98 protein-coding genes and 1 tRNA gene (2 of these 99 running past the window's edge) are annotated in these 113,055 nt (G+C 69.8%); 57 read left to right on the top strand and 42 right to left on the bottom strand.

The window, feature by feature from the left end; translation table 11 throughout:
• On the bottom strand, positions 1-55 hold the 5' portion of the coding sequence (locus AC3IF1_RS22665; RefSeq protein WP_489220445.1) for an acetolactate synthase large subunit. 1,490 nt of this gene lie to the left of the window's left edge; 55 of the gene's 1,545 nt are visible here — the first part of the coding sequence; its start codon is at positions 53-55; its stop codon lies beyond the left edge, outside the window.
• Between the two features lie 207 nt (positions 56-262).
• Here AC3IF1_RS22665 and AC3IF1_RS22660 point away from each other — a divergent pair, with 207 nt between their 5' ends.
• Positions 263-1,864 carry an ABC transporter substrate-binding protein gene (locus AC3IF1_RS22660; RefSeq protein WP_489219446.1) on the top strand — a complete coding sequence of 534 codons (1,602 nt, stop codon included), beginning with the start codon at positions 263-265 and terminating at the stop codon, positions 1,862-1,864.
• A 5-nt stretch (positions 1,865-1,869) separates the two neighbouring features.
• Positions 1,870-3,261 (top strand): amidase, encoded by a 1,392-nt coding sequence (locus AC3IF1_RS22655; protein ID WP_489219445.1) that lies wholly within the window; start codon positions 1,870-1,872, stop codon positions 3,259-3,261.
• Positions 3,262-3,365: 104 nt separating this feature from the next.
• Here AC3IF1_RS22655 and AC3IF1_RS22650 read toward each other — a convergent pair whose 3' ends face one another.
• Positions 3,366-4,070, bottom strand: coding sequence for a sigma-70 family RNA polymerase sigma factor (locus AC3IF1_RS22650; RefSeq protein WP_489219444.1), 705 nt, complete (start codon positions 4,068-4,070; stop codon positions 3,366-3,368).
• 316 nt (positions 4,071-4,386) lie between these two features.
• Between AC3IF1_RS22650 and nthA the strand changes: the two genes are divergently transcribed.
• Genes nthA through AC3IF1_RS22635 form a run of 3 tightly spaced genes read left to right on the top strand, consistent with a single transcriptional unit; the run spans position 4,387 to position 6,010 of the window.
• Positions 4,387-5,034: a nitrile hydratase subunit alpha gene (nthA, locus tag AC3IF1_RS22645; protein WP_489219443.1), complete on the top strand. Its 648-nt coding sequence runs from the start codon at positions 4,387-4,389 to the stop codon at positions 5,032-5,034.
• Complete coding sequence (gene nthB / locus AC3IF1_RS22640; RefSeq protein WP_489219442.1) at positions 5,031-5,690, top strand: nitrile hydratase subunit beta; 660 nt, start codon at positions 5,031-5,033, stop codon at positions 5,688-5,690. The genes nthA and nthB overlap by 4 nt, the downstream gene beginning before the upstream one ends.
• Positions 5,687-6,010: a nitrile hydratase accessory protein gene (locus AC3IF1_RS22635; RefSeq protein WP_243967979.1), complete on the top strand. Its 324-nt coding sequence runs from the start codon at positions 5,687-5,689 to the stop codon at positions 6,008-6,010. The genes nthB and AC3IF1_RS22635 overlap by 4 nt, the downstream gene beginning before the upstream one ends.
• Here the strand turns inward: AC3IF1_RS22635 and AC3IF1_RS22630 are convergent.
• A complete protein-coding gene (locus AC3IF1_RS22630; protein WP_489219441.1) occupies positions 5,998-6,873 on the bottom strand; it encodes an MBL fold metallo-hydrolase in 876 nt (291 codons plus the stop codon). The genes AC3IF1_RS22635 and AC3IF1_RS22630 overlap by 13 nt on opposite strands.
• Before the next feature lie 57 nt (positions 6,874-6,930).
• The gene (locus AC3IF1_RS22625) at positions 6,931-7,941 is read right to left on the bottom strand and encodes an SDR family oxidoreductase (protein WP_489219440.1); all 1,011 of its coding nucleotides are present in this window, start codon (positions 7,939-7,941) and stop codon (positions 6,931-6,933) included.
• Positions 7,942-8,122: 181 nt separating this feature from the next.
• Here AC3IF1_RS22625 and AC3IF1_RS22620 point away from each other — a divergent pair, with 181 nt between their 5' ends.
• The 5 genes from AC3IF1_RS22620 (at position 8,123) to AC3IF1_RS22600 (ending at position 15,768) form a co-directional block, all read left to right on the top strand.
• Positions 8,123-8,374, top strand: coding sequence for a hypothetical protein (locus AC3IF1_RS22620; protein ID WP_489219439.1), 252 nt, complete (start codon positions 8,123-8,125; stop codon positions 8,372-8,374).
• A gap of 149 nt (positions 8,375-8,523) precedes the next feature.
• Complete coding sequence (locus tag AC3IF1_RS22615; protein ID WP_489219438.1) at positions 8,524-11,937, top strand: acyl-[ACP]--phospholipid O-acyltransferase; 3,414 nt, start codon at positions 8,524-8,526, stop codon at positions 11,935-11,937.
• 152 nt (positions 11,938-12,089) lie between these two features.
• Entirely contained in the window at positions 12,090-12,305 is a 216-nt protein-coding gene (locus tag AC3IF1_RS22610; protein ID WP_489219437.1) for a hypothetical protein, read from the top strand.
• Positions 12,306-12,395: 90 nt separating this feature from the next.
• A complete protein-coding gene (pbpC, locus tag AC3IF1_RS22605; protein ID WP_489219436.1) occupies positions 12,396-14,582 on the top strand; it encodes a penicillin-binding protein 1C in 2,187 nt (728 codons plus the stop codon).
• A gap of 142 nt (positions 14,583-14,724) precedes the next feature.
• The gene (locus AC3IF1_RS22600; RefSeq protein WP_489220444.1) at positions 14,725-15,768 is read left to right on the top strand and encodes a cytochrome-c peroxidase; all 1,044 of its coding nucleotides are present in this window, start codon (positions 14,725-14,727) and stop codon (positions 15,766-15,768) included.
• Positions 15,769-16,226: 458 nt separating this feature from the next.
• Here the strand turns inward: AC3IF1_RS22600 and AC3IF1_RS22595 are convergent, their stop codons facing one another.
• Entirely contained in the window at positions 16,227-17,060 is an 834-nt protein-coding gene (locus AC3IF1_RS22595) for a nucleotide-binding protein (protein WP_489219435.1), read from the bottom strand.
• Positions 17,061-18,116: 1,056 nt separating this feature from the next.
• Here AC3IF1_RS22595 and AC3IF1_RS22590 point away from each other — a divergent pair.
• A complete protein-coding gene (locus AC3IF1_RS22590; RefSeq protein WP_243967968.1) occupies positions 18,117-19,169 on the top strand; it encodes a hypothetical protein in 1,053 nt (350 codons plus the stop codon).
• Between the two features lie 25 nt (positions 19,170-19,194).
• Here AC3IF1_RS22590 and AC3IF1_RS22585 read toward each other — a convergent pair whose 3' ends face one another.
• Complete coding sequence (locus AC3IF1_RS22585; protein ID WP_489219433.1) at positions 19,195-19,908, bottom strand: MarC family protein; 714 nt, start codon at positions 19,906-19,908, stop codon at positions 19,195-19,197.
• A gap of 107 nt (positions 19,909-20,015) precedes the next feature.
• Positions 20,016-20,750: a class I SAM-dependent methyltransferase gene (locus AC3IF1_RS22580; RefSeq protein ID WP_243967964.1), complete on the bottom strand. Its 735-nt coding sequence runs from the start codon at positions 20,748-20,750 to the stop codon at positions 20,016-20,018.
• 140 nt (positions 20,751-20,890) lie between these two features.
• On the opposite strand from AC3IF1_RS22580, the gene gloB reads away from it, so the two are divergent.
• The 11 genes from gloB (at position 20,891) to lpdA (AC3IF1_RS22525) (ending at position 33,577) form a co-directional block, all read left to right on the top strand.
• Positions 20,891-21,667: a hydroxyacylglutathione hydrolase gene (gene gloB / locus AC3IF1_RS22575; RefSeq protein WP_489219432.1), complete on the top strand. Its 777-nt coding sequence runs from the start codon at positions 20,891-20,893 to the stop codon at positions 21,665-21,667.
• 351 nt (positions 21,668-22,018) lie between these two features.
• Positions 22,019-22,594: a TetR family transcriptional regulator gene (locus AC3IF1_RS22570; RefSeq protein ID WP_243967961.1), complete on the top strand. Its 576-nt coding sequence runs from the start codon at positions 22,019-22,021 to the stop codon at positions 22,592-22,594.
• 405 nt (positions 22,595-22,999) lie between these two features.
• Positions 23,000-23,962 (top strand): malate dehydrogenase, encoded by a 963-nt coding sequence (gene mdh / locus AC3IF1_RS22565; RefSeq protein WP_489219431.1) that lies wholly within the window; start codon positions 23,000-23,002, stop codon positions 23,960-23,962.
• Positions 23,963-24,076: 114 nt separating this feature from the next.
• Positions 24,077-25,273 (top strand): ADP-forming succinate--CoA ligase subunit beta, encoded by a 1,197-nt coding sequence (gene sucC, locus AC3IF1_RS22560; protein WP_489219430.1) that lies wholly within the window; start codon positions 24,077-24,079, stop codon positions 25,271-25,273.
• Positions 25,274-25,275: 2 nt separating this feature from the next.
• Positions 25,276-26,160 (top strand): succinate--CoA ligase subunit alpha, encoded by an 885-nt coding sequence (sucD, locus tag AC3IF1_RS22555; RefSeq protein WP_243967958.1) that lies wholly within the window; start codon positions 25,276-25,278, stop codon positions 26,158-26,160.
• Positions 26,161-26,330: 170 nt separating this feature from the next.
• Entirely contained in the window at positions 26,331-29,321 is a 2,991-nt protein-coding gene (locus AC3IF1_RS22550; RefSeq protein WP_489219429.1) for a 2-oxoglutarate dehydrogenase E1 component, read from the top strand.
• Positions 29,322-29,413: 92 nt separating this feature from the next.
• A complete protein-coding gene (gene odhB / locus AC3IF1_RS22545; protein ID WP_489219428.1) occupies positions 29,414-30,748 on the top strand; it encodes a 2-oxoglutarate dehydrogenase complex dihydrolipoyllysine-residue succinyltransferase in 1,335 nt (444 codons plus the stop codon).
• A 44-nt stretch (positions 30,749-30,792) separates the two neighbouring features.
• Complete coding sequence (locus AC3IF1_RS22540) at positions 30,793-31,047, top strand: DUF4160 domain-containing protein (protein ID WP_489219427.1); 255 nt, start codon at positions 30,793-30,795, stop codon at positions 31,045-31,047.
• Positions 31,044-31,358 (top strand): DUF2442 domain-containing protein, encoded by a 315-nt coding sequence (locus AC3IF1_RS22535; protein WP_489219426.1) that lies wholly within the window; start codon positions 31,044-31,046, stop codon positions 31,356-31,358. The genes AC3IF1_RS22540 and AC3IF1_RS22535 overlap by 4 nt, the downstream gene beginning before the upstream one ends.
• Before the next feature lie 8 nt (positions 31,359-31,366).
• Complete coding sequence (locus AC3IF1_RS22530; protein ID WP_489219425.1) at positions 31,367-32,116, top strand: SDR family oxidoreductase; 750 nt, start codon at positions 31,367-31,369, stop codon at positions 32,114-32,116.
• 60 nt (positions 32,117-32,176) lie between these two features.
• Complete coding sequence (gene lpdA, locus AC3IF1_RS22525; RefSeq protein ID WP_489219424.1) at positions 32,177-33,577, top strand: dihydrolipoyl dehydrogenase; 1,401 nt, start codon at positions 32,177-32,179, stop codon at positions 33,575-33,577.
• Between the two features lie 196 nt (positions 33,578-33,773).
• Here lpdA (AC3IF1_RS22525) and AC3IF1_RS22520 read toward each other — a convergent pair whose 3' ends face one another.
• Both AC3IF1_RS22520 and AC3IF1_RS22515 read right to left on the bottom strand, forming a co-directional pair.
• Positions 33,774-34,649: a response regulator gene (locus tag AC3IF1_RS22520; RefSeq protein WP_489219423.1), complete on the bottom strand. Its 876-nt coding sequence runs from the start codon at positions 34,647-34,649 to the stop codon at positions 33,774-33,776.
• 121 nt (positions 34,650-34,770) lie between these two features.
• On the bottom strand, positions 34,771-35,754 hold the full coding sequence (locus tag AC3IF1_RS22515) for a tyrosine recombinase XerC (RefSeq protein ID WP_489219421.1): 984 nt from the start codon (positions 35,752-35,754) through the stop codon (positions 34,771-34,773).
• 104 nt (positions 35,755-35,858) lie between these two features.
• Here AC3IF1_RS22515 and AC3IF1_RS22510 point away from each other — a divergent pair, with 104 nt between their 5' ends.
• Positions 35,859-36,179, top strand: a complete 321-nt coding sequence (locus AC3IF1_RS22510) for a YnfA family protein (protein WP_489220443.1) — start codon at positions 35,859-35,861, stop codon at positions 36,177-36,179.
• Between the two features lie 10 nt (positions 36,180-36,189).
• Here AC3IF1_RS22510 and AC3IF1_RS22505 read toward each other — a convergent pair whose 3' ends face one another.
• Positions 36,190-36,762 carry a peroxidase-related enzyme gene (locus AC3IF1_RS22505; protein WP_489219420.1) on the bottom strand — a complete coding sequence of 191 codons (573 nt, stop codon included), beginning with the start codon at positions 36,760-36,762 and terminating at the stop codon, positions 36,190-36,192.
• 87 nt (positions 36,763-36,849) lie between these two features.
• On the opposite strand from AC3IF1_RS22505, the gene ruvC reads away from it, so the two are divergent.
• Positions 36,850-37,473, top strand: coding sequence for a crossover junction endodeoxyribonuclease RuvC (ruvC, locus tag AC3IF1_RS22500; protein WP_489219419.1), 624 nt, complete (start codon positions 36,850-36,852; stop codon positions 37,471-37,473).
• A 16-nt stretch (positions 37,474-37,489) separates the two neighbouring features.
• On the opposite strand, the gene AC3IF1_RS22495 is transcribed toward ruvC, so the two are convergent.
• Positions 37,490-37,573, bottom strand: a tRNA-Tyr gene (locus AC3IF1_RS22495).
• A gap of 197 nt (positions 37,574-37,770) precedes the next feature.
• Here AC3IF1_RS22495 and AC3IF1_RS22490 point away from each other — a divergent pair.
• From AC3IF1_RS22490 to AC3IF1_RS22480, 3 genes are all read left to right on the top strand, one after another.
• Positions 37,771-39,621 (top strand): DEAD/DEAH box helicase, encoded by a 1,851-nt coding sequence (locus AC3IF1_RS22490; protein WP_489219417.1) that lies wholly within the window; start codon positions 37,771-37,773, stop codon positions 39,619-39,621.
• 90 nt (positions 39,622-39,711) lie between these two features.
• Complete coding sequence (locus AC3IF1_RS22485) at positions 39,712-40,035, top strand: hypothetical protein (RefSeq protein ID WP_489219416.1); 324 nt, start codon at positions 39,712-39,714, stop codon at positions 40,033-40,035.
• A 597-nt stretch (positions 40,036-40,632) separates the two neighbouring features.
• Complete coding sequence (locus AC3IF1_RS22480; protein WP_489219415.1) at positions 40,633-41,046, top strand: DUF3597 domain-containing protein; 414 nt, start codon at positions 40,633-40,635, stop codon at positions 41,044-41,046.
• Between the two features lie 235 nt (positions 41,047-41,281).
• Here AC3IF1_RS22480 and AC3IF1_RS22475 read toward each other — a convergent pair whose 3' ends face one another.
• A complete protein-coding gene (locus AC3IF1_RS22475; protein ID WP_489220442.1) occupies positions 41,282-42,367 on the bottom strand; it encodes a polyamine ABC transporter substrate-binding protein in 1,086 nt (361 codons plus the stop codon).
• A 20-nt stretch (positions 42,368-42,387) separates the two neighbouring features.
• On the bottom strand, positions 42,388-42,744 hold the full coding sequence (locus AC3IF1_RS22470; protein WP_489219414.1) for a RidA family protein: 357 nt from the start codon (positions 42,742-42,744) through the stop codon (positions 42,388-42,390).
• Positions 42,745-42,925: 181 nt separating this feature from the next.
• Here AC3IF1_RS22470 and AC3IF1_RS22465 point away from each other — a divergent pair, with 181 nt between their 5' ends.
• Positions 42,926-43,189 carry a GlsB/YeaQ/YmgE family stress response membrane protein gene (locus AC3IF1_RS22465; protein WP_243967937.1) on the top strand — a complete coding sequence of 88 codons (264 nt, stop codon included), beginning with the start codon at positions 42,926-42,928 and terminating at the stop codon, positions 43,187-43,189.
• Between the two features lie 76 nt (positions 43,190-43,265).
• Here AC3IF1_RS22465 and AC3IF1_RS22460 read toward each other — a convergent pair whose 3' ends face one another.
• From AC3IF1_RS22460 to rpsO, 3 genes are all read right to left on the bottom strand, one after another.
• Entirely contained in the window at positions 43,266-43,487 is a 222-nt protein-coding gene (locus tag AC3IF1_RS22460; RefSeq protein WP_243967936.1) for a YgaP-like transmembrane domain, read from the bottom strand.
• A 336-nt stretch (positions 43,488-43,823) separates the two neighbouring features.
• Positions 43,824-46,043, bottom strand: coding sequence for a polyribonucleotide nucleotidyltransferase (gene pnp, locus AC3IF1_RS22455; RefSeq protein ID WP_489219413.1), 2,220 nt, complete (start codon positions 46,041-46,043; stop codon positions 43,824-43,826).
• Between the two features lie 210 nt (positions 46,044-46,253).
• Complete coding sequence (gene rpsO / locus AC3IF1_RS22450; RefSeq protein ID WP_243916762.1) at positions 46,254-46,523, bottom strand: 30S ribosomal protein S15; 270 nt, start codon at positions 46,521-46,523, stop codon at positions 46,254-46,256.
• A gap of 262 nt (positions 46,524-46,785) precedes the next feature.
• On the opposite strand from rpsO, the gene AC3IF1_RS22445 reads away from it, so the two are divergent.
• From AC3IF1_RS22445 to AC3IF1_RS22435, 3 genes are all read left to right on the top strand, one after another.
• Positions 46,786-48,786, top strand: coding sequence for a hypothetical protein (locus AC3IF1_RS22445; RefSeq protein WP_489219412.1), 2,001 nt, complete (start codon positions 46,786-46,788; stop codon positions 48,784-48,786).
• Positions 48,779-49,432, top strand: coding sequence for a hypothetical protein (locus AC3IF1_RS22440; protein WP_489219411.1), 654 nt, complete (start codon positions 48,779-48,781; stop codon positions 49,430-49,432). The genes AC3IF1_RS22445 and AC3IF1_RS22440 overlap by 8 nt, the downstream gene beginning before the upstream one ends.
• Before the next feature lie 103 nt (positions 49,433-49,535).
• Positions 49,536-50,930 (top strand): amino acid permease, encoded by a 1,395-nt coding sequence (locus AC3IF1_RS22435; RefSeq protein WP_489219410.1) that lies wholly within the window; start codon positions 49,536-49,538, stop codon positions 50,928-50,930.
• Here the strand turns inward: AC3IF1_RS22435 and AC3IF1_RS22430 are convergent.
• The 4 genes from AC3IF1_RS22430 to AC3IF1_RS22415 form a co-directional block, all read right to left on the bottom strand.
• On the bottom strand, positions 50,923-51,333 hold the full coding sequence (locus tag AC3IF1_RS22430; protein WP_489219409.1) for a flagellar basal body rod protein FlgC: 411 nt from the start codon (positions 51,331-51,333) through the stop codon (positions 50,923-50,925). The two genes, AC3IF1_RS22435 and AC3IF1_RS22430, sit on opposite strands and share 8 nt — an antisense overlap.
• A gap of 116 nt (positions 51,334-51,449) precedes the next feature.
• Positions 51,450-52,310 carry a formyltransferase family protein gene (locus AC3IF1_RS22425; protein ID WP_243967929.1) on the bottom strand — a complete coding sequence of 287 codons (861 nt, stop codon included), beginning with the start codon at positions 52,308-52,310 and terminating at the stop codon, positions 51,450-51,452.
• Positions 52,310-53,077 carry an SDR family NAD(P)-dependent oxidoreductase gene (locus AC3IF1_RS22420; protein ID WP_243967928.1) on the bottom strand — a complete coding sequence of 256 codons (768 nt, stop codon included), beginning with the start codon at positions 53,075-53,077 and terminating at the stop codon, positions 52,310-52,312. Before AC3IF1_RS22420 ends, AC3IF1_RS22425 begins: the two co-directional genes overlap by 1 nt.
• A 107-nt stretch (positions 53,078-53,184) precedes the next feature.
• Positions 53,185-54,492 carry a capsule polysaccharide biogenesis protein gene (locus AC3IF1_RS22415; protein ID WP_243967927.1) on the bottom strand — a complete coding sequence of 436 codons (1,308 nt, stop codon included), beginning with the start codon at positions 54,490-54,492 and terminating at the stop codon, positions 53,185-53,187.
• A gap of 335 nt (positions 54,493-54,827) precedes the next feature.
• On the opposite strand from AC3IF1_RS22415, the gene AC3IF1_RS22410 reads away from it, so the two are divergent.
• The 4 genes from AC3IF1_RS22410 to AC3IF1_RS22395 all read left to right on the top strand — a co-directional run bounded on the left by AC3IF1_RS22410 (position 54,828) and on the right by AC3IF1_RS22395 (position 59,393).
• On the top strand, positions 54,828-56,330 hold the full coding sequence (locus tag AC3IF1_RS22410; RefSeq protein WP_489219408.1) for a capsular polysaccharide export protein, LipB/KpsS family: 1,503 nt from the start codon (positions 54,828-54,830) through the stop codon (positions 56,328-56,330).
• A gap of 195 nt (positions 56,331-56,525) precedes the next feature.
• Entirely contained in the window at positions 56,526-58,016 is a 1,491-nt protein-coding gene (locus AC3IF1_RS22405) for an LTA synthase family protein (RefSeq protein WP_489219407.1), read from the top strand.
• A gap of 1 nt (position 58,017) precedes the next feature.
• Positions 58,018-58,209 carry a hypothetical protein gene (locus tag AC3IF1_RS22400; RefSeq protein ID WP_489219406.1) on the top strand — a complete coding sequence of 64 codons (192 nt, stop codon included), beginning with the start codon at positions 58,018-58,020 and terminating at the stop codon, positions 58,207-58,209.
• Complete coding sequence (locus AC3IF1_RS22395; RefSeq protein ID WP_489219404.1) at positions 58,209-59,393, top strand: polysaccharide biosynthesis/export family protein; 1,185 nt, start codon at positions 58,209-58,211, stop codon at positions 59,391-59,393. The genes AC3IF1_RS22400 and AC3IF1_RS22395 overlap by 1 nt, the downstream gene beginning before the upstream one ends.
• A 148-nt stretch (positions 59,394-59,541) precedes the next feature.
• Here AC3IF1_RS22395 and AC3IF1_RS22390 read toward each other — a convergent pair whose 3' ends face one another.
• From AC3IF1_RS22390 to AC3IF1_RS22380, 3 genes are all read right to left on the bottom strand, one after another.
• Positions 59,542-60,909: an aminotransferase class I/II-fold pyridoxal phosphate-dependent enzyme gene (locus AC3IF1_RS22390; RefSeq protein ID WP_243973845.1), complete on the bottom strand. Its 1,368-nt coding sequence runs from the start codon at positions 60,907-60,909 to the stop codon at positions 59,542-59,544.
• Complete coding sequence (locus tag AC3IF1_RS22385) at positions 60,906-68,348, bottom strand: SDR family NAD(P)-dependent oxidoreductase (RefSeq protein ID WP_489219403.1); 7,443 nt, start codon at positions 68,346-68,348, stop codon at positions 60,906-60,908. Before AC3IF1_RS22385 ends, AC3IF1_RS22390 begins: the two co-directional genes overlap by 4 nt.
• A 370-nt stretch (positions 68,349-68,718) precedes the next feature.
• A complete protein-coding gene (locus AC3IF1_RS22380; RefSeq protein ID WP_489219402.1) occupies positions 68,719-70,062 on the bottom strand; it encodes a UDP-glucose dehydrogenase family protein in 1,344 nt (447 codons plus the stop codon).
• Between the two features lie 314 nt (positions 70,063-70,376).
• Here AC3IF1_RS22380 and argB point away from each other — a divergent pair, with 314 nt between their 5' ends.
• The 3 genes from argB (at position 70,377) to rplS (ending at position 72,740) form a co-directional block, all read left to right on the top strand.
• Positions 70,377-71,270: an acetylglutamate kinase gene (gene argB / locus AC3IF1_RS22375; RefSeq protein ID WP_243973848.1), complete on the top strand. Its 894-nt coding sequence runs from the start codon at positions 70,377-70,379 to the stop codon at positions 71,268-71,270.
• Positions 71,271-71,435: 165 nt separating this feature from the next.
• Entirely contained in the window at positions 71,436-72,176 is a 741-nt protein-coding gene (locus AC3IF1_RS22370; RefSeq protein WP_489219401.1) for a pyrimidine 5'-nucleotidase, read from the top strand.
• Positions 72,177-72,323: 147 nt separating this feature from the next.
• Positions 72,324-72,740, top strand: coding sequence for a 50S ribosomal protein L19 (gene rplS, locus AC3IF1_RS22365; protein ID WP_489219400.1), 417 nt, complete (start codon positions 72,324-72,326; stop codon positions 72,738-72,740).
• 90 nt (positions 72,741-72,830) lie between these two features.
• Here rplS and AC3IF1_RS22360 read toward each other — a convergent pair whose 3' ends face one another.
• Genes AC3IF1_RS22360 through AC3IF1_RS22350 form a run of 3 tightly spaced genes read right to left on the bottom strand, consistent with a single transcriptional unit; the run spans position 72,831 to position 74,872 of the window.
• On the bottom strand, positions 72,831-73,613 hold the full coding sequence (locus tag AC3IF1_RS22360; RefSeq protein WP_489219399.1) for a hypothetical protein: 783 nt from the start codon (positions 73,611-73,613) through the stop codon (positions 72,831-72,833).
• Positions 73,614-73,625: 12 nt separating this feature from the next.
• Complete coding sequence (locus AC3IF1_RS22355; RefSeq protein ID WP_243973852.1) at positions 73,626-73,826, bottom strand: hypothetical protein; 201 nt, start codon at positions 73,824-73,826, stop codon at positions 73,626-73,628.
• The gene (locus tag AC3IF1_RS22350) at positions 73,823-74,872 is read right to left on the bottom strand and encodes a hydantoinase/oxoprolinase family protein (RefSeq protein ID WP_489219398.1); all 1,050 of its coding nucleotides are present in this window, start codon (positions 74,870-74,872) and stop codon (positions 73,823-73,825) included. Before AC3IF1_RS22350 ends, AC3IF1_RS22355 begins: the two co-directional genes overlap by 4 nt.
• 9 nt (positions 74,873-74,881) lie before the next feature.
• Here AC3IF1_RS22350 and AC3IF1_RS22345 point away from each other — a divergent pair, with 9 nt between their 5' ends.
• Both AC3IF1_RS22345 and leuD read left to right on the top strand, forming a co-directional pair.
• Positions 74,882-75,613 (top strand): HisA/HisF-related TIM barrel protein, encoded by a 732-nt coding sequence (locus AC3IF1_RS22345; protein WP_243973854.1) that lies wholly within the window; start codon positions 74,882-74,884, stop codon positions 75,611-75,613.
• Between the two features lie 69 nt (positions 75,614-75,682).
• Entirely contained in the window at positions 75,683-76,285 is a 603-nt protein-coding gene (leuD, locus tag AC3IF1_RS22340; protein WP_243973855.1) for a 3-isopropylmalate dehydratase small subunit, read from the top strand.
• A gap of 47 nt (positions 76,286-76,332) precedes the next feature.
• On the opposite strand, the gene AC3IF1_RS22335 is transcribed toward leuD, so the two are convergent.
• Complete coding sequence (locus AC3IF1_RS22335; protein ID WP_489220441.1) at positions 76,333-78,015, bottom strand: methyl-accepting chemotaxis protein; 1,683 nt, start codon at positions 78,013-78,015, stop codon at positions 76,333-76,335.
• Positions 78,016-78,494: 479 nt separating this feature from the next.
• On the opposite strand from AC3IF1_RS22335, the gene AC3IF1_RS22330 reads away from it, so the two are divergent.
• The gene (locus tag AC3IF1_RS22330; protein ID WP_489219397.1) at positions 78,495-79,697 is read left to right on the top strand and encodes a lytic murein transglycosylase; all 1,203 of its coding nucleotides are present in this window, start codon (positions 78,495-78,497) and stop codon (positions 79,695-79,697) included.
• Between the two features lie 298 nt (positions 79,698-79,995).
• Here AC3IF1_RS22330 and hpnH read toward each other — a convergent pair whose 3' ends face one another.
• Positions 79,996-81,159, bottom strand: coding sequence for an adenosyl-hopene transferase HpnH (hpnH, locus tag AC3IF1_RS22325; RefSeq protein WP_243973858.1), 1,164 nt, complete (start codon positions 81,157-81,159; stop codon positions 79,996-79,998).
• Between the two features lie 613 nt (positions 81,160-81,772).
• Between hpnH and AC3IF1_RS22320 the strand changes: the two genes are divergently transcribed.
• Positions 81,773-84,439 carry an MMPL family transporter gene (locus AC3IF1_RS22320; protein ID WP_489220440.1) on the top strand — a complete coding sequence of 889 codons (2,667 nt, stop codon included), beginning with the start codon at positions 81,773-81,775 and terminating at the stop codon, positions 84,437-84,439.
• Between the two features lie 8 nt (positions 84,440-84,447).
• Here the strand turns inward: AC3IF1_RS22320 and AC3IF1_RS22315 are convergent, their stop codons facing one another.
• From AC3IF1_RS22315 to AC3IF1_RS22290, 6 genes are all read right to left on the bottom strand, one after another.
• A complete protein-coding gene (locus tag AC3IF1_RS22315) occupies positions 84,448-84,576 on the bottom strand; it encodes a hypothetical protein (RefSeq protein WP_489219396.1) in 129 nt (42 codons plus the stop codon).
• Positions 84,577-84,797: 221 nt separating this feature from the next.
• Positions 84,798-85,640, bottom strand: a complete 843-nt coding sequence (gene hpnK / locus AC3IF1_RS22310; RefSeq protein WP_489219395.1) for a hopanoid biosynthesis-associated protein HpnK — start codon at positions 85,638-85,640, stop codon at positions 84,798-84,800.
• A 57-nt stretch (positions 85,641-85,697) separates the two neighbouring features.
• Positions 85,698-87,131, bottom strand: coding sequence for a hopanoid biosynthesis associated radical SAM protein HpnJ (gene hpnJ, locus AC3IF1_RS22305; RefSeq protein ID WP_489219394.1), 1,434 nt, complete (start codon positions 87,129-87,131; stop codon positions 85,698-85,700).
• Between the two features lie 56 nt (positions 87,132-87,187).
• Complete coding sequence (gene hpnI / locus AC3IF1_RS22300; RefSeq protein ID WP_489219393.1) at positions 87,188-88,396, bottom strand: bacteriohopanetetrol glucosamine biosynthesis glycosyltransferase HpnI; 1,209 nt, start codon at positions 88,394-88,396, stop codon at positions 87,188-87,190.
• A 117-nt stretch (positions 88,397-88,513) separates the two neighbouring features.
• Positions 88,514-89,149, bottom strand: coding sequence for an MlaC/ttg2D family ABC transporter substrate-binding protein (locus AC3IF1_RS22295; RefSeq protein WP_489219391.1), 636 nt, complete (start codon positions 89,147-89,149; stop codon positions 88,514-88,516).
• Complete coding sequence (locus AC3IF1_RS22290; protein WP_489219390.1) at positions 89,140-90,252, bottom strand: flippase-like domain-containing protein; 1,113 nt, start codon at positions 90,250-90,252, stop codon at positions 89,140-89,142. The genes AC3IF1_RS22295 and AC3IF1_RS22290 overlap by 10 nt, the downstream gene beginning before the upstream one ends.
• 209 nt (positions 90,253-90,461) lie before the next feature.
• On the opposite strand from AC3IF1_RS22290, the gene AC3IF1_RS22285 reads away from it, so the two are divergent.
• Complete coding sequence (locus AC3IF1_RS22285) at positions 90,462-91,637, top strand: amidinotransferase (protein WP_243973864.1); 1,176 nt, start codon at positions 90,462-90,464, stop codon at positions 91,635-91,637.
• A gap of 446 nt (positions 91,638-92,083) precedes the next feature.
• On the opposite strand, the gene AC3IF1_RS22280 is transcribed toward AC3IF1_RS22285, so the two are convergent.
• Positions 92,084-93,091, bottom strand: coding sequence for an alpha/beta fold hydrolase (locus tag AC3IF1_RS22280; RefSeq protein ID WP_489219389.1), 1,008 nt, complete (start codon positions 93,089-93,091; stop codon positions 92,084-92,086).
• Between the two features lie 165 nt (positions 93,092-93,256).
• Complete coding sequence (locus AC3IF1_RS22275; RefSeq protein ID WP_489219388.1) at positions 93,257-94,054, bottom strand: FkbM family methyltransferase; 798 nt, start codon at positions 94,052-94,054, stop codon at positions 93,257-93,259.
• Between the two features lie 669 nt (positions 94,055-94,723).
• Between AC3IF1_RS22275 and AC3IF1_RS22270 the strand changes: the two genes are divergently transcribed.
• Complete coding sequence (locus tag AC3IF1_RS22270) at positions 94,724-95,194, top strand: hypothetical protein (protein WP_243968058.1); 471 nt, start codon at positions 94,724-94,726, stop codon at positions 95,192-95,194.
• 68 nt (positions 95,195-95,262) lie between these two features.
• On the top strand, positions 95,263-96,117 hold the full coding sequence (gene kdsA / locus AC3IF1_RS22265) for a 3-deoxy-8-phosphooctulonate synthase (protein WP_489219387.1): 855 nt from the start codon (positions 95,263-95,265) through the stop codon (positions 96,115-96,117).
• 111 nt (positions 96,118-96,228) lie between these two features.
• Here the strand turns inward: kdsA and AC3IF1_RS22260 are convergent, their stop codons facing one another.
• Entirely contained in the window at positions 96,229-96,897 is a 669-nt protein-coding gene (locus tag AC3IF1_RS22260; RefSeq protein ID WP_489219386.1) for a class I SAM-dependent methyltransferase, read from the bottom strand.
• Positions 96,898-97,227: 330 nt separating this feature from the next.
• Between AC3IF1_RS22260 and AC3IF1_RS22255 the strand changes: the two genes are divergently transcribed.
• Entirely contained in the window at positions 97,228-97,575 is a 348-nt protein-coding gene (locus tag AC3IF1_RS22255; RefSeq protein ID WP_489219385.1) for a hypothetical protein, read from the top strand.
• Positions 97,576-97,687: 112 nt separating this feature from the next.
• On the opposite strand, the gene queF is transcribed toward AC3IF1_RS22255, so the two are convergent.
• The gene (queF, locus tag AC3IF1_RS22250) at positions 97,688-98,140 is read right to left on the bottom strand and encodes a preQ(1) synthase (RefSeq protein ID WP_489219384.1); all 453 of its coding nucleotides are present in this window, start codon (positions 98,138-98,140) and stop codon (positions 97,688-97,690) included.
• Between the two features lie 236 nt (positions 98,141-98,376).
• Between queF and eno the strand changes: the two genes are divergently transcribed.
• Positions 98,377-99,666, top strand: a complete 1,290-nt coding sequence (gene eno, locus AC3IF1_RS22245; protein ID WP_243968064.1) for a phosphopyruvate hydratase — start codon at positions 98,377-98,379, stop codon at positions 99,664-99,666.
• A 19-nt stretch (positions 99,667-99,685) separates the two neighbouring features.
• On the opposite strand, the gene AC3IF1_RS22240 is transcribed toward eno, so the two are convergent.
• Positions 99,686-100,864, bottom strand: coding sequence for an adenylate/guanylate cyclase domain-containing protein (locus AC3IF1_RS22240; RefSeq protein WP_489219383.1), 1,179 nt, complete (start codon positions 100,862-100,864; stop codon positions 99,686-99,688).
• A gap of 109 nt (positions 100,865-100,973) precedes the next feature.
• Between AC3IF1_RS22240 and AC3IF1_RS22235 the strand changes: the two genes are divergently transcribed.
• The 8 genes from AC3IF1_RS22235 to lpdA (AC3IF1_RS22200) all read left to right on the top strand — a co-directional run bounded on the left by AC3IF1_RS22235 (position 100,974) and on the right by lpdA (AC3IF1_RS22200) (position 108,573).
• Complete coding sequence (locus tag AC3IF1_RS22235) at positions 100,974-101,285, top strand: FtsB family cell division protein (protein ID WP_243968066.1); 312 nt, start codon at positions 100,974-100,976, stop codon at positions 101,283-101,285.
• A gap of 138 nt (positions 101,286-101,423) precedes the next feature.
• A complete protein-coding gene (gene pdhA, locus AC3IF1_RS22230) occupies positions 101,424-102,497 on the top strand; it encodes a pyruvate dehydrogenase (acetyl-transferring) E1 component subunit alpha (protein ID WP_243968067.1) in 1,074 nt (357 codons plus the stop codon).
• A 54-nt stretch (positions 102,498-102,551) separates the two neighbouring features.
• On the top strand, positions 102,552-103,994 hold the full coding sequence (locus tag AC3IF1_RS22225) for a pyruvate dehydrogenase complex E1 component subunit beta (protein WP_489219382.1): 1,443 nt from the start codon (positions 102,552-102,554) through the stop codon (positions 103,992-103,994).
• 58 nt (positions 103,995-104,052) lie between these two features.
• A complete protein-coding gene (locus AC3IF1_RS22220) occupies positions 104,053-104,340 on the top strand; it encodes a DUF5076 domain-containing protein (RefSeq protein ID WP_489219381.1) in 288 nt (95 codons plus the stop codon).
• A gap of 15 nt (positions 104,341-104,355) precedes the next feature.
• Positions 104,356-104,949: a Uma2 family endonuclease gene (locus tag AC3IF1_RS22215; RefSeq protein WP_489219380.1), complete on the top strand. Its 594-nt coding sequence runs from the start codon at positions 104,356-104,358 to the stop codon at positions 104,947-104,949.
• Positions 104,950-104,953: 4 nt separating this feature from the next.
• Positions 104,954-106,360, top strand: a complete 1,407-nt coding sequence (locus AC3IF1_RS22210) for a pyruvate dehydrogenase complex dihydrolipoamide acetyltransferase (protein WP_489219379.1) — start codon at positions 104,954-104,956, stop codon at positions 106,358-106,360.
• Positions 106,361-106,662: 302 nt separating this feature from the next.
• The gene (locus tag AC3IF1_RS22205) at positions 106,663-107,133 is read left to right on the top strand and encodes an endonuclease domain-containing protein (RefSeq protein WP_489219378.1); all 471 of its coding nucleotides are present in this window, start codon (positions 106,663-106,665) and stop codon (positions 107,131-107,133) included.
• Complete coding sequence (gene lpdA, locus AC3IF1_RS22200; RefSeq protein ID WP_489219377.1) at positions 107,134-108,573, top strand: dihydrolipoyl dehydrogenase; 1,440 nt, start codon at positions 107,134-107,136, stop codon at positions 108,571-108,573. It abuts the gene before it with no gap.
• A 409-nt stretch (positions 108,574-108,982) separates the two neighbouring features.
• Here the strand turns inward: lpdA (AC3IF1_RS22200) and AC3IF1_RS22195 are convergent, their stop codons facing one another.
• The gene (locus AC3IF1_RS22195) at positions 108,983-110,626 is read right to left on the bottom strand and encodes an RNA-directed DNA polymerase (protein ID WP_489219376.1); all 1,644 of its coding nucleotides are present in this window, start codon (positions 110,624-110,626) and stop codon (positions 108,983-108,985) included.
• Positions 110,627-111,028: 402 nt separating this feature from the next.
• A complete protein-coding gene (locus tag AC3IF1_RS22190; protein ID WP_489219375.1) occupies positions 111,029-111,253 on the bottom strand; it encodes a hypothetical protein in 225 nt (74 codons plus the stop codon).
• Positions 111,254-111,483: 230 nt separating this feature from the next.
• On the opposite strand from AC3IF1_RS22190, the gene AC3IF1_RS22185 reads away from it, so the two are divergent.
• Both AC3IF1_RS22185 and AC3IF1_RS22180 read left to right on the top strand, forming a co-directional pair.
• Entirely contained in the window at positions 111,484-112,473 is a 990-nt protein-coding gene (locus AC3IF1_RS22185) for a threo-3-hydroxy-L-aspartate ammonia-lyase (protein WP_489219374.1), read from the top strand.
• A gap of 123 nt (positions 112,474-112,596) precedes the next feature.
• Entirely contained in the window at positions 112,597-112,974 is a 378-nt protein-coding gene (locus AC3IF1_RS22180; RefSeq protein ID WP_243968079.1) for a HesB/IscA family protein, read from the top strand.
• Between the two features lie 21 nt (positions 112,975-112,995).
• Here AC3IF1_RS22180 and AC3IF1_RS22175 read toward each other — a convergent pair whose 3' ends face one another.
• Positions 112,996-113,055: the final stretch of a GGDEF domain-containing protein gene (locus AC3IF1_RS22175; protein ID WP_489219373.1), read on the bottom strand. 999 nt of this gene lie beyond the right edge of the window; only the last 60 of its 1,059 coding nucleotides appear in the window; its start codon lies beyond the right edge, outside the window — the gene reads right to left on this strand; its stop codon occupies positions 112,996-112,998.

Below are 113,055 nucleotides of genomic sequence, written 5' to 3'. Positions count from 1 at the left end.
AGACCTCGACCCCGCCGGCCACGAGGGTCCGGACCAGGCTCTCGGCCCCGTTCATCGCGCTTGGAATCCCATCGGTCACGGGCGGCTCCCTCTCGGTCCGGCCGGCGCGGCCGGCGACACGCATTTTTTATTATCGTGGCGCAGCCGACGCGCCGCGCAAGGGGCGAGGCCTGACACCTCCTCTTCGCCCGACGCGGGGACTATGCCGGGGGCTGGCGCGGGATTTGCGGTTGGCGCGCCGCGACTTCGACGATGGGATCCGATGACATTTCGCCACCTGATTGCAGCCGCCCTGGTCGGTCCCGTGGCCCTGGCCGGCCCGGCCAGCGCCGAGAGCGTGCTGCGCATCGCCATGACCGCCACGGACATCCCGACGACGACGGGCATGCCCAATAACGGCTTCGAGGGCATGCGCTTCCTCGGCTACCCGATCTTCGAGGGGCTGGTGCAGTGGGACCTGACCAGCACGACCAAGCTCGCGGGCATCGTTCCGGCGCTCGCCGAACGCTGGGAGCAGGACCCGACCGACAGGACGATCTGGACCTTCCACTTGCGCCAGGGTGTCAAGTTCCATGACGGCACGCCGTTCAACGCCGACGCGGTGATCTGGAACCTCGACCGCTACTTCAAGAACGACAGCCCGCAATTCGAGGCACAGGGTGCCGGCATCTCCCGGGCCCGGGCGCCGCTGGTCGGCAGCTACAAGAAGATCGACGACGCGACCGTCCAGATCACCACGACGCAGGTCGCGTCCTACTTCCCCTACATGGTGGTCTACCTGCTGTTCACCGCGCCGGCCTCCTTCGAGAAGGCGGGCCGCGACTGGAGCAAGGTGGCCGCACTTCCGGCGGCCGGAACCGGGCCGTTCAAGATCACCCGCGTCGCCCCGCGGGAGGCGGTCGACCTCGCCAAGTACGACGGCTACTGGGATCCGAACCGGATGGCCAAGGTCGACCGGGTCCGGCTGCTGCCGATCCCCGAGGCCAACGCCCGGGTCGCCGCCCTGCGTTCGGGTCAGGTCGACTGGATCGAGGTTCCGGCCCCCGATGCCATCCCGTCCCTCAAGCAGGCGGGCTTCACCATCACGACGGGCTCGTACCCGCATGTGTGGCCCTACATCTACAACATCGGCGCCAAGGACAGCCCGCTCAAGGACGTGCGCGTCCGGCAGGCCCTGAACTACTGCGTCGACCGGGCCGGCATCGTCGAGCTCCTGAACGGCACGGCGGAGCCGGCCGCGGGATGGCTCAACGACAAGGATCCGAATTTCGGCTCGCCGACGAATCGCTACACGTTCGACGCCGCCAAGGGGAAGGCTCTGCTGGCCGAAGCCGGCTACACCGACAAGAAGCCCCTGAGCCTCAAGGTGATGATCTCGTCCTCCGGCTCGGGCCAGATGCTGCCGATGCCGATGAATGAGTATCTGCAGGAGAACCTGAAGCAGGCCTGCAACGTGGAACTCAGCTTCAACGTGGTCGAGTGGCAGGTGCTGCTCAATTCGAGCCGGGCACTGCCGGATGCGCAGAGCCTCCAGGGCTCGATGGCGCTCAACGTGTCCTCGCCCTCCTCCGATGCCAGCGTGATGGCGCGCTACTTCGCGGGTGACCGCTTCCCGCCGAACGGCTTCAACTTCCCCACCTGGAAGGACGATGCGTTCGACGCAGCCCTCAAGGCGCTCGCCGAGACCACCGACGCGAAGGTGATCGACGCGCAGACCACGATCGCCCACGAGCGGCTGGTGGACAATCCGCCTTGGCTGTTCGTCGTCCACGACCTCAACCCCCGCGGGATGTCCAAGAAGATCCACGGCTTCGTCTCGCCGCAATCCTGGTTCGTCGATCTCACCCGCGTCAGCGTCCAGTGAGTCCGATGTCCGATCTCGATCCCGTCCACGCCTCCGCGTCCGAACTCGCCGGGGCGATCCGGTCCCGAGCCCTGTCGCCGGTCGATGCGGTCGACGCTTTGCTCGGCCGGATCACGCAGCTGGAGCCGAAGCTCCAGGCCTTCACGGAGATCTTCTCCGCGGATGCCCGCCTCGCCGCCGAGGGGGCGGACCGGGCGATCCGGTCGGGCCACGCGGTGGGGCCGCTCCACGGCGTGCCGGTGGTGCTGAAGGACCTGATCGACCTGGAGGGCCGGATCACCATGGGCGGGTCGGCCGCCCACCGCGCGCGCCGGGCCGAACGCACCGCCACCGTCGCCCGGCGGCTGATCGCGCAGGGGATGATCGTGCTGGGCAAGACCCACACGGTGGAGTTCGCCTATGGCGGCTGGGGCACCAACCCGCATCTCGGCACGCCCTGGAACCCCTGGGACCTTGAGGCGCCGCGCACGCCGGGCGGATCGAGCAGCGGCACCGGCGTGGCGGTGGCCGCCCGGATGGCGCCCTGGGGCCTCGGCACCGATACCGGCGGCTCCGTGCGCCTGCCGTCCGCCTTCTGCGGCCTCACCGGACTGAAGGTGACGGTCGGGCGCGTCTCGACCTGGGGGATCGTGCCGCTTTCGACGACGCTCGACTCGCCCGGTCCGCTCGCCCGCACGGTGGAGGATGCCGCGCTCCTCTACGAGGCGATCTCCGGCCCCGATCCCCTGGACCCGACGACCCGCGGCATCCCGCCGGACTCCCCCTGGCCGACGCTCAACCGCGGGGTGCGCGGCCTGCGCCTCGGCCGCATGCCCGCGATCGAACGGGAGGGCGTGGCCCCCGACATGCTCGCCGCCTACGACGCGGCCCTCGATCTACTGGCCGGGCAGGGGGCCGAAATCGTGGACGTCACCCTGCCGTTCCGCTTCAGCGACTGCGTGGCGATGAGCGGGATCACCAATGCCGAGGCCTACTTGGTCAACGGCGCCCTGGCGGAGGATCCATCCGCGCCCCTCGGCGACGCCGTGCGGGCCCGGATCCTGGCCGGCGCAACTGTTTCGGCCCAGGACTACCTCGCCACGCTCCACCGCCGCGCCGCGATGAAGCAGCTCTACGCCGCCGCCCTGGACGGGATCGACGCCCTGCTGACGCCCACGACGGAATCCGCCGCCGTCCCGCTGGCCGTTGTCGAAGAGGCGCACCTGCCTTCGCGCTTCACCCGGTTCGGCAACCTGCTGGATCTCTGCGCCCTGGCCCTGCCGAACGGCTTCACCGCCGACGGGCTGCCGCTCTCGCTCCAGATCGTCTGCCGCGGCTACGAGGAGGCGATGGCGCTCCGGATCGGGCAGGCCTTCCAGCGCGCGACGGAGTGGCATGTGCGCCGGCCGCCGGTGTGAGACGGGCGGGACCTCCGGCCCCGCGTGTCAGCGGCTGAGCAGACCCCGAACCCCGCAAAGAACAGCCCGAAGAATGTGAGATTCGCGAAGAGCCGGGGCGCCGTTCAGGCCGCCGGCGCCTGTCCGGCCACGACACCGCCGAGGGTGCCGAGCAGCGACGACCGGGCCCGGCTGACCCGGCTCTTCACCGTGCCGACCTGGCAGCCGAGCTTGCTCGCCGCCTCCTCGTAGGTGTGGCCCTCGGCGCCGACCAGCAGCAGCGCCTGCCGCTGCGCAGCCGGCAGGCCTTCGAGACGCGCCCAGACCACCTTGAGGGTGCTGGCATCCTCCTGATCGGCGAGGCTGGTCATCTGGCCCGCATGCGTCCCGTCGACATCCTCGATCTCGCGCCGGGTCTTGCGCAGGTCCGAGTAGAACTGGTTGCGCAGGATCGTGAACAGCCACGCGGTGAAGTTCGTCCCGGGGCGGAACCGCTGCTGGTTGGCCCAGGCCTTGACGAAGGTCTCCTGGACGAGATCGTCGGCCCGGTTGACATCCCCCGCCAGGGACAGGGCGAAGGTGCGCAACGCCGGCAGCGCCTTGATGATGTCACTGCGGAAATCGAAGGCCACGGTCTGGCCGTGCGCCGCCACCGCCGCTTCGAAGCGCGCGACGAGGTCGTCGAGCTGTGTCGGCAGCGGCTCCTGCTCGACCAGCTTGAAATAGTCCCGGATCGGCAGGGCGAGGTGCTGGCCGATGGCCGTGGCGTAGCCCGTCGCTCCCCGGGGGCTCTCGGTCTCGGCCGGCGGCGTCGCAGCGTCGTCGATCATGAACGTGTCCTGATCCCTGGTACTGGTATACTGGATTCGCTCTAACCTAGGTACCGGTGGAATTATGAACCGTTACCAAACGCTACGGTCAGTATCGGTGGATACGACCAGCACGCCGGCGGGCACGGACATTGGTATTCACCGCCGTTCCGACGGATCGCATCAGGAAAATAATCAGGTGGATCAAAGGATTGTCGCGGCGCCCCGCCGGCGTTTGCACTTCGATCCCTGCCCCGATGGCGGGCCCCGAAACCGCGTTCCGGGGGTGGCAGAGGGGCGTCCGAGGGTGCACACTGCACCCTGCGAGGAGGGCGGGATGAGCCATCGACACGCGGATCACGATCACGTGCACCACGGCAGCGACCTCACGCCGATCGAGGCGCGGGTCCGGGCGCTCGAATCCCTGCTGACCGAGAAGGGCTACATCGATCCGGCGGCCCTCGACGCGCTGGTCGAACTCTACGAGACCAAGGTCGGTCCGCATCTGGGCGCCCGGGTGGTGGCCAGGGCCTGGAGCGATTCCGCGTTCCGGGCGCGGCTGCTGGATGACGCAACGCCGGCAATCGCCGAACTCGGCATCGGCGGAAGGGGCGGCGAGCACATGGTGGTGGTCGAGAACACCCCCGGGACCCACAACCTCGTCGTGTGCACCCTCTGCTCCTGCTACCCCTGGCCGGTGCTCGGCCTGCCGCCGGTCTGGTACAAGGCGCCGCCCTATCGGGCCCGGGCAGTGATCGACCCCCGGGGTGTGCTGGCCGAGTTCGGGGTGACGCTGCCGGAGACCACCCGGATCACCGTCTGGGATTCCACCGCCGAGACCCGCTACATGGTCCTGCCGATGCGGCCCGCGGGGACCGAGGGGTTCTCCGAGGCGGCGCTCGCCGCCCTGGTTACCCGCGATTCCATGATCGGCACAGGGCTGCCCGAGGGGATCCCAGCCGCACCAGCGGGCAGACCGGCATGAACGGCGCCCAGGATCTCGGCGGCGCGCAGGGCTTCGGGCCGGTGGTGCCGGAGCCGGACGAGCCGGTGTTCCACGCCGACTGGGAGCGGCGCGTCTTCGCCATGGCGCTGGCCATGGGCTTCACCGGCGCCTGGACCCTCGACGGCAGCCGGGCCGCCCGGGAATCGCTGCCGCCGGCGGAGTACCTGTCGTCGAGCTACTACGCGATCTGGCTGAAGGCCCTGGAGAGGCAGGTCGCCGCCGCCGGCCTGGCCACGCCGGCCGAGATGGCCTCCGGAACGGCCGCGGCGCCCGCCGGGGCCGTCGCCCGGGTCCTGGGCCGCGACGGCCTGGAGGCGCGCTTCCGGGCCGGCTTCCCCAGCAGCCGCGTTGCGGACGCCCCCGCGCGGTTCGCGGTCGGCGCGACCGTGATCGCGTGCAACATGCACCCGACCGGCCATACCCGCCTGCCGCGCTACGTCCGCGGCCGGCGGGGCCGGATCGTCCGGGTCGACGGCGTCTTCGTCTATCCCGACACCAGCGCCCACGGGCTGGGGGAGAACCCGACCTGGCTCTACACGGTCGCCTTTGCCGCGCAGGACCTGTGGGGCGAGAGCGGCGACCCGGGCGGCCTCGTCACCGTGGCGGCCTTCGAACCCTATCTGGAGCCCGCGTGAGCGATCCGGCGCCGAGTACCTTCGCGGCCCCCTGGGAGGCCCAGGTCTTCGCCCTGGTGGTTTCCCTGCGGGAGGCCGGGCTGTTCACCTGGTCGGAATGGGCGGACCGCCTGGGCCGGGCGATCCGTCCCGCGGACGCCCCCGAGCAGGCGGCCGATTACGGCGCCTGGCTGGCGACCCTGGAGGCGATCCTGGCCGAGCGCGGCGTGGCGGGGCCCGAGGGCGTCGCGGCGCGGACCGCGGCGTTCCAGCGTGCCGCCGCGGCGACACCCCACGGCCAGCCGATCCGCCTCGAGAACGACCCCCTCTACCGGCCCTGAGACCGGAGCCCGTCGAGGGGCACCGGCGCGGCGTGGGACCGGCCGCTCATGAGCTGGTCGAGCAGCGCCAGAACCTCCGACCGGCCGCAATTGCGCGCGGGCTCGAAGGGCGTCCAGGTCTGGACGAAGTCCAGCCGCTCGAACACGTCGCGGTAGCGACGCAGCTCGCTCAGGGTCAGCGGCACGCCGCGCACGAAGGCCTTGTGGGCCGAGATCGTGACCGCCCGGCGGAAATCCGCCGGGTCGAGTTCGAACTTCAGCGCGTCGCCGCAGAAGCAGATTTTTCGCGACCTGTCGTACAGGATCGCATGGCCGTCGAAATGGCCGGCGGTACGGTGCAGCTCCAGGCCCGGCAGGGGCTCCAGGAAATCGTCGTAGGGCCAGCTCACCTGCAGGGCCGCGCTCCAGGTGAAGTCGGCCGCCGGCAGGCACAGTTCCGGATCGAACCGGTCCTGGAGCTGCGTCAGCGCCCCGTAGGCATGCGGGTGCGAGGCCGAGAGCACCGCCATACCGCCGAGCCGGGCGATCTGGTCGAGGGCGGCCTCGCTGAAGACCGGGCAGGCCTCGAAGCCCATATTCCCGTGCTCGGTCTGGATCAGGTAGCCGGAGGGGCCGATGCCGGAGACCGGCTCGTTCCAGAAGCGCCACACGCCGGGCTCCAGCTCCTGCCAGTGACAGGGGAACGCGTCCTGTGCCTCCCGGGCGGTCCGGAACCGCCAGCCGTCCTGCGGCACCACGTGACGGGCGTCGAGGCACATCGGGCAGGCCGCCGGCGTCTCGAAATGGCGCTGCCAGAACCCGCAATTGTCGCAGGTATAGGCGGGGAGCTTCAGGGCCCCCGCGAAGGGCAGATAGCCGGGCATCGACGCGAACCTTTCTCGGGGCGGCTCATCTAACAGTCAGCGCGCGCGAATGCAGCCTCACGACCGGTCCGGCAGACGGCGTGCCGAGCGGGCGGCGTGGACGGTGCCGGCGAGCCCGATCAGCGCGAGCCCGGCGAGGCCCCCGACCACGAGGTCGCGGGTGCGGCTCGTGCAGAACTCGGTCCGGCTCCCCTTGGTCCGCCCGGAGAACCGGCCGTCGATCCCGACAGCGCCCGGGACGGCCTCGTAGAGGTTGCCCTCCATGTCGGAAATGGTCTCGTCGGAGAGCTGCGCCGACCACATAGAGGCCGCCTTGCGGTCGGCAAGCGCCGGCGCCAGGGCCTGGGCGGCGGCCATCATCATCGAAGAGCGCCCGACCCAGACCTCCCGGCGCGGGTGCTCAACCGCGTACAGGATCGCCTCGGCGCAGAGCCGCGGATCGAAGACCGGGTCCGGGGCGTATTGCCGGTGCCCGGTGTGGTTGCGCGCCCAATTGAATTGGGGCGTGTTCACGGCCGGCAGGTAGACCACGCTGAGGCTGACATCGACCTTGTCGTGGATCAGCTCGCAGCGCAGGGCGTCGGTGAAGCCCGACACCGCGAACTTCGCCGCGCAATAGGGGGCCTGCAGCGGCGCCGCCCGGATCGCGAGGCCGGACGAGACCTGGATGATCGCGCCGCGGTTGCGCCGCTTCATGAAGCGTAGGGCGGCGAGCGTTCCGTAGACCTGGCTGAGATAAGTGGTCTCGGTCACCCGGCGGTACTCGTCCGGGGTGATCTCGTCGGCCGGGCTGACCACGGTCGACATGGCGTTGTTCACCCAGGCGCGGATCGGGCCGAGTTCGGTCTCCACCCGCCGGGCGGCGGCGTCGACCGCGTCCGGATCGGCGACGTCGGCGCCGATCGCCAGAACCGGTCGGCCGTAAGCGGCGAGGGCCCGTTCCGCCGCGGCGAGACGGCCCGGATCGCGGGCGATCACCGCCACCGACCATCCCCGGGCGGCGAAGCGATGCGCCGTCGCGAGCCCGATCCCGGCCGTGCCGCCAGTAACGACCGCAACCCGTGCCATACTGACCTCATCACCACCGAACGATCGAACCGGCAACACGGGGCAGCGCGCTCGGTTGCGCCGCGGTACCGGGCCGCAACGTCACGGGGGCATCGATTTCCGATCCGGGGACGCAACGTCCGAGTCCGGCCGCTGTTGACTGCGTGTATTGCGTCATGCCGAACCACCGAGGGTCGAAGCCATGCGCACCGGACGACGCTTCTCCCTTCCGATCGATCCCTGGCCGCAGGCCTCCCTGGCCGAGCGGACCGCCGTCGGAATGGTCCTGACCTTCCTGCTGCTCCCGCCGGCCTGCGTGGCGGGCGCCGCGCTCGTCGTCGGCACGGCGCTCGCGGCGCATATCCACTGGTCCTACGACCTCGGCGCCTCCCTGCGCGCCTTCGTCGGCCGGCACACCGGGGCGGTCATCGGGCGACACGGCCGCAAGACCTGACGGCCGGTCCCACCGCGTATCGCATCGGGCCGGGTGCCGGCCCACACGGCGCGAGGGCGCGCAGACCGGGTTCGCTGTGCGTTCCCCTCGGTCCGATTTGACCTGACCGTCCCTGGTGGGCCAGTCAGGTTCGGAACCGAGAGACCGCCATGTTCCGTACCCTGATGACTGCGCGGCGCTTCGCGCCGCTGTTCTGGTGCCAGTTCTTCTCGGCGTTCAACGACAATTTTCTGAAGAACGCGCTCGCCTTCCTGATCCTGTTCGGGATCGGCGGCGAGGCGGACGCCCATGCGGGCGTCCTGGTGACGCTGGCGAGCGCCGTGTTCATCGGGCCGTTCTTCATCCTGTCGGGCCTCGGCGGCCAATGGGCCGACCGCTACGACAAGGCGCTGATGGCGCGGCGGCTGAAGTTCGCCGAGATCTTCGCGGCCGGCACCGCCGTGCTCGGCTTCCTGCTGCATTCCGTGCCGATCCTGTTCGTGGCGCTCGGCCTGTTCGGGACGATCGCGGCCCTGTTCGGCCCGATCAAGTACGGGATCCTGCCCGATCACCTGCGCCGCGAGGAGCTGCCGGCCGGCAACGCCCTGGTGGAGGCCGCGACCTTCCTGGCGATCCTGCTCGGGACGATCGCCGCCGGGGCGGCCTCGGCTCTGGGCGGATCCGGCCTGCTGTTCGGCGCCCTGGTGATGGGCTTCGCCGTCCTGTGCTGGCTCTCGGCCCGGATGATCCCAGCGACAGGGGAGGGGGCGCCGGACCTGCATGTCGACCGCAACATCGCCCGCTCGACCGCCTCGCTGCTGAGGGACCTCTGGGCCGACACGCGCCTGTGGCGCGGCTCGCTCACGGTGAGCTGGTTCTGGCTCGTGGGCGTGGTGGTGCTGTCGCTGCTGCCCGTGCTGGTGCGCGGCGCCTTCAACGGCACCGAGACGGTGATCACGCTGCTGCTCGCCCTGTTCTCGATCGGCATCGCCCTGGGCTCGGGGCTCGCCTCGTGGCTCGCCAGCGGCCGGATCGTGCTGCTGCCGACCCCGGTCGGCGCGGTGCTGATGGGCCTGTTCGGCCTCGACCTCGCCTGGACGATCGGGCACCTGCCCCCGCCCCCCGCGGATGCCATCGGACCGATCGACTTCCTGCGGACCGGCGAAGGCCTGCGCACCGGCCTCGGCTTCCTCGGCCTCGCGGTGTCGGGCGGCCTCTACATCGTCCCGTCCTTCGCGGCCGTGCAGGCCTGGGCGGAGAAAGCGATGCGCGCGCGCATCATCGGCGCGGTCAACGTCGTAACGGCGGCCTTCATGGTGGCCGGGACCCTGGCGCTGGCGGCCTTGCAGGCTGCGGGCCTCTCGATCGCCAGCCTGCTCGCGGTGGTGGGCGTGCTGAACCTCGTCGTCGGCGCGATCGTGTTCGCGACGCTGCCGACGAGCCCGTTCCGCGACGCCCTGTCGATCCTGTTCCGGGCCTTCTACCGGCTGGAGGTCCGCGGGCTCGACAACGTCGCGGCGGCCGGTCCGAACTGCATCCTGGCGCTGAACCACGTCTCGTTCCTCGACGCGCCGCTGGCCCTGTCGCTCCTCGATCAGGAGCCGGTCTTCGCGGTCGACAGCGGGATCGCGCAGCGCTGGTGGGTGCGGCCGTTCCTGCACGTCACCAAGGCGATGCCCCTCGACCCGACCCGGCCGCTGGCCACACGGACGCTGATCAACGCCGTCAAGAGCGGCGAGACCCTGATCATCTTCCCCGAGGGCCGGCTCACCGTCACCGGCAGCCTGATGAAGGTCTATGACGGCGCCGGGCTGATCGCCGACAAGGCGGGGGCGATGGTGGTACCCGTGAAGATCGACGGGCTGGAGCGCACCGCCTTCTCGCGCCTGTCGCGCCGGCAGGTCAGCCGCCGCTGGTGGCCCAAGGTGACCGTCACGGTGATGCCCCCGGTGCGCCTGACGGTGGACCCGGCGCTCAAGGGCAAGGCCCGGCGCCAGGCGGCCGGCGCGGCACTCTACGGGATCATGTCGGAGCTGCTGTTTCGCACCGCCGACATCGACCGCGGCCTGATGGCGGCGCTGATCGAGGCGGGCGAGCGCCACGGCTGGCGCCGCAACGCCGTGGAGGATCCGGTCACCGGCCGCCTGACCTACGGCCGGCTGGTCCTCGGCGCGAACGTGCTCGGCCGCAAGCTCATGCCGCTCGCGCCCGAGGGCGGCCGGATCGGCGTGATGCTGCCCAACGCCAACGGCGCGGCGGTGACGCTGTTCGCGCTGGCCTCCGCGGGCCGGGTTCCGGCGATGATCAACTTTTCGGCCGGGCCGGCCAACGTGCTCTCCGCCTGCCGGGCGGCGCAGGTCGACAGGATCCTGACCTCCCGGGCCTTCATCGAGAAGGGAAGGCTCGGCAGCCTCGTCGAGGCGATCAAGGGCCAGGTCGCGCTGGTCTACCTGGAGGACGTGCGGGCGACCATCACCACGCCGGACAAGATCCGCGCCCTGCTGGCCGGCCGGAAACCCCTGGTGCCGCGCGCGGGCGAGGATCCGGCCGCGGTGCTGTTCACCTCGGGCAGCGAGGGCACGCCGAAGGGCGTGGTGCTCGCCAACCGCTGCATGCTGGCCAACGTCGCGCAGGTGGCGGCCCGGATCGATTTCGGCCCGATGGACAAGGTGTTCAACGTCCTGCCGGTGTTCCACGCCTTCGGCCTCACGGCCGGGCTGGTCCTGCCCCTGGTCTCGGGGGTGCCGGTCTATCTCTACCCATCGCCGCTGCATTACCGGATCGTGCCGGAACTGATCTACGGCTCGAACAGCACCGTCCTGTTCGGGACCGACACGTTCCTGACCGGCTACGCCCGGGCCGCCCACGCCTACGACCTGCGCTCGCTCCGCTACGTCGTGGCCGGCGCCGAGGCGGTGAAGGAGACGACCCGGAGGACCTGGGCGGAGAAATTCGGCCTGCGCATCCTGGAGGGCTACGGCGTCACCGAATGCGGGCCGGTGGTGGCGCTCAACACGCCGATGTTCAACCGCTTCGGCACGGTCGGCCGGATCCTGCCCGGCATCGAGACCCGCCTGGAGCCGGTGCCCGGGATCGACGAGGGCGGCCGCCTCTCCCTGCGCGGGCCCAACATCATGCTCGGCTACCTGCGGGCGGACAAACCCGGCGTGCTGGAGCCCCCGCCGGGGGGCTGGCACGACACCGGCGACATCGTGGCGATCGACGCGGCGGGCTTCGTCACGATCAAGGGCCGGGCCAAGCGATTCGCCAAGGTCGCCGGCGAGATGATCTCGCTCGCCGCCATCGAGGCGCTCGCCGCCGAGCGCTGGCCGGACCGGGCGAGCGCCGTCGCGGCGGTGCCGGACCCGCGCAAGGGCGAGCGCCTGATCCTGTTCACCGAGGAGAAGGGCGCCACCCGGGCCGACTTCCAGAGCTTCGCCAAGGGCCGCGGCGCCTCGGACGTGGCGATCCCGGCCGAGGTGGTGGTGCTGGACGCGATCCCGCTGCTCGGCAGCGGCAAGGTCGACCACGTGGCCGTCGCCAAACTCGCCCTGGAGCGCGCGAAGGAAACCGCCGCCGCCTGAGAGCGGCCTCGCCCGGCCCGCATCATCCAAACAGGGGATGCGGGGCCCCCGGCGTTCCGCTCGTATCACGTATGCAGTTCCGACTCGCTCCACCGGCGCAATCGCGTCGTCGGAGCGGATATCGTCTGCGGTCGCATCGAGAGGGGCAGATCATGGCGAAGGACAGGCGCATTCCGGCTTGGCTGGCCAGGCGGACCTATTTCAAGCGCATCGAGCGCTGGTCGAAGCCCGGAAAGCCCCGCCCGGCCCTCCCGACGCGCGAGACCGAGGTGCTCGCGCTTCCATCCAACGTGGTGCCCTTCCCGGTTCGGCTGGATCGGCCGGATCGTCCCGACCTCCCGGATCGGCGCAGCGTCAGCATGGCGTAGGCCTCCACCGTCTCCGGACTGGGCTTGTCCGCGGCGCGGGAATTGGGAATCCTGCGCGCGGGACCGGCGGGTCCGGAACCTGGAGGACACGTGCCGCAGGACAGGCCCGATCCCGGCGTAGGCGCGCCGCGGCCCCGGCGCTCGGGGGCGCGCCTCGGCCTCGCCGGGGCGGTCGGACTCGGCCTCCTCGCGACCGGCATCGGCGTGGTCTGGACCTATGCCATCGGGCTGCCGCCCCTGGACCTCACGGCCGCGGCGGCGCGCTCGACCGTGGTGCTGGACCGATCCGGCACGCTCCTGCGCCCCTTCGCGACCGCGGATGGGCGCTGGCGGCTGCCGGTCACCGCGGACGCGGTCGATCCGCGCTTCCGGGACATGTTGCTCGCCTACGAGGACCGGCGCTTCGCCAACCATCACGGCATCGATCCGGTGGCCGTTCTGCGCGCCGCGTATCAGTGGCTGACGCGCGGGCGCATCGTGTCCGGCGGCTCGACCCTGTCGATGCAGGTGGCGCGCCTGGTCGAGCCGCGGCGCGCCCGCTCCCTCGACGCGAAGTTCCGCCAGATGATCCGGGCGGTCCCGCTGGAGCGGCAGCTCGGGAAGCCCCGCCTGTTCGAGCTGTACCTCGCGCTGGCCCCCTATGGCGGATCGATCGAAGGCGTGCGGGCCGCGAGCCTCGCCTATTTCGGGCGGGAACCGGTGCGCCTGACCGCGGCGCAGGCCGCCCTCCTGGTCGCCCTGCCGCAATCCCCCGAGACCCGCCGGCCGGACCGGTTCCCCGGGCGTGCCCGCGCCGCCCGCGACCGCGTCCTGGACATCGCCAGCGCCCGGGGCGTGCTCACCGCGTCGGAGGCCGAGGCCGCCAAGGCCGAGCCGGTGCCGACGGTGCGAAAACCCTTCCCGATGCTCGCCGCGCACGCCGCCGAGGAGGCCGCGGCGGCCGATCCCGCCGCCCCGGTGATCCGCCTCGCCATCGATGGGCGCCTGCAGGAGCGGCTGGAAGCGCTCGCCGCCGAGCGTGCGTCTGCGGCCGGCCCGGACCTCTCGGCCGCGATCCTCGTCCTTGACAATCGCTCCGGGCACGTCCTCGCCCAGGTCGGCAGCGCCGGCTACTGGGACGCGTCGCGGCGCGGCGCCATCGACATGACCCTGGCAGTCCGCTCCCCCGGCTCCGCCCTCAAGCCGTTCGTCTACGCCATGGCCTTCGCGGACGGGCTGGCACATCCCGAGACGCTGCTGGAGGATCGCCCCCGGCGGTTCTCCGCGAGCTATGCCCCGGAGAATTTCGACCTGACCTTCCAGGGCACGGTCACGGCCCGGCGGGCCCTGCAGCTGTCGCTCAACGTGCCGGCCGTCGAGCTGATGGAAGCGGTCGGTCCCGCGCGGTTCATCACGCGGCTGCGCGCGGCCGGCGCCGGGATCCAGCTCCCGCGCGAGGCGGCGCCGGGCCTTCCGGTGGCGCTGGGCGGGCTCGGCATCACGCTCACGGACCTCGCGCGCCTCTATGCGGGGCTCGCCCGGGGCGGCACGCTGCCGGACCTCCAACGCCGGCTCGCGCCGGACGTGACGGCTCCGAGCCCGTGTCCCAACGCAACCGCCTGTGCCGGGCCGACCGCCCGGGCGGCGGAGGGCCCCGGGCACCGGATCGCCGAGCCCGTGGCCGCCTGGTACGTCGCCGATATCCTGCGCGGGACGCCACCGCCGGAGAACGCCCTTCCGAACCGCATCGCCTACAAGACCGGCACATCCTACGGCTACCGCGACGCCTGGGCCGCCGGGTTCGACCGCCGCGTGACCGTGGTGGTCTGGGTGGGGCGGCCGGACGGCGCCGCCGTTCCGGGCCTCGTCGGCCGGACCGTGGCGGCGCCGATCCTGTTCGACGCCTTCGCGCGCCTCGGGATCGAGCCCGAGCCGGTTCCGCGCCCGCAGGACGCGGTGGCGGCCGGGCCCGGCGGCCTGCCACCGCCGCTCCGGCGCCTCGGCCCGGAGTCGGCCGACGCCCAGGGTCCGGCCCTGCGCATCGCCTATCCCCCCGACGGTGCCCGGATCGACGTCGGCCTGGGGACGGATTCGCAGGGCGACGCTGCGGGGCGGCCGGGGCTCGCCCTGAAGGCGCTCGGCGGCGTGCCGCCGCTGACCTGGCTGGTCGACGGTCAGCCGGTCCTGCAGACACTGCGGCGCCGCGCCGAGTGGTTTCCAGGAGGGGCCGGCTTTGCGCGGATCTCGGTCCTGGATTCGACCGGCGCGAGCGACAGCGTTGCGATCCGCGTCGAATAGCCGGACCTCATCGATATCGTCACGGAAGCTTGGCCGTTCCGAAGTTTTTCATGCAAAAACAAATGCCCGGGCCGATTTATTCATGCGGAGATTCATACGTCATCAACGAAGGGCGGTTTAATCTTGCCCCGAGAGGTCGATGATGGCGTGGAAGGTCGGCGCCGCGGTCGCGGTGGTTCTCGGGTTCGTCGGCGTCGGGGCCGGCAGCGGCAGCGGTCCCGATCCGCGTCGCTCCGGCTGGCGCGACGGCTATCGGCCGCCCACCGAAATCCCGTTCCCGGCCGAGAATCCGTATACGGCCGCCCGGGCCGAGCTCGGCCGACGCCTGTTCTTCGACCCGATCCTGTCCGGCGACAGGACCCGGTCCTGCGCGACCTGCCACGTCCCGGACCTCGCCTGGGCTGATGGGCGTGCCCGGGCGGCGACGCGTCAGCAGGGCGATATGGACCTGCGCACGCCGACGCTCATCAATGTCGCCTGGCAGGATGGGCCCCTCGGCTGGGACGGCAAGTTCCCCACGCTCGAATCGGTCTCCGCGATGCCGATCACGGCGCCGGGCAACATGAACCTGCCGATGGCCGAGGCCCTGACGCGGCTCTCCGGCGATCCGGACTACGTGGCGGCCTTCGCCGGCGCCTTCGCGGATCCGGCGATCACCCGCGAACGGCTGGAGGCCGTGCTCGCCACCTTCGAGCGCCTGATCGTGACCGCCCCGACACCCTTCGACCGGTGGATCGCCGGCCAGGAGGACGCGATCGGCGATCCGGCCAAGCGCGGGTTCGACCTGTTCAACGGCCGGGCCGGCTGCGCCAGCTGTCATTCCGGCTGGTCGTTCACCGACAACTCGTTCCACGACATCGGGGTCGGATCGGGGGCGGATATCGGGCGCGGACGCTTCAAGCCGACATCGGTCGCCCTGCAATACGCGTTCAAGACGCCGACCCTGCGGGAGATCGGGCAGCGCGGCCCCTACATGCACGACGGCTCGGTACCGAGCCTCGAAGCCGTGATCGATCTCTACGACCGGGGCGGGATCGAACGCCCGAGCCGCGCCCGAGCGATCAAACCGCTCCATCTCACCGGCACGGAGCGGGCCGATCTCCTGGCGTTCCTGGCGACGCTGTCGGCCCGTACGGAGCGGGACCTCATGACCGCGTCCTTCGCGGCCCACCCTCCGGCGCCCTGACATCGCGGCGAATCGGGTCTCAGCAGCCGATCTCGGATCCGCGCTGGCCGCGGCCCGGGCTCCGCTGCTCGCAGAACTCCAGCGCGGCGGCGAGGCGCGTCTCGTGGCGGCGGCGCCGTTGGACAGGGTCACGACCGTCCCCAGGGTCCAGGCGCCGGCGAATAGGCCGAGGCCCACCACACCCAGCAGCACGTAGGCCATCAGCCTGTTGCGGCGCAGATCGCCCTTGAGCTGCTGGATCAGGTCCCGGTTGTCTTCGGCGAGCGTGTTCCGCGCGACCACCAACTCGTTGTACATGTTGGTGATGGCGTTGGTCGACATGTACACCAAGAGCAGGTGGACGACGAAGTCGTCGTCCGTCGTGGTGTTCAGGGCGGCTGCGATCCGCACGGCGAGCTGACGCTCCCAGGGCTGGAGATCGCGGCCGTGGACCGACCGGTAGAACCGCTCGAGGTTGGTCACGGCCGGAGCGCATCCCGCCAGGCCGTATGGAAGTTGCGCCGAAGGCGGCGGCCCTCCACGCGCAGGCGCATGGGCGCCGTGTTCGCCAGGAACTGCCAGGTCATGTGCTGCACCCGCAGCGCCTCGATCAGGCGCTCTCCGATCCGCTCGATCTCGATGACGCGGAAGTTCGGCTGCTTGCGCAGAGCCTTCACGAGGTCCGACGATTCGAGATAGTCGAAGTTGGTCGCCTGCGCGGTGTTCTTCGCCAGGATCGCCCGGTCGCACTCGATCAGCATCGGACGGAGTTCCTTGAGAACCTCCAGGGCGGTCGGATCGACGGCGCCGGCCGCCACGACGACGCTGAGGCGGATATTCGCTTCCCGGCAGCTCTCGACGATGATCTCGGCGCAGCGCCGGGTCGTCTCGGTGTCGCCGGCCGGGAAATCGACCACCACGAAGCGCTCCGCGGTCTCGATCACGTGCTCGATCATGTCCTGGCACAGGGTCGGGTCGACGCGGCCGGTGCTGTCCTCCGCGCGCAGGCGCTGCTTGACGCAGGAGATGCCGGTCCGCCGCGGCACGAAATTGTCGCTGCCGGGGCTGGTCTCCTGCATCAGCGCGGTGTGGAAGTGCCGGTTGGCCGGGTCGGTGTCGATCGCCAGGACCGGGCCGACCTCGGCGCAGAGATCGGCGACCTGAAGCGCGATGGTGGTCTTGCCGACCCCGCCCTTGCCGCCCAGGCAGAGGACCAGGACTTTCGCCGCCGAGCCCAGAAGGTCGCGCTGGATCTCCTGGATCTCGTCCGGGCTGTACCAGGCCGGAACCTTGATCTGCGTATCGTCGCTCATGGGATAGCTCCTTGCTGATGGGGCAGGGCGGCCTCCGCGCGCCGGGGCGCCGGGGACCGGTCCTGCGGGGATGTCAGGATTTACGCGATGCGCCCGGGCCCGCGGGCCGCCTGCGCGGGGTCGAGCGGGTCATGCGGGCCTCCCGGGCCGCGCCCGAGGCGGCCATCGCCGCTCTCGATGATTCGCCCCGCGGGCCGGCGGGGGAGGGACGAGCCGCCCTATGCCGGTCACCGGGAGGTCGCTGACGGGAGCCGGCTGGGGGATCCGGCCGGGCAATGGCGCTGCATTGGGATGTCGCGCGGCCTTCACGGGCCGCGCGATGCGCCGGGCGTCGAAATGGCGTCCCTCCGCGCGGCGTGCACACGATCGCTCCGCCCCTGTCGACAGCGGCCCGGCCGGAGGTTTTAACCCGCGCAAGTTTATCTGGCCCAAGTTCATCTCGCCAACGTTTAAGTCCGGCCAAGATCCCGTATGAGGCCGCATACCCTGCGAGCTCCGTGATCCCGTCTCCGAAGGCTGTTTCCCGCTACAGCCTAAACATTAACGAATCAATCTCAGCACTTATTTGCTGCTTATTACTCAAACTTGGTCGACATAAGCGTCTGAAAACAAAATTCACTCGCCAAAAATTCGAACTGACGCACAGAAAATATCTGAATATCGTACGAATAGCCATGTTGAAGTTGCGGTGACGCGCGGCCGAGCGCCCGGATCAGGGCGGACTTAATCGGATCCGTGGTCGCGGGGCGTCTCTGAGGCGGACGATGGCCGGGCCTCGGACGCCACCGGCACGATGAAGCGGTCACGTGGGGAGCCGACGAGCGGGACAGCCCGGACCGGCGCCGGGACTTCGGGGGGTCTGGTGCGAGCCCCCGAGCGCGCCATCGCCGCCGCTCCGACGCGCGGGGCAGCGATGGCGGAATGCGAAGCTACCTAAGCAGAATCCACAGCGTTAACCGTCCACTCACATTCGTTAACAAACCATTGGCTAAAATCCGACGGAGATATTTAAGTAGTCCGGTAACCACGGTGTCGTTGCGCAGCGACGAGGGCTCAATGCCAGCATCCAGAAAAACGTCGCGATCGGTCGCCTGCGCCCTCGGCCTCTCGGGGCCCCTGACCCTCGCCGCGACGGGTGCAGCCGAGGCCCATGTCAAATGGTTCTGCGCCTACGACGTGGCCGGGCAGCCGCAGGGCCTCGAGCAGGTGCTCTGTTTGAATTTCGAGTGGCTGACCGGGCTCGCCCTTCTCTGCCTCATGTTCGGATGCTTGGCCGAGGGCACGCCCCTCGGGGGCGCCCTGCTCAACGCCCTCGACCGCGTGACCACGCGGATCCGCATCGACACCGAGCTCCTGGTCCGCGCCACGCTGGGTTTCTTCCTGGTCTCGCTGTTCGACCTCGGCGGCATCATCCTGACCCCGGAGCTGAAGACCGACGTGGCCTGGATCCCTTGGCTTCAGCTCGCGCTGGCGGCCTGCCTGATCTGGCGCCGGACGATGCCGATCACCGGGCTGGGCCTCGTCTTCCTGTTCAGCTACGCCACCGCGCAATATGGGCTCTTCCACCTCGCGGATTATCCGATCTTCCTGGGCATCGCCGCCTACCTGATCGCGCAGGGACTCGGCCTAAAACCCTTCGGGATCCGCCCCCTGGACATCGTGCGCTGGTCCGCCGCGATCACCCTGATGTGGGCGTCCATCGAGAAGTGGGCCTATCCGGAATGGTCGGCGCCGCTGCTCGCCGCCAAGCCGCAGATGACCATGGGCGCGACCCCCGAACTGTTCATGCAGGCCGCCGGCGTCATCGAGTTCACCCTGGCCTTCGCCCTGGCCTGGACGCCCCTGGTCCGGCGCAGCGCGGCCATCATCCTGGCGGCGATCTTCGTCTCGGCGATCGTCGAGTTCGGCAAGGTGGACGCGATCGGCCATTCCGGGATCATCGTGGTGCTCCTGGCGATCGCCGCCGACGATGTCCGGGTCCCGGTGCGCGTGCGGCAGGTACTCCTGGCGCCGGCCTGGTACGGCGCGGCGCTCGCGGCCTTCCTGTTCCTCTACTACGTGGGCCACGCCGCCCTGTTCGGCGGGCTCGGCACGATGCCGGTGATCTGACAGGCGCCCCTCGTGACGCCCGGCCTCATCGCGCCGCCAGCAGCGGTCCGAGCACGTCGGCGAGGCCGTTGAGCAGGATCTGCGTGCCGACGCACAGCAGCAGGAAGGCGAACAGGCGCCCGGTCACCCGGGCGCGGGCCGGGCCGAGCAGCGCCACCACCCGGTCGGCTGAGGCGTAGAGGAGGGCCACCGCCCCGGCGACCACGAGGGCCGCCAGCGTCACGCCGAGATAGAAGCCGAGGCGCTCGGCATAGGGCCCGGGCCGGTTCGCCCCCAGGGTGATCGCGACCGCGATCGTGCCCGGCCCGGTGGTGAACGGCAGGGTCAACGGGAAGAAGGCGATCTCCGAGAGAACGCCCGGCCCCTGCTCCGCCGGGGACCCCGGGGCGGCCGCGCCGCGCCCCCCCGAGCCCGACGCCTCGGCCTGCTTGCGCGCCTCCCGCGCCTCCGGCCGATTGAGCTGGGTCCAGGCCGACGACATCACCACCAGGCCGCCGGCGACGCGCAGGGCCCCCAGGGTCACGCCGAAGAAGTTGAGGATCGGCGTGCCGGCCCAGAGGGCGCCGAGCATCACCAGCGCGGCGTAGACGCCGATCCGGCGCGACAGCAGCACCCGCTCGGCGTGGCTGTAGATGCTGGTCACCTGCGCGAAGATGAAGGCGCCGCCGATCGGGTTCACGATCGCGATCAGCCCCGAGAGGGCGAGCAGGAACTGCTGGAGGGTGAAATCGATGCTCATCCGGACCCGTCCGCGTTGCGCGCCCTCCTAAAGCATCGGCCCGAAGGCTGGCCACCGGCTTTCCACCCACGACGACAGCCACGACACGCATCGCCGCGGCGCCGGGATCAACCCGGGGCGGGCGCCGGGACCAGGACCCGGGCCGGGGCGAGGCGGCGGGCGCGCCGGACCTGACGCACCGTGATCGGCCGGTAGAGCTGCTTCGTCGCGTCGACCACATGCAATCCGGCGAAGGGCAGGGACAGGCTGGTACCGATCCACTCCCAGGCCGGGCCGGTGCGCAGCATCGGCCGCGAGCGCACCGGCGGCATGTACAGCGTCTCGGCCCAGCTCACCGGCGAGAACAGGGTATCGCGCATCAGCCGCCCGAGCTGCGAGCGGCTGTAGGGCTGGCCATGGCCGAAGGGTGTCGCCTCGCGCCGCGCCCAGACGCCGCGCCGGTTCGGCACCACCAGGATCATCCGCCCGCCCGGGGTGAGGGTGCGCCACACCTCCTGAAGCAGCTCCGTGGGGCTCTCGACCGCCTCCAGGGCATGGATCAGGAGGATCCGGTCGACGGCGGATTCGGGCAGCGGCATCATGGTCGGATCGGCCAGCGCCGTGCAGGATCGGCCGCTCGCAGGCCAGTTCACGACACCCTGGCTCGTCGGCATGAAGGCGAGGGTGCGCTCGGCGATGCAGTGGACCGGGCTCAGATACGGCGTGGCGTAGCCGATCCCGAGCACCCGCAGGCCCGAGACCGAGCCGAGGAACTCGTGGAGCGTGCGGCCGACCACGCGATGCGTCGTGCGGCCCAGGGGGCTGGCGTAGAAGGCCCGCAAGCCGTTGACGTCGAGACGCATGGAGAAGCAGGTTACCGAACCGGGAACGGGTGCCGTACTCAATGGTGACCCGGACCGCGCGCGGCAAGCGTGAACGGAACCCGGCCGCTCGGCCGCCTGTTCACGGCGACACCGTTTGCGCCCCGAGGAGATCCCGTCCGATGGCCGCCGAGACCGAGATCCGCACCTTCCTGTGCCGCAGCGACAATATCGGCGTCCTGATTCGCGACCCCGCCACCGGGGCCTGCGCGGCGATCGACGTGCCCGAGGCCGGTCCGGTTCTGAAGGCCCTCGATGAGACCGGATGGCGGCTCACCGACATCCTCGTGACCCACCGGCACGGGGACCACGTCGAGGGCATCCCGGCGGTGAAGCGGGCCACCGGCGCCCGGGTCGTGGCCCCCGCCAAGGCCGGCGATGCGGTCCCGCTGGTGGACGTCGCCGTCCGGGAGGGCGACACGGTGCGGGTCGGCAGTCTCGAAGCCCGGGTCTGGGAGACGCCGGGCCACTGCGCCGATCATGTCACCTACTGGTTCGCCGAGGCCGGCATCGTCTGCGCCGGCGACACGCTGTTCACCCTCGGCTGCGGCCGGGTCATGGAGAGCCCGCCCGAGACCCTCTACCGGTCGCTGCGCCGCTTCGACGACCTGCCCGGCAACGCGCAGGTCTACAGCGGTCACGACTACGTACTCGCCAACGCCCGCTTCGCGCTGGCGGCCGACCCGAACAATTCGGATCTGAAGGCCCGATACGCCGAGGCCGAGCGGGCGAAAACGGAGGGCCGCTTCCTCGTCCCGTCGACCATGGAAGCGGAGCGGGCGACCAATCCCTTCCTGCGCAGCGCAGTCCCGGCCCTCGCCAAGGCCGTCGATATGCCACCCGAAAGCGACGCTGAAACCGTGTTTGTCGCTTTAAGAGCGTGGAAGAACCGCTTCTGAGGCAGGTGATAACGAGAAAAATTTGTTGCCTTCTCAAGGCAAACTGACACATAGGTGTGTTTAAGCGGTCTTAATCCGCTGAGGTAACCGGGCTCCCGGGGGGAAGCCGTAACGTCAACGCGAAGCGCCGGGACGCTTCAGCCGGTATGATGGGGGTCCGTCTCGCCCTACCACCTGTCCACTTCCCGCCTTCCGCTTCCATTCCTCAAGCCAGAATCGGACGGATGTAAGGAGGAGGCGCTCAGCGCCAAGGCCAAACTCTCCGTCGCCGATGTCGCCGAGTCCGGCCCCCTTCGGGAGGGTGCCGACGCGACTCCGGGAACCCGCCCCCGCGCGCCGGTCGCGGCCGACGTGCGGCTCCTGGGCATCGCCACCGAGCACCTCTCACGGCTTGGCCCCAAACGCGTGACCGTCGTGGCCGTGGCCGCCGAGGCGGGCATGACCCACGCCAACGTCTACCGCTACTTCCCGTCGAAGGACGCGCTCCTCGACGCGGTGGCGGGCCGATGGCTCCGCGAAGTCGAGGCGCGGCTCGCCGGCATCGCCGACGCGCCCGACCCCGCCGACGACAAGATCGAGCGCCTGCTCACGGCTTTGGCCACGGTCCAGCGGGACGCGCTGGTCGACGAGCCGAACCTCTTCGCCGTCCATCTCGACGCCACCGTGTCGGCCCGGCCCATCGCTCGACGGCACCGCGTGCGCCTGCGCAGCCTGGTGGAGCGCGTGGTCGAGGAGGGGATCACCTCGGGGATCTTCTCGGCCCGCGACCGGGAGCGGGCGATCGCCTACATCTTCGACGCCAGCTACCGCTTCACCCACCCCCTGGCGATCCAGCACGATGCCGAAGTGCCCCGCGACCTGATCGAGGCGCGGTTCGGCGCGGTGATCCATGCGATCCAGCGGGTGCTGCGCTCCGGCATTCTCTGACGCCAACGGCGGAGTTCCGACACGGCTGAAGGGCCCGGACGACGCGTCCGGGCCCTTCGCGTCTGCGCCGGGCCCTCGTTGGAACCGCGCCGGGGCAACCGCTGAAATGACAGCCCTTTGGATCTGTCATTCACGCTTCGCGCACCCTCACGGCCAGTGTGCACTGCACCTAAAACCTTCGCGACGTTGAGGTTTCGTCGCGCCGGCCGGGGACATCCCCGGGCGGCTCGCCCGCCTGATAGGCCTCCCGCACGCCCCGCATCGGGTTGAAGCGCCGGTGCTTTTCGGCCACACAGCCGCGCAGATTTCAGAGCGGCGAATCCGGCCCCGTTCCCTGGCGGACGGGCGGTCCGGGCCTCGCGCGGAAGATCACCGAACTCGACACGCAGCGGAGACGAATCCGACATGGCTCGCAACAAGATCGCGCTCATCGGGGCCGGCCAGATCGGCGGCACCCTGGCTCTTCTCGCAGGCCTGAAGGATCTCGGCGACGTCGTGCTGTTCGACATCGTCGACGGCGTGCCGCAGGGCAAGGCGCTCGACATCGCCGAGGCGGCCCCGGTCGAGGGCTTCGATGCCAGCTACGCGGGCGCCAGCGACTATGCGGCCATCAAGGGCGCCGACGTGGTGATCGTCACCGCGGGCGTGCCGCGCAAGCCCGGCATGAGCCGCGACGACCTGATCGGCATCAACCTCAAGGTGATGCAAGCCGTGGGCGAGGGCATCAAAAGCTACGCCCCGGACGCCTTCGTGATCTGCATCACCAACCCCCTCGACGCGATGGTCTGGGCGCTGCAGAAGTTCTCGGGCCTGCCCACCAACAAGATCGTCGGCATGGCCGGCGTGCTCGACTCGGCCCGCTTCCGCCATTTCCTCGCGGAAGAGTTCAAGGTCTCGGTGGAGGACGTCACCGCCTTCGTGCTCGGCGGCCACGGCGACGACATGGTCCCGCTTACCCGCTACTCCACGGTCGCGGGCGTGCCGCTGACCGATCTCGTCAAGCTCGGCTGGACCACCCAGGAGAAGCTCGACGCCATGGTCGACCGGACCCGCAAGGGCGGCGGCGAGATCGTCAACCTGCTCAAGACCGGCTCGGCCTTCTACGCGCCGGCCGCCTCCGCCATCGCCATGGCCGAGAGCTACCTGCGCGACAAGAAGCGGGTCCTGCCCTGCGCGGCCTATCTCGACGGCCAGTACGGCGTGAAGGGCATGTTCATCGGCGTGCCGATCGTGATCGGCGCCGGTGGCGTCGAGCGCGTCCTGGAGGTGACCTTCGACCCGGCCGAGAAAGCGATGTTCGACAAGTCCGTCGCCTCGGTGACCGGCCTGATCGAGGCCTGCAAGGGCGTCGACGGGTCGCTGGCGTAGTTCTGAGCGAATAGCGAACAGGGAGTAGCGAATAGGGCCCCGGCGGTCTGCTCGCTCCACTCGAACTATTCGCTACTCGCTATTCCCTATTCGCTCCTCCCCCACGAGGTCCCGATGAACATCCACGAATACCAGGCCAAGGCCGTGCTGAAGGAGTTCGGCCTGCCCGTCTCCCGCGGCGTGCCGATCTTCAATCCGTCGGAGGCCGAGGCCGCCGCCAAGGAACTCGGCGGCCCGGTCTGGGTGGTGAAGAGCCAGATCCACGCGGGCGGGCGCGGCAAGGGCACGTTCAAGGGCGCCCCCGAGGGCGCCAAGGGCGGGGTGCGCGTCACCAAGTCGATCGACGAGGTCAAGCAATATGCCGGCGAGATGCTCGGCCAGACCCTGGTGACGATCCAGACCGGCCCGGCCGGCAAGCAGGTCAACCGCCTCTACATCGAGGAAGGCGCGCAGATCGCCGAGGAATTCTACCTCTCGATGCTGGTCGACCGCGTCACCGGCGGCGTCGCCTTCGTGGTCTCCACCGAGGGCGGGATGGATATCGAGGCGGTCGCCCACGACACGCCGGAGAAGATCCACACGATCGCCATCGATCCGGCCACCGGCGTCATGCCCCATCACGGCCGCGCGGTCGCCAAGGCGCTGGGCCTCACCGGCGCCCAGGCCAAGGAAGCGGCCTCGCTGACGGAAAAACTCTACGTGGCGTTCGTGTCCAAGGACATGAGCATGCTGGAGATCAATCCGCTGGTGCTCACCGCCGACGGCCACCTGAAGTGCCTCGACGCCAAGATCTCGTTCGACTCGAACGCGCTCTACAAGCACGCCGACATCGTCGCGCTGCGGGATGAGACCGAGGAGGACGCCAAGGAGATCGAGGCGTCGAAATACGACCTCGCCTACATCGCACTGGACGGCACGATCGGCTGCATGGTCAACGGCGCCGGGCTGGCCATGGCGACGCTCGACATCATCAAGCTCTATGGCGAGAGCCCGGCGAACTTCCTGGATGTCGGCGGCGGCGCCTCGGAGGAGAAGGTCACGGCGGCGTTCAAGATCATCACCGCCGATCCGCAGGTGAAGGGGATCCTCGTCAACATCTTCGGCGGGATCATGAAGTGCGACGTGATCGCCAACGGTGTGATCGCGGCCGTGAAGGCGGTGGGCCTTCAGGTGCCGCTGGTGGTGCGCCTCGAAGGCACCAACGTCGAGGAGGGCAAGGCGATCATCCGGAACTCCGGCCTGAACGTGATCCCGGCGGACGACCTCGACGACGCCGCGCAGAAGATCGTCGCCGCCGTGAAGGGAGCCTGACCATGTCGGTGATGATCGACGCCAACACCAAGGTCATCTGCCAGGGCTTCACCGGCAAGAACGGGACCTTCCATTCCGAGCAGGCCCTCAGTTACGGGACCAAGATGGTCGGCGGCACCAGCCCCGGCAAAGGCGGCTCGACCCATCTCGGCCTGCCGGTGTTCGACACGGTGGCCGAGGCCCGCGAGGCCACGGGCGCCGACGCCTCGGTGGTCTACGTGCCGCCGCCGGGCGCCGCCGACGCGATCTGCGAGGCGATCAGCGCCGAGATCCCACTGATCGTCTGCATCACGGAGGGCATTCCGGTGCTCGACATGGTGCGGGTCAAGCGGGCGCTGACCGGCTCGAAGTCGCGCCTCGTCGGGCCGAACTGCCCCGGCATCGTCACGGCGGGCGAATCGAAGATCGGCATCATGCCGGCCAACATCTTCCGGCCGGGCTCGGTCGGCATCGTCTCGCGCTCGGGCACGCTGACCTACGAGGCGGTGTTCCAGACCACGAATGCCGGCCTCGGCCAGACCACGGCGGTCGGCATCGGCGGCGATCCGGTGAAGGGCACCGAGTTCATCGACGTGCTGGAGCTGTTCCTGGCCGATCCGAAGACAGAGTCGATCGTGATGATCGGCGAGATCGGCGGCTCGGCCGAGGAGGAGGCGGCGCAGTTCCTGCGTGACGAGGCCAAGCGCGGGCGCAGCAAGCCGATGGTCGGCTTCATCGCCGGCCGCACGGCGCCTCCGGGCCGGCGCATGGGCCATGCCGGCGCGATCATCTCGGGTGGCAAGGGCGGCGCCGAGGACAAGATCGCCGCCATGGAGGCGGCGGGCATCCGCGTCTCGCCGTCGCCCGCCCGGCTGGGCTCGACCCTGGTCGAGGTTCTGAAGGGCTGAGGCCGCGCGCCTGCGTTGCGGCCCTCGCAGGGCCGCGCCTCCCATATGGGAGATACCGAGTGCGACACAGCGGGGCGGTTTCCCGCCCCGTTTCGGTTTGAGGCGATCCGCGCCGCTGACGGAGAGCCGGGAGGGCAGGGACGCTGCCCGCGCGACAGGATGGACGGACCATGGCACGCCAGGACGTGAACGAAGCGCTCCTCGAAACCTCGTTCCTCTACGGCGCCAACGCCGCCTATATCGAGGAGTTGCAGGCGGCCTACGCCCGCAACCCCGCCTCGGTGGATCCGGAGTGGCAGACGTTCTTCAAGGGCTTGGGCGAGGACGAGACCCTCGTCGAGAAGAACGCCGCCGGGGCCTCCTGGGAGAAGCCGAACTGGCCGGTGCCGCTCAACGGCGAGCTGGTCTCGGCGCTCGATGGCAACTGGGGCGCCCTGGAGAAGGCGGTCGGCGACCGGATCGTGGCCCGCGACGCCAAGGAGCCGAAGCCCGGCAAGCCGCAGGACAGCGTCGCCGCGACCACCGGCGTCTCCGTCGAGCAGGCGGCCAAGGATTCGGTCCGGGCGATCATGCTGATCCGCTCCTACCGCATGCGCGGCCACCTGCACGCCAAGCTCGATCCCCTCGGGCTGGCGCCGCGCGGCGACCACGAGGAACTGCATCCGCAGCATTACGGATTCAGCGAAGAGACCGATTGGGATCGCCCGATCTTCCTCGACAACGTGCTCGGCCTCCAGTTCGGGACGATCCGGGAGATCGTCGACATCCTGGAGCGGACCTACTGCCAGACGCTCGGCGTCGAGTTCATGCACATCTCCGATCCCGCCGAGAAGGCGTGGATCCAGGAGCGCATCGAGGGCAAGGACAAGGAGATTTCCTTCACGCCGGAAGGCCGTCGCGCGATCCTGAACAAGCTGATCGAGGCCGAGGGCTTCGAAAAGTTCCTGGACCTCAAGTACACCGGCACCAAGCGCTTCGGGCTCGACGGCGGCGAGTCGATGATCCCCGCCATGGAGCAGATCATCAAGCGCGGCGGCGCCCTCGGGGTGCGCGAGATCGTGCTCGGCATGGCCCATCGCGGCCGCCTCAACGTGCTGACCAACGTGATGGCCAAGCCGTTCCGCGCGGCCTTCCACGAGTTCAAGGGCGGCTCGGCGTCCCCGGCCGAGGTCGAGGGCTCGGGCGACGTGAAGTACCATCTGGGCGCCTCCTCGGACCGCGCCTTCGACGGCAACAACGTCCACCTCTCGCTGACCGCCAACCCGTCGCACCTGGAGATCGTCGATCCCGTGGTGCTCGGGAAGGTGCGCGCCAAGCAGGACCAGTGGGCCAAGCCCCATATCGAGCGCCGCACGGTGCTGCCGCTCCTGATCCACGGCGACGCCGCCTTCGCCGGCCAGGGCGTGGTGGCCGAGTGCCTGGGCCTGTCGGGGCTGAAGGGCCACCGCACCGGCGGCTCGATCCACTTCATCATCAACAACCAGATCGGCTTCACCACCGATCCGCGGTTCTCGCGCTCGTCGCCCTATCCGTCCGACGTCGCCAAGATGGTCGAGGCGCCGATCTTCCACTGCAACGGCGACGATCCGGAGGCCGTCACATTCGCCGCGAAGGTCGCGGTCGAGTACCGGCAGAAATTCGGCAAGCCGGTCGTGATCGACATGCTGTGCTACCGCCGCTTCGGCCACAACGAGGGCGACGAGCCGGCCTTTACCCAACCGAAGATGTACCAGCGGATCCGCAAGCATCCGTCGGTGCTGGAAAATTACGGCCGCCGGCTGGTCGAGAACGACTCCGTCACCCAGGAGGCGCTCGACGCCCGCAAGTCCGAGTTCCGGCAGCTCCTCGACACCGAGCTGGACGTCGCCAACAACTACAAGGCGAATAAGGCCGATTGGCTCGACGGCCGCTGGTCCGGCGTCAAGGCCGTGCACGAGGACGTGGACGATCCCCGCCGGGGCCGCACCGCCGTGCCGGCCGAGACCCTGCAGGAGATCGGCCGCAGGATCACGCAGGTCCCCCCCGGCTTTCATCTGCACCGCACGATCCAGCGGTTCATGGACAACCGCGCCAAGTCGGTGGAGACCGGAACCGGCCTCGATTGGGCGACCGCGGAGGCCCTGGCCTTCGGGGCGACGCTGCTCGACGGCAACCGGGTCCGGCTGTCCGGCCAGGATGTCGAGCGCGGCACCTTCTCGCAGCGCCACGCGGTGGTGATCGATCAGGAGAACGAGCAGCGCTACACGCCGCTCAACGGCATCCGCGAGGGCCAGGCCTCCATCGAGATCATCAACTCGATGCTCTCCGAGGAGGCGGTGCTGGGCTTCGAGTACGGCTACTCCCTGGCCGAGCCGAACGCCCTGGTCCTGTGGGAGGCGCAGTTCGGCGACTTCGCCAACGGTGCCCAGGTGGTGATCGACCAGTTCATCGCCAGCGGCGAGCGTAAGTGGCTGCGCATGTCCGGCCTCGTGCTGCTGCTGCCGCACGGCTACGAGGGACAGGGGCCCGAACACTCCTCCGCCCGTCTGGAGCGCTACCTGCAGGCCTGCGCCGAGGACAACATGCAGGTCGCCAACGTCACAACCCCGGCGAACTACTTCCACATCCTGCGCCGCCAGCTGAAGCGGGACTTCCGTAAGCCGCTGATCCTGATGACCCCGAAGTCCCTGCTGCGCCACAAGCGCGCCGTCTCGACGCTGGATCGCCTGGCGGAGGGCTCGACCTTCCACCGGGTCCTCTGGGACGATGCCGAGGAGGAGGGCGCTCCCAACAAGCTCGTGCGCGACGACAAGATCCGCCGCGTCGTGCTGTGCTCCGGCAAGGTTTATTACGACCTGCTGGAGGAGCGGGAGAAGCGCGGCCTCAACGACATCTACCTGATGCGCGTCGAGCAGCTCTACCCGTTCCCGCTCAAGGCGCTGGCCACCGAGATGGGCCGCTTCCGCAACGCGGACGTCATCTGGTGCCAGGAGGAGCCCAAGAACATGGGCGCCTGGGCCTTCGTCGAGCCCTACCTTGAATGGGTGCTTGGCCAGGCCGGCTCCGCGGTGAAGCGCGCCCGCTACGTCGGCCGCCCGGCCTCGGCCTCCACCGCGGTGGGCCAGATGTCGAAGCACCAGGCGCAGCTCCAGGCCTTCCTCAACGAGGCCCTGGCGGTCTGATCGTTCGGGACCCGGCGGCGACCCCTCCGGGCCGCCGCCTCATTCTCCAGGCCGTCCGGCACGGCCCAACCGATCCGGAAGTGCGAAACGACATGGCTACCGACATCCTCGTCCCGACGCTCGGCGAATCCGTGAGCGAGGCCACGATCGGCCGCTGGTTCAAGAAGCCCGGCGACACGGTCGCGGCCGACGAGCCGATCGTGGAACTTGAGACCGACAAGGTCACCCTGGAGGTCAACGCCCCGGCGGCGGGCCAGCTCGGCGAGATCCTGGCCAAGGACGGCGAGACCGTGGAGCCCGGCGCCCTGCTCGGCTCGATCGTCGAGGCCGGCGCAGCGGCCGGTGGCGGCAAAAAGCCGGCGGCCCCGAAAGCGGTCGCCGAGACCAAGGCGGAGAGCCGGAGCGAGGCCCCGAAGGCCGACCTGGGCAAGGCCGACTCGGGCAAGGCCGAGGCTCCGGCGCAGGAATCGTCGGCCGGCTACGGCAACCACGGCGCCGCGGCGTCCCCCGCGGCCCAGCAGCGCCCGGCGGGCGACAACGGCCCGGCGGTGGCCAAGCTCGCCCGCGAGTCGGGTGTCGACCCGTCGGGCGTGAACGGTTCGGGCAAGGACGGCCGCGTCACGAAGGGCGACATGCTCGGCGCCCTGGCCAAGGGTCCGGCCCCGGCCGCCCCCGCCAAGGAGGCCCGCCCGGCCCTGCCGCGTGCGCCCTCAGCGCCGGACGATGCGTCGCGCGAGGAGCGCGTGCGCATGACGAAGCTGCGCCAGACCATCGCGCGCCGGCTCAAGGACGCCCAGGACACGGCGGCGATGCTGACGACGTTCAACGACGTCGACATGTCGGCCGTGATGGCGATGCGCAGCCAGTACAAGGACATCTTCGAGAAGAAGCACGGCACAAAGCTCGGCTTCATGGGCTTCTTCACCAAGGCGGTGATCGGCGCCCTCAGGGACGTGCCGGCGGTCAATGCCGAGATTGACGGGCAGGATCTCGTCTACAAGAACTACTACCACATCGGCATCGCGGTCGGGACCGATAAGGGCCTGGTCGTGCCGGTGGTGCGGAACGCCGACGACCTGTCCATCGCCGGGATCGAGAAGACGATCTCCGGCTTCGGCAAGAAGGCCCGGGACGGCAAGCTCTCCATCGAGGACATGCAGGGCGGCACCTTCACGATCACCAACGGCGGCATCTACGGCTCGCTGATGTCGACCCCGATCCTCAACGCCCCGCAATCGGGCATCCTCGGCATGCACCGCATCGAGGAGCGCCCGGTGGTCCGCGCCGGCAAGATCGAGGCGCGGCCGATGATGTACCTCGCCCTGTCGTACGACCATCGCATCGTCGACGGTAAGGAGGCCGTGACCTTCCTGGTGCGGGTGAAGGAAGCACTGGAGGATCCGGCCCGGCTCGTTCTGGATCTGTAAGGGCGCAACCGCGATCGCGGCATCGATCGGAAGAAGGCTGATCGATGCCGACCATCCCGATCGTCGAGGGCGTTCGGATCGTGATATTTCTCAACGATCATCTTCCTCCGCATCGGCACGCGCTGTTCGCCGGCCAAGAAGCCAAGCTTTCGATCGCCACGGGAGAAGTCCTCAGCGGGAAGCTGCCGCGCGCGAAACTCAAGACGATCCAGACGTGGCTGGGTGCCAACCGCGAAGAAGTCGCCTACATCTGGCGAGAGATCCGGGCCGGACGCTACAGCGGAGGGATGATCGCGTGACGACACATCGGATCGCCACCGTGGAGGCTCTGGACTACCCGACACTCCGTATCACGTTCGACGACGGTCTCGGAGGCATCGTCGACCTGTCGGATCTGATCGCCGACGGACCCGTCTTCGCGCCGCTGAAGGACGAAGCGTATTTCCGGACGGTTGCGGTCGGTGAGCACGGCTGGACCTTCGGCTGGAACCTCGATGTCGAGGGCGAGGAAATTGATTTCTGTCCCGACGCGACGCGGATCCGGATCGAGACCCAGATCGTGGAGGAACTGGCGAGCCGGTTCGAGACGCGACGCGTTGCAGCCGCATGAGTGAGCCGATGAACGGACCAAAGGTCGCCATCGTCACCGGCGGCAGCCGCGGCATCGGGCGGGCGGTGTCGCTGCTCCTGGCGGAGCGCGGCTACGCGGTCTGCCTGAGCTACGTGGCGGATGCCGCCGCGGCCCAGGCGGTGGTGGAGGCGATCACCGCAAGAGGCGGCCAAGCGCTGGCGGTGCGCGGCGATGTCGGCAGCGAGGCCGACGTGATCGCCCTGTTCCAGGCCGCCGACGGCCTCGGCCGGCTCGCCGCGCTCGTCAACAACGCCGGCGTGGTCGACGTGAAGTCGGATGTTGCCGACATGAGCGCGGCCCGGCTGCAGCGGATGATGCAGACCAACGTGGTCGGCAGCTTCCTGTGCGCCCGCGAGGCGGTGCGGCGGATGTCGACCAGGCGCGGCGGGGCCGGAGGCGCCATCGTCAACCTGTCCTCGGTGGCGGCGCGGCTCGGCGGCCCCGGCCAGTTCGTGGACTACGCCGCCTCCAAGGGGGCCATCGACTCGCTGACGATCGGGCTCGCCCGGGAGGTGGCCGGGGAGGGCATCCGCGTGAACGCGGTCGCGCCCGGCATCATCGCCACCGACATCCACGCCAGCGGCGGCGAGCCCGACCGGGTGGCGCGCCTCGGCCCGGGCGTGCCGATGGGCCGGGCCGGCACCGCCGAGGAGGTGGCCGCGCCGATCGCGTGGCTGCTCTCGGAGGAGGCCGCCTACACCACGGGCGCCATCCTCGACATCGGCGGCGGCCGCTGATCCCGACCTGACATTCCCTGCCCGTCCTGACGCGGCACGACCGAGCGGAAGCGAACGCACATGTCCTACGATCTCGTCGTCATCGGCACCGGCCCGGGCGGCTACGTCTGCGCGATCCGCGCGGCCCAACTCGGCCTGCGCACCGCCGTGGTCGAGAAGCGCGCGACCCACGGTGGCACCTGCCTCAATGTCGGTTGCATCCCGTCCAAGGCGCTGCTCCACGCCTCCGAGGCTTTCGAGGAGGCGAGCAAGCATTTCCCCGATCTCGGCATCGAGGTCAGCGGCGTGAAGCTCGATCTCAAGAAGATGATGGCCTTCAAAGCCGAGGGCGTGGCCGGGAACACCAAGGGCGTCGAGTTCCTGCTGAAGAAGAACAAGGTCGACACCTTCCACGGCACCGGCCGGATCGCCGGCGCCGGCCGGGTCGAGGTGGTGTCCGAGGATGGCGGCAACCAGATGCTCGAGACCAAGAGCATCGTCATCGCCACCGGCTCGGACGTGACGCGGCTGCCGGGCGTGACCATCGACGAGAAGGTCGTGGTCTCTTCCACGGGCGCCCTGGAGCTGGACCGGGTGCCGAAGAAGCTTCTGGTGATCGGCGCCGGGGTGATCGGGCTGGAGCTGGGCTCGGTCTGGCGCCGGCTCGGCTCGGAGGTCACCGTGGTCGAGTATCTTGACCGGGTGCTGCCGGGCATGGACGGCGAGGTCGGCAAGCAGTTCCAGCGGATTCTGACCAAGCAGGGCATCGACTTCCGGCTCTCCACCAAGGTGACCGGCGTCGAGGTCGGCAGGAAGGGCGTGGGCGTCACCGTCGAGCCGGCCGCGGGCGGCACGGCCGAGACGCTGCAGGCGGACGTGGTCCTCGTGGCGATCGGCCGGGTGCCCTACACCGAGGGTCTCGGCCTCGAAACGGTCGGCGTCCAGCGGGACGAGAAGGGCCGGATCCTCACGGATGCCCATTACGCCACCAACGTCACCGGCATCTACGCGATCGGCGACGTGATCGCCGGACCGATGCTCGCCCACAAGGCCGAGGACGAGGGGGTCGCCATCGCGGAAATGCTGGCCGGCCAGTCCGGCCACGTCAATTACGGGGTGATCCCCAACGTGGTCTACACGTTCCCGGAGGTGGCCTCGGTGGGCAAGACCGAGGAGGAGCTGAAGAAGGACGGCATCGCCTACAACGCCGGCAAATTCCCGTTCACGGCCAACGGCCGCGCCAAGGCGAACGGCACGACGGAGGGCTTCGTGAAGGTACTGGCCGATGCCCAGACCGACCGGGTGCTCGGGGTCCACATCGTCGGCGCCGATGCCGGCAACCTGATCGCCGAGGTCGCGGTGGCGATGGAGTTCGGCGCCTCCTCGGAGGATATCGCCCGGACCTGCCACGCGCACCCGACGCTCACCGAGGCGGTGAAGGAAGCCGCGCTCGCGGTGAACAAGCGCGCGATCCACGTCTGAGCGGGCGTTCGTCACCCGGGATTCCCCGGGAACGGGCGAGGGCCAGATCGGTCGAGACCGGGCTCGCGCCTCCCCCCTCCCTTGCGGGGAGGGGAGGCGAGCGGCGCGTGGTGCGCGGCTCATCCACCGACACTGCGCGAACGCGGTCCGCGCACGGGTGAATACTGCCCCGCCCCGTCCTGCTGTGTCGGCCCGTTCAGGCGATCTTGCGCCGGGGATTCGGCAGATCCGCGATCCGCAGCAATGCGCTCGGCGCAGGCGGCGCGGTCAGGGCGTTGAGGAGATACGGCCGGCGCAGGCCGAGGGCGTTGTGCAGGGCGAGGTCGATGTCGCGGGCGTAGAACGGCATCCGCAGCACGGCATCGACGCCGAAGTAACGGCCGGCCTGCGCGACCGATTCCGGCTCGGAGGTGGTCAGCAGGGTGATCCGCGTCGCGAGACCGAGCGGCTGGATCTGGCAGGCGAGTTCGAGCCCGTCGATGCCGGCGAGCTTCACGTCGATGAAGGCGAAATCGTAGGCCGCGAGCTTCAGCTGCTTGAGGGCATGGCGGCCGTCATCCGTCTCGTCGAGGGTGATGGCGAACCCGCTCCGGGCGACCACGCGGCTGATGGCCGAGCGCCCGGCCGGCGTCGAGCAGGCGAGCAGCGCCCGCGTCGGCGTACGGCGGTGGGCATCCGCGTGAAGCAGCTGCTCGATATGGCTCGGGTCCAGGGGCGTCTTCAGGACCTCGTAGGCGCCGAGGCTTGTGGCGATCTCCTGCCATTGCGCCAGCACGCGATTCGCGACCAGCACCAGGCAGGGCGGCTCCGCGCCCGCCCGCCGCGCCACAGCGACCGCCTCAGGTCCGCTCAGATCCTCCAACTCGAGGCCGACGAAGGCGAGTGTCGGGCGGTGCCGGAGCAGGATGTCGCAGAGTGCCTGCCCCGAGGTCGCCTCGTCGATCACGGCGGCGGGATCGAAGCGGCGCACGACGTTGCAGAGTGCCGCACGGCGACCCGCGTCACAATCCGCGATCACGACCCGTGCGGGCGTCAGCCCCCCCTCAAGCTCCATGACGTCCGTCCAAGCCATCCCAGTCCGTATCCGTCAGAGTGGCTGCAGATGGTGACAAAGCTCTTAAAGAAATCGACTGTTCACTCGTTCGAACGGATAAGCTGTCAATTCAGACCAAAAGTGGCTCGGAATTCCTTGCCTATAATAATCTATGTGAGCGGCCGGCCCTCGGATGAGCCGCCGCGTAGGCACTCATCAGCCGGGCCGCGTCGACCTGGGTGTAGAGCTGCGTGGTCGAGAGGGAGGCGTGACCGAGGAGTTCCTGGATGGCGCGCAGCTCCCCCTGGCGGGCGAGGAGATGCGTGGCGAAGGAGTGCCGCAGGGCGTGCGGTGTGGCGCTGTCGGGCAGGCCGAGGGCGCCCCGGGCGCGGGCGACGGCATATTGGATGATCCGCGGCGACAGCGGGCCGCCCCGGGCGCCGACGAACAGCGGCCCGTCCGGCGCCAGGGGCAGCGGGCAGGCGGCGAGATAATCGGCCACGGCCTGCGCGACCACGGGCAGGATCGGCACCATGCGCTCCTTGCCGCCCTTGCCGAGCACGGTGACTTGATCGGTGCCCGGCAGCGGCGCGTCCCGACGCGTGAGGCCGAGGGCCTCGGAGATGCGCAGACCCGCACCGTAGAGGAGCGCCAGCACGGCAGCGTCCCGCGCCAGAACCCAGGGCTCGCGCTCCTCACCGGCACGGATCTCCGTCCCGGTGAGCGCCACCGCGGCGGCGACCGGCAGGGGACGCGGCAGCCGGCGCGGCACCTTGGGCGAACGCACGCCGCCCAGCGCCGAGACCGTGCCGTACCCCTCGCGTTCGAGGTAGCGCCCGAAGGACCGCAGGCCGGCGAGCATCCGCATCAACGAGCGCCCCGAGACCGCGTCGGCCCGGCGCGCGGCCATGAAGGCGCGGAGGTCGCGCACCTTCAGGGCCAGGAGCATCGGGATCGTCGGCGTACCCTGGCGCGTCGCGAGGTGGCGGAGGAACTGGCGCAGGTCGCGCTCATAGGCCTCGACGGTATTGGGCGACATCCGCCGCTCGCGCGCCAGCCCGTCGATCCAGGCCAGAACGACGGCGCGCAGGCGCGTATCGCCCGGGATCAGCAGGAGGTCGTCGGTGGTGGCATCGGCGCTCATGGGTCCAATCGACCGGTTCCCCCTTGCCGGACGCTTAACGCGCGCTGCGATCCCCGCCCGACGTCACGGCGCTCGCCGCGCCCCGAGCCCTGTGCCAAGCCCCGATCATGACGTTCCTCACCTATGCCGGCGCCGCCCTCGCGGAAATCGCCGGATGCTTCGCGTTCTGGTCCTGGCTCCGGCTCGGACGGTCCGCCTGGTGGGCGCTGCCGGGCCTGGCCGCGCTCGCGGCCTTCGCCGTCCTGCTGACCCGGGTGGACAGCCCGGCGGCGGGGCGCGCCTTCGCGGCCTATGGCGGGGTCTACGTGGCCGCCTCGGTCCTGTGGCTGTGGCTGGCGGAGGGCCAGCGGCCGGATCGATGGGACCTCGCGGGCGGCGCACTCTGCCTCGCCGGGACGGCGATCATCCTGCTGGGCCGCCGGTGATCGGCCGGGTTCAGCGGCCCATCCCGTAGAACTCGGCGTTCGGGCGCAGATCCGCCACGCTGGCGATCCGGTTCGACAGGGCGAACAGGGCGGTGATCGCCGCGATGTCCCAGATGTCGTCCTGGCTGAACCCGTGCCCGGCGAGCGCGGCATGGTCCTGCGCGTCGATGGTCTGCGCGGCCGTCGCGACCTTGATGGCGAAGTCGAGCATCGCCCGCTGCCGCGGCGTGATCTCGGCCTTGGCATAGTTGATCGCGATCTGGTCGGCGATCCGCGCGTCCTTGGTCCGGACCCGCAGGATCGCCCCGTGGGCCACGACGCAGTAAAGGCAATCGTTGGCCGCGCTGGTGGCCACCACGATCATCTCGCGCTCGGCCTTGGTGAGGCCGCCGGGCCGGTCCATCAGCGCGTCGTGATAGGCCATGAAGGCGCGGAACTCGTCCGGACGATGGGCGAGCGCCAGGAAGATGTTGGGCACGAAGCCCGCCTTCTCCTGCACGAGGGCGATCCGGGCGCGCAGATCCTCCGGCATGTCGGAGAGATTCGGCACCGGGAAGCGGCTGATCGGCGTGTCCGCAGGCATCGATCGTCCCTTGGTGAAACCAGGCGTTCACGATACGTACGGCAGCCTCGGGCCGTTCGTCGAGCCGTGGAGCCCATGATCAGCCCTGTGAACAGTTCCGTCCGTATCCTCGGCATCGATCCCGGCCTCCGGCGCACGGGCTGGGGCGTCATCACCGCGCAGGGCACCAAGCTCACCTACGGCGATTGCGGCGTCGTCACCTCGGACGGTGACCTGCCGCTGGCCCTGCGGTTGCGCGAACTGTTCGAGGGGGTCGGGCGCGTGGTCGAGGCGGTGCGGCCCGACGATGTCGCCGTGGAGGAGACCTTCGTCAACAAGGACGCGCAGGCGACGCTCAAGCTCGGTCATGCCCGGGCCGTGTCGCTCCTGGTGCCGGCGCTCGCCGGGCTACCGGTGTTCGAATACGCCGCCAACCTGATCAAGAAGACCGTGGCGGGCTCCGGCCACGCCGAGAAGGTCCAGATCCAGGCGATGGTGCGCTTCCTGCTGCCCAAGGCCGAGTTCCGCGTCGCCGACGCCGCCGACGCGCTGGCCATCGCGATCACCCATGCCAGTCACCGGGACGCGCACGCGCTCCGAAGGGCGCATCTGCCCGCGGGCAAGCGCCGGAGCCTAACAGGCCAGGCGGCCGCGGGGCAGGGGCTCGAAGGGAAGGGTTTCTCAGCCGCCGCAGCCGCGCGCATCGAGGCGGCGCTGGCGAAACAGGGCTGACGGGATCGGGATATCTTGGTGGGGGAAGTAGGACTCGAACCTACGAAGCTTACGCAGCGGATTTACAGTCCGCCCCCTTTGCCGCTCGGGACATTCCCCCAAGGCGGGTTTCTCGCCCGCGGCGCCCTTATGGTGAGGGGCTCGCCGGGTGTCAACGCTTGTCGTGCGCCGATCCGCCGAACCCGGTGCATCCGGCCGCCCGGCGCGAAGGAAACGCGAACGTTCCGCGACCGGAGGGATTCACAAAGGAATCGGGATCGGCCACGGTGCGCGGATGTCGCCCTGCTTCGCCGGCCATTGACCCGCCCCGCCCCGTCCCTGCGGTCCCACCAGCGCACGCTGATGGCCCTGGTCGACGCCATGGCGCGCGGCGAGGCGGCCCATATCCAAAAAATCCTCGCGGCGGTGACGCCCGGCGGCGGCAAGTCGCTGCTGCCGGTGATCGCCGCGCAGAGCCTGATCGCGGCCGGCCTGGTCGAGCGCGTCGTCTGGGTGGTGCCGCGGGATTCCCTGCGCCTGCAGGCCGAGGAGGCCTTCGCCGATCCGCTCTGGCGCAGCGTCTTCGGACACGCCCTCAGCGTGCGCGCGGCCGATAACGAGCGCGACCCGGCCCGCGGGCTCTCGGGCTACATCACCACCTATCAGGCGGTCGCCGCCGCGCCGGCGCTGCATCTCGCGGAGGCCAAGGCGCACCGCACCCTCCTGGTGATCGACGAGGTCCACCACCTACCGGTGCCCGGCCGACCGGGCGCGGAGGCGGCCGACGCGGAGGATGCGGAGGCGGGGGCCTGGTCCCGGGCGATGCTGCCGGTGATGGAGGCGGCCGCGATCAGTCTCTATCTGTCCGGGACATTGGAGCGGGCGGACGGGCGCCGGATCCTGGGGCTGCCCTATCACCCCGCCGCGCCGGGCCGCGGGCCCGAACTCAACCTCGAAGCGCCCGGGCTCGCGGTGATCGGCTATTCCCGGACGCAGGCGCTGAGCGAGCGGGCGGTGCTGCCGGTCACCTTCGGGGCCATCGACGGCGAGGCGAGCTGGCTGGAGGGTGGCCGGATCTCCGGCGACGCGCCCCGGGTCGGGCCGCACCGGCTGGGCGCCGGATCGGTGCGGGTGACCACGCGGCCGGCCCTGTTCACGGCCCTGCGGACCGGTTTTGCCCGGGATCTCCTGAGCGAGGCGTTCTTCGCCACCAAACGCCTCCGGGCCCGCCGCCGGGCCGAGCACCGCCTCGCGCCGGGCGAGCCGGCGCGGGGCCTCGGCAAGCTCCTCGTGGTGGCGCCGGATCAGGCGAGCGCGCGCGCCTATCTGACGACCCTGCGCGGCTGGATGCCGGCGGGGCAGGGGGAGCGCGACGTCCGGCTGGCCACCTCCGGCCAGGGCGACGCCCACGCGGCCCTGGCGGCGTTCCGGCTGACCCCCGAACCCGCCGTGCTGGTGACGGTGGCGATGGCCTACGAAGGGCTCGACGCCCCCGAGGTCGCGGTGGTGGCGGCGCTCACCCATATCCGCTCGCGGCCCTGGCTCGAACAGATGCTGGCGCGGGCGACCCGGGTCGATCCGCATGCCGGCGCCTACGACACCCAGCAGGCGCTGATCTTCCACCCGGACGACCCGCTCTTCGCCCGTTTCCGCCTGGAGCTCGAGACCGAGCAGGGCAGCGCCGCCCGGCCCCGGCGCGAGCGCCCGGCGAGCGCCCTGGTCCCGGAACGGACCCCCTGGCGCGACGAGGATCCGGGCGGAATCACCCCCCTGGAGAGCAACGCTATCGGGCTCCGCTACGCCCTGCTGCGCCCGCGCCTCGTCGAGGCTGTCCCGACGACGCCCGCCCCCGAACTGCCCTCGATCACCGAGCGCACCCTGCGGCAGAGGCTCGCCGCCGCGGTAGCCGCGCAGGCGGTGGAGGACGAGGCGTCCCTGCGGGTGCCCCGCGGCGGCAATCTCGCGCATCGCTACAACGCCGTGCTGAAACGCGTGCTCGGCAAGGGCCGCGCGACCATGACCCTGCCCGAACTGGAGGCAGCGCTGAGCTGGCTTGAACGCAACCGCCTGTCGGACCATCTCGACCGTCTCGACGGCGATGCCCGCTACGCGTGGTCCGCCCGCCAGCGCCGGGGCCCCTGGCCGCCGGCACGCGCCGCCGGCCGATAGGGCGCTCGCCGCCGAGGTGGGCACCGGGCCGGTGTGAGCCCGCGCGGCGGATCGGGGCTTGGAGCCGCCGCAGGACGCGAGGAGAATGTCGTGACCGAGAGCCTGCCCGCCGCCTTCTCGGCGACCCTGATCGACGCCGCGCCCCCGGCGTCTTGGCCGGCCCCGTTGGCCGCGCTCTGGTGGCTGGCCCGGGATCCGTCCGGATCGGGTTCGACGGCCTGGGAGCGGGCACACGCCCTGGTGCAGGAGGCGCCGGGTCGTGATGCGGCCTGGGTTCACGCCCATCTCCACCGGATCGAGGGCGATGCGGAGAATGCCCGCTACTGGTACGGCCGCGCAGGCCGACCGGAATCGCGCGGGACCTGGGCGGAGGAACGGGCCGCCATGGCCTCTGCGCTGTTCGACCCGGCCTGATCCGCCACGTCGCGCGGGATCGAAATCCGGTCCGACGCCGTTCCTGCCGGGCGTCGAACGCACACCCGCATCTTATAAGCGAGTCGGATTTCTTTGATCTACTACAGGTTTAATCTTGTTCGATTGATCCCGCGGCCTGAACGCTCCGGGCGTTCATCACCGCGACCTCCCTCGTCTCACAACGTCAGATCAAACTTTTCTTCGACAGAACACGCCCGCGCGATCGAACGCCCATAATTCGGCCAATCCTGAATAACTACGTTCTTTTTTCGCTGGCATAGCGGCGAAAACTGACTATGGGTACGCACATCGATTCCGAAATCAGGGGAACACGCTGGTCGTCGTGATGAGCTTGGCTTGTTTGATCTGCGGCGTGTGTCTCGCCGCCGTCTCGCTGCGCGTTCCCGCTCGCTCCGCCACGTTGGAGCGCTGGAGCGGCGTCTGTCTCGTGCTCGGTCTCGGCCTGCTCGGCGTCGCGCTGCACGGCGCCCGCGGTTAGGATGCGTCGCCGGGGCCGATTCTCGGAACGCCCCGCGCCACCGCCAGTTTAACGCCCGCCCGACGCCTCAGTCGGGCTGTGATCATCGGAGCGGACTCATGAGCCTCCTCGGCAGCATCGTCGGCAAAATCCTCCACCCCTTCGGCGGCGGGAGCGCGGATGCGGCACCCGCACCCACGGCGGGTTCGGGCGGATCGGCCGGCTCGAGCAATCCGTCCACGTCCTCGACGGCGGGCGCTCCCGGCGGCGGCGAGCCGGTGGACGTGGCGGCGGTCCTCACCGGCCTCGCGGAGAAGAACTCGCAGACGCTCGACTGGCGCCACTCCATCGTCGACCTGATGAAGCTGCTCGACCTCGATTCAGGCCTTGCCTCGCGCAAGCAGCTCGCCGACGAGTTGCACTACACCGGCGACAAGGACGACTCGGCCGCGATGAACATCTGGCTGCACAAGCAGGTCATGCAGAAGCTTGCCGAGAACGGCGGCAAGGTTCCGGACGACCTCAAGCACTAGGACTGCCCCGCGACCGTCGAACGCAAGCCCCGGCACGGCGCGCTGCCGGGGCTCCCACCGCCTGTGGACCCGTTCTGTATCCCGGCCTCGGCCTTGTCCTGAGGCGTCCGAGGCAGCGGGTCTCGAAGAAGCTCTCCAGAGTCCGGGGCGATCCCTACTTCGAGGCCTCCGCGCCGTTGCGGCACCTCTGGATGGGGGGTCAGACCGGATCGCCTCATCCCCCCGATGCCCCCGCTCAGCGTCCCGTGCGAACCCGCGTCCAGAGCCGCGTGACGAAACGCTGCGTGCGGTCGTCCCAGGCGGTGTTGATCGACAGGCGCTGCATCGTCGCCTCGTCCGGGTAGATACCGGGATTGTTCAGGATCTCGGGCTTCAGGAACCGCTTCGCCGCGAGGTTGCCACTGGCATAGGCCACGAAGTTGGTGTTGGCCGCTGCCACCTCCGGCCGCATCATGTAGTCGATGAACGCGAGCGCCTCGGTTGGGTGGGCGGCGTCCTTCGGGATCGCGAAGGTGTCGAACCACATCAGCGCCCCCTCCTTGGGCACCACGTAGGCGATCTCGATCCCGTTCTTGGCCTCCTCCGCCCGGCGCTTGGCCTGCATCACGTCGCCCGAGTAGCCGACCGCCACGCAGATGTCGCCGTTGGCCAGGGCTTGGATATACTCGGAGGAGTGGAACTTCCGCACGGTGCCGCGCACCTTGTAGAGGGCATCCGTCACCAGGGTCAGGTCGTCCCAGCGCTTGGAATCGGCCTTGGCCCCGAAGGCCGGGAGCATGCTCGGGATCAGGTCCTCGGGGGAATCGAGCATCATGATCCCGCATTCCTTGAGCCTGTTGGCGGAGGCGGCATTGAGGACGAGGCTCCAGGAGTTCAGCGCCGCGCCGGCGCCCAGGCGCTCGCGCAGGGCGGCGACGTTGTAGCCGATGCCCGTGGTGCCCCACATGTAGTCGACCGCGTAAGCGTTGCCCGGGTCGTAGACCGCAAGGCGGCTGCTGACCTCCGGCCAGAGGTTGCCGAGGTTCTTGAGCTTGGTCTTGTCGAGGGGCAGGAAGGCGCCGGCCCGGATCAGCCGTTGCAGGTACGGCCCGGACGGCACGACGATGTCGTAGCCGGACCGCCCCGCCAGCAGCTTGGTCTCCAGGATCTCGTTGTTGTCGTAGGTGTCGTAGACGACCTTGATGCCGGTCTCGCGGGTGAAGGCGTCGAGCACCGTCGGGTCAATATAGTCGGACCAGTTGTAGATGTTGAGGACCCGCTCCTCCGCGGCCGGAGCCGCGGCGCCGAGGGCAGCCAACAGGGCGGCCGCGACGGCCGCCAGAACAGTGCGGCGGGGGCCGGTCACCGGCTCCTCGCGGCCACGACCACGATCTCGACGAGGTATTCGGGTCCGGCGAGCTTCGCCTCGACCGTGGCGCGGGCGGGGGGATTCTCCGGCGAGACCCAGGCGTCCCAAGCGGCGTTCATCTCCGCGAAGGTCGCCATGTCGGCGAGGTAGACGGTGGCCGAGAGGATGCGCGCCTTATCGCTCCCGGCCACGGCCAGCAGCCGGTCGATCTCCACCAGGATCTGCTGGGTCTGGATCGTCACGCCGGTGCCGACCGTATCGGCGGCCACCTGCCCGGCGAGGTAGACTATGTCGCCGAAGGCAACGGCCTGCGACATCCGCTTGCCCGGCTCGATCCGCTGAACATCCATACCCGTCTCCACCACCTCGGAACCGGCGTATCTGCCGCGGCCCCGGGGCGGCCGTAAAGGGCGGCGCGGCCGCGCGCCGCGGGAACGGGCGGAAATTCGACGTCCCGTCACCGGGTGCGGGCAACCGTCGCGGGCCGCGGCGCGTTCTGCCGGCATCGTCAATCACGCACTGGGGTTTGTCATGGGTATCCTCTGGACCATCGTCATCGGCTTCCTGGCCGGCATCATCGCCAAGTTCGTCATGCCGGGGCCGAATGAGCCGTCGGGCTTCATCCTGACCACGATCCTCGGCATCGTCGGCGCCTTCGTGGCGACCTTCATCGGCCAGGCGGTCGGCTGGTACGGCCCCAATCAGGGCGCGGGCTTCATCGGGGCCATCGTGGGCGCCGTGGTGGTGCTGTTCATCTACGGCCTGATCGCGAGCCGGCGCAGCACCACGATCTAAGCGTTCCGGGACGCATGAAACGAGAGGGGCGCCCCGCGGGGCGCCCCTTTTTTGTCGCTCGGAGGCCGGCGGCCGCTCAGAGATGCTCGGAGGCGGCCTTCACGGCGCAATGGCCGGTCGCCCCGCGCACCGCGAGGCCGACACCGACGACTAGGGCCAGCAGGCTCAGAAACTTGTTGGGCCGCGGCTGCGCGGCTGCGGCGGCGATCCCGAGGCCCAGGGCCACCGAGACGGCGCGTTCCGTTGTCGACAGGTTCGGCTGCCCACTGAAGATATCGTGCATCATGTCGTTGGCCATGGAAAAATCCCTGCGTTGAGGTCGCCGGGCGAACGCGGAGGGGCCGGTCGCGTTCCCGCCGCCATCCGAGCGGATTGCCGCCCACGGCAGGGGAACCGCCGGGCCGACATTCCCTCCGTGGCGGCGGATCGCCCGGAGGCGGGGATATGACGGCGGCATCGCGCCGCGGTTACGGGCTAAAGCGTCTGGGCGACAGAACCCCGCTCCCCCGGCGCGGCAGCGACGGGCTCCCGGTTCAGCGCGGTGTCGGCGCGGCCCAAAGAAAAAGGCGCGGCCCCGGAGGACCGCGCCCGTCATTGACGTCCCGCGCCGGCCGGGGCCGGTTCGGGGCGCGGCTTACTCGCCCGCCTCGCGGCGGCGCTCGCCGCGGTGGCGGCCGCCCTCGCGGGGTTCGCGCGGCTCGTCGCCGCGCTCGGGCCGGTCGGCGTCGCGCTGGGCCTTCACCTTCTCGGTGATGTCCTCGCCGGTCTGCTGGTCGACGACCTTCATGGACAGGCGGATCTTGCCGCGATCGTCCTGGCCGAGGAACTTCACCTTGACCTTGTCGCCTTCCTTGACGACGTCCTGCACCTTGGCGACCCGGTTCGCGGCGAGTTCCGAGATGTGGACCAGGCCGTCCTTGGCGCCGAAGAAGTTCACGAAGGCGCCGAACTCCATGCACTTCACGATCGTGCCGTCGTAGATCACGCCGATTTCCGGCTCCGCCACGATCGAGCGGATCCAGTTGTAGGCCGCCTTGATCGCCTTGCCGTCGGCGGAGGCGATCTTGACGATGCCGGTATCCTCGATGTTGATCTTGGCGCCGGTCTTCTCGACGATCTCGCGGATCACCTTGCCGCCGGTGCCGATCACGTCGCGGATCTTATCGGTCGGGATCTGCATCGTCTCGATGCGCGGCGCGTACTCGCCGAGTTCCGGACGGGCGGCCGTCAGGGCCTTGGCCATCTCGGCGAGGATGTGGGCACGCCCATCCTTCGCCTGGTCGAGGGCGACCCGCATGATCTCCTCGGTGATGCCGGCGATCTTGATGTCCATCTGGAGCGAGGTCACGCCCTCGTCCGTGCCGGCCACCTTGAAGTCCATGTCGCCGAGGTGATCCTCGTCGCCGAGGATGTCGGACAGGACCGCGAAGCGCTCACCCTCGAGGATGAGGCCCATGGCGATGCCCGCCACCGGACGGCGCAGGGGCACGCCGGCATCCATCAGCGACAGCGAGCCGCCGCAGACCGAGGCCATCGAGGACGAGCCGTTGGACTCCGTGATCTCCGACACGACGCGGATCGTGTAGGGGAACTCGTGGGCCGGCGGCAGCACCGGGCGGATCGCCCGCCAGGCGAGCTTGCCGTGGCCGATCTCGCGACGGCCCGGGGAGCCCATCCGGCCGGTCTCGCCGACGCTATAGGGAGGGAAGTTGTAGTGGAGCAGGAAGCGCTCCTTGTAGGTGCCTTCCAGCGCGTCGATGAACTGCTCGTCCTCGCCGGTGCCGAGCGTCGCCACCACCAGCGCCTGGGTCTCGCCGCGGGTGAACAGCGCCGAGCCGTGGGCGCGGGGCAGCACGCCGACCTCGGAGAGGATCGGGCGGACCGTCTTCACGTCGCGGCCGTCGATGCGGGCGCCGCTGTCGAGGATGTTCCAGCGGACCACCTTCGACTGGGCCTCCTTGAAGGCGGCCTTTACCTTCTCGGCCGGGAATTTTTCCGCGCCCTCCGGGCAGAGGGTGGCCATCACCTTCGCCTTCACGGCGTCGACGGCGGCGTAGCGCTCCTGCTTGACGGTCTTGGTGTAGGCGGCGCGGAGTTCGGCCTCGCAGACCTCCAGAACCGCCGTCTCGACGTCGGCGTTCTCGGGGGCCCTGAAGTCGCGCGGCTCCTTGGCGGCCTTCTCGGCCAGGCGGACGATCGCCTCGATCACCGGCTGGAAGTGCTTGTGGCCGAACATCACGGCGCCGAGCATCACGTCCTCGGAGAGCTCCTTGGCCTCCGACTCGACCATCAGCACCGCGTCCTGCGTGCCGGCGACCACGAGGTCGAGGGCCGATTCCTCCTTGGTCTCGGTGACTGACGGGTTCAGCCGGTAGCTGCCGTTGATGTAGCCGACCCGGGCGCCGCCGATCGGGCCCATGAACGGGACGCCCGACAGGGTCAGCGCCGCGGAGGCCGCGACCATCGCGACGATGTCGGGATCGTTCTCGAGGTCGTGGGTCAGGACGGTGACGACGACCTGGGTGTCGTTGCGCCAGCCCTGGACGAAGAGCGGACGGATCGGGCGGTCGATCAGGCGGGAGACCAGGGTCTCCTTCTCGGAGGGCCGGCCCTCGCGCTTGAAGTAGCCGCCGGGGATGCGGCCGGCCGCGTAGGCGCGCTCCTGGTAGTTCACGGTGAGCGGCATGAAGTCGATGCCGGCCTTCGGCTCCTTCGTGGCGACCACGGTGGCGAGCACCGAAGTGTCGCCGTAGGTGGCGACCACGGCGCCGTCGGCCTGACGGGCGACCTTGCCGGTCTCCAGCACGAGCTTGCGGTCACCCCACATCAGCTCTTCGCGTTGAACGTCGAACATTCTTGATCTCTTCCTTGCCTGCGGCGGGCCCAAGCCCGGCGCCGCCCGGGGGCAAGACGGCGAGACACTTCCACGGCGAAGTGTCTCGCGATCCTGCCCCGATGCCGGCGCCTCGAAGCGGCCCGCTTGTGGGGCGGCCGGACCCATTCCGGCAGCCCCCGATGGTGAAACGCGGCCCCGGGCCGGGCCCGGAACCGCGCGAAACGTGCCTTAGCGGCGGATGCCGAGACGCTCGATGAGGGCGCGGTAGCGGGCCTCGTCCTTGCGCTTGACGTAGTCGAGCAGCGAGCGGCGCTGCGAGACCATCTTCAGGAGGCCGCGCCGGGAATGGTTGTCCTTGGCGTGGGTCTTGAAGTGGCCGGTGAGGTTGGCGATCCGCTCGGTGAGGATGGCCACCTGGACCTCGGGGGACCCGGTGTCCTTGGCGTCCTTGCGGTGTTCCTTGATGAGCGCGGTCTTGCGCTCTGCCGTGATCGACATCGCATGCCTTTCGGGTTGTGCTGGTCGGATGCGGCGCCCCAAACGGGCGCGCGCGGGCTCGGCGTTCGGCCGGTGCCGGGATGTCGTCCAGCACGGTCACAGCGCCAAGCGGCTCAAGCCCCGCCCGGTCACCCGGGTCGAAGCTGCCGGATCCATACACGAAACTGCCAGTTATGCCAGCCCCGGGCCCGATCGCGGGTCCCCGAGGAAACGGTTAACGCCCCGGTGCTAAGCGGGAGCCCGCACGAAACGCGGCCCGGCAATGAACGGCACCCTCTCGGATGCGTGCGGTGTCCTGCTCGCGACGCTGCTCGGCGTTCCCCTCGTGGTCCTGCCGGGCTACGCGCTCGGCGCGATCACCGGCAACCTCGGCTTCCGCACGCTCGCGACCGGCGACCGGCTCCTCTGCGCGGCGCTCCTCGGCATCGGGCTCCTGCCCGCCCTCGACGGGCTGCTGGTCCAGGCGACCGGCATGCCGGTGGCAGCCCTGGCGAACGCGGCACTCGGGCTCGCCGCCCTGAGACCGGCCCTCCGGGACCTGCGCGGTCCGGTCGACCGGGGGGCTCTGGCCCTCGCCGCGCTCTGGCTCGGGATCGTGGCCTATGCGCTGATCGACATCGACACCGGCGTCGCCCTCTACCAGCCGCTCACCGTCATCGACCTCGTCAAGCACGCCGCCCTGACCCGGGGGATCGTCGAGCACGGCCTGCCGCCGGTGGATCCGTTCTTCGCCCGCCCGGAGCGGGCCGGCTACTATTACGGGTTCTACACGCTGACCGCCCTGGTGGACTGGGCCGGGGGCCGCCTCGTCGACGGGCGCACCGCCTTCGCGGGACTCGCCTTCTGGACCGGCATCGCGCTCCTCGGCCTGCTGGACCGGCTCCTCGCCGCCACTGGGCTCGTCGGGGACGTCCCGCCCCGGCTCCTGCGCCGGGCCGTGCTGGTGCTCCTGCCGGCGGGCGGCCTCGACATCCTGCTGGTCGCCTTCAACCGGGCGACCTCGGGATACTGGATCCCCATCCCGGAATGGCTGAACGAGCAGGTCGTGAACTGGCCGACCTCCCTGGTCTGGGTGCCGCATCACGTCGCCGCCGCCCTGGCGGGATGGCTCGGCCTCCTGGCGCTCGCCGAGATCGCCGACCGGGCGGAGCCGGATCGGCGCGCGCAGAGTGCCGGCATCGTCACGGCGGGGACGGCCTTCGCGGCCTGCGCGGCGCTGTCGGTCTGGGTCTGCCTGGGCACGGTGGCGGCGGCCGGGATCTGGCTGGGGCTGCTCGCCGTCGAGCGCCGCTGGCGCGCCGCGGCCCGGCTCGCGGCGGCCGGGCTGCTCGGTACGGTCCTGGCCGCGCCCTACCTGCTCGGCCTCCTGGCCAACCGGGCCGATACCGGCGGCACGATCCAGTTCGCGGTCCGGCGCTTCGGCCCCGTGGAGCCGCTTTTCGACGAGCCGACCCTTGCCCTGCTCCGGCCGATCCTGCTGCCGGTCAACTACTACGTCGCGCTGGGGGTCTTCGCGGGGGGCGCGCTCCTGTTCTGGCGGATCGTCCCGCGGCGCGAGGCCCATGCCCGCGAGGCGGGCCGGCTTTTGACGATCGGCGCGGTGTCGAGCCTGCTGCTCGGTGGATTCCTGCGCTCGGCGATCCTCTACAACGACCTCGGCGCCCGGGTGGTCCTGCTCGCGCAGGTGGCGGCGCTGGGCTGGACCGTCGTGGCCCTGACCCGGACCCGCGACGGCACCCGGCTCAGACTCGCGGGATCGCTCGGCGCGCTCCTGCTCCTCGGCTACGCCACGACGCTCTACGGCTTTGCCGGGATGCGCGCCTATCCGGCCGCCGGCCATCCCAGGTTCGCCTTCCTCAACGGCCGCCCTGACATCGACCGGGCCCTGCGCGCGGCCTATGCCTGGGCCGGCACGCACCTGCCCCGGGACCTGGTCCTGCAGGCCTCGCCGATCCCGGCGCGGGTGTTCGCTTTCGGCCTCTACGGCGGCCAGCCGGTGGCGGTGGCCGACCGCGAGGCGCGCCTGTTCGGCGCGGCCCCCGGGGCGGTCGCGGCGCGGCTCGCTACGGTCTCCCCGATCTTCGGCGCGACCCTGACCGGCGCGGAGGTGCGCCGCCGGGCCGCCGAGGCCGGCATCGGCGCGCTGGTGGTCACCGCGGCGGACGCCGCCTGGAACGCGCCGGACTCCTGGATCCGGCGCACGCGGGCCGCCTATGCGGCGCCCCTCGTGCGGATCCTGCGCGTCGAGGACCTCGATGATTGAGGCTCCCACGCGCGCCGGCCGGATCCTGCGCTGGCTCGGCGCCCAGGCGCTGCTGCACGCGGGCGCGCTCGCCCTCGGCTTCGGCGGCTTCGTGCTGCTGTTCCAGACCGAGCTCTGCGCCGGCATGACGATCCTGTTCTACCGGGGCCTCGTCCTGCTGCTCGCGGCCTTCCTGATCACCCTCGTGGCGACGGCATCCCTCGCCGGCCTCGGTCGGGCCTGGGGCCTGCGCCGCCGCGATGCGCTGGGGGCCTGCGCGCTGTCGCTGTCCCTGAACCTGAGCGTCCTCGTGGTCCTCCCGGTCACGGTCGACCGCTCGATCAGCGTGTTCCTGCTCGGACAGATGGCGGCCCATCCCGACGAGAGCTTCGATGCGGAGCGGGCCCGGACGCTGTTCGAGGCGATCTATCTCGGGGAGTTCCGCCAGATGGAGCGGCGCTTGGCCGAGCAGACGGCCTCGGGCAACCTGGCGCCAACGGCGGACGGGTACGTCATCACCCCGCAGGGCCGCGCCTTCATCCGCCTCGCCGGCCTCGTCGCCCGGGCCTTCCGGACCGATACAAGGCTGGTCAAGCCGCTGCCGACGCCCAAAACCGCGCCCGCGCCCGCGCAACGGTGGAGCCTGCGTCGGGACCGGCCCGAGTGACGGGCGCGACGGCGGTGTCCGGTTCGACCGGCCGCGGGGCGTGCATCTTGCTCCGGCGCGCAGCAGGGTCGATCAGGGGGCGATCAACGTGGATACGCGCGCGATGGCGGAACCGGCCGTGACGGGGCAGGGCAGCGACGCGTCCGGAGCGGACCGGACGCTGGCCCGGACTCTCACCGCGCCGGGGCTCGTCGCGATCGGCCTCGGCGCCACGATCGGCGCGGGCATCTTCGTGCTGACCGGGACGGCGGCGGCGCAATATGCCGGCCCCGCGCTGAGCCTGTCCTTCGTGATCGGCGGGATCGCCTGCGGCTTCGTCGGCCTGTGCTACGCCGAGCTGGCGGCCATGATCCCGGAGGCGGGCTCCACCTACACCTACACCCGGGCGAGCCTGGGAGCGTTTCCCGCCTGGATCATCGGCTGGGACCTCGTGCTCGAATTCGCCGTGGCGGCCGCGACCGTGGCGGTCGGGTGGTCGGGCTACGCGCAGTCGCTCGCGGCGGATTTCGGCCTGCGGCTGCCGCCGTCCCTGGCCGGCGCCCCCGGCGACGGCGGCCTCGTCAACCTGCCGGCGGTCGCCATCGTCCTGCTGCTCACCGGCCTGCTGACGCGCGCCACCCGGGAGGCCTCCCTGGTGACCGGGCTGCTGGTGGCCTGCAAGGTGGCGATCATCCTGGCCTTCGTGGCCGTCGGCGCGGTCCATCTCCGGCCGGAACTCTGGCACCCCTTCGTCCCGGACAATGCCGGCGCCTTCGGCGCTTATGGCTGGAGCGGCGTGTTCCGCGGGGCCGCGGTGGTGTTCTTCGCCTTCGTGGGGTTCGAGACGGTGGCCACCGCCGCGGGCGAGTGCCGGGCGCCGCAGCGCGACGCGCCGGTGGGGCTGATCGGCTCGCTCCTGATCACCACTGTGCTCTACGTGGCGATGGCCGCCGTGCTCACCGGCCTCGTCCCCTATCGCGACCTGGACGTCGCCGATCCGGTGGCCAAGGCGGTCGACGCCATCGGGCTGTCCGCCTTCGCCACGGCGGTCAAGGTCGGTGCCCTGATTGGTCTGACCACCTCGGCGCTGACCGCCCTCTACGGGCAGGGCCGGATCTTCTTCGCCATGGCCCGGGACGGGTTCCTCCCGGAGATGTTCTGCCGGGTCCATCCGGCGACCCGGGCGCCGGTGGCCAGCCAGCTGGTGATCGGCCTGTTCACGGCCGCGGTGGCGGGACTCGTGCCGATCGACGTCCTGGGCGAGATCGTCAGCATCGGCACGCTCCTGGCGTTCTGCCTCGTCTGCGCCACGGTGCTGATCCTGCGCCGGACCGATCCGGACCGGCCGCGCCCGTTCCGCGTCCCGGCGGCGACGCTGACGGCCGGGCTCGGCATCCTGTCCTGCGTCGCGCTGATGGCCTCGCTGCCGGCCGAGACCTGGATCCGCCTGGCGATCTGGCTCGCGATCGGGCTCGCCGTCTATGCCGGCTACGGCCGGCACCACGTCCGGATCAACTGAGGAGGTTGATGGTCGCCTGCGTCAACCCGTCGAGGATGCCCGAGGCGCTGAGGTTGGCCTCGTAGTTCCGGACCACCGTCTGCAGGTCGGCCGTCTCCGTTGCGGCATTCACGTTGGGCAGGCGGATATAGCCCCGGCTGTCGGCGGCGGCGCTGGATGGGTCGTAGCGGCTGCGGAACGCGCTGGTGTCGCGCACGACGCGGCCCACCGGATCGCGCGGGTTGTCGGCGACGACGGGCGTGAACACCGCGATCTTGCGGGCGTAGGGCACCCCGCCGGGCGTTTCGGCGGCCGAATCGGCGTTGGCGAGGTTCTCGGAGATCGTGCGGATCCGGCCGCTCTGCACCTGCCGGCCGGCGGCCAGCGCGTCGGAGGCCGAATGGAGGGCGCTGGTATCCGGCATGCGAGGGCCTGGTCGGGCGTCGGGGAAACCGTCACCGTTTCTTTGACGAACAGGCTTAACCGTCGGTTAAGCGCCTCCCGGAACGGCCGCCGCGACGTCGTGCACCGCGCCGGCCCTCACGGCGCCTTGCCGGAGAGGCTCAGCGCCTCCCGGAGATCCCGCCCGTCGGTCAGCCGCAGGTTCCGGCGGCGCAGGGCGGCCAGCATCGTGCGATCGGGGAACGGGCAATAGGGCAGAACCTCGGCGGTCCGGCCCTCCGGCAGGGCGCCGGTGCGGGCGACGGCGTCGAGCAGCCGGTCCAGCATCCCGCGCCCGTGGGCGTGGAGCGCCACGGCCGCCCTCGTGGCGGTGGTGCCGGGGGGCAGGGGCACCGCCTCCTGGTCGAGGATCGCCCCGGTATCGATGGCGGCGGCCAGGCGGTGGAGGGTCATGCCGAAGCTGCCCGGACCCTCCGCCAGGGCGTGGATCGTCGGCACCGGGCCGCGGTGGCGCGGCAGCAGGCCGGGATGGCCGTTGATGCCCCCGAGCCGCGCCAGCCCGATGGTCTCGGGCTTCAGGATCTGGTCGAAATGGTAGGTGAGGATCAGGTCGGGGGCCGTGTCCCGCAGGGTCTGCGCCACGGCGGGGCCGTTGACGTCGTCGACCGTCAGGGTCGGGATACCGAGGCGCCGGCACAGGGTCTTCAGCGGCGTCGATTCCGGTGCGTCACCGCTGCCGGCCACCGCCTGGGTCAGGGGTGCCAGCGGGCGCAGCAGATCGGGCAGGCCGAAATTGACCGCCAGATAGGGCAGGATCCCGGGGCCCGAGCGGGCGAGGTGCCGCCGGACCTGCCCGGTCAGGCCGCCGCTCGACGGCCGCTCGGCATTCGAGAGGCCCACCAGGGCGATGTCGGCCCGATGATCGGCGACGAGCCGGCGCACCACGCGGGCGTTCGGCAGCGCCTCCAGGACGAACAGCGCGATCCGGGGGCGGCCCATCAGCGGCGCTTCCGGCGCTGGAACCGGAACGCGTAGAGCCCGGCCCTGCGGACGCTCTCCGGCAGGAGCAGCACAGTGCGCGCCAGAGCCGTGAGGATGAATGGGAAGGCGATCACGTCGCGGTTGGCCGTGATGCCCTTGGCGATGCGCACGGCCGCTTCCTCGGCGCTGATCTCCAGGGGGCGCCAGCCCTTCAGCTCGCCGCCCATCGGCGTCTTCACGTAGCCGGGCGTCACGACGTTGACCTTCACGCCCCGCGGCCCGACCTTCTGGCGCAGGGCCAGGCCGTGGGCGACGAGCGCCGCCTTGGCGCCGCTATAGGCCGGGGCGTCCTGGAGCGGCGCATAGGCCGCCAGGGACGACATCAGGACGATCTGCCCCTGGCCGCGCCGGAGCATCAGCGTCAGGCTGGGCAGCACCACGTTGAGCGAGCCGGTGTAGTTGATGTCCGCGGTCTCGAAGGCCACGTCCTCGGACTCGACCTGCCCCTCCTGATTGCCGCCGTTCACCGCGGCGTTGGCGACGACCAGATCGAGGGGTGCGGCGGCATCCGCCCGGTGCACGAGCGCCACCGTGGCGGCCCGGTCTCGGGTATCGAGGCGTGCGGTCTCGACGGCGGCGCCGCTGGCGCGGCAATCCCGGGCGACGATCTCGAGGCGCTCGGCGTTGCGGCCGACGATGATGAGGCTCACGCCGGTCCGGGCGTAATGGCGCGCCAGCGCGGCGCCGATGCCGCTCGACGCGCCGGTGATCAGGATACGGGGCATGCGGCGGGTTACGCTGCCCGGCGTGGAAAGATCAAGGCCTCGCCGGACTCACCGGCCGTGAAAGCCGTGTCCGAGGCCGAGACGGACCCCGACGGCCAGGAGCACGATCAGTAGACCGGCGCGAGCTCGCCGTTCCGGTCGGCCGCCTCGCGGATCGCCCGCGCCGCCGCCAGCATCGAATCGGGCAGGGCGGATTCCATGCGCGGCACGGAGCCGGCCACGGCCCGGTCGATGGCCTCCTTGGAGAAGAAGCCGCCATTGACCTGCGTCCTGTGCAGGACGACCCGGCGGAAATCGGCCATCAGGCCCATGTCGGGCGGCGTCGGATTCTTCCAGAATCCGTCCAGATCGCCCTGATGGGTCAGCTCGGCCATGTTGTAGATCGCGGTGCCGACCGCGTGGGTCGGGCACCCCATCTCCAGGGACAGCATGCCCACCGTCGAGTTGACGATCACCACGCCGCGGGCCCCCTTGATCAGAGCCGGCAGGTCGCCGCCGTCGATGAAATCGAGCCGGTCGCTGACGCCGTGCCGCCGGGCCGAGTCCCGGGCGAACCGGCGCCAATTGATCAGGCCGCTGTCCAGCGGATGCAGCTTCACCAGAAGCCGGGTCGGCGCTGCGGAGGCGTCCGCGAAGGACTTGATCACCCGGTCCATGAAGCCCTCGACGCCGAGGAACGGCGAGTGGACCCGGATCTGGTAATCGCTGTCGAGCTGGAGCGGCAGCAGGAAGTAGTCGCAGCCGACCGCGCGGTAGATCTCGTCGCAGCGCGCCGCCTCGCGGCGGGTATGGGCGCGGCGGGCGAACTTCTTGATCCAGCCCGCGTACTCGGCGGCGATATGGGTCGGCCGGTGGCTGCGGAAATGCGGGAAGAGGTAGGGGAACAGGATGTTGGCGAGGTTGTAGCCGACGTCCCAGACGCTCCGGCGCGCCATGTCGCCCGTGGAGGGCATCGCCCGTCCGGGCTGGGGCAGCCGCCGCGCCAGGGCGCGGATCGCGTCGGCCGTCCGGGGCAGGGACGAGAAGCCGTTCACGCCGCCGAGCTCGCAGGTGATCCAGTTCGGGCGGATATAGCCCTCCTCGAACACGTGGACCCGCAGGCCGCGGTATTCGGCGATCATCCGGGCGGCCTTGTGGAACGGCCGGCAGTCGCCGAACAGCACGATGTCGGTCACGCCCTCGCGGGTCAGATAGGCCTCGAGGTACTCCCCCCAGGCCTCGCGGCGGCCGCGGTAATTGTCCGCCGCACCGGTCCAGAACAGCCAGTCGCCGGGGCAGAGATTGATGCGCCGGACCTCATGGCCCCGGGCGCGCAGCGCCTTCCCGAGATCGGAGAAGAACGGCGTGGCGATTCCTTGCAGGAACAGGAAGGTCGCGGGGCGGTTCCGGACTGCGTCGAGGGCGGGTTGTTGCATTCCGCGGCGCTTCTATCCTTGACCCTGTGACCGGCTGAACCGCACCGGCGAGAGACCCTGAGGTGGCACGGCGCCCGGCGGCCCCGCAATCCGAGGCCGTGCCGCAGCACGGCTTTTCCGCACCCGCGTGACCCGTCTGCAACGGTCGCACGGCAGCGGCTCCGCCTGGATTGAGCGGGCAATCACGGCGACGGTATGTCCGAATCCTTTCAAGGACGTGGCGCCCGCGCGACGGACCTTGGGTTGTCCCCGAAATCCCACACCATCCCATGCCGGCGAAAATGCGCTACAGGCGGGCGGAGCCCTTCGATCGCGCGGAGCCGGACGCCCAGACCATGCCCCTTGAACCGACCCCGTCGCTCTACGCGACCGGCCGGACGATCCGCCGGCTCCGGGCCGAGATCGAGGCCGCGACGGGCCTCGCCTTCGCGCGGGCGCATCCCGGCGCGGCCGGCGCGGTCTGGGGTGCCGGGAGCCTGACCGACCGGATGCTGGCGCTCGCCGGCCGCCGCCGCCTCGTGGTCGCCCCCGGCCCGCTGCTGAGCCCCTACGACGATCCGGAGCGCGGGTTCTCGTCCCTGCGGATCAGCCTCGACGGCAAGCCGCTCGGCGGGGAGGGGGGGATTCACTACCTCGATCCCTGGACCCGGGCACCGGTCGGCCGCGTCGCCTGCGCGGAGCGGGTGGCATGGCTCGCCGCGCGCTTTTCCGAGAACGACCGGCGGGTGGTCTATGTCGGGATGTCGCGCTGGAAGCGGCCGGCCCTCGACGTGCTCGCGGCCGGGCCCGCCGGACGGCCGGTCCACACCATGACCACCGAGGCCGCGATCGCCGCGGGGCGGCGCCACCGCGGCCGGATCCTCGCCTGGGCGACCCGGGCGCCGGGCCGGCTAGAGGAGGCCTGCGCCGGGGCCGGGCTGCCCCTGGCCCGGGTGGAGGACGGCTTCCTGCGCTCCGTCGGCCTCGGCGCAAGCCTCCAGCCCGGCGCCTCCATCGTGGTGGACGATCTGGGCATCTACTACGACCCGCGCCGGGAGAGCCGCCTGCAGCGCCTGCTGGCGGAGTCGGACTTCACCCCGGACCTCGTCGCCCGGGCCCGACGCCTCCGCGAGGAGGTCGTGGCGCGCCGGCTCAGCAAGTACAATGTCGGCCTCGACGCGGCAGCGCTCGACTGGCCCGCCGGGCGGCGGATCGTGCTGGTGCCCGGGCAGGTGGAGGACGACGCCTCGGTGCGCCACGGCTCCCCCCTGGTCCGCTCGAACCGGGCGCTGCTGGAGGCGGCGCGGCGGCGCAACCCGGATGCGTTCCTGCTCTACAAGCCGCATCCCGACGTGGAGGCGGGCTTCCGCCCGGGCCTCATCCCGGAGGCGGAGGCGCTGACCCTCGCCGACCGGATCGTGGCCGGGATCAGCATCGTCGATCTGCTCGACCGGGTGCACCACGTTGAGACCATGACGTCGCTCGCGGGGTTCGAGGCGCTGATCCGCGGGCTCAGCGTGGCGACGCATGGCCGGCCGTTCTACGCGGGCTGGGGGCTGTCGGAGGATCTCGCGCCGGGGGCCGACCGCGGGCGCAGGCTCGGCCTCGACGAGCTGGTCGCCGGCGCGATGATCCTCTATCCGCGCTATCTCGATCCCGTGGCGATGAAGCCGTGCAGCCCGGAGCAGCTCCTCGATCGCCTCAGCGCGGCCCGGGAGACGGCCCCGCGCAGCGCGCTCTCCATCGGCCGCACCGCCCATCTGGTGATGCGGGCCCGCTACGGGCTGCTCAACCCGCTGGTGCGGGTGCTGCGCAGCCGCCGCGGCGTGGGCCGCGAGGCCGGGGGCGGCCCGGGATAGGGCGTGACTGGCCCGCGACATCAAAGCGATAGCGCGGTCTTCTAACCTCGGCGGCCAGCCGTTCGCCCCGGGGCCGGCCCCGATCCCGCTGGATCAGGAACGGCCCGCAACACCTTGCTCCCGCGCGCTCTTCACCGCCGGACCCGCCCGGTCCCGGCCATAAGGATGCCCGCTCAAACGTCGAGTGCCCGAGTCTTGACGACGTTCCTCACCGCCACCGGCCTCGCCCTCGCGCTCTGCCTCCTCCTGGAGGTCGTCGTGGGCGATTCGATCACCCGGGCGAGCCTCGCCCCGCGCGACCTCGCCCTGCGCCTCACCGGCTATCTGCTGATCCTGCTGTTCTGGTTCGCCTTCTCCTGGCGTCCCTGGCTCGCCGGACTGACCTGCCTGATCTCGGTCGCGGCGCTCGTCTACGTGAGCCGGGCCAAGCGCTCGGTGATCGGCGAGCCGCTGCTGTTCAGCGATTTCGCCCTGCTGCCGCAGGTGCCGCGCCATCCCCAGCTCTACTACATCCCGCCCCTGTGGGATCCGCGGGTCTGCGTTCCCGCCCTCCTCACCCTCGCCGCCACCGTGATCTGGTACCGCACCGAGCCGAGCGTGCTGCCGGCCGCCACCCTCCCGCGGATCCTGGCGCTGATCGGCCTGCCGCTGCTGCTCGGGCTGCTGGTCCGAGCCGCGCCGCACCCGCCCCTCGCCCGGCTGATCGCCCGCTGGTTCCCCCGCCCCGACCTGGAGGCGGACGTGGCCCGGGTCGGCCTGCCGGCGAGCCTCCTCGGCTACACCGCCCGGGCGCTGGCGGGGAGCGAGCCGGCGCCCCCGGCGCCCGCGCTGCCCCCGGGGCCGGGGGACGACGTCGTGGTGGTGATCCAGCTCGAATCGTTCATCGACCCGGAGCGCCTGGGCGGAGCGCCGTTGCCGGCGATGGCCCTGTTCCGCAGCCGGGCCGCCCAGTACGGCCGGCTCGAGGTCCCCGCCCACGGCGCCTACACGATGCGCAGCGAGCACGCCGTGCTCACCGGCCGCCCGTCCGACAGCCTCGGCTTCGGCCGGTACGACCCCTACACCTCCCGCAGCGGCGACGAGCCGACGAGCCTCGCGCGGCTCGCCCGCGGCCGGGGCTACGGGACCCTGTTCCTGCACCCGTTCCACCGGGACTTCTTCCGCCGGGCGCAGGTGATGGAAGCCTTCGGCTTCACCGAGCAGGTGATGGAAGAGGCGTTCCGGGACGCGCCGCGGGTGGGGCCCTATGTCGGCGATGTCGCCCTGGGCGAACGACTCCTGGCGGAGGTCCGGGCGCGGCCGACGCCCCTGTTCCTGTTCTGCGTGACCATGGAGAACCACGGACCGTGGAAGCCCGGGCGCCTGCCGGGGATCGATGATCCACAGGCGCAATACCTCCATCACGTGGCCCATACCGGGCAGATGGTGGAGGCGATCGTGGCCGGGCTCGACCGGCTGGCCGGGGAGCGGGGCCAGACCATGACGCTCTGCGTGTTCGGTGACCACGCCCCCTCGCTGCCGAGCTGCAAGCCCGGCTTCGGCGGTCGGACGACCGAATACGGCCTGTTCCGCTTCGGCCAGCCGGCTGCGCCGGCGCGCCGGATCGACCTCGCGGCCGACGCCCTGGGGCGCGCGCTGCGCGGGGCCCTCGCCCGCACGCCTGCGGACAGCCCCGCCGGGACGTGATATGGTCAAGCTTGCCGCCGGGCCGCGCGGCAGCGCCACGCTGGTGACGCATTACCGGCGGTATAGCACGGCCGTCCGCCACGCGGTTTCCGCCCTGGCACGACCGTTAAAGCGATCGCAGCGTTTTGCGGTCAATCTGAATGTCCGGTTCGGGCCAGCGATGGTGCGGAACCGGCTGGAGAAAACTCTGTGATGCTGCGTAAGACGGCGCGCACCGCCCTGATGGCCGCCCTGGCGGCCGGATCTGCCGGCGGCTGCACGTACCTGCCCGCGGCGGGTCCGACGGCGAGCGCGATCCAGGCGGGCGCGGAGGTGGCCACCCCGGATGGCGGGATGCTGGCGCGCTACGAGATCATCGACGTCACCCCCGCGGTGGTCGAGGCCCTGCGCGGACGGCCGCTGGACAGCCTGCTCGCCTCCTTCGGCGACCACCGGTCGTCGGCCGAGCCGGTCATCGGCATCGGCGACATGGTCTCGGTCTCGGTCTGGGAGGCCGGCTCCGGCGGCCTGTTCTCCGGCCCGCTGGTCGCCGACCGCTTCTCCGCCGGCTCCAAATCCGCCCTCATCCCCGAGCAGCCGGTCGGACGCGACGGCGCCATCTCGGTGCCCTATGCCGGCCGGATCAAGGTCGCCGGCCGCCGCCCCCAGGACGTCCAGTCCCTGATCGAGAACGAACTCGCCGGCAAGGCCATCCAGCCGCAGGTGCTGGTCTCGGTCACCCGCCCGATCTCCCAGGCCGTCACCGTCACCGGCGAGGGCGCAGCCGGCGCCCGCTTGCCGCTCTCCGGCCACGGCGACCGCATCCTCGACGTCATCGCGGCCGCCGGCGGCAACCGCTCGCCGGTCTCGGAGACCTTCGTGCGCCTGTCGCGCGGGCCGGTCACCGCCACCGTCCCCCTGACCACCGTGGTGTCCAACCCCAAGGAAAACATCTACCTGCGGCCCAACGACGTGCTCACCCTGGTGCGCGATCCCCAGACCTTCCTGGCGGTGGGCGCGCTCGGCCAGGCCACCGAGCTGCCGTTCCAGGCCGACGGCATCACCCTGGCCCAGGCCCTGGCCAAGGCGCGCGGCCTGTCGGATTTCGCCGCCGACCCGGCGGGCACCTTCATCTTCCGGTTCGAGCCCGCCAGCGTCGTGCGCCGGCTCAACCCCGGCTCCAAGCTGCTGGCCACGCCGCTCGTGCCCGTGGTCTACCGCATCGACATGCGCGACCCCAACAGCCTGTTCGTCTCCCAGGCGTTCCGCATGCGCAACCGCGACCTCGTCTACGTGTCCAACGCCCCCTTCACCGAACTGTCCAAGGTCCTCTCCGCCTTCAGCGGCGTCACCGGACCCGTCTCCTCCGTCGCAACCGCCTACTACTACGCGAAGTAGGCCTGCTGGCCCACGCTCCCGCTTCGCAACAGAAGCCGGAACGCAAAACAGGGCGCGGAAGTCATCCGCGCCCTGTTGCATGTCGATGCCGGGATTAGCTGTCTGAGGTGGAGCCGATCGCCCCGCGGGACGCCCGGCGTCGCCGTCGTTAAGCCCGCTTGGCCAGCAGCTGCTCGATCAGCGAGCCGCCCTTGTCGATCGCCGCCAGCTCCTCGGCTACCGCGTTCACGGTATCGCGGATCTGGTCCGCGCTGTGCTCGGAGGTCAGGAAGAAGCGCAGGCGCGAGGCCCGCTCCGGCACCGCCGGGTGGATGATCGGCTGCACGTTGATGCCCCGGCGGAACAGCCGGTCCGACAGGGTGACGGCCTTCAGCGAATCGCCCACGATGATCGGCACCACGGCCAGCCCCAGGCTGAAGCCGGTGTCCAGGCCGAGCTTCTTGGCGGTGGCCAGGAACAGGGTCCCGTTCTGGCGCAGGCGCTCGACCCGCTCCGGCTCCGCGTGCATCACGGCCAGCGCCGCCTCGGCGGCGGCGGCGAGCGGCGGGGACATGCCGACGCTGTAGACGAAGCCGCCGGCCGAGTGCTTCAGGTACTCGATCAGCGCGATCGGTCCGCAGATGTAGCCGCCGCAGGTGGACAGCGTCTTCGACAGCGTGCCCATCCAGATGTCGACCTCCTTGGGGTCGACACCGCAATGCTCGAACAGGCCAGCGCCGGTGCGGCCGGTGACGCCGAGGCCGTGGGCCTCGTCGACCATCAGCCACGCGTCGTAGCGCTTCTTGAGGGCGACGAGCCCGGCCAGGTCCGGCGCGTCGCCGTCCATGCTGTAGAGGCCCTCGACCACGATCAGCGCCCGGCGGTGCTCGTGGCGGGTGGCCTGGAGCAGGCTCTCCAGGGCGTCGAGATCGTTATGCGCGAAGGAGCGCCGCTGCGCGCCTGAGAGCTGCGCGCCGGTCACGATGCTGTTGTGGGACAGGGCGTCGTGGAAGATCACGTCGCCGGCTTCCAGCAGGGCGCCGATGGTGGTCACGTTGGTGGCGTGGCCGCTCACCATCACGACGCAGCCCTCGGAGTGGTAGTGCTTGGCCAGCGCCTGTTCGAGGCTGATATGCCCCGGCCGCTCGCCCGCCACGACCCGGCTCGCCGACGCGGAGGTGCCATAGGCGTCGATCGCCTCCCGGGCCGCATTGCTCACCCGCGGGTGACCGTTGAGGCCGAGATAGTCGTAGGACGAGAAGTTGGTGAAGGTCTTCTGGTCGATCCGGGTGGTCGCCCCCGCCTTCGCGTCGTGAACGCGGAAGAACGGGTTGCCCAGGCCGATCAGCTCGGCCGCCTGGCGCTGCAGCTTCAGCTCCCGGTAGCCGGGCAGGTTCTCGAAGTTCTGCGCCGCCGATTTTCCGGCGGGGGAGGCCGCCTTGGCGGGGGCCGGGCGCGGCGTCGCGCGCCCGAGCCGGTTGGTCACGAAGCCGGCGAGCGCCGCGCGTCCGCCGTCCGGCCGTGCCGTATCGGTCATGAGTTGGTCTCTTTGATCTCGCTGGACGTCTGCTCGATGAGTTCCCGGAGCGGCGCCATCATCTGCGCATCGATCTCACCGCCGACATGCTTCGAGACGAGACTCATCGCGACGCCGGCTGCCTCGTCCATGGGCGCGGAAACCGCCTGAATTAAGGACTCCGACAGCTCGTTGACGGTCATGCCGGACGAGAGCCCGGCGGGCGGCGCGTCGAGGGCGAAGCGCTCCTGCAGGCTGGCGCCGAGCTCGACGCCCATCAGGGAATCGAGGCCGATCTCCGAGAGCTGGCGCACGCGGCTGATGTCGTCCTTGGGCAGGCGCAGGATCCGGGCGATGTCCTCGACGATCGCGTCCGACACGGTCTTGCGGACCGAGTCGAGGTCGCCGCCCTTGAGGAGCGCCCCGATGTTGATCGCCTGGACGCCGCCGGCCTCGGCCTGCTGGTCAGACCCGAGTTCGGCGTAGCTCGGCGAGCGCATGGTGGCGAGCCGCTCGCGCGCCTTGCCCCAATGCATCGCCGCGATGGCGATCACCGCCTCGTCCGGGGACGTGCCCTGGCTCCCCAGCGCCTCGGCCATCAGGTCGAGGCAGCGGCGGGCCTCCATCGGCGTGACGCCGACGCGGCCGGCGAGGCCTTCCATGACGGCCTTGTTGCGGGCGAGCATCCCGACATCGCCGATCGCACCCCAGGCCACCGCCAGGGCGGGCAGGCCGCGGCGGCGGCGCTGCCGGGCCAGACCCTCCATGAAGCCGTTGGCGGCCACGTAAGAGCCCTGGCCCGGGTTGCCGATGAAGGTCGTCGCCGAGGAGAACATCACGAAGTAGTCGAGGCTGCGGTCCCGGGTGGCGGCGTCCAGGTGCTGGGCGCCGATCACCTTCGGGCCGATCACCGCGTCGAGCGCAGCCGCGTCGATGTTGGCGATCAGGCCGTCCTGAAGCACCGCCGCGGCGTGGAGCACGCCCGCGAGCTTCCTCCCGCCCTGCTCGATCTCGGCGATCAGGCGATCCACCGACGAACGGCTGGTGATGTCGACCGCCTTGGCCGTGACGCTCACGCCCCGGCCGGCGAGGTCGGCGACGATCGCCTTGGCCTCGTCGGTGGCCGCGCCCTTGCGGCCGGCCAGCACGAGGTGCCGGGCGCCCCGGTCGATCAGCCAGCGCGCCGCCTCGAGGCCGAAGCCGCCGAGGCCGCCGGTGAGCAAGTGGACGCCCTCGGCCGAGACCGTGAACGGCCGCCTGGTATCCTTCATGATCGTGCCGGCCCTGGGCGGGCTGATCACGATCTTCCCGATGTGACCCGATTGCTGCATCAGCCGGAACGCGTCCGAGGTCTCGGCCGCCGTGAACGGCTGGTAGGGCAGGGGCTTCAGGCCGCCGTCGTTGAATAGTGCCATCACCTCGCGGAACATCCGCGCCCCGTCGTCGCCCTGGTGCTGGATCACCTGATCGAGGTCGACGCCGAAGTAGCTGAGGTTCCGCCGGAACGGACGCAGGCCGATATGGGTGTTGGCGACGTAGTCGCGCTTGCCCAGCTCGACGAAGCGGCCGAAGGGCCGGAGTGCGTTCAGCGAGCGCTCCATCGCCTCACCGAACAGGCTGTTCAGGACGATGTCGACCCCGTCGCCGGTGATCGCCCGGACCTCGTCCACGAAGGCCAGCGAGCGGGAATCGAGCACGTGCTCGGCGCCCAAAGCCTTCACGAGCGCCCGCTTCTCGCGGGACCCCGCGGTGGCGATGACCCGCGCGCCCTTCAGCTTGGCGATCTGGAGCGCGGCGAGGCCGACGCCGCCGGCACCGCCATGGACCAGCACCCACTCGCCGCGCCGCATCCGGGCGCAGGAGACGAGGCTGTAATAGGCGGTGAGGAACGCCACCGGCACGGTGGCGGCCGCCATCGGGTCGAGGCCCTGCGGCATCGGCGCAACCACGAGGTCGGGCACGACGATGTGGGTGGCGAAGCCCGACTGGGCGAAGGCGACGACCGGATCGCCGACCTTGAAGCCCTTCACCCCCGGACCGACGGCCGTGACCCGGCCGGCGCATTCGAGGCCCAGCCGCGGTCCGGCGAAGCCGTCCTCCAGGATCTCCTCGGGGAGCATCGAGAGCGCCCAGAGCACGTCGCGGAAGTTGAGGCCGGTGGCCTCGACCGCGATCTCCAACTCGCCCTTGCCGGGGGTGCGGCGCTCGGCCGGACCCCAGACCATCTCGCTGAGGCCGCCGGTGTTGCTCCGCTCCAGGCGCGCCGCCTCCGCCGGGACGGCATCGGCGGGATCCCGGTGCTGCGGCCGGCCGGCATGGAAACGCACCACCTGCGTCCGCTCGTCGTCGAGCACGATCTCGGTCTCCGGGGTGCCGGAGAGGATCAGGTCGCGCAGGCGCTCGGACGCGCGCTTCGACGACATCTCGGGGGAGAGGTCGATGCGGCGCACGTCCAGGTTCGGGGCCTCGTTGGCCAGCGTGCGGGAGAAGGCCCAGACGCCGGCCTCGACGTTGGTGGCCTGGCCGCCGCGGTCGCGGGTCGCGCCCGGCGCCACCACCCACAGGCGGGTCTGGCGGGCACCGAGATGCTCGATGCAGCGCTTCAGGCTGAGGCAGCGGTCGCGCAGCCGCTCGGCCGCCTCGCCGCCGCGGGTGAAGGCGCCGGCCAGGAACACCACCGTATCGGGGGTCTCCTTCTCCAGCTCCATCAGGGAGGTCTCGGAATCGAGGATGATCGAGACGTGGACGCCGCCCGCGACCAGCAGGGTCGCCAGGGACGAGGCGGTCTCGGCCGCGAACTCGTCGTCCGAGCCGATGATGAAGGCGAAGCTCTGCGCCGCGGCCGGGCCCGGACGCACCGGTGCCTCGGCCGTCAGCAGCAGGTCGTCGCCGTTGGCGGAGGCCGCCCGCTCGACCTCGACCTTGACGAGGCCGTGGGCGCTGAGCGTGCGCTGCCAGCCCTCAATATCCTCGAGCCGGCCGACCGGCAGGCCGCCCACGGCTTCCTCGAACCAGCCGGCGGTGAGGCCGAACACGAGGTCGCGGAACAGGGACGCGCCCGGCTCGACGGCCACGAGCAGGCCGCCGGTGGCGAGCGCCCCGGCGAGCTGGCCCGGCAGGGCGCGGTCGCCCCGGTGGAGGCTGCCGGCCGCGAGGATCACGTCGAAGCTGCCGGGGGCGAGCTCCTCGGCGGTCTCGACCACGGCGGCGGCGCGGCCGAGCGACAGGCGGGCGCGCTCGGCGAGCCTGCGGTCGGTCTCGAACACGGTGAGCCGGGCCTCGGCGGCGGCCGCGAAGGTCGCCGCCTGAGCCGAGAGCGGGCCGAAGCCGACCTGCAGAACCCGCAGCGCCCGCTCCTTCGGAAGCTGCACGCGGCTCCGCTCGATGAGCTTCGCGACCACGTCGGCGCCGTGGCGCGCGGTGGCCGAGCGCAGCACGAAGGCGTCGATGGCGCCCTGCGGCAGGGCGGGCGCGTCGGTCAGCGTGCCGGCGAGCAGGCGATCGACCAGGGCGCCGACATCGGCGATCAGCACCAGCTCGGCGGAGAGATCCGGATGGTCGCCGGCGATCCAGCGCATGATCTCGTCGGGGGCCGGCAGCGCGGAGCCGTCGCCCAGCGCCCAGTTCTCGCCGGCGCGCTCGGCCAGGCCGCTGCTCTCCAGGGCATAGAGGGCGTTCAGCAGCCAGGAGCGCAGGGCCTCGGGGACGCGGCGATCGGCGACCGACACGGTCTCGGCCTGCGCCAGCCCGGAGGCGAGGCGGTAGGCCAGGGAGGTCGCCCAGCCCTCCAGCAGGAGGTGCCCCGGCGACAGGGCGGCGTCGGCCGGTCCCTTCGCCTCGGCGGCGAGCGGCCGCAGGCGCGCGGCCACGCTCGGCCGGCGCTCCATCGGGATCGCGGTCGGCTCGGTGGCGAGTTCCGGCACCTGGGAGATCGCGAAGGCCGAGAGGTCGCCGCCGCTCTTGGCGCGCAGGGCCTGGAACCGGCCCTCGCGGATCGTGGCGACCACGGCCCCCTCGGCGTCGAGGAGGGTGAAGTCGGCCAGGATCGAGCGCTCGTTGCACCGGCGGGTCCGGATGATCGAGCGGGCGATCACCGCGCCGGGGCGCAGCAGCCGGACCTCGCCGAAGCGCACCGGGATATAGGCCTTACCGCCATTCTCGCCGAGCAGGTCGGCGAAGAGCAGGATCAGCCCGTGGAAGCAGGCGTCGAGCCGGTTCGGCACCAGGGCGTAGCGGCTGTCGGGCTCGGCCGGCAGCAGGTCGGACACGATGGTGACGTCGTCCAGCCGGGCGCTCATGGCGACCTGCTGGAAGCTCGGGCCGAAGGCCAGGCCCGAGGCGAGGGCCTTAGCGTACAGTGCCTCGCCGGCGAGCACGTGGTCACCCGCGGTCTCGAAGCTGAACCCGTTCAGCTCCGGCACCTTCGGGGCCGAGAACGTGCCCTCGACAATCTTGGCCTGGGCGTGAATCTGCCAGGGCGTCTGCGTCAGGCGCGGACGGCTGAGGACCTGGATGCCGTTGCCCGAGCCCGACAGGCGCACCGCGACCTCGCGCAGGGCGTCCTCGGCGAACACCATCGGCGCCACGATCTCGAAATCCGCCAGCACGACCTCGTCGTCGCGCAGGGCCTCGCGGACGCAGGCCAGCGCCATCTCGACAAAGCCGGCGCCGGGCATGATCACCTGGCCGTCGACCTTGTGGTCCTCCAGCTCGGGGACCGTGGCCGGATCGACGAAGCCGTTCCACTCCAGGCCGTCGAAGGTGGTACGCGAGCCGATCAGCGGATGATAGGGCCGGGGGCTCATGGCGCCGACGCCCTCGGTGGTGTCGGCCAGGCGGAACGGGCGGCGCTGCCACGGATAGGTGGGCAGGCGCACGTCGCCCTTCGGCGCATCGCCGAACAGCAGGGCCTCGTCGACCTGCGCGCCCTGGACCAGGGCGGCGCTGACCGCCTTGGCGATCGGGTCGCCGCCGGAGGCCTTGCGGTGCATCACGCCGACCGTGGCGGTCTCGATGCCCAGCGGCTCGACCGCGTCTCCGACGTGGGACATCAGGGTCGCGCGGGGTCCGACCTCCACGAAGATGCGGGCGCCCCGGCGGGTGGCATCCTGCACGGCCTCGCTGAAGCGCACCGGCTCGCGGATGTTGCGCCACCAGTAGCCGGCGCCGAAATTGGACCCGTCCAGCACAGAGCCGGTGACGGTGGAGACCATGGCGGTGGTGCCCGTCCGCGCCTTCAGCCCGGCGAGATCGCGCAGCAGCGGCTTCTCGGTCGGATCCATCAGCCGTCCGTGGAAGGCGTAGGCGAGGTCGAGCTTGCGGCCGCGCCGGCGCTTGCGCGACAGGGCCTTGAGGGCGGCGTCGATATCGGCCACCGGCCCGGCCACCGTCACGGCCTTCGGGCTGTTATAGGCGGCGATGTCGAGGCTCGGATAATCCTTGAGGAAGCTCTCGACCTCCTCGGCCGGCATCAGCAGCACCGCCATGGTGCCCTGGCCGTGCGTCGTCTCCTGATGGTGGCTGCGGTAGTAGATGACCCGGACCGCGTCCTCCAGGCTCAGGATCCCGGCGGCCTCGGCGGCGGCGATCTCGCCGACGCTGTGCCCCAGGACGTAGGACGGGATCAGGCCCTTCGCCCGGAGCGCGGCCGTCGAGGCGCTCTCGATGGCGAAGATCAGCGGCTGCGAGACGCTGGTGAGCGCGAGGCGCTCGTCCAGGTCCTCGGCGTAGAGGGCGTCCTTCAGCGACCAGTCCGCATAGGATTGGAACAGCGTGTCGACCCGGTCGAAGGCGGCGCGGAACGCGGGGTTCTCCGCGTAGGCCTCGCGGCCCATGCCGGCCCACTGGCTGCCGTTTCCGGAATAGACGAAGGCCACCTCGGCGACGCGGTCGACCGCGGTGCCGGTGAAGGCGTCCGGCGAATCCTCGCCCTCGCCGACGGCGCGCAGGGCCGCGGCGATATCGGTCTTGCCGTCCAGGGCGACGGCGAGGCGGGCGGGCATCCGCTCCCGGCGATGCGCCACGGCGGCGGCGATGGCCGGGGCCCGGGCGGGCTCCGCCTCGAGCCGCTCGGCATAGTCCAGGGCCAGCTCGTTCAGCGCGGCGCGGCTCTGGGCCGAGAGCAGCAGCACCTGGGCGGAGGCCCGGGGCGCAGCGGCGTCGGGCTTCGCCCAGGCGGGGGCGTCGGTGATCACGACGTGGGCGTTGGTGCCGCCGAAGCCGAACGAGTTCACGCCGGCGAAGCGCTCGCGCGGGCCGCGGCTGATCGGCAGGGCCTTGCGCACGACGCTCAGGTTGAGTTCGTCAAACGGGATCTCGGGATTGAGCTCGGCGGCGTGCAGCGACGGCGGCACGAGGTCGTGCTCCAGGGCGAGCGTCGCCTTCATCAGGCCGGCGAGGCCGGAGACCGGCTCGGTGTGGCCGATATTGGTCTTGATCGAGCCGATCGGCAGCGGCGCCTGCCGGCCGCGACCGAGTTTGGAGCCGATGGCCGAGGCCTCGATCGGGTCGCCCACCGGCGTGCCGGTGCCGTGCGCTTCCATGAAGGCGAGGTCGTCGAGGTTGATCTCGGCCTCGCGGTAGACCTTCTCCAGCAGGGCGCCCTGGGCATAGCCCGACGGCAGGGAGATTCCGGTGGTGCGCCCGTCGGAGTTGATGCCGGAGGCCGCGACCACGGCGCGCACGGTGGCGCCGTTGCGCCGTGCCGCCTCGGCCGATTGCAGCACGAACACCACGCCGCCCTCCGAGCGCACGTAGCCGTCGGCGTTCTTGGAGAACGCCTGGCACAGGCCGGTGCGCGAGAGCATCTGCGCGCTGGAGAAGCAGATGAAGTTGAACGGGCTGGCGAGCACGTTCACGCCGGCGACCACCGCCGTGTCGACGCGGCCCGAGCGGATCGCCTGGACGGCGTTGTCGAAGGCGACGAGCGAGGACGAGCAGGCGGTGTCGACCGTGAAGCTCGGACCCTTCAGATCGAAGATGTACGAGATGCGGTTCGAGATGATCGAGAGGGTGTTGCCGGTCGCCGCGTAGGCGTCGCCCGACGGCGCGTCGAGGATGCGCAGGTTGCCGTAATCGAGGGACGAGGCGCCGACGAACACGCCGATATGGCTGCCGGCCACGCTCGACGGGCGCAGGCCCGCATCCTCTAGGGCTTCCCAGGTGAGCTCCAGCAGCATCCGCTGCTGCGGGTCCATCTGCTCGGCCTCGCGGGGCGAGATGCCGAACACCGCCGGGTCGAACGACCACACGTCGTCGATGACGCCCGCCGCCCAGGTGTAGCTCTTGCCGCGCTCATGGGCCCGGGGATGCGCGAACCGCTCCAGGGAGAAGCGGTCGGCCGGTACCTTGCTGACGGCGCAGCGCCCCTCGGAGAGGAGGTGCCATAGCCCGTCGACGCTCGGGGCCCCGGGCAGTCGGCATGCGCGTCCGACGATCGCAATATCTGTACGTTGTGTCACGTTCGGTTCGCACACGCTCGTTATCGGAAGTCGGCTCGGCTCTCGACGAGTGAGTACCCTCTCACCCCTTACTGTGGCACCATTGCGGTGTCCAACCAGCCCCGATGCCAGGTCATCCCCGCCCGGCGAAATTGCCGAAGGCTGTGACATGTATTCATCAGAAGCTTATCCAATCCCGGGGCTCAGAACGCCAGGATAGGACGGGTCGACTGGTTTGAGAGACGCCTAGACGATCATCAGAAAGCCATAGTTTCGCGTCGCAGGCGAAGGACCGTCTACCGGCACGCCGCGCACGCCACGGAGAGATCTTCCAAATGGCCACGCGGCACCGGCGCCGGTTCGGCATCGCGCGGACCGCTGCGGCCCCGGCTCAAGACGGATACGGCGCGCGGGCGGCCCCGCTGCGTCCGACGCCGCAATAGGCGAAACCGTGGCGCGTGGCGGTTTCGGGGTCGTAGATGTTGCGCAGGTCGACCAGCACGGGGGCGGATCCGCCGGACGCCATGGTCCGGCGTACCCGGTCGAGATCGAGCGCCCGGAAGGCGTTCCATTCGGTGACGATCACCAGGGCGTCGGCGCCCTCCGCGCAGGCATAGGGGCTCTCGGCATAATCCACCGTCGGCATCAGGGCGCGCGCCTGCGCCATCCCCTCGGGATCGTAGGCGCGCACCGTCGCACCCGCATCCTGGAGCCCGGCCACGATTGCCAGCGACGGTGCGTCGCGCATGTCGTCGGTGTCGGGCTTGAAGGTCAGGCCGAGCAGGGCGACGGTCTTGCCGCGCACGGCGCCGCCGCAGGCCTTGATCACCTTGCGGGCCATGGCGCGCTTGCGCTGGTCGTTGACCGCCACCACGGTCTCGACGAGGCGCAGCGGCGTGCCGGCATCCTGGGCGGTCTTGACCAGGGCCAAGGTGTCCTTCGGAAAGCACGAGCCGCCGTAGCCCGGCCCGGCATGGAGGAACTTCGACCCGATGCGGTTGTCCAGCCCGATGCCGCGGGCGACCTGCTGGACGTCGGCGCCGACCTCCTCGCACAGGTCGGCCACCTCGTTGATGAAGGTGATCTTCGCGGCCAGGAACGCGTTGGCGGCGTATTTGGTCAGCTCGGCGGTGCGGCGGCTCGTCACCAGGATCGGCGCGGCGTTGAGGTAGAGCGGCCGGTAGACCTCGCGCAGCACCGCCTCGGCCCGGGCCTCCTCGGTGCCGACCACGATGCGGTCGGGGCGCTTGAAATCGGCGATGGCCGCGCCTTCGCGCAGGAATTCGGGGTTCGACGCCACGGAGAAGTCGGCGGCGGGATTGGTCTCGCGGATGATGCGCTCGACCTCGTCGCCGGTGCCGACCGGCACGGTCGACTTGGTGATTACCACGGTGAAGCCCGACAGCGCCCCGGCGATCTCCCGGGCGGCGTCGAACACGAAGCTCAGATCGGCAAATCCGTCGCCCCGGCGGGACGGCGTCCCCACCGCGATGAACACCGCGTCGGCCTCCGCCACCGCCTCCCGCAGCGTCGAGCGGAATGCGATCCGCCCCTGGCGGACGTTCTCGGAGACCAGCGCGTCGAGCCCGGGCTCGTAGATCGGCATGCGGCCGGCGTTCAGCGCGGCGATCTTGTCCGGGTCGCGGTCGATGCAGACCACGCTGTGCCCGAAATCGGCCAGGCACGCTCCGGAGACAAGGCCGACATAGCCGGCCCCTATCATCGCAATCCGCATCCGGCCCTCCCGGCAGCCAGCCCCCGGCTCGCTGCAATGCAGCATGGTCCGGGCGTCACGGCGGCGCAACCCGGGCGGCGCTGGATCGGATCCAGCCTGTCGCACGGACGCAACACACCGGAAGCATGACTGTTCTTTGACAATGCGGCCGTCGCGGCGGGCCGATTCCGCTCGGGCCCGGCCTTTTCTTGCCCGGCCCCTGCCCGGATGCGGCTTCGCAGGGGCGGCGGCTTCCTGTAGAAGCGCCACCGCCCGACGGGTGTGGTCGAAGTCCCGCCCCGAGGCCCTGACCCAAGGATCGGCGAAGGACCGTGATGACCGAATTGCCGAACGTGCACGTGCGCGCCGAGGTCCTGGCCCAGGCGCTGCCCCACATGCAGCGCTACGACCAGGAGATCGTGGTGATCAAGTATGGCGGCCACGCCATGGGCGACCGGTCCGCGGCCGAGGATTTCGCCGAGGACATCGTCCTCCTCGAGCAATCCGGGCTGAAGCCGATCGTCGTGCACGGGGGCGGCCCCCAGATCGGCAAGATGCTCGATCGGCTCGGCATCCAGTCTGAGTTCCGCGGCGGCCTGCGCGTCACCGACGCGGCCACCGTCGAGGTGGTCGAGATGGTCCTGGCCGGCCTGATCAACAAGCAGATCGTCGGCTGGATCTCGGCCGAGGGCGGACGGGCCATCGGCCTGTGCGGCAAGGACGGAAACATGGTCCGGGCCAAGCGGGCGCTGAAGACCCTGGTCGATCCCGAGAGCCAAGAGGAGCAGACCATCGACCTCGGTCTCGTCGGCGAACCGGAGCATGTCGAGCGCGGCGTGCTCGACGCGGTGCTGAAGGCCGAGCTGATTCCCGTGCTCGCCCCGGTCGCCTACGGGGCGGACGGACAGACCTACAACGTCAATGCCGACACCTTCGCGGGCGCCATCGCGGGGGCGCTCCGGGCCAAGCGCCTGCTGCTGCTCACCGACGTCCCGGGGGTGCTCGACAAGGACAAGAAGCTGATCCCGGAACTCACCGTGGAGGATTGCCGCCGCCTGATCGCCGACGGCACCATCACGGGCGGCATGATCCCCAAGATCGAGACCTGCATGTACGCGATCGAGCGCGGCGTCGAGGCGGTCGTCATCCTGGACGGCAAGGTCAACCACGCGGTGCTGCTGGAGCTGTTCACCGATTACGGCGCCGGCACGCTGATCCGGCGCGGCTGAAGCCGGTCGCCAAGCGATCGGGCGACGCGATTCGCGCGGGGCGGCAACTTCCGCTCCGCGCGCGCATTGTCCTGCTCCGGGTCAGCCCCGAGCAAGCCAGCCTTGCAAGCCTGGCCCCGTGGGTTCACTCATCCCCCCTGGGGATCACGATTCCAAAGGGATACGGTGCACCACCCCGACAAGGCCCAGTTCACCACCTCTGGCGCGCGCGGGTTCGCCGATGTCGACACCTGGGTGTTCGACCTCGACAACACCCTCTATCCGAGCGACGCCCGGGTCTGGCCGCAGGTCGACGAGCGGATCACGCTCTACGTCATGAGGCTCTACGGGCTCGACGGGCTCTCGGCCCGCGCCCTGCAGAAGCATTTCTACCACACCTACGGCACGACCCTGAAAGCCCTCATGGTCGAGGCGGATATCGATCCCCACGAGTTCCTCGACTTCGCCCACGACATCGACCATTCGGCGATCAAGCTCGACAAGGGCCTCGGCGACGCGATCGAGCAACTGCCGGGGCGCAAGCTGATCCTGACCAACGGGTCGCGGCGGCACGCCGAGAACGTGGCGGCCAAGCTCGGGATCCTCGACCATTTCGAGGACGTGTTCGACATCGCCGCCGCCGATTTCGTGCCGAAGCCCGAGCGGTCGACCTACGAGCGGTTCCTGCAGGCGCACGGCGTCGAGCCGACCCGCGCGGCCCTGTTCGAGGACATCGCCCGCAACCTCGCCGTACCGCACGACCTCGGCATGGCGACGGTCCTGGTGGTGCCCAAGATCGCCGATCCCTACCGGGAGGCGTTCGAGCAGGAGGCGGTGCGCGAGGCGCATATCGATCACATCACGGACGATCTGGCGGCCTTCCTATCCGGCTGCGTGCTGCCCGAGGCCGGCGCGGTGCCGGCCTGACGGCGCCAAGCGCGGCGCGGCTCTCATCGGCAATCGACAAGGCGGTGGCGATCCTGTAGAGAGCCGGCCAACTCACAACAGGATCGCCGAAATCCTGGTGCCCGCCGCCCATGAGGGGCAGCGCGGCGCAACGGCCGGAGCTTTGTCATGAACATCATCGAGCAGCTGGAGCGCGAGGAAGTCGCGCGCCTCGCCAAGACCATTCCCGATTTCGAGCCGGGCGACACGCTCATCGTCAACGTTCGCGTGAAGGAAGGCGAGCGCACCCGCGTCCAGGCCTACGAGGGCGTCTGCATCGGCCGCCAGGGCGGCGGCCTCAACGAGAGCTTCACGGTCCGCAAGATCTCCTACGGCGAGGGCGTGGAGCGCGTCTTCCCGGTGCATTCCCCCATGATCGATTCGATCAAGGTGGTCCGCCGGGGCAAGGTGCGCCGCGCCAAGCTGTACTACCTGCGCGACCGCCGCGGGAAGTCGGCCCGCATCGTCGAGCGCACCGACCGCTACAAGGCCAAGGACAACGCGGGCAAGGGCACCCCGGCCGAGGCGCCCGCCGCCGCCGAGTGATCGACGCACGGCCGGCCTCGCCGCGCCGGCGCCACATCGCGGCCCGCTCCGATCGCTCGGGGCGGGTTTTTCTTTGGGTGCCGCGCGCCGTCACGCCGCCCGCGGGCGGCGGCGCGCGAACAGCCAGGGCAGGACGCAGGCCGCCGAGACGGCGATCGAGAGGGCGTAGGCCAGGACCGGATCGACCTGCCCGAGCGTCAGGTGAACGCAGATGTAGAAGGCGAGCACGCCGAACGCGCCCTGGGCACTGCCGCGCACCACCTCGAGCGAGGCGCCGACCCCGTCCTGCAGACGGGCGAAGACGATGAGCGGCCAGGAGATGATCGGGATCGGCGCCAGAACGCCGCTCAGGCCCGACCCGAGGCGGGGCGCCAGGGTCGAGACCAGCAGGACCAGGGCGGTGGCCGCCGCCAGCCGGGCCGGCATGTCCCAGCGCGGGGGTCGCGCATCGCGGACCGGCGCGGCGGCCTCGGGGGCCGGCCGGCACAGGGCGATGACGGCCGCCATCGCCGGGAGGTCGATCACTGTCGCGAGCCACAGGCCCGGCCGGACGAGCCCGTGCAGCAGGGCGCCGCCCATCACGAAGGCCGCCAGGGCCAGAACGATGGACGCAACGGCGCCGATCCGCCGAGCGCAGAGAACGTAGGCCAGGTAGCAGGCCGTCACCGCCCCCAGCCCCTCCACCGACCCGACAGCGGCGTCGGCGGCGAAGCGCTCGCCCTGCTCGGCGGCGAGGTAGATCGAGATCGGCGCCGAGGTCAGCGGCAGGCCGGAGAGCAGGCCGCCGACGAGGCTGCCCCAGCGGCGCGCCGCCGCCGACACGGCCCACATCAGCGTCGGGGTGACAAAGATCTTGGCGGCGATCAGGCTCATGGCCGGCGCCGCTCAGGCCGCTTCGGGCGGCCCGTCATCGTCCGGCGCGCCGGGCGAGTTGAGGATGTCGTCCAGTTCGTCGACCAGCCGGTCGATCTGATCCTCTGTGGCGAGCACCTTGAGGATCTCGCCGGTCTCCGTCTCCACGGCCAGCTCGATATGCGGCCCGACCCGGGCGGTGAGGATCCGGGCCAGGATCTTGATGGCACTCATGCGATTGTCCCCTCCGCGGCAATGAGGCCGACCGCTGCCGCCGGCCCACAGGTCGAGATCCCGTCACGGGGCCCGGCGATCCGGTCGCCCAGCAGGTCTACGAGCGGGAGGGAGGCGCGTCCGAGCCGATCGGCCAGGCGGGCCCCCAGGAAGGCGCCGGCGCCGCACGGGATCAGGGGCGCCCGCGCGTCCATGTCCGGCCGGCCGAGCAGGAGCGCGGCCGCATCGTGCAGCAGGCGCAGCTGCGCCTCCGCGAAATGCCCCGCCAATGCGGCCCAGGCCGGCGCGGGGGCCTCGGTCCGGTCGCGCCCGACGATCCGGGCGAGCCGGGTCTCGCTCTCGGCCACGGACTTGCCCTTGCGGTCGCCGCTCGCCTGCTGGTCGGCTCCCCCGGGGAGCAGGCCGAGGATCCGGTAGGCATCCGCCATGTGGGCGAAGGTCTCGGTCATCAGCCGGGTCCGGCGGCCGCCGAAGGGCGCGTGGTCGGCGAGCGCGACCACCGGCGTGCGCACGATGCCGGTATAGACGAGTTCCGATGTCGCCAGACGTTCCGCATCGCTGTAGCCCGCGGCGGCCGGGCGGCCACCCACGATCGGGATGAGGTCGGTGGTGGTGGAGCCGATATCGACCAGAAGGGCGTCCGGGGCGATCCGCCCGGCGAGCGCCGCGGTGGCGTGCCAGTTGGCTGAGGCCACGTCGGCGGCGCGTTCAGCCGCCGCCTCCGGGGCGACGAAGCCGGACCGGCCGGCATAGATCCGCACAATCCCGGCGAGATGCGCCCCGGCCCATCCGGAGAGCGCCGCCACGCCCTCCCGCCGGTCGGCGAAGCAATCGGTCAATTCCCCCGTCATGGTGACGGCGTGCGCGGCCTCGCCGCGCGCCCAGTCCGGCAGGGCCGCGAGCGCCTGCGCCAGGGCCGGCAGACCCTGCCAGAGCGGGCACGGAACCTGGGCGGCGGCCACGACGCGTCCGGCCTCCACCAGAGCGGCCTTGACGTGAACCCCGCCGAGGTCCCACCCGATTGTCCTGGGGGATGGTGAGCGCATGGGACCGCGATGAACGCCTCGATGGACCACAGGATCGGGCGCCCCGGCTTCGCGGTGATCCCGGTGCTCGACCTCCGGGGCGGCCGCGTCGTGCGGGCGCGCCGGGGCGAGCGCTCCTCCTATGCCCCGATCGAGACGCCCTTGGCAAAGGGATCCGCACCCGAAGCGGTGGCACGCGGGCTCCTCGACGCGTGGCCGGCCGCGACCCTCTACGTCGCCGATCTCGACGCGATCATCGATCGTGCCGCCCCCGATCTCCGCGCCCTGACGGCGATCGCCCGCGCCTGCCCGGGCACCGCCCTGTGGGTGGATGCCGGCTTCGCCGAGCCCGCCGGCCTGGACGCGTTCCTGGCCTCCGGCCTCGGGCGTCCAGTGATCGGCAGCGAGAGCCAGACGGATGCCGGCCTGGTGACCCGGCTCGGGGACCGGGCGGTGTTCTCCCTCGACACGCGCGGCGCCGACCGGCTCGGGCCCCCGGCGCTCCACGACGATCCGTCGCTGTGGCCGCCGGAGGTGATCGCCATGACCCTGGCCCAGGTCGGGGCCGGGGCCGGTCCCGACCTCGCGTCCCTCGGCGCCCTGCGGGCGCGGGCGCCGGAAACCCGCCTCTACGCGGCCGGCGGCGTCCGCGGCCCGGACGATGTGCGGGCGCTGCGCGCGGCCGGGATCGCCGGGGCGCTGGTCGCCTCCGCGCTCCACGACGGCACCCTGTCCCGGGCCACGGCGCCGGATCTCGCCTGACGCTTCCGACCAGCCCCCGCGGCTGCTAAAGCCGCCGCCAGGGAACAACCGTCACGAGATCTTCAGCCGATGGAAAAATTCACGACCCTGGAGGGCGTCGCGGCGCCCGTGCGGACGATCAACGTCGATACCGACCGGATCATCCCGGCGAAGTACCTGAAGACGATCCGACGGACGGGGCTCGGCAAAAGCCTGTTCGCCGAGATGCGCTACCGCGAGGACGGCTCCGAGAACCCGGACTTCGTGCTGAACAAGCCCGCCTACCGGAACACGAAGATCCTGGTCTGCGGCGACAATTTCGGCTGCGGCTCCTCCCGGGAGCACGCGCCCTGGGCGCTGGCCGATTTCGGCATCCGCTGCGTGATCTCCACGAGCTTCGCGGACATCTTCTTCAACAACTGCGCCAAGAACGGCATCCTGGCGATCGTGGTCGCCCCGGAGGACCTGGAGAAGCTGTTCGCGGATGCCGAGCGCGGCGCGAACGCCACGCTGTCGGTGGACCTCGAAGCCCAGACCATCAAGGGACCGGACGGCGGCACCCTGCATTTCGACATCGACGCCGGCCGCAAGCACAATCTCCTGAACGGCCTCGACGAGATCGGCCTGACCCTCGCGCGCGGCGCCGCGATCGACGCCTACGAGCAGAGGCTCGCCCAGCGGGACTGGGCCTGATTGGGCCGGGCCGGACCTCGCCCCTTTAGGGAAGGTCCGGCATCCCGTTACGCCGCCTTCACGTCGGCCAGGAAGGTGGCGACCGCCCGGCCGAGGTCGTTGGAGTATCGCGAGAGGCCCTGCGCAGCGCCGAGAACCTGGGTTGCCGCGGAGCCGGTCTCGCCGGCGGCCCGCTTGACGTCGACGATGTTGCTGGTGACCTGCTCGGTCCCCGACGCGGCCTCCTGAACGTTGCGCGCGATCTCCTGAGTCGCCGCGCCCTGCTGCTCCATGGCGGCTGCGATCGCGGTCGAGCCGTCGGCGATCTCGCCGACGGTCCGGGCGACCGACCGGATCGCGTGGACCGCCTGGCCGGTCGCCGCCTGGATCTCGGCGATCTGTGCGCTGATCTCGTCGGTGGCGCGGGTGGTCTGCGCGGCGAGTTCCTTCACCTCGGTGGCCACGACGGCGAAGCCGCGCCCCGCATCGCCGGCCCGGGCCGCCTCGATCGTGGCGTTGAGCGCGAGCAGATTCGTCTGGCCGGCTATATTCGAGATCAGGGCGATCACGCCGCCGATCTTCTCCGCGGTTTCGGCCAGACTCTTGACGGCCCCGTCCGTCTGAACCGCCTCGTGGGCCGCCCGGCCGGCGGCCTGGGCCGCACGGGAGACCTGGCCGTTGATCTCCCGGATCGAGATCGACAGCTCTTCCGTGGCCGCCGCGACCGTGTTGACGTTCGACGAGGCCTGCTCGGCGGCACTCGCCACCGCCAGCGCCTGAACGTCGGTCTGCTCCGCGACGCCGCTCATCGAGCGGGCGGTCGCCTCGAGTTCCGTGGCGGCGCCCGCCAGCGCCTGCGTCAGGCTGGAGACCTCGGTCTCGAAACGCTGGACCGTGGCGTCCAGATGGAGGGCCCGACGGGCCTTGGCCTCGGACTCTTCCACGGCTGCGGCGTCACTCGCCCGCTTGGCGATGAGCGCCTGCCTGAACACCTCGACGGCCGTGGCCATGCGGCCGATCTCGTCGCGCCGCCCCCGATGCGGCACGGCCACGTCGAAGTTGTCGCGGGTCATTTCACCCATCACGTCGGTCATCTGGCGCGTCGGGACGGCGATCAGCCGGGTGAGCAGCCAAGCGCACGCAGCCGCGCTGCTGAGCAGGGCCAGGATGGTAATCAGCGTCGTCAGGTATGAGGTCGAGAACGCGTCGGCCGCATCGGCCTGACGTGTCTTCAGCAGGGCGCGCTCCGTCGCATCGATCTCGTCGACCAGGGTCCGGATGCCGTCCATGAACGCCTTGCCGACGCCGCTGGTCAGGAGGGCGCGGGCAGCAGCCTGCGTGTCGGCCTGCGCCATCATGGCGATCTCCGGCTCGGCGACCTCGGACTGCCACCGTTGGGCCAGGGCTTCGATCTGCCCGATACGGTGCTGCTGGGCCGGGTTGTCCACCGTCAGGGTCCGGATCCGCTCCGCGGCGACCGCGAAGGCTTTGGCACCGGCCTCGTAGGGGGCGAGGAACTTGCGGTCCCCGGCCACCAGATAGCCGCGCACCCCGGTCTCGCGATCCACCATGCTGCTGATCAGATGATCGTTCACGTTCAACACGTCATAGGTATGCTCGGACCATCCGGTGGTTTTGTTTATGAAAGTCAGTTTGTTGTAATTTATAAATCCACCCACAATGTTGATGAATATCAGTACCAGAAAGCAAACAATAATTTTCTTCGCGATCGATATGTTTGAAATGCGCATCATCACCTCCCCCATCATCGAGCCGGCATGATACGCGACAGAGATTAGAAAGCCACTAATTTGACTTCAAAAATGTACACGCTATGCGGCGAGAACTGATTTTACCCTCAAGATGAATATCGGTCACTTCCGGAAGTCACACCGATCACAACAACGACATGATCAGATCCACGGCGAAGTGGCCAACAGCACAATCTGCTGCCGATACTTCAATTTCCGCCTCGCAGCTCCCGGCGCAGGGCGCGCGAATCCGGGCCTATGCCTGCGACAGGTCGCGGCGCACCACGGCGGCGCAGGCGACCTGACAGCCCGTCGCTCCAGGTGCCGGGCGGACGCGGCGATCGATAGCCGGCGCCGCGCAGTGTCAGGCCGATCTCCCGGATCTCCCGCTCTCGGCCGGCCCCTCCGCTAACGCGCCGTTAACCCTCGTGCTGCCTGATTCGGCCGCTAGACGACGGGCGACACACGGGAACGCCAGGATGCGGAATCAGTCCCTCGGGTCGGGCGTCGCGCTCGGATTCGGCCTCCTCTGCGCGGGCGCCACGAGCCTGCCGGCGCGCGCCGATTTCGACAGCTGCCTGGCCGGCATCCAGGCCCAGGCGGCCGCCGCCGGCGTCTCGGCGCAGACCTTCCAGGCGGCCACGCGCGGCATCAGCTTCGACGACAAGGTGATCGAACTCTCGCAGGCGCAGCCCGAGTTCAAGACGCCGATCTGGGACTACATGGCGGCCTTGGTCGACGACGAGCGCGTCGAGGACGGGCGCGCGGCCATGCGGCAGAACGCGGCCGCCCTGGCCCAGGCGGAGGCGCGCTACGGGGTCGACCGCTACACGATCGCGGCCGTCTGGGGCGTCGAGTCGAATTTCGGCAAGAACCTCGGCAAGATGCCGCTGGTGCAGTCCCTGGCGACCCTGGCCTGCTCGAACAACCGCCGCCGCGACTTCTTCCGGGGCGAGCTGATCGCCACCCTGCGGATCATCGAGCGCGGCGACATCGCGCCGGAGCGCCTGACCGGCTCCTGGGCGGGGGCCTTCGGCCAGACGCAGTTCATGCCGACAACCTATCACCGCCTCGCCGTCGACGGCGACGGCGACGGGCGGCGCGACGTGGTCGATTCGGTGGCCGATGCGGTCGGCTCGACGGCGAACTTCCTGCACGTGGCCAAGTGGCAGCACGGCCAGGTCTGGGGCTACGAGGTCAAGCTGCCCCGCGGCTTCAACGTCGCCTCCGCCGGGCGCAGAAACAAGAAGCCGATCGCCCATTGGGCGTCCCTCGGCGTGACCCGTATGGACGGCCGCCCGCTCTCGGGCGAGGGGCCGGCCGGGATCATCGCGCCGGCCGGAATCGACGGGCCGGCCTTCCTGGTCACGAAGAACTTCGACGCGATCTACTCGTACAACGCCGCCGAATCCTACGGCCTCGCCATCGCGGTCCTGTCCGACCGGCTGCGCGGCAAGACCGGTGTCCAGGCGCCCTGGCCGACCGACGATCCGCCCCTGTCCCGCGCGGAGCGGCGCGATCTCCAGACCCGCCTGGCCGCCCGCGGCTACGACGTCGGCGAGCCGGACGGCAAGGTCGGCCAGAAGACCCGAGACGCGATCAAGGATGTCGAGCGCAAGCTCGGGATGCCCCAGACGGGCCGCCCCGGCGGCAAGGTCCTGGAGGCGCTGCGCGGCAGCTGACCGGGTTCCGGCGCCGCCATAGCGCGGTCCGATGCCTCTCTGAACGCGCCACCTCGGCGGTGATCGCCGCGCCGCCACGGCGCCCCCAAGCCACGGCCGCGGCGCGGGAGCCGCAATTCATCCCCGACCCCTCACGGGCCTTCGCCCGGCCTGCGCCCCGCGGCCAGGACGTCGCCGGTCCGTCGACCGCCATGAACCGGGGGCCGTGCCGGGGTCTCGCCGGCCGGCCGAACCGCTCAGCAAAAAGGCCGCCGCGGGATGCCGCGGCGGCCTTTCGCATTGAGCAATGCCCCGTCGCTCAGGCGGCGGTGCGCTTGCGGGCTTCCTGCTTGGTGTCCACGCCGGCCGCTTTGATCTCGGACAGCTTCTGCGCGACGTTGCGCGAGAACACGAACTCGGCCGGGCGCTGGTTCTCCAGGCTGACCTCCGGGGCCATGGCGCCGTCGGTCTTGATGCCGCGGATCGCGTGCACCAGCGGCTTCCAGGGCTTGCGGACCGAATCGACCACCGAGGACGCCTCGTAGCCCGAATGGACCATGCAGTCGGCGCACTTCTCGTAATTGCCGGTGCCGTAGGCGTCCCAGTCGGTCTCGTCCATCAGTTCCTTGAAGGTCGCCGCGTAGCCCTCGCCGAGCAGGTAGCAGGGCTTCTGCCAACCGAAGACGGTGCGGGTCGGGTTGCCCCACGGGGTGCAGTGATAGGTCTGGTTGCCGGCCAGGAAGTCCAGGAACAGGCCCGACTGCTGGAAGGTCCACTTCTCGCGGCCCTTCTCCTTGCCGTGCCGGAACACGCCGCGGAACAGGTCCTTGGTCGCCTTGCGATTCAGGAAGTGCTTCTGATCGGGGGCGCGCTCGTAGGCGTAGCCCGGGGAGACGGTGATGCCGTCGATGCCCATCCGGGTCACGCTGTCGAAGAAGTCGGCGATCTTCTCGGGCTGCGAGTTGTTGAAGAAGGTGCAGTTGATGGTGACGCGGAAGCCCATCTCCTTGGCCTTGGCGATCGCCGCCACGGCCTTGTCGTAGACGCCGCGCTGGCACACCGACTGGTCGTGCATCTCCTTGTCGCCGTCCAGATGGATCGACCAGGTGAAGTACGGGCTCGGCTTGTACTCCTTGATCTTCTTCTCGAGGAGCAGCGCGTTGGTGCAGACGATCGCGAACTTCTTCTGGGCGATGATGCCCTCGACGATCTGCGGCAGATCCTTGTGCAGGAGCGGCTCGCCGCCGGCGATCACCACCACGGGGGCACCGCACTCGCGCACCGATTCGAGCGCGTCGGCCACCGGCAGGCGCTTGTTCAGGATCTCATCCGGGTAATCGATCTTGCCGCAGCCGGCGCAGGCGAGATTGCAGCGGAACAGCGGCTCCATCATCATCACCAGCGGGTAGCGCTTGCGACCCGTCAGGTGCTGTTTCAGGATGTAGCCGCCGATCTTCGCGACGTACCGGAGGGGGATACCCAAGATTGCGGCTCCTTCACTTCGTCGGCCCAGGGGCGATCGGGGTGCTTAACACGAAAAAAATCGCGATTTCCAGCGATCTAGCTTGGAACTAATCTCAATCGACCCCGTTTCGGCGGGATCATGACATCTTATTCTGCGCCTGACGCAACGGCGCCACATGGGCCGCGAACGCCAGATCCGTGGGCGAGGACTGCCCGCCCTTGAGGACAGCACGTGCATTGCGTCGGCAATGCGACCGGGGACGCGCGATTTCGATCGCATCGGCGCCATTTCCGTGCGCTAACGCACATATCCTCCGTACGGACCGCGGCAGGGCGGCCGCGTTGCAATCTGGCATCGCGCTCTTTACTGAGCCTCGTGGCGGCGATGCAAGCCGTGGCCGACGGCGAACGGCCGCGCCATGGTCCATATCGGCCAGGCTCGGCGTGCGCATGCGTGCTGCACGGCTGGGGCGGACCGTGTGGCGTTCCGCGAACCCGGTGCGCGTTCGAACGGATCGCGGGGCGGTCGGCATGCGGGCTCTGCGCCGCGCCGGTCCCCGGGATTCCGAAGAGCTGGATGGCAAGTTCCGGGCGCGCCGGGGGTGCGTCCGAGGCGAACAGGCAGGGTGCTCGTGATCGAAAGTCTCGTCGCGTTCTCGGTGCGGTATCGGTGGATCGTGATCGCCCTGGTGGCGCTCGTCACGGTCGCGAGCGGCGGCGTCGCGGCGCATCTGTTTCGAATCAACACCGATGTCGAGCGGCTGATCGATCCGAAGGAGCCCTGGCGCCAGGACGAGATCAACTTCGAGCAGGCCTTCCCGCAGCGCACCAACACCATCGTGGCGGTGATCAACGGCGCGACGCCCGAGGTCACCGAAGAGGCGGCCGCCAACCTCGCCAAGGCGCTCACCGCCCACAAGAACCTGATCGAGACCGTCTACCGGCCCGACGGCGGCCCGTTCTTCGACAAGAACGGCCTGCTGCTGATGTCCCAGGCCGAACTCGACAAGACCCTCGAGGCGCTCACCCAGCAGCAGGGCCTGCTCGGGCCGCTCGCCGCCGATCCGTCCCTGCGGGGCGTGATGCGGGTCCTGTCCCTCGGCGCGCGCGGGGTGAAGACCGGCGACGCCAAGCTGGAGGATCTCGAGAAGCCCATGGGGCAGATCGACGCCACCCTTCAGCAGGTGCTGGCGGGCAAGCCGGCGCGCATGTCGTGGCAGGAGCTGCTGGCGAACGGCCAGAGCAGCGTCACCGACAAGATGAAGTTCGTCTTCATCCAGCCGGTCCTGGATTTCAACGCCCTGGAGCCCGGCTATCAGGCGACCAAGCTGATCCGGAACGTCGCCCAGGATCTCAAGATCGACGGCGAGCACGGGCTGCGGATGCGGCTCACTGGCACGGTGGCGGTGGCGGACGAGGAATTCGCCACCCTGTCGGAGGATGCCGGCGTCAACAACAGCATCATCGTGGGCGCGATCGTGCTGTTCCTGTGGCTGGCCTTGCGCTCCGGCAAGCTCGTCGGCGCGGTGCTGATCACCACCTTCGCGGGCCTCATCGTCACCGCCGCCCTCGGCCTGATCATGGTCAAGGAGCTGAACCCGATCTCGGTGGCCTTCGCGGCCCTCTTCGTCGGCCTCGGCATCGATTTCGGCATCCAGTTCTCGGTGCGCTACCGGGCGGACCGCTACGAGCAGCCGACCTTGCAGAGCGCGATCCGCGCCGCCGCCCGCGGGGTCGGCTGGTCGCTGACCCTGGCCGCCGTGTCGCTGGTGGCGGGCTTCTTCGCCTTCCTGCCGACCGCCTTCCGCGGTGTCTCCGAACTGGGGCTCATCGCCGGCGTCGGCATGGTCGTGGCCTTCCTGTTCGCGCTGACGCTCCTGCCGGCGCTGATCGCGGTGTTCGAGCCCAAGGGCGAGAAGGCGGCGGTGCAGACCTCGTGGCTCGTTGGTGTCGATCCCTGGATCATCCGCCACCGCAAGCCGATCCTGATCGCCGTCGGTCTGGTGACCCTGGCGGGCGCGCCCCTGCTCTGGCACCTGCCCTTCGATTCCAACCCGATGCACCTGCGCAGCACGAAGACGGAATCGATCGCCACTTATCTGGACCTGATCAAGAACCCCGAGACCAGCCCGAACCTCATCGACGTCCTGGCTCCGAGCGTGGAGGCGGTGCCGGCGCTCTCGCAGAAGTTGGCGGCCCTGCCGGTGACGGCATCGGTCAACAGCGTCGACACCTTCGTGCCCCGGGATCAGGACAAGAAGCTCGCGGCGATCGCCGACACGGCGCAGCTCCTCGACCCGGTGCTGAACCCGGGCCGCAGGCCGCCGCCGCCGAGCGATGCCGACAACGTCAAGGCGCTCAAGGATGCCGCCACGGCGCTGAACGGCGTCGCCGGGGACGCGAAGGGCGACGCCAAGGGTGCGGGGGCGGCTAAGCAGCTCGCCGGCACGCTGGACAAGCTCGCCGCCGGCCCGGTGCCGCTGCGCGAGGCGGCCTCGGTCGCCCTGACGAAGGACCTCGGTCCGCTGCTGGCCCGGCTGCGCGACCTGCTCCATCCGGAAAAGATCACGCTCGACAACCTGCCGCCGCAGCTGAAGGCCGACTGGGTCGCGGCGGACGGGCGCACCCGCATCGAGGTCCATCCCAAGGGTGATTCCAACGACGACGAGGTGCTGCGCACCTTCTCGGACGAGGTGCTGAAGGTCGCGCCCCACGCTACCGGCGCGCCCGTGGCGACGACGCAATCGACCTACACGATCCTGGGCGCCTTCGTGCAGGCGGCCGTGACAGCTTTCGTGCTGATCTTCGTCATCCTGTCGGTTGCCCTGCGCAAGCCCTGGGACGTGGCGATGACGCTGGGCCCGCTGGTGATCGCGACCTTGTGGACGCTGATGGCCCTGCGCATCATCGGCATGCCGCTGAACTTCGCCAACATCATCGCCCTGCCGCTGATGCTCGCGGTCGGCGTCGCCTTCCACATCTACTACGTCATCGCCTGGCGGGCGGGGGTGACCGACATGCTGGCCTCCAGCCTGACCCGGGCGATTTTCTTCTCGGCGCTCACGACCGGCAGCGCCTTCGGCTCCCTGGTCCTGTCGAGCCATCCGGGCACGGCCAGCATGGGCAAGCTGCTGGCCCTATCGCTGTTCTTCACCCTGATCGCGGCGTTCTTCGTGGTGCCTGCAACGCTGGGGGAGCCACCGGCACAGCCCGACGAGGACCGGCCCGAGGCGGAGAAGGCGGTCGGGGCGGCTTTACGCAAGAGCACGGCGCGCCAGGATCCGGTGCCGGCCAAATAGACCCCCGCTCAGAGGGCCTTCTCGAAGACAAGGTCGGGGTAGGGATCGTCGTTGAAGCGCGCGGTCCCCACCCGGCCCTTTTTGCGACAGGGCGCCAGGGCCGCCGGCAGGGCGCTGTCGGTGTGGAGGCGCGGCACCGCGATCGAGGGTTCCCGGACGATGGGGTCGATCCAGGGTTACTTCACCTCAGCGGTCGGGCCTCCATTGCCCTTCGGGCCGACGCATCCGCCGGGCAACCCATCCATCATGGTGGGCAGGACTACGCCGAGCCACTGGACCTTCGCCTCCGGTCCAGAACCGTGCGTCGCGGGCGCCGACATCCGCGGTGACGGCACGAGCGAAGCGGCTCGATAAGTGGTCACCCCAAAAAGTCCGAAAACCCGCCCCTGAGCGCGCCCGACGCATCGACGGTCGCCCGAGCGGCGGCGGCGATCAACGCATCGCGCTCGTCGGCGTAGAGGTAACCCGGCGCGTCGCCCGGAAAACCGCCGGTCGTGGCCGGGTGGGTATAGAGCTCGGTCAGGCCATCCGGAAGGTGGGCCAGGAGCGCCGCCACCCGCGGCGGGGTCATCGCGCCGGACCAGGCGAGACCGAGGGTCCGGTCGGGGATCAGCAGGCCGGCCTGGCGGGCGCGCACGGCGAGCAGGGCCGCCCAGGGGGCGATGTCGAGGGCCGCCCGGGGCCGGGCGCCGGGCTCGGCCCGGCGCAGCAGCTCGCGGGGCTCGCGAGGCACCCGGATCGACCGCATGCCGTAGCCGCGGCCGATGCGCAGCACGGCGCCGGCGATCAGCGGGTGGACGTGGAAATGCTTGTGAGCATTGACGTGATCGAGGGGCAGGCCGGTGGCCTGGTAGGCCTCGAACTGCGCCGTGATCTCGGCGGCGAGTTGGCGCCGGGCAGCGGGCTTGCGGGCGAGGTCGAGGCCGACGCGGGCCATGTCGGCGCGCATCAGCCCGGCAGCATCAGTCAGGTCGGGCAGTTGCGCCGCCGGCAAAGTTGGCCAAGCTTCGACCAGGACGAGGTGCAGCCCGACCCGCAGGGACGGCATCCGCTTCGCCCGGGCCACGGCATCGGCGGCCGCCGGCGCCGAGACCATCAGGCTCGCCGCGGTGAGGATCCCGTCGCGATGGGCCTGCTCGACGGCCTCGTTGACCTCGGGGCTCAGCCCGAAATCGTCCGCGGTGACGACCAGACGCTTCACAACAACCTCGTTACGGGTGTCGATGGGTCCGGGGCAGAGAGCCCCGGACCCCTGACGTCACGCCGCCTTGGCGGTGCCCTGACGCTCCTTGAGGAAGCGGTAGAACTCCACGCCCTCGCGCAGGCGGCGCTTCATCATGTCGGGCGAGCGCACCATCTCGCTGACGATCGAGGCGATCTTCGGCGCCCGGAAGTAGAACTTCTTGTAGAACTCTTCCACCGAGGTGAAGATCTCGGTGTGCGACAGGTGCGGGTAGTGCAGCGGCGCGACCTGCACGCCGTTCTCGTCGACGAGCTCGGCATTCTCGATGTCGAGCCAGCCGTTCTCCACCGCCTGCTTGTACAGGAAGGTGCCCGGGTAGGGGGCGGCCAGCGAGACCTGGATCGTGTGCGGGTTGATCCGCTTGGCGAAGGCGATCGTCTCCTGGATCGTCTCCTTGGTCTCGCCCGGCAGGCCGAGGATGAAGGTGCCGTGGATGGCGATGCCGAGCTCGTGGCAATCCTGGGTGAATTTTTCCGCGACCTCGACGCGCATGCCTTTCTTGATGTTGTGCAGGATCGCCTGGTTGCCGGACTCGTAGCCGACGAGCAGCAGGCGCAGGCCGTTCTCCTTGAGCACCTTCAGGGTCTCGCGCGGAACGTTCGCCTTCGCGTTGCACGACCAGGTCACGCCGAGCTTGCCGAGCTCCCGGGCGATCTCCTCCGCACGCGGGAGGTTGTCGGTGAAGGTGTCGTCGTCGAAGAAGAACTCCTTGGTCTGCGGGAACTCCTTCAGGCAGTACTTGATCTCCTCGATCACGTGGGCGACCGAGCGGGTGCGGTAGGTGTGCCCGCCGACCGTCTGCGGCCACAGGCAGAAGGTGCAGCGGCTCTTGCAGCCCCGGCCCGAATAGAACGAGATGTAGGGGTGCTTCAGGTAGCCGATGAAGTACTTCTCCATCTCCAGGTCGCGCTTGTAGACGCTGGTGACGAAGGGCAGCTGGTCCATATCGGTCATGATCTCGCGGTCCTCGTTGTGGACCACGACACCGTTGGCATCGCGATAGGACAGGCCCTTGATGTCCGCCATCGGGACGCCGTCGGCGACTTCCTTGACGGTGAAGTCGAACTCGTTGCGGGCGCAGAAATCGACCACCGGGGCCTGGGCCATGGCGCCGGCGGCATCGACCGCGACCTTGGCGCCGATCAGGCCGGCGATCAGCTTCGGGTTGGCCGCCTTCAGCGCCTCGATCGTCTTCACGTCGGACTTGAACGACGGCACCGAGGTGTGGAGCACGACGAGGTCGAAGTCGTTGGCCTGGGCCACGATCTCGGGGAGCTTGATGTTGTGCGGCGGCGCGTCGATCAGCTTCGAGTTCGGCACCAGGGCGGCCGGCTGGGCCAGCCAGGTCGGGTACCAGAACGACTTGATCTCGCGCTTGGCCTGGTAGCGGGAGCCGGCACCGCCATCGAAACCGTCGAAGGTGGGGGCCTGGAGGAAGAGCGTGCGCATGGGGTTCAAGGCCTCAGGGCGTTGCCGGGGGAGGGCGGGAGTCGCGGGAGCCGGAATCAGCGGGTGGGCGCGCCGGCATCGCGGCCGAGTTCGGAATCCGGGATCAGGGTACCGTCCGCAACCACGTGATAATCGTGACCTTTCCATGTCACCGCCCCCGACACGAAGGCCCAGGAGAAGTTCAAGAAGGAGAGGATGTCGCGGATCGGCAACAGTCCGTAGGGGTGCGGGGCGAGGCCGAAGGCGCGCTCCAGCTGCCGGCAGAGCAGGACCCGCCCGGCCAGGGCGAGGCCCGCGACGACCAGCGCGCCGCCCCCCCCGCCGGGCAGCAGGGCGCCCAGCACGGCGAGCGGGAAGGCATGGGTGACGATCGAACCGGCATAGCCCGCCGGATCGACGGTGCGGATGGTCCGGTTCCAGCGCAGCTCATGGCGCCAGAGGCCGGCCAGATCGGTATCGACGCTGGTATGGCCGATGGTGAAGCTCGGGATCACCACCCGGCCGCCGAGACCACGCAGGGCCGCGCCGATCGCGTAATCGTCGGCGAGGTCGTCGCGGAAGCTGCGGAACCCGCCCAGCGCCTCGAGGCTCGCCCGGGTGAAGGCGACGGTGGAGCCGAAGCAGGGCTTCGCCAAGCCCAGGCTCAACCCCATCACGACGTTGGGCAGGAACTGGACATCGATCGCCAGTGTCGAGAGCCGGTCGTACAGCCCCCGGAAGGCCGGCACCCCGTGATACAGGCAGGTGACGCCCGAGACGCCCGCCTGGGACAGTTCGGCGACCAGGCGCTCCAGGTAGTCGGGCCGGACCACCATGTCGCTATCGGCCAGCACCACCACGTCGTGGGCGATCCGCTCGGCCATGTTGATCAGGTTCGAGACCTTGCGGTTCGAGCCGTGCTGGCGGCCGTCGATCACGAGGTCGATGCGGGCCTCGGGATAGGCCTGCTTCAGTTGTTCCACCACGCCGATCGCGGGATCGGTCGCCCTCTGGACGCCGAACACCACCTGGACCGGGCCCGCATAATCCTGAAGCAGGACCGTTTCGAGGTTCTCGTAGAGGTTCGGCTCCAGGCCGCAGAGCGGCTTGAGCACGGTCACGGAGGGGCGCGGCGCGCCGGACGCCAGGACCGGCACGGCCCGGGCCGCGTAGCGGCCGGCGCAATAGGCGGCCGCCAGCCCGTAGAGGCAGCCCGCCGCCGCCAGGATCAGGCAGAGCAGCGAGAGCCACGAGGAGGCGAGCAACGCCAGGGAGGAGAGATCCATCCAATCGGGTCCGTGCGATCGTCCCGCCGCCTCAAGCGACGATGGCCGCGAACGGCCGGTTCAGGTCGGCCCAGCCGTCTATGCAGCTTGCGGCCTCGGCAGTCACGGCGTCGGCAATCACGGGGTCGGCTTGGCGGCGAGCATGCCGTCGGCGCGCTGGCGCAGGAACTTCACGGCGCCGTCCGCGCCCCCCGTCTTCAGGGGGCCCGAGAGCGCGGTGCGCTGGGCCGCGATCTCGCTCACGTCGCCGTTGAGCAGGACGTCCTGGATGCGGTTTCCGGCGTTGACGACGAAATCGACCTCGGAATCGTCCCCGTCCGCCGCGGTGACGCGGGTCGCCACGACCCGCTGGGCGCCGCGCTCCTCGACCTTCGGGGTCACGTCGAACTTGCCGCCGGCGGCGCGGGCGAGGCGGTTCGCGTAGGTGACGGTCAGGCTGCGCTTGAACGCGTCGGTGACCGCCGCCTGCTGCTCCGGGGTGAAGCTCGACCATTTCGAGCCGACCGCGACGCGGGCCATGGCGGGGAAGTCGAAAGCCTTGTCCATCGCCGGCCCCACGGCCTCGACCCGCGCGGGCAGGGGTCCGGGGCCGCCCTTCAGGGCGGCGGTGAAGGCGGCGTAGAGGTCGCGCACCGTTTGAACGGCGGGATCGTCCGCGGCCCATGACGGGGCCGGGACGAAGACGAGCACGGCCAGAAGAGCCGCGACGGGGGCGGCGAAGCGGGCGGCGGCGATCCGGCGGGTCAGGCGCACTTCTTCAACTCCTCGCCGTCGCCGAGACGCGTCCCCATGCGGGGCGGAGCGTAGCTGTAGAACGGACCGAGCGTGGCCGGCTGCAGCACCCGCTGGGCCACGCGTCCGGTCTCCGCCTCGGCCTGGGGATCCCCGTCCTCCGGCGCCTCGACGCGCTGCCGGGCCTCGATCCGGTGCCAGAGCAGGAGGCTCGGAAGGCCGACGCCGAGATCGGCGAAGCGCTTGACCAGCGACAGGGCGAGCGCCGCCTCGACGGGGATGTCGAACAGGCCGCACAGGGCGATCAGTCCCCCCTCCTGCGCGCCCAGCGCCCCCGGCACCGCGAAGGCCGCACCGCGCACCGCCTGGGCGAGGCTCTCGATCATCAGCGCCTGCGCGAAGTCGATCGGATAGCCCATGAAGCGCAGGCAGACATAGACCTCCAGGGTCCCGATCACCCAGCCGGCGAAGTGGATCACCAGCGCGGCGGCGAAGCGACCGTGGTTGCCGTAGAGCCGGCGCAGGCTGTCGTAGAGCTGGTCGATCGCGCCGAAGGCGCGCCATTCGCGGCCCGAGGCGAAGCGGCTGAGCAGCCCCTGGATCAGGCGATGGCCGGCCCGGCGCTGGATCAGGTAGAAGGCGCCCAGCGCCGGCACCGCCAGGGCGAGGCCGCCCGCCACCGTCCGGGCGATCGGCCCGTCACCGCAGATCATGACAAGCAGGACGAGGCCGACCACGGTGAACAGGAGCTGGGTCAGCGCCTGCGTCATCAGGTCCACGAACATGCTGGCGCCGGCGAGCGCCCCCGGGACGCCGCGCTTGGACAGGAGGCGCGCCCCGATGAAGTCGCCGCCGACGGTGGCCACGGGCAACAGCGTGTTGATGCCCTCGCGCACGAAGCGCAGCGAGACGCAATCGGCGAGCCGGACGGTGCCCGCCGGGAACACGACGTGCCAGCCGAGGCCCGCCCAGGCGACGGCCACGATGCGGGCCAACACCACCAGGGCGGCCCCCCAGCCGGCGCTCACGACGGCGGCCGACACGTCCTCGAGGCCCGAGGACATGAACAGGCCGACGACCGTGCAGAGACCGGCGATCGAGGCCAAGGTCGTCAGGCGCTTCATGGTCTACTTTCAAGCTCGCAAAAGGCTTGATGCGGGAAATCAGCCACGGTCGCGGCAGAAATAGGTCCGCCAGACCAAGAACGTTTCTGTCACGTTGCAGCACGGATGACCGCTGTCTATCACCCGTTTGACACAGTAGGGGCCAAAGCGGCGCGGGGTCAGAGAGCCTACGCATAAGGCCGCGGCACGTCGCAGAAGGGGCACATGTCATGGAGCGGGAAGCACCGATCACGGCCATGGAGGCCGTGACCGCGGAGACGCATGCCGATGGCCTTCCGGGCAGGACGGGACCGGGCGTGCCGGCTCCGCAATCGCCGGTGATGGCCTGGAACGAGTGGGACCCGCTGGAGGAGGTGATCGTCGGCTCCCTGGACGGCGCTACGATCCCGACCCACCACCTCACGGTGATCTTCAACCTGCCGCGCGCCGCGCAGCCGTTCTACCGGCTGGCGAGCGGCTGGAAGTATCCGAAGTTCATGAAGAAGCTGGCCCAGGCCGAGCTCGACAACTTCATCACGATCCTGGCCGGCGAGGGCGTGAAGGTCCGCCGCCCCGACACGGTGGACTTCTCGAAGAAGTTCAAGGCACCGCGCTGGTCGTCCCGGGGCTTCTGCGTGGCCTGCCCGCGCGACCCGTACCTCGTCATCGGCGACGAGATCATCGAGAGCCCGATGTGCTGGCGTTCGCGCTACTTCGAGGGCGACGCCTACCGCTCGCTGTTCAAGGAGTATTTTCGCAATGGCGCCCGCTGGACCTCCGCGCCGCGGCCGCAGCTGACCGACGACCTCTACAATTACGATTACCGGGTGCCGAACCTGAAGGCCGGCGAGCCCATGCAGTTCACCGTCAACGAGTTCGAGCCGGTCTTCGACGCGGCCGACTTCGTGCGCTGCGGCCGCGACCTGTTCGTGACCCGCTCCAACGTGACCAACCTGATGGGCATCGAGTGGCTGCGCCGTCACCTCGGCCCGGGCTTCCGCATCCACGAGATCGAGAGCCGCTGCCCGCAGCCGATGCACATCGACTCGTCGTTCATGCCGCTGGCCCCCGGCAAGGTGCTGGTGAACCCGGACTACGTCGACGTCGAGAAGCTGCCGGCCGTGCTCAAGACATGGGACGTGCTGATCGCGCCCCGCCCCGACCCAGTCGAGGGTTTCATGAGCAAAATCTCGATGTGCTCGCCCTGGACCTCGATCAACGTCCTGGCGATCACCGAGAAGAAGATCGTCGTCGACCAGAGCCAGCCGACGCTGATCAAGGCGCTCAAGGACTGGGGCTTCGACCCGATCCCGGCGCCGTTCCTGAGCTACGGCCCGTTCGGCGGCTCGTTCCACTGCGCGACCCTCGACGTCCGCCGCCGCGGCGTTCTGAAGTCGTACTTCTAGCCGTACCGCCCCGCCGCAGCGTCCGGATTTGCAAATCGGGTTTTGTATCGCTCCGGCTGGACTTCAGACCCCGCTCCAGAGATGACACGCGCCCTCCCTCCCCCCTTTGCGGGGGAGGGAGACGCGATTGTGTCCGGCCGCTGCCCTCTATCGTCGATGATGTGTGCATCCGGTAGCCCGCAGGGGAGAGGGACGCGGCGCGGTCCACGACAGCACTTGTACCTCAAACCTGTGTGGCCCTTAGCCCTTGCGCGGAGGAATTGGAGCTGGGGGTGGCGCCGGCTGGAGCGGTGCGAGGCCGCCTGCACCACCCCTGACCCCTCACCGCAATCCCGGGCAAGCCCGGGATCGCCAGGGCAGGGGAATAGCGCCACATTCTCAGAGGGCTAAGCCCGGGACAGTGCCGTGTACATTTGGCAGCCGCCGCCGGGAGGGGCGGCCCCGGCTCACCGCCCCGCGATGCCTTCGATCAGCGCCCGGTTGAAGCCTTCGGGGTCGGACATCTGCGGCGCATGGCCGAGATCGGGAAACTCCACGAGGCGCGCCCCCGGGATCGCCCGGGCGGCCGCCTTGCCGAGTTCGGGATAATGGCCGAGCTGCGCCCGCACCTCCGGCGGCGCGAGATCCTTGCCGATGGCCGTGTTGTCCTTCTGGCCGATCATCAGCAGGGTCGGCACCGCGATCTGCGGGAACCGATACACCACCGGCTCGGTGACGATCATGTCGTAGAGCAGCGCCGAATCCCAGGCGACCGCCTCCTTGCCGGGACCGGCATTGAGGCCGGCCAGCATCGTCACCCAGGGCTCGTAGCGGGCGTGCCATCGTCCGGCATAGTAGGTCGCGGTCTCGTAGGCGCGGATCGACTCGGCGCTGGTCTTCAGCTCGCGTTGGTACCAGCGCTCCAGGGAGATCGGCGGGAGCCCCTTGGCGCTCCAATCCTCCAGGCCGACCGGGTTGACCAGGACGAGCTGGGCCACCTCCTTCGGATAGAGCAGGGCGTAGTGCGCGGCGAGCATGCCGCCCGTCGAGTGGCCGACCAGGATCGGGTGCTCGATCCCCAGCGACGCCAGCAGCGCGTGCGTGTTCTCGGCGAGCTGGCGGAAGGTGAACTGATACGCCGCCGGCTTGCTCGATTTGCAGAAGCCGATTTGGTCCGGGGCGATCACCCGGTAGCCGGCCGCGCTCAGTGCCCGGATCTGGCTCTCCCACGTGGCGGCGCAGAAATTCTTGCCGTGGAGCAGCACCGCGGTCTGGCCGTTCGCCGTTTCGGCCGGCACGTCGAGATAGCCCATCTGGAGCGGCTGGCGCTGGGATGCGAACGGGTAGCGCCGCACGGGCCAGGGATAGTCGAAGCCTTCGAGTTCCGGGCCGTAGGCCGGGGCGGCGACGGGAGCCGCCGCCCCGGCAAGAACCGTCGGCACGAGGACGATAGCGGCGAGAAGGGGTCGGAGCATGGGCGGCCTCGGAGCCTGTGTGCGGGCGGCGCGGGACGCCGCGCAGCCGGCACAGATCGGGCATCCGAACGGACCTGTCTACGCATCGAGCCCGGAGCCGTCACCGCTCCGGCTCGATCGCGCCGGCCGCCGGGAGGGGGACCGCGCCGTCCCCGCCGTTCCAACTCACGCCGAGGCCGGCCGCGACGCCTCGGCCCTATCGCCCTTGATGTACCAGTCTTCGGAGATCGAGAACGTCTTGAATCTATGCTCGTACCCGTTGCGCACCATCAGGGCGCCGAGCTCTTCACGCTGCTGCGCGTCACCGCTCGCGATGCTCACCATCGTGACGGCGCACTCGGAGAAATCGAAGTGATTCAGGACGTCGAGGGTGTCGTCCTCGGCGCTGATGCACATGTAATCGATCGTGGCCGGCGCCTCCGCCGCTTGCAGGAAGCTGCGAAGCGTGACGGTCTCGACCTCGTGCCGGCGACCGCCACGCCGCGTGCCAGTCGGGACACCGGCTCCCGGTGATCCGGCGGCGGATTGCTCCTCCGAACTGTCCGGGTCGTTGAACAGCATCTTCAAGCCATTGTCCGTGTAGACGAACTTGTTCGCGACGTAGCAATTCCGTCTGCTACGCAGCTGGTCGTACCGACTACGCGCCGGTTCCGCGATCGCGCCCTGCCAGCCATAGAGCGTCTCCAGCAGCAGCGTGGTGCTGCCGGCCGGACCACCCGTGGCACCGAACTCGACGAAATAGCCGTTCCGCTTCTCGCCGAGTTCGAACAGCACCCAGAGATCCTGCAGCAGCGGGGCGCTCGAAAGCGCCGCTCTGCGGGCCGCGAACATCAGGAACTCGATCGGTTCGGCCTGAGCCTCATGGCCTCGACCGATGAAATTTCTGATCTCCGAAATCGATTCTTCGAGTGTATCTCTCACTCCTAGAACCGATCTGAAGATGACCCTGAGTTCATTTTCCACGACCTGACTCCCCCTTGCGATGTTCTGCGGTCACCGCGCGCCGGACCCCGTGTGGCCGGTCCCTCGAGACGCGGTTGTTTCTATCCTGAGCGGTGCCACCCAAGAGCGCTCGTCGACGCCAGTGCGGGCCGTCTCTTCTGCGCAACGACGGCCCGGGCTTGCCAGGACGCCCCCGCACTGGGGGGCCGGATCCGCCGTCGGGAATCGGCCGCCGCGGGGTGACCCGGGAACCTTTTCGGCCGACGATCATAGATCGGCGCGTCCTTCTGCTTCCCGGCCCGCACGGTCTCATGCCCGTGGATGTGGGCGGGAGGTCGAGCGACGGGATGCGCGCCAGCCTGGGCCATTCAGTGCTCAATCGATCGTGATCCCTTCGACCATCATCCCTTCGGCCATCGGCTGGAGTTATCGTTTCACTTCAGCGGCTACACGCGAAACACCACCCGCCCCAATGATCCACCAAAACCGTTTACTTTCCTTTTTTCATCCTGTTTTCCTCAGCATCTGAGGCTATCAATGCCTTTCACCGAGCGTAATGCGAGTAAAGTTTAAATCAATTCATACTATAAATGACATTTTTATCAATAGATTTCTCCGACCGAGCGGCGATCTGTGATCGACCTCTTGCAGAGGATTAGGAGCGAGTCAATGATGCAGCGGATCGAGTCAATGTTAACTTTGACAATCCTGGCCGGTCTTGCAGCCGGTCCGGTCCACGCCGCCGATGCGTGCGACGCGCTCACGGCCCGAGTGATCCGCGATACCGGCGCCTCGCTCGCCGGCCGGGCCGGCCCCTACGCGGTGTTCCGGGCCGAGGATGCCGAGCGGATGAGCCTCGATTGCCGGGCGCCGGCGCGGATCACCGTCGCCTCGCGCGACCGGGAGCCGCCACGGGCCTACTTCATCCTGGTCGGCCGCGCGGCCCGTGCCCTCGCCGGGGCGGATGCCGCCGCGGCCGAGGTGCTGACGCTCAACCTCCATCAGGCCAGCTTGCTCGCGCAGGCCCCCCGCCGCGGCAGCTCCGGCCCGGCCTTGATGCTGTGCGAGACCGGCTCGCGGACCGACGCGCTCCGGGACGATCTCACGGTCTGTCGGGTCGCGCCCCGCACCAAGCTCGCGCGGACCCGCCGCGCGGGCTAGGGCGATGGCCCGAGATCGGGATCGGGCCCCGATTGCAAGGCGGTCTGGAACGGCGCTAGACCGGCCGCATGTCGAATCCCGAAACATCCGGCCCCGTGGTCCAGGTCGGCGGCGCGCGCTTCGCCAACCACCTGCCGCTCACGCTGATCGCCGGCCCATGCCAGCTCGAGGGTCGCGGCCACGCCCTGGAGATCGCCTCAGCGCTCAAGGCGATGGCGGCGGATCTCGGGATCGGGCTCGTCTTCAAGACCTCCTTCGACAAGGCCAACCGCACCTCGGGCAGCGCCGCCCGGGGCGTCGGCCTTGACGAGGCGCTGCCGGTCTTCGCGGAGATCCGCGAGAGCCTCGGCCTGCCGGTGCTGACCGACGTGCACGCCGCCGAGCAATGTGCCCGGGTCGCCGAAGCGGTGGACGTGCTCCAGATCCCGGCCTTCCTGTGCCGCCAGACCGACCTGCTCCTGGCCGCCGCCGCGACGGGGCGGGCGGTCAACATCAAGAAGGGCCAGTTCCTGGCGCCCTGGGACATGAAGCACGTGGCCGCCAAGGTGATCGAGGCCGGCAATCCCAACGTCATCGTCACCGAACGGGGCGCCTCGTTCGGCTACAACACCCTGGTCTCGGACATGCGCAGCCTACCGATCATGGCGCAGGTGACGGGCGGCGCGCCGGTCGTGTTCGACGCGACCCATTCGGTTCAGCAGCCCGGCGGCCAGGGCGCCAGTTCGGGCGGCCAGCGGGAATTCGTCGCCGTGCTGGCCCGGGCCGCGGTGGCGGTGGGCGTGGCCGGCGTGTTCATCGAGACCCATCCCGATCCCGACCGGGCGCCCTCCGACGGCCCGAACATGGTGGCGCTGAAGGACCTGCCGGCTCTGCTCGACCAGCTCATCGCCTTCGATCGGCTCGCTAAGAGCCGCGCCGCCTGAAACGGGGTATCCAAAGGGCGTGCCCTTTGGTGGGTCGTCAGGGCAAAGCCCTGACCGATTCCAAGGATCCGCCCTGGACCCGCGAAAGGGCGCGCCCTTTCGAAACCCGGATCAGGCGTGCGTCAGAACGTGGATCCGGAGGGGCTGGACGAGGTCGTAGCCCCCGTCCGCCACCCGCTCGGCCGCCCGATCGAACGCCGCCTCCACGATCGGCCGCTGCGCTGCGATCACCGCCGCACGAGCGGGATCCACCGCGCAGACCCGGGCCAGGAAGGCGTCGAGGGAGGCGAAGCGCTCCCGCCGTTCGATCGTGACCTCGCGGCGGCATGCCAGGGTGCCCCGGGCCAGGGCGGCCGCGATGGCCTCCTGCGCGGCCGCCCGGACCGCGGTCTCGTCCTCGATGGGCCGGAGGGCGTCGAAGAAGCTCCCCGCCGCCAGGGGCTCCACCACGACGAGGCGGCCGCCCGGCGCGAGCACGCGTGCGGCCTCGACGAGGGCAGCCGCGGGGTCGGGCACGTGATGCAGGGCGTTGAGCAGGACGGCGCCGTCGAAGCTGGCATCTGGGAAGGGCAGGGCCTCCCCCGTCGCGGCTTCGAACCGTGCAGCCGGCACCGCGGCCCGGGCCGCGGCGAGCGCCGCCGCGCCGGGATCGATGCCGGTCACCGCCGCGCCGTCTTCCGTCAGCCGCTTCGCGAGGGTCCCTCCGCCGCATCCAATATCGAGGATCCGCTTGTCGGGGAGCGGCGCGAAGGTCTCGCGGATCAGGGTCAGGGCATCCATCGAGCGCTCCTCCACCGAAACCCTCTTACGGCCAGCGCGGTCCGAAGGCGATGTGCGTCGGCCGGACCCGCCGACCGACCCCGCACCGGATCAGGCGATGCCGGACCGGACCGGCAACCCTGGTTTGGAAACTCTTCGCAAGGTTTCGGCCCCCGCGCCGGTCGAGGCGGCGGGGCTGCGGTGGCAGCCCCGTGGGGCGTTAAGCATGAACCGGCATTCAGAAAACCGCCTGTGTGCGGATCCGCACGTCAAGACATGCGAGAACTTGGAACTGACGCGGGGTGGCTACGTTATTGGGGCATGTTCGATCGAGGATCGAGAAGGAACATTATGCGCAAGATCGGTATCATCGCCACCGCCGCCGCCCTGGCTCTCGGCAGCGTCGCCGCCACCACGGGCGCTGAGGCGCGTCCCTACGGCTTCCACGGCGGATACGGCGGGTACGGCCACGGCTACTACCGCGGCGGCCGTCGCGGCATCGGCACCGGCGCCGCCATCGGTCTCGGCATCGCCGGCCTTGCCGCCGGTGCGATCGCCGCCGGCGCGGCCCGCGATTCCTACTACGGCGGCGGTTACGGCTACGCCCCGGTCTATGGCGGCTACGCCGCTCCGGCCTACGGTTACGGCGCGCCGGCCTACGCGGCACCGGGCTACGGCTACTACGGCTACGGCTACTGACATCAGCGATCCTGACGGGATCGAGGGGCGACCGGCGCGAGCCGGTCGCCCTTTTTCGTTTGTTCGCCCGATGCGGGAGCCGGCGGCAGCGAAGTCTCTCGCCGATCCCCCGTCAGCGACCCCGATAGGGCGGCACCCCGGGATCGGGCAGCCAGACCGTCTTGGGCGGTTCGCCCGTCTGCCAGAACACGTCGATCGGAATGCCCCCGCGCGGATACCAGTATCCACCGATCCGCAGGTAGCGGGGCTCCAGGAGGTCGCGGAGCCGCTTGCCGATGGCCACCGTGCAATCCTCGTGGAACGCGCCGTGGTTGCGGAACGACCCGAGATAGAGCTTGAGCGATTTCGACTCCACCAGCCAGTCGCCAGGCACGTAGTCGATCACCAGGATGGCGAAGTCGGGCTGGCCGGTGACCGGGCAGATCGAGGTGAATTCGGGGGCGGTGAAGCGGGCGAGATAGTCGGTATCCGCGTGGGGGTTCGGGACCCGGTCGAGGCGTGCCGCGTCCGGGGATGTCGGAAGCGGCGCCGGCTGGCCGAGCTGTAGAGTCTCAGGTGTCGTCATGGGGCGCGTATAGAACGCCGCGGCGCCCCGCGCATCCCTCGCCGCCGCGGCGATTGCTCCGGGGCGCCGAACGGATGGCGGCCGCAGCGCCGCGTTCGCACCGGAATGGGCCGACTCAAAGGCCGACCGCCGACCGGCGCTTGCCGCCGAACGCGGCTTGACGGATAAGCCGCCGCGATGCGCCGCAGCCCCACTTTGCGCGCGCGCCGACCCGCGGCCCCGCAAGAGGACGTTCCATGACCGCGATCACCAATATCAGCGCCCGCGAGATCCTCGACAGCCGCGGCAATCCGACGGTCGAGGTCGACGTCATCCTGGAGGACGGGTCCTTCGGCCGCGCCGCCGTGCCGTCCGGGGCCTCCACGGGCGCCCACGAGGCGGTGGAGCTGCGCGACGGCGACATGAACCGCTTCCTCGGCAAGGGCGTGCTGAAGGCGGTCGAGGCGGCGCAGACGGAGATCCTCGACGCGGTCGGCGGCATGGAGGCCGAGGACCAGGTCGCGGTCGACGAGGCGATGATCGAGCTCGACGGCACCCCCAACAAGGCGCGGCTCGGCGCCAACGCCATCCTGGGCGTGTCGCTGGCGGTGGCGAAGGCCGCGGCCGAGGCCTCGGGCCTGCCGCTCTACCGCTACGTCGGCGGTGTCCAGGGCCGGGTGCTGCCGGTGCCGATGATGAACATCATCAACGGCGGCGCGCATGCCGACAACCCGATCGACTTCCAGGAATTCATGATCCTGCCGGTGGGGGCGGACTCGATCGCCGAGGCCGTGCGGATGGGCTCGGAGGTGTTCCACACCCTCAAGGGCAAGCTGAAGAAGGCCGGCCACAACACCAATGTCGGCGACGAGGGCGGCTTCGCCCCGAACCTGCCCTCGGCCGAGGCGGCCCTCGACTTCGTGATGGACGCGATCAGCGCTGCCGGGTTCAAGCCGGGCCAGGACATCGCCCTGGCGCTGGACTGCGCCGCCACCGAGTTCTTCAAGGACGGTGCTTACACCTACGTGGGCGAGGGCACGACCCGCGCCATCGAGGCGCAGGTCGACTACCTCGCCCAGCTCGTCGCCACCTACCCGATCGTCTCCATTGAGGACGGCATGTCGGAGGACGACTGGGCCGGCTGGAAGCTCCTGACCGAGAAGATCGGCGATCGCTGCCAGCTCGTGGGCGACGACCTGTTTGTCACCAATGTCGAGCGCCTGTCCCGGGGCATCGCGGAGGGCACCGCCAACTCGATCCTGATCAAGGTTAACCAGATCGGCTCGCTCACCGAGACCCTGGCGGCCGTCGATATGGCCCAGCGCGCCGGCTACACCGCGGTGATGTCGCACCGCTCCGGCGAGACCGAGGATTCGACCATCGCGGACCTCGCGGTCGCCACCAATTGCGGGCAGATCAAGACCGGCTCGCTCGCCCGCTCGGACAGACTGGCCAAGTACAACCAGCTGATCCGGATCGAGGAGGGCCTCGGCCCGCAGGCGCTCTATGCCGGCGCGGCGGCGCTGAAGCAGCTCGCGCGCCGCTGATCCTGCGGGGCGCCCGGCCTCAATCCGGGAGCGTCCAGACCCGCTGGGGCCGCGACAGGCCGCGCAGCTCGATCGTCCCCACCGGCTGGAGCGGCCGGGCGCAGCGCTGGGCGAAGGACTCCGACACGAGGAGCGCGTGGCCGAGCGCCGCGCACTGGCTCTCGATCCGGCTCGCCTCGTTGACCGCCCGCCCGATGATGGTGAAGTCGAGCCGGCGCTCGGTCCCGACATTGCCGTAGATCACCGTCCCGAAATGCACGACGCATTCGGCGGCGAGTTCCGGCAGCCCCGCGGCGCGGCGGCGGGTGTTGAGCGCCGCGTTGGCGGCGAGCGCGTCGGTCGCGGCCTCGAGGGCGGCGCCGCAGACCGGGCAGGGGAGGGTGCCGGCGTCCGGGACCGGAAAGATCGCCAGGAACCCGTCGCCGAGGAATTTCAGGATCTCGCCGCCGTGTCGCTCCACCGGATCGCCGAGGGCGTCGAAATGCTCGTTGAGCCACGTCACCATGTCGGCGGGATCGGCCCGGTCGGACAGGGCCGTGAAACCGCGCAGGTCGGTGAGCAGGATGGCGGCCGGCACGGCGCGGCCCTCGCCCCGCCGGATCTGACCGTCGAGGACCCGTTCGGCGGTGGAGCGACCGAGATAGGTGGCCGACACCTCCCGCAGGGTGTGTGCCAGGCCGATCTTGGCGATCGCCAGCGTCAGGAACGGCAGGACGCCACTGATGGTGGACAGGTCCGCATCCGTGAAGCCGGCGGGCCGGCGGGTACAGAACGAAATCGCGATTCCCCGCAACGCGGTTCCGGGGGCGAACTCGACGATGTGGAGGGCGTAGTCGACCCCGCCCTGTGACCCGAGGTCCCGCAGGACCGGAAAATCGAGTTCGCGTTCGGGGGCGTCGAGCCGCCAGCGGCCGAACGTCTCGCCCTTCTCTACCAGCGCGTAGACGGGACTGAGCAGCCAGTCGCTCTCCTCGTCGGCGCCGTGCGGACTGGCCACGAAGGACATCCCCTCGCCGGCATGCCAGTTCAGGCTGACGCCGCGCAGCGTCGGGTCGAGGGCCGGGGCCATCACGCTGACGCGCCAGAGGGGGATGCCGGCGCCGGCCAGCGCCTCGCAGAACCGAACCAGCAGGCCGTCGTGGTCGTCGGTCGCCGTGGCGTGTTCGGCGAGCCAGCGGCGCAGATCCGTCATGTCCATGCGTTCGGCTCGCCCTTCGCTCCCACCTGCCGCACCGCGCCCCGGTTCATAGCCGGCCACGACACGCGGGCGAGACGTTCCCTTAACCTTTCCGCCCGAGGATCGCGCCATGGTCGTCCGCCGCCGAGTCAGAATGGTCGTGTTGCCGCTGGGTCTCTGGACCCTGTCGGCGCTCGTGGTCGGCTATTTCGTGTGGCAGGCCGAGAGCGGCAACCGCGGCCTGGAGGCCAAGAAGGCCCTCAAGATCCGGGCCTACGGCCTCAATCAGGACCTAGCGGCCGTGAGGGCCGAGCGCGCCACCTGGGAGCGCCGGGTCGCCCTCCTTAAGAGCGACCAGATCGACCGCGACCTCCTGGAGGAGCGCGCGCGGATCGTCCTCGGCCGGGTCCACGCCAACGACGTGGTCGTCATCACGCCCTGATCGGCCGGCCCGCCGCCTGCGCGGGCCGCGAAACCCCTCTGACAAGAGAGGCTTCCTGTCAGAGCGGCAGCCCTCGCTTTCCATCCGACGCTGTCCTACACCCCCACGCAGTCGCGTGGAATCACGGGGAGAGCGCCGATGGACGCCGCCAAGGAGCCTGCCAGGGACGCTTCGTCCGCGCACCCGCAGGCCGCGAGCCCGCAGGCCGCCGAGGCGCACAAGCCGGCGCCGAACATGCCGCAATTCAGCCGGGAGGATGACCTCCACGCCTATCACGAGATGCTGCTGATCCGGCGCTTCGAGGAGAAGGCCGGCCAGCTCTACGGCATGGGCCTGATCGGCGGCTTCTGCCACCTGTATATCGGCCAGGAAGCCGTGGTGATCGGCATGCAGATGGCCTCGGTCGACGGCGACCAGGTCATCACCGGCTACCGCGACCACGGCCACATGCTCGCCTGCGGCATGGACCCGAAGGGCGTCATGGCCGAGCTGACCGGGCGCCGGGGCGGCTACAGCCGCGGCAAGGGCGGCTCGATGCACATGTTCAGCCGCGAGAAGCAGTTCTTCGGCGGCCACGGCATCGTCGGCGCGCAGGTCTCGCTCGGCACCGGCCTCGCCTTCGCGGACCATTACCGGGAGAACGGCAAGGTCAGCTTGACCTATATGGGCGACGGCGCCGCCAACCAGGGGCAGGTCTACGAGAGCTTCAACATGGCGGCCCTCTGGAAGCTGCCGGTCGTCTACGTGATCGAGAACAACCGCTACGCCATGGGCACCTCGGTGGCCCGGGCCTCGGCGCAGACCGACTTCTCGAAGCGCGGCCTCTCCTTCGGCATCCCGGGCGAGCAGGTCGACGGCATGGACGTGCGCACCGTCCGCGAGGCCGCCACCCGGGCGATCGAGCACGCCCGCACCGGCCAGGGCCCGTACATCCTGGAAATGCAGACCTACCGCTACCGCGGCCATTCCATGTCCGACCCGGCCAAGTACCGGACCAAGGACGAGGTCTCGAAGATGCGCGACGAGCACGACCCGATCGAGATGGTGCGCAAGCGCCTGCTCGAACTGCACGGGGTGCCGGAGGCGGATCTCAAGGCGACGGACGCGAAGGTGCGCGAGGTCGTCAACGCCTCGGCCGAGTTCGCCACCAACGACCCCGAGCCGGATCCCTCCGAGCTTTGGACCGATATTTTGTTGGATGCGCACGCCTAGCGCATTCCCGGACCACTGGCCGCCCCGACCAAATAAACGATCGCAGAGCTGAGCATGGCGACCGACATCCTGATGCCCGCCCTCTCGCCCACCATGGAGGAGGGCAAGCTCGCCAAGTGGCTGAAGAAGGAGGGCGATCCGATCAAGTCCGGCGACGTGCTCGCCGAGATCGAGACCGACAAGGCCACCATGGAGGTCGAGGCGATCGACGAGGGCGTGCTCGCCAAGATCCTGATCGCGGAGGGCACCGAGGGCGTGGCGGTGAACACGCCGATCGCCGTGATCGCCGGCGAGGGCGAGGATCCGGCGAGCGTCCAGTCGGGCGGCGGCGCCAAGCCCAACGGCGCCGGCGGCCATCCGGCGCCGACCCCCGACATGCAGGCCGAGGGCATGGCCGACAAGGCCGCGCCCGCCGCCAAGACCGGCGACGACGCCCCGAGGGCGCCCGCGGCCCCGGCCGTCATCACCACCAAGGCTCAGGAGCCGGTGATGGCGGAGTTCCCGGCCGACACGCCGATGGTCACCCAGACCGTCCGCGAGGCCCTGCGCGACGCCATGGCCGAGGAGATGCGCCGGGACGGCGACGTCTTCGTGATGGGCGAGGAGGTCGCCGAGTACCAGGGCGCCTACAAGGTCACCCAGAACCTGCTGCAGGAATTCGGGCCGAAGCGCGTGGTCGACACCCCGATCACCGAGCACGGCTTTGCCGGCATCGGCGTCGGCGCGGCTTTGTCCGGCCTGAAGCCAATCGTCGAGTTCATGACCTTCAACTTCGCCATGCAGGCGATCGACCACATCATCAACTCGGCGGCCAAGACCCTCTACATGTCCGGCGGTCAGCTCGGCTGCCCGATCGTGTTCCGCGGCCCCAACGGTGCCGCCGCCCGGGTCGGCGCCCAGCACAGCCACGACTATTCCGCCTGGTACTCCAACGTGCCGGGCCTCAAGGTGATCGCCCCGTACACGGCCTCCGACGCCAAGGGCCTGCTCAAGGCCGCGATCCGCGACCCGAACCCGGTGATCTTCCTCGAGAACGAGATCCTGTACGGGCAGAGCTTCCCGGTGCCGCAGCTCGACGACTTCGTGCTGCCGATCGGCAAGGCCAAGGTCCACCGCACCGGCAGCGACGTGACCATCGTGTCCTTCGCCATCGGCATGACCTACGCCCTCAAGGCCGCGCAGGCGCTGGCCGAGCAGGGGATCGAGGCCGAGGTGATCGACCTGCGCACGATCCGCCCGATGGACACCGACACGGTGGTGGAATCGGTCAAGAAGACCGGCCGCTGCATCACCGTGGAGGAGGGTTTCCCGCAATCCGGCATCGGCGCCGAGATCGTGGCCCGCCTGATGGTCGACGCGTTCGACTACCTGGACGCCCCGGTCCTGCGCATCACCGGCAAGGACGTGCCGATGCCCTACGCGGCCAACCTCGAGAAGCTGGCGCTGCCCAACGTGGCGGAGGTCGTCGCGGCAGCCAAGAGCGTCTGCTACAAGTGACCGGCGCGCGGGCGCCGGTCGCCCGCCCCGGCCCGGATCGAGGAACAGCCGGCGCGCCATGAGCCAGGATTCCAGCACCACCTTCGCCGAACTCGCCATCCCGCCCGACGCCCGGGAACAGGGCGGCATCGAGGTGCTGCGCGCGGCCGTGGTGGACGGTGCGGTCAGCGTGGCGCTGCGCCGCTCCTTCGACGATCCCGCGACCTGGGGCCGGCTCCTGGCCGACCTCGCCCGGCAGGCCGCCCGCGCCTACGCGCTGGAGACCGACATGTCCGAGGAGGAGGCGGTCGAGCGCATCCGCGCCGGGTGGGAGGCCGAGGGGCTCGACCCCGGCGGCCTCAACTAGCGATGGCACAGGCCCATGGCTGAGGCAGCGATCCGGCAGGCGACCTACGCGGATCTGGAGGCGGTCCCGGAGCATCTCGTCGCCGAGATCATCGACGGGGTGCTGGAGACGCATCCGCGGCCAAGGCCGCGGCACGGCATCGCCGCGGCGCGCCTGTCGGGAGAGCTGGATCGGCCGTTCGCGCGCGGCCGTGGCGGTCCCGGCGGCTGGATCTTCATGATCGAGCCGGAACTTCACCTCGGATCCCAGGTGGTCGTGCCCGATCTCGCCGGCTGGCGTCGCGCGCGGATGCCGACCGAACCCGAGGAGGCCTTCATCACGACCCCGCCCGACTGGGTCTGCGAGATCCTCTCGCCGTCCACGACCCGCCTCGACCGGGGTCCGAAGCGCCGCATCTATGCCGAGTCCGGGATCGGCCATCTCTGGCTGCTCGACCCGGCGGTGGGCGTGCTCGAAGGCTTCGCCCTCGCGGACGGGCGCTGGGTGCTCCTCGCCACGATTCAGCGCGGCGAGATCGTGGCGCTGCCGCCCTTCGACGCCGTGCCGTTCCCCCTCGACGACCTCTTTCCCTTCGACGATCCGGCCGCCCCGGCCTTGCCCGAGACCTGATGCCATGCCGATCAACGTGCTGATGCCCGCCCTCTCGCCGACCATGGAGAAGGGCAACCTCGCCAAGTGGCTGAAGAAGGAGGGCGATCCGATCAAGTCCGGCGACGTGCTCGCCGAGATCGAGACCGACAAGGCCACCATGGAGGTCGAGGCGATCGACGAGGGCGTGCTCGCCAAGATCCTCGTGCCCGAGGGTACCGCGGACGTGCCGGTCAACGACCTGATCGCCATCATCGCGGGCGAGGGCGAGGACGTGTCGGCGGCAGCCGCCGGCGGTGCGCCGAAGGCGGCCCCCAACGGGGCGGCGCCGGCCGAATCCAAGGCCAAGCCGTCACCGGCCGACCAGAACACCACGCCCGGCGGCGGTCACATGTCCTACGAGCGGGTGAACGAAGCGCCGGAGGGCGCGCAGCCCGGCGGCACTTCGGAGCAGAGCGCCGGCGGCCGGGTCTTCGCCTCGCCACTCGCGCGCCGGATCGCCAAGCAGGAGGGCGTCGAACTCGGCGCCGTCCAGGGCAGCGGCCCGCACGGCCGCATCATCGCCCGCGACGTGCAGGCCGCCAAGGCCTCCGGCGCGACCAAGGCGCCCGCGCCCCAGGCCGCCGCCGAGGCGCCGAAGGCGGCCGCGCCCGCCCCGAAACCCGCCCCCGCGGGCGGCGCGCCGGCCGGTCTCACGGTCGATCAGGTCCGGGGCTTCTTCGCCAAGGATTCCTACGAGGAAGTCCCCCTCGACGGCATGCGCAAGACCATCGCCAAGCGTCTGACCGAGGCGATGCAGGTGGCGCCGCACTTCTACCTGACGGTGGATTGCGAACTCGACGCGCTGATGAAGCTGCGCGAGACGCTGAACGGCTCCGCGGGCAAGGACAAGGACGGCAAGCCGGCCTTCAAGCTCTCGGTGAACGACTTCGTCATCAAGGCGATGGGCCTGGCGCTCACCCGCGTGCCCGCCGCCAACGCGGTCTGGGCCGAGGACCGGATCCTGCGCTTCAAGCAGGCCGAGGTCGGCGTCGCGGTGGCGATCGACGGCGGGCTGTTCACCCCGGTGATCCGGCGGGCGAACGAGAAGACGCTGTCGACCATCTCCAACGAGATGAAGGACTTCGCCGCCCGCGCCCGCGCCAAGAAGCTGAAGCCCGAGGAATACCAGGGCGGCGTCACCTCGGTGTCGAACCTCGGCATGTTCGGGATCAAGCACTTCACCGCGGTGATCAACCCGCCGCAATCGAGCATCCTGGCGGTGGGTGCCGGCGAGAAGCGCGTCGTCGTGAAGGACGGGGCGCCGGCGGTGGTCCAGGTGATGACCGCCACCCTGTCCTGCGACCACCGGGTGCTCGACGGGGCGCTGGGCGCGGAGCTGGTCTCGGCCTTCAAGGGGCTGATCGAGAACCCGATGGGCATGCTGGTGTGAGGTGAGGGCACGCTCCTCTCCCCTGTGGGGAGGAGCGTTTTCCCTCCCCCTTGCGGGGAGGGGCAGGGGTGGGGGTGGCGCAGGATGAGGCGGTGCGGTGCCTTCTGCACCACCCCCACCTCCGGCTCCTCCCCGCAGGGGGGAGGAGAGCGCCCCTCGGCTAGGGATGCGTGAAGACAGTCGTCGCTTGGGAGAAGCATAAGGGGGTGGGGTTGGTTCAAGATGAGGCTCACGGCGCCGTTTGCATCGGCTGCAAGCCTTGTCCAACCGGCAGCACACTCGTGGGTTTGGAACATCCTGCCATGCCGTGGAACGAGCCTCCGAAGACGTTCATCACAGCGCGCGCACAAACGAACGCCAAGACGCTTCGTCGGACACTGACGGAGGCGGAGAAGCGCCTCTGGTGGCACCTGCGCCACCGCCTTCCGGTGGACGGCTCGCACTTCCGCAGACAGGTCGCCCTCGGTCCTTATGTGGCGGATTTCTGCTGCTTGTTGGCCCGCCTCATCGTTGAGGTCGACGGCGAGCAGCACGGCTTCGAGGCCGGCACAGCCTACGATGGCCGCCGGAATACCTATCTCCAGTCCGAAGGCTTCCGCATCCTGCGCTTTTCGAACCGCATGGTCCTGCGGGAGATCGACACCGTCCTCGACACGATTCACGCGGCCCTGGCCGCACCCGATGCGCCCCGTCCGGTTTCGACCGGCCAAGCGGGACCACCCCCACCCCCTGCCCCCTCCCCGCAAGGGGGAGGGGAGTTCGCGGAGAGGTAAATGTCCGACACCTACGACGTCCTCATCATCGGCGCCGGCCCCGGCGGCTACGTCACGGCGATCCGCGCGGCGCAGCTCGGCTTCAAGACCGCCGTGGTCGACCGCGAGCATCTCGGCGGCATCTGCCTGAACTGGGGCTGCATCCCCACCAAGGCGCTGCTCCGCTCGGCCGAGATCTACCATTACTTCCAGCACGCCGGCGATTACGGCCTGACCGTGGAGAAGGTCGGGTTCGACACCGCCGCGATCGTGAAGCGCTCCCGCGGGGTCTCGGGCCGGCTCAACGGCGGCGTCGGCATGCTGCTCAAGAAGAACAAGGTCGACGTGATCTGGGGCGAGGCCGCAATCGACAGCGTCGCGAAGGGCAACCAGCCCGGCCAGGTCACCGTGACGGAGAGCAAGCGCGCCGAGCCGCCGAAGGGCGCGAAGGGCGCCGGCACCTACGGCGCCAAGCACATCATCGTGGCGACCGGCGCCCGCCCCCGCGCCATCCCCGGGATCGAGCCCGACAAGAAACTGATCTGGACCTACTACGAGGCCATGGTCCCCGAGACGATGCCCAAGAGCCTGCTGGTGATGGGCTCGGGGGCGATCGGGATCGAGTTCGCCTCGTTCTACCGCACCATGGGCGCCGAGGTGACCGTGGTCGAGCTGCTGCCGCAGATCCTGCCGGTGGAGGATGCCGAGATCGCAGGCCTCGCCCGCAAGCGCTTCGAGAAGCAGGGCATCAAGATCCTCACCGGCGCCAAGGTCACGAAGGTCGAGAAGGGCGCGGATTCGGTCACGGCGACGATCGAGGGCGGCGACGGCAAGACTCAGCAGATTACCGCCGAGAAGTTGATCTCGGCGGTGGGCGTCGTCGGCAACATCGAGAAGATCGGCCTGGAAAAGCTCGGGGTTAAGATCGACCGCGGAATCGTGGTGACGGACGGGCTCGGACGCACCAACGTGCCCGGCCTCTACGCGATCGGCGACGTCGCCGGCCCGCCGATGCTCGCCCACAAGGCCGAGCACGAGGGCGTCCTCTGCATCGAGACCATCCAGGGCCTGCACACCCACCCGATGGACAAGGCCAAGATCCCGGGCTGCACCTATTGCCAGCCGCAGATCGCCAGCGTCGGGCTGACCGAGGCCAAGGCCAAGGAGCAGGGCTTTGCCGTGAAGGTCGGCCGCTTCCCCTTCGCGGGCAACGGCAAGGCGATCGCGCTCGGCGAGCCGGACGGGCTGATCAAGACCGTGTTCGACGCCAAGACCGGCCAGCTGCTCGGCGCCCACATGGTCGGCGCCGAGGTGACCGAGCTGATCCAGGGCTACGTGGTGGCGATGAACCTGGAGAGCACCGAGGAGGAGCTGATGCACACGGTGTTCCCGCACCCGACGCTCAGCGAGATGATGCACGAGAGCGTGCTGGATGCGTATGGGAAGGTGATCCATACGTAGTCCGAAAACTCCTGATTTAACAGAGCCTTAGGACACTAGGCCGGCCGTATGTCGGCTGTCAAATCGATGCCCCGGAACCCTCGTTTGGGGATGATTCCGGGGCATTTTTTGTGCGGATTGTGACAGAAACTGTGACAGCCTGGACCAAAGCCAAAGCCTAATTCGACGTTCACGCGACGATGGGGTGACCCCGGGACGGACTGTAGCCGCCAGCATCAACCAGTAATCCAAGACTGTGCAATGAGTCCATAGGGGATCGTGACTGGATACTTCGAAGGATCACCACGAACTAATCGGGTATCGTGGCTGTCTGACGTAGAGCTTCTGTTTCTTCCTAGCCGTTGCCATGCTTTCTCATACACCATACGTCGATGATGCGATCCACGTGCCCACCAAACTCAAAAAATTCTCAACGTCGGTCAAAGCCGTCTGTGATAAATCGGTTCAATAATCCTTGTGCACCCCAAGAAGCTCGCGCATTCCTCTTTCCAACCGCGCCCCAATACATTGTAGAAAAATATATCGCGGATTTGATGTACTCGCTCACGGTAGGGTAGACATTTATTAGACTTCGGCGGCGAGCGAAGTCTCCGAACTTTCCTACAAAAATAGCAGCTACGGCTCTAAGGCCTTCATGGCGATTTGCGTCCACCAGAATGGTATAAGCAACCCGTATTGCATCAGGCTCCACGTCAAAACTTTGTAAAAGCGCCGCGAGAATCCATATGCATTGCCAATCACTGTAGCTGTCGTCATCGAGCTCTTTTGAAAGGAAATTGATAACATCCCGTCTTTCAATAAAGTTAGCGAGATAGGACGCATATATCTGTGTCATGGATGGCTTGTCGTCAAAAAATATCATGACATGATTGATGGCGTAATCGGATTTAACTCTTTGAAAGATAGGAATACAGAATCTTTCAATGCTTTCTTCGTGCCCCGGATAAGAAGATGTAGAGTCAAATAGTATCTCTGTAACACGTAGTTCTATATCCGCAGGAACTTCATCGTCATCTTCATCCTCTTCATCCCCGAACTTGTCATCGTCCTCCCAATCCATCTGAAAGCCATAATCATCAGAGAACTCTTCATCCTCAATCTGAGCTGAGATTTCTCTGATAGCCTCGTCAAACAGTTTCTCTAAATCGGGCTCTTCGGTGACCAGGAGATTTTTGGGTAGGATGTACGTCTTTGATTCATTAAGTATTAGATCATAGCTTCTAAGTTCGGATATTAGATATTGAAATACTTCATGCGCCTCTTTATAGCTTCGGACGAACACATATACATCGTCCACGTACCTAGCAGAAGGAACGCCGCATTCGGCCAAAAATCGGTCGATTGGCATCATGTAAAAATTTCCAAGCAAGTCTGATGTATACAGCCCCTGCAATATTCCACGAGAACTTCTATCGCCGGTAAAACCAATCAAGACGTTTTCTAGTCTTCCGGTCAGCGCAGAACCATAGCCGGCATCAGACAATATGTTGACGAGGGTGTGCTGATTTATTGATCCAAAATAGTTCGCAACATCTATTTTCAGCACATACGATATTTCATTGCTCCCGGCATATGTCGCGAGCGCCCGTTGTAAGCTGTTCCAGCAGTTCCTCGTCGGGAGGAACATAGACTCAGTGCCTTCGGCATCTAACACATGGCTGAAAGACCGCGCCCTGTCTAGATTCCTATCAACTACAGACGAAGCCTGATCGCCTAAAGCTTGATAAAGAACGCGATCCTGAGGAAGAAGTATGCTACCAGGCCGAGTAAAGTTCGGCCCGAGTCTCTTTGAATGTGATATCCGAACCCTGTTCGACTTAGGGACATCAATCGTTAGGGGAGTTCCGATGCTGAATGTTCCAGCCTTAAGTTCTCTCTTTATGTATTCAATAACACTATCGCGGGCGCGCGAATAAATGAAGCGGAAGTGAAGGGCATAAATGAAATCTGATTTCGAATCGTTCAATATACGCTTAACCGCCAGATCCCAATCTATATTTTTGACAATCGCTGGATCTAGACCAAACGCGCTACTTGAACGTGACGGCGCCATAGCCTGTTTAACTCTCAGATCATTAATCTTACTAAGGTAAACCCTAGTGATACAGCAGATTGAGATAATTAGCTTTCTGGAACAGCAACTCGTTTGAAGTGCCGTCAGCCTTTTTGAGGCAGCATAGAGCGCGGGTCAGGAGCCTCACGAAACAGGCTTTCCGCCAATGGCTATCTACGGTTAAGCGGCGTTCGAGAGCATCATCTCAGAGTTTAGCCATTCGGCAATAGGGGTTGGAATCCTCAGGTTGCAATGTGCGCCGATTTCCCAAAATCACCGGTTACGAAGCCCGAGGGATAAGCCGAATTTGAAGATGTTATCCGGCTTACCGAATTGGGCCATGCCTCATCCTGACACCCGTCGGCAGTCCAGCTTGTCAAGTCGGACGCCTACCTGAGATCGTTACCCCCGCCCCCCCTCCACCGGCTCCGCCTCCTCAAGCACCGGCACATACGCGCACCACTCACAGATCCCCCGCTCGGCCCCCCGCTTGGCATTCCGCTGCGAGCAGAGCGGACACACCAGGAGGATCAGCCGCGCGCCGGAGCGCAGGGCCAGCCCGCGGCCGCGGAACGTGACCTCGGTGGCGCCGTCCCCCGCGGGGCGCTCCCGGATCCAGGCGCTCACGACGCGCCGCCCCCGGCCGGCCGGTCACCCGACCCCGCGCGCCAAAAAAAATTCGATCCCATCCGCATGGCGAAGCCGCCCCCCAGCGGTGCTGCCCAGTCGATCACACCGGGATAAGCGGTCAGCCGGCGAATGGCTCCGCTTCCGGCCTTGCATCGGACCGGGATGCGCACGCGGACGAACGCCCGTATGACTCGCCATCACACGGAGCGGGAGCGAGGCGGGATCCGATGCAGGACGAGCGAGCCGGGGCGGACGGCCTGCCCACCTACGCCGACGTGGCGCGCGCCGCCGAGCGCATCGCCGGGGCGGCACACCGCACGCCGGTGCTGACCTCCCGCACCGCGGACGCGATGACCGGCGCGAAGCTGTTCTTCAAGGCCGAGAATCTGCAGCGGGCCGGGGCCTTCAAGTTCCGCGGGGCCTACAACGCGATCAGCGCCCTGCCGGAGGCGGTCCGCGCCCGCGGCGTGCTGTCCTTCTCCTCGGGCAACCACGCCCAGGCCATCGCCCTGGCCAGCCGGCTCCTCGGCATCCCCGCCACGATCATCATGCCGGCGGACGCCCCCGCGGCGAAGATCGCGGCCACCCGCGGCTACGGCGCCGAGGTCGTCCTCTACGACCGCTACAGCCAGGACCGGGAGGCGCTCGGCCGGGAGATCGCGGGGCCGCGGGGCCTGACCGTCATCCCGCCCTTCAACCATCCGGACGTCATCGCCGGGCAGGGGACCCTGGCGCAGGAGCTGATCGAGACGGTGGGGCCGCTCGACGTGCTGGTGGCCTGCCTCGGCGGCGGCGGCCAGCTCGCGGGCTGCGCGCTGGCCGCGGCGGAACTGTCGCCGGGCTGCCGGGTGATCGGCGTCGAGCCCGAAGCCGGCAATGACGGGCAGCGCTCGTTCCACGCGGGCCGGGTGGTGACGATCCCGGTGCCCCGGACCATCGCCGACGGGGCGCAATCGACGGCGCTGGGCGACCTGACCTTCGCGATCATCCGCGCCCGGGTCGCCGAGATCGTGACCGTCTCCGACGCGCAGCTCGTGGAGACGATGCGGTTCTTCGCCGGCCGCATGAAGCTCGTGGTCGAGCCGACCGGCTGCCTCGCGGCGGCGGCGGTGCTGCAGGGGCTCGTGGATGTCCCGGACAAGCGCGTCGGCGTGGTGATCAGCGGCGGCAACGTCGATCTGGCAACCTTCGCGCGTCTGACCGGCGAAGCGGCCTGACCGCGCCGAATGCCCGGCAGGTGTGACCCGGCGGCGGTGGACCGACCGCAGACGGATGCTTATCTTGTCCCTGTCAGAATGCGCGCTCCCGGGCCTTGAACCCGGATGGGCGGGAGGGTGACGATGTCCGTTGGTTTCAAGGTTCTCTCGCTGACCGATCGCGCCGCCGATCGGATCAAGGCGATCATGGCGGAGGCCGACCGGCCGATCGCCGGACTCCGGGTCGGGGTCCGCAACGGCGGCTGCGCCGGGATGTCCTACACGATGGAATATGCCGAGGCGGTCAAGCCCGGCGAGGACGTGGTCGAGGATCGCGGCGTCCGGGTGTTCGTCGATCCGAAGGCGGTGCTGTTCCTGCTCGGCACCGAGATGGATTTCACCACCAGCAAGCTCGCGTCCCAGTTCGTGTTCAACAACCCGAACCAGACCTCGGCCTGCGGCTGCGGCGAGTCCGTGGCGATCACCCCGGTCTCGGCCGACCGGCTGCCCGCCCCGGTCTGAGCGGGCCGGAGCGGCCGCGCGTCAGGCGACCTGCGACAACGCCTCGGCGGTGTCGTCCACGGCGCGGTTGCGGCCGCCGCG

Source organism: Methylobacterium sp. E-012, from assembly GCF_057836545.1.
This window is presented reverse-complemented; position numbering and strand designations above follow the sequence as displayed.

What these genes read in the sequence shown, in the direction of transcription:
- AC3IF1_RS22660 (WP_489219446.1), top strand. Translation starts at nt 263, where the DNA reads ATGACATTTCGCCACCTGATTGCAGCCGCCCTGGTCGGTCCCGTGGCC.
- AC3IF1_RS22655 (WP_489219445.1), top strand. Translation starts at nt 1,870, where the DNA reads ATGTCCGATCTCGATCCCGTCCACGCCTCCGCGTCCGAACTCGCCGGG.
- AC3IF1_RS22650 (WP_489219444.1), bottom strand. Translation starts at nt 4,070, where the DNA reads ATGATCGACGACGCTGCGACGCCGCCGGCCGAGACCGAGAGCCCCCGG.
- nthA (WP_489219443.1), top strand. Translation starts at nt 4,387, where the DNA reads ATGAGCCATCGACACGCGGATCACGATCACGTGCACCACGGCAGCGAC.
- nthB (WP_489219442.1), top strand. Translation starts at nt 5,031, where the DNA reads ATGAACGGCGCCCAGGATCTCGGCGGCGCGCAGGGCTTCGGGCCGGTG.
- AC3IF1_RS22630 (WP_489219441.1), bottom strand. Translation starts at nt 6,873, where the DNA reads ATGCCCGGCTATCTGCCCTTCGCGGGGGCCCTGAAGCTCCCCGCCTAT.
- AC3IF1_RS22625 (WP_489219440.1), bottom strand. Translation starts at nt 7,941, where the DNA reads ATGGCACGGGTTGCGGTCGTTACTGGCGGCACGGCCGGGATCGGGCTC.
- AC3IF1_RS22620 (WP_489219439.1), top strand. Translation starts at nt 8,123, where the DNA reads ATGCGCACCGGACGACGCTTCTCCCTTCCGATCGATCCCTGGCCGCAG.
- AC3IF1_RS22615 (WP_489219438.1), top strand. Translation starts at nt 8,524, where the DNA reads ATGTTCCGTACCCTGATGACTGCGCGGCGCTTCGCGCCGCTGTTCTGG.
- AC3IF1_RS22610 (WP_489219437.1), top strand. Translation starts at nt 12,090, where the DNA reads ATGGCGAAGGACAGGCGCATTCCGGCTTGGCTGGCCAGGCGGACCTAT.
- AC3IF1_RS22600 (WP_489220444.1), top strand. Translation starts at nt 14,725, where the DNA reads ATGGCGTGGAAGGTCGGCGCCGCGGTCGCGGTGGTTCTCGGGTTCGTC.
- AC3IF1_RS22595 (WP_489219435.1), bottom strand. Translation starts at nt 17,060, where the DNA reads ATGAGCGACGATACGCAGATCAAGGTTCCGGCCTGGTACAGCCCGGAC.
- AC3IF1_RS22590 (WP_243967968.1), top strand. Translation starts at nt 18,117, where the DNA reads ATGCCAGCATCCAGAAAAACGTCGCGATCGGTCGCCTGCGCCCTCGGC.
- AC3IF1_RS22585 (WP_489219433.1), bottom strand. Translation starts at nt 19,908, where the DNA reads ATGAGCATCGATTTCACCCTCCAGCAGTTCCTGCTCGCCCTCTCGGGG.
- AC3IF1_RS22580 (WP_243967964.1), bottom strand. Translation starts at nt 20,750, where the DNA reads ATGCGTCTCGACGTCAACGGCTTGCGGGCCTTCTACGCCAGCCCCCTG.
- gloB (WP_489219432.1), top strand. Translation starts at nt 20,891, where the DNA reads ATGGCCGCCGAGACCGAGATCCGCACCTTCCTGTGCCGCAGCGACAAT.
- mdh (WP_489219431.1), top strand. Translation starts at nt 23,000, where the DNA reads ATGGCTCGCAACAAGATCGCGCTCATCGGGGCCGGCCAGATCGGCGGC.
- sucC (WP_489219430.1), top strand. Translation starts at nt 24,077, where the DNA reads ATGAACATCCACGAATACCAGGCCAAGGCCGTGCTGAAGGAGTTCGGC.
- sucD (WP_243967958.1), top strand. Translation starts at nt 25,276, where the DNA reads ATGTCGGTGATGATCGACGCCAACACCAAGGTCATCTGCCAGGGCTTC.
- AC3IF1_RS22550 (WP_489219429.1), top strand. Translation starts at nt 26,331, where the DNA reads ATGGCACGCCAGGACGTGAACGAAGCGCTCCTCGAAACCTCGTTCCTC.
- odhB (WP_489219428.1), top strand. Translation starts at nt 29,414, where the DNA reads ATGGCTACCGACATCCTCGTCCCGACGCTCGGCGAATCCGTGAGCGAG.
- AC3IF1_RS22540 (WP_489219427.1), top strand. Translation starts at nt 30,793, where the DNA reads ATGCCGACCATCCCGATCGTCGAGGGCGTTCGGATCGTGATATTTCTC.
- AC3IF1_RS22530 (WP_489219425.1), top strand. Translation starts at nt 31,367, where the DNA reads ATGAACGGACCAAAGGTCGCCATCGTCACCGGCGGCAGCCGCGGCATC.
- lpdA (WP_489219424.1), top strand. Translation starts at nt 32,177, where the DNA reads ATGTCCTACGATCTCGTCGTCATCGGCACCGGCCCGGGCGGCTACGTC.
- AC3IF1_RS22520 (WP_489219423.1), bottom strand. Translation starts at nt 34,649, where the DNA reads ATGGCTTGGACGGACGTCATGGAGCTTGAGGGGGGGCTGACGCCCGCA.
- AC3IF1_RS22515 (WP_489219421.1), bottom strand. Translation starts at nt 35,754, where the DNA reads ATGAGCGCCGATGCCACCACCGACGACCTCCTGCTGATCCCGGGCGAT.
- AC3IF1_RS22505 (WP_489219420.1), bottom strand. Translation starts at nt 36,762, where the DNA reads ATGCCTGCGGACACGCCGATCAGCCGCTTCCCGGTGCCGAATCTCTCC.
- AC3IF1_RS22480 (WP_489219415.1), top strand. Translation starts at nt 40,633, where the DNA reads ATGAGCCTCCTCGGCAGCATCGTCGGCAAAATCCTCCACCCCTTCGGC.
- AC3IF1_RS22470 (WP_489219414.1), bottom strand. Translation starts at nt 42,744, where the DNA reads ATGGATGTTCAGCGGATCGAGCCGGGCAAGCGGATGTCGCAGGCCGTT.
- AC3IF1_RS22465 (WP_243967937.1), top strand. Translation starts at nt 42,926, where the DNA reads ATGGGTATCCTCTGGACCATCGTCATCGGCTTCCTGGCCGGCATCATC.
- AC3IF1_RS22460 (WP_243967936.1), bottom strand. Translation starts at nt 43,487, where the DNA reads ATGGCCAACGACATGATGCACGATATCTTCAGTGGGCAGCCGAACCTG.
- pnp (WP_489219413.1), bottom strand. Translation starts at nt 46,043, where the DNA reads ATGTTCGACGTTCAACGCGAAGAGCTGATGTGGGGTGACCGCAAGCTC.
- rpsO (WP_243916762.1), bottom strand. Translation starts at nt 46,523, where the DNA reads ATGTCGATCACGGCAGAGCGCAAGACCGCGCTCATCAAGGAACACCGC.
- AC3IF1_RS22445 (WP_489219412.1), top strand. Translation starts at nt 46,786, where the DNA reads ATGAACGGCACCCTCTCGGATGCGTGCGGTGTCCTGCTCGCGACGCTG.
- AC3IF1_RS22440 (WP_489219411.1), top strand. Translation starts at nt 48,779, where the DNA reads ATGATTGAGGCTCCCACGCGCGCCGGCCGGATCCTGCGCTGGCTCGGC.
- AC3IF1_RS22435 (WP_489219410.1), top strand. Translation starts at nt 49,536, where the DNA reads ATGGCGGAACCGGCCGTGACGGGGCAGGGCAGCGACGCGTCCGGAGCG.
- AC3IF1_RS22430 (WP_489219409.1), bottom strand. Translation starts at nt 51,333, where the DNA reads ATGCCGGATACCAGCGCCCTCCATTCGGCCTCCGACGCGCTGGCCGCC.
- AC3IF1_RS22425 (WP_243967929.1), bottom strand. Translation starts at nt 52,310, where the DNA reads ATGGGCCGCCCCCGGATCGCGCTGTTCGTCCTGGAGGCGCTGCCGAAC.
- AC3IF1_RS22420 (WP_243967928.1), bottom strand. Translation starts at nt 53,077, where the DNA reads ATGCCCCGTATCCTGATCACCGGCGCGTCGAGCGGCATCGGCGCCGCG.
- AC3IF1_RS22415 (WP_243967927.1), bottom strand. Translation starts at nt 54,492, where the DNA reads ATGCAACAACCCGCCCTCGACGCAGTCCGGAACCGCCCCGCGACCTTC.
- AC3IF1_RS22410 (WP_489219408.1), top strand. Translation starts at nt 54,828, where the DNA reads ATGCCCCTTGAACCGACCCCGTCGCTCTACGCGACCGGCCGGACGATC.
- AC3IF1_RS22400 (WP_489219406.1), top strand. Translation starts at nt 58,018, where the DNA reads ATGGTCAAGCTTGCCGCCGGGCCGCGCGGCAGCGCCACGCTGGTGACG.
- AC3IF1_RS22395 (WP_489219404.1), top strand. Translation starts at nt 58,209, where the DNA reads ATGCTGCGTAAGACGGCGCGCACCGCCCTGATGGCCGCCCTGGCGGCC.
- AC3IF1_RS22390 (WP_243973845.1), bottom strand. Translation starts at nt 60,909, where the DNA reads ATGACCGATACGGCACGGCCGGACGGCGGACGCGCGGCGCTCGCCGGC.
- AC3IF1_RS22380 (WP_489219402.1), bottom strand. Translation starts at nt 70,062, where the DNA reads ATGCGGATTGCGATGATAGGGGCCGGCTATGTCGGCCTTGTCTCCGGA.
- argB (WP_243973848.1), top strand. Translation starts at nt 70,377, where the DNA reads ATGACCGAATTGCCGAACGTGCACGTGCGCGCCGAGGTCCTGGCCCAG.
- rplS (WP_489219400.1), top strand. Translation starts at nt 72,324, where the DNA reads ATGAACATCATCGAGCAGCTGGAGCGCGAGGAAGTCGCGCGCCTCGCC.
- AC3IF1_RS22360 (WP_489219399.1), bottom strand. Translation starts at nt 73,613, where the DNA reads ATGAGCCTGATCGCCGCCAAGATCTTTGTCACCCCGACGCTGATGTGG.
- AC3IF1_RS22355 (WP_243973852.1), bottom strand. Translation starts at nt 73,826, where the DNA reads ATGAGTGCCATCAAGATCCTGGCCCGGATCCTCACCGCCCGGGTCGGG.
- AC3IF1_RS22350 (WP_489219398.1), bottom strand. Translation starts at nt 74,872, where the DNA reads ATGCGCTCACCATCCCCCAGGACAATCGGGTGGGACCTCGGCGGGGTT.
- AC3IF1_RS22345 (WP_243973854.1), top strand. Translation starts at nt 74,882, where the DNA reads ATGAACGCCTCGATGGACCACAGGATCGGGCGCCCCGGCTTCGCGGTG.
- leuD (WP_243973855.1), top strand. Translation starts at nt 75,683, where the DNA reads ATGGAAAAATTCACGACCCTGGAGGGCGTCGCGGCGCCCGTGCGGACG.
- AC3IF1_RS22335 (WP_489220441.1), bottom strand. Translation starts at nt 78,015, where the DNA reads ATGCGCATTTCAAACATATCGATCGCGAAGAAAATTATTGTTTGCTTT.
- AC3IF1_RS22330 (WP_489219397.1), top strand. Translation starts at nt 78,495, where the DNA reads ATGCGGAATCAGTCCCTCGGGTCGGGCGTCGCGCTCGGATTCGGCCTC.
- hpnJ (WP_489219394.1), bottom strand. Translation starts at nt 87,131, where the DNA reads ATGCGCACGCTCTTCCTCCAGGCCCCCACCTTCGACGGTTTCGATGGC.
- hpnI (WP_489219393.1), bottom strand. Translation starts at nt 88,396, where the DNA reads ATGGATCTCTCCTCCCTGGCGTTGCTCGCCTCCTCGTGGCTCTCGCTG.
- AC3IF1_RS22290 (WP_489219390.1), bottom strand. Translation starts at nt 90,252, where the DNA reads ATGAAGCGCCTGACGACCTTGGCCTCGATCGCCGGTCTCTGCACGGTC.
- AC3IF1_RS22285 (WP_243973864.1), top strand. Translation starts at nt 90,462, where the DNA reads ATGGAGCGGGAAGCACCGATCACGGCCATGGAGGCCGTGACCGCGGAG.
- AC3IF1_RS22280 (WP_489219389.1), bottom strand. Translation starts at nt 93,091, where the DNA reads ATGCTCCGACCCCTTCTCGCCGCTATCGTCCTCGTGCCGACGGTTCTT.
- AC3IF1_RS22270 (WP_243968058.1), top strand. Translation starts at nt 94,724, where the DNA reads ATGTTAACTTTGACAATCCTGGCCGGTCTTGCAGCCGGTCCGGTCCAC.
- kdsA (WP_489219387.1), top strand. Translation starts at nt 95,263, where the DNA reads ATGTCGAATCCCGAAACATCCGGCCCCGTGGTCCAGGTCGGCGGCGCG.
- AC3IF1_RS22260 (WP_489219386.1), bottom strand. Translation starts at nt 96,897, where the DNA reads ATGGATGCCCTGACCCTGATCCGCGAGACCTTCGCGCCGCTCCCCGAC.
- AC3IF1_RS22255 (WP_489219385.1), top strand. Translation starts at nt 97,228, where the DNA reads ATGCGCAAGATCGGTATCATCGCCACCGCCGCCGCCCTGGCTCTCGGC.
- queF (WP_489219384.1), bottom strand. Translation starts at nt 98,140, where the DNA reads ATGACGACACCTGAGACTCTACAGCTCGGCCAGCCGGCGCCGCTTCCG.
- eno (WP_243968064.1), top strand. Translation starts at nt 98,377, where the DNA reads ATGACCGCGATCACCAATATCAGCGCCCGCGAGATCCTCGACAGCCGC.
- AC3IF1_RS22240 (WP_489219383.1), bottom strand. Translation starts at nt 100,864, where the DNA reads ATGGACATGACGGATCTGCGCCGCTGGCTCGCCGAACACGCCACGGCG.
- AC3IF1_RS22235 (WP_243968066.1), top strand. Translation starts at nt 100,974, where the DNA reads ATGGTCGTCCGCCGCCGAGTCAGAATGGTCGTGTTGCCGCTGGGTCTC.
- pdhA (WP_243968067.1), top strand. Translation starts at nt 101,424, where the DNA reads ATGGACGCCGCCAAGGAGCCTGCCAGGGACGCTTCGTCCGCGCACCCG.
- AC3IF1_RS22225 (WP_489219382.1), top strand. Translation starts at nt 102,552, where the DNA reads ATGGCGACCGACATCCTGATGCCCGCCCTCTCGCCCACCATGGAGGAG.
- AC3IF1_RS22220 (WP_489219381.1), top strand. Translation starts at nt 104,053, where the DNA reads ATGAGCCAGGATTCCAGCACCACCTTCGCCGAACTCGCCATCCCGCCC.
- AC3IF1_RS22215 (WP_489219380.1), top strand. Translation starts at nt 104,356, where the DNA reads ATGGCTGAGGCAGCGATCCGGCAGGCGACCTACGCGGATCTGGAGGCG.
- AC3IF1_RS22210 (WP_489219379.1), top strand. Translation starts at nt 104,954, where the DNA reads ATGCCGATCAACGTGCTGATGCCCGCCCTCTCGCCGACCATGGAGAAG.
- AC3IF1_RS22205 (WP_489219378.1), top strand. Translation starts at nt 106,663, where the DNA reads ATGCCGTGGAACGAGCCTCCGAAGACGTTCATCACAGCGCGCGCACAA.
- lpdA (WP_489219377.1), top strand. Translation starts at nt 107,134, where the DNA reads ATGTCCGACACCTACGACGTCCTCATCATCGGCGCCGGCCCCGGCGGC.
- AC3IF1_RS22195 (WP_489219376.1), bottom strand. Translation starts at nt 110,626, where the DNA reads ATGGCGCCGTCACGTTCAAGTAGCGCGTTTGGTCTAGATCCAGCGATT.
- AC3IF1_RS22185 (WP_489219374.1), top strand. Translation starts at nt 111,484, where the DNA reads ATGCAGGACGAGCGAGCCGGGGCGGACGGCCTGCCCACCTACGCCGAC.
- AC3IF1_RS22180 (WP_243968079.1), top strand. Translation starts at nt 112,597, where the DNA reads ATGTCCGTTGGTTTCAAGGTTCTCTCGCTGACCGATCGCGCCGCCGAT.